The organism is Hymenobacter segetis (assembly GCF_054776495.1).
The window spans coordinates 54,136-169,478 of record NZ_BAAHBV010000004.1; the positions used below are offsets into that span (position 1 = coordinate 54,136).

107 protein-coding genes (2 of these 107 only partly in view) are annotated in these 115,343 nt (G+C 58.5%); 59 read left to right on the forward strand and 48 right to left on the reverse strand.

Annotated elements, in window-relative coordinates; all coding sequences use genetic code 11:
- Window positions 1-141: the final stretch of a glycerophosphodiester phosphodiesterase family protein gene (locus tag ACYU70_RS21120; RefSeq protein WP_342298908.1), read on the forward strand. It extends 744 nt beyond the left edge of the window; the window shows 141 of its 885 coding nt (coding positions 745-885); its start codon lies off the left edge, out of view; its stop codon occupies window positions 139-141.
- Window positions 142-510: 369 nt separating this feature from the next.
- Here the strand turns inward: ACYU70_RS21120 and ACYU70_RS21125 are convergent, their stop codons facing one another.
- The 6 genes from ACYU70_RS21125 to ACYU70_RS21150 all read right to left on the reverse strand — a co-directional run bounded on the left by ACYU70_RS21125 (window position 511) and on the right by ACYU70_RS21150 (window position 5,493).
- Window positions 511-1,062, reverse strand: a complete 552-nt coding sequence (locus tag ACYU70_RS21125; RefSeq protein WP_342298906.1) for a hypothetical protein — start codon at window positions 1,060-1,062, stop codon at window positions 511-513.
- 250 nt (window positions 1,063-1,312) lie between these two features.
- The gene (phoU, locus tag ACYU70_RS21130) at window positions 1,313-1,999 is read right to left on the reverse strand and encodes a phosphate signaling complex protein PhoU (protein WP_342298904.1); all 687 of its coding nucleotides are present in this window, start codon (window positions 1,997-1,999) and stop codon (window positions 1,313-1,315) included.
- A gap of 80 nt (window positions 2,000-2,079) precedes the next feature.
- Entirely contained in the window at window positions 2,080-2,832 is a 753-nt protein-coding gene (pstB, locus tag ACYU70_RS21135) for a phosphate ABC transporter ATP-binding protein PstB (RefSeq protein WP_342298902.1), read from the reverse strand.
- Between the two features lie 32 nt (window positions 2,833-2,864).
- A complete protein-coding gene (pstA, locus tag ACYU70_RS21140; protein ID WP_342298900.1) occupies window positions 2,865-3,719 on the reverse strand; it encodes a phosphate ABC transporter permease PstA in 855 nt (284 codons plus the stop codon).
- Window positions 3,712-4,587: a phosphate ABC transporter permease subunit PstC gene (gene pstC / locus ACYU70_RS21145; protein ID WP_342298899.1), complete on the reverse strand. Its 876-nt coding sequence runs from the start codon at window positions 4,585-4,587 to the stop codon at window positions 3,712-3,714. Before pstC ends, pstA begins: the two co-directional genes overlap by 8 nt.
- 33 nt (window positions 4,588-4,620) lie before the next feature.
- Window positions 4,621-5,493: a PstS family phosphate ABC transporter substrate-binding protein gene (locus ACYU70_RS21150; RefSeq protein ID WP_342298896.1), complete on the reverse strand. Its 873-nt coding sequence runs from the start codon at window positions 5,491-5,493 to the stop codon at window positions 4,621-4,623.
- Between the two features lie 513 nt (window positions 5,494-6,006).
- Between ACYU70_RS21150 and ACYU70_RS21155 the strand changes: the two genes are divergently transcribed.
- Window positions 6,007-6,504 carry a hypothetical protein gene (locus ACYU70_RS21155; protein ID WP_342298893.1) on the forward strand — a complete coding sequence of 166 codons (498 nt, stop codon included), beginning with the start codon at window positions 6,007-6,009 and terminating at the stop codon, window positions 6,502-6,504.
- A gap of 754 nt (window positions 6,505-7,258) precedes the next feature.
- Here ACYU70_RS21155 and ACYU70_RS21160 read toward each other — a convergent pair.
- Entirely contained in the window at window positions 7,259-7,804 is a 546-nt protein-coding gene (locus ACYU70_RS21160; protein WP_342298891.1) for a hypothetical protein, read from the reverse strand.
- A 555-nt stretch (window positions 7,805-8,359) separates the two neighbouring features.
- Complete coding sequence (locus tag ACYU70_RS21165; protein ID WP_342298890.1) at window positions 8,360-8,770, reverse strand: hypothetical protein; 411 nt, start codon at window positions 8,768-8,770, stop codon at window positions 8,360-8,362.
- 592 nt (window positions 8,771-9,362) lie between these two features.
- On the opposite strand from ACYU70_RS21165, the gene ACYU70_RS21170 reads away from it, so the two are divergent.
- On the forward strand, window positions 9,363-12,821 hold the full coding sequence (locus ACYU70_RS21170) for a BamA/TamA family outer membrane protein (protein WP_342298889.1): 3,459 nt from the start codon (window positions 9,363-9,365) through the stop codon (window positions 12,819-12,821).
- Between the two features lie 95 nt (window positions 12,822-12,916).
- Window positions 12,917-15,166 (forward strand): patatin-like phospholipase family protein, encoded by a 2,250-nt coding sequence (locus ACYU70_RS21175; protein WP_342298887.1) that lies wholly within the window; start codon window positions 12,917-12,919, stop codon window positions 15,164-15,166.
- Window positions 15,167-15,219: 53 nt separating this feature from the next.
- On the opposite strand, the gene ACYU70_RS21180 is transcribed toward ACYU70_RS21175, so the two are convergent.
- From ACYU70_RS21180 to ACYU70_RS21225, 10 genes are all read right to left on the reverse strand, one after another.
- Window positions 15,220-16,791, reverse strand: coding sequence for an MFS transporter (locus tag ACYU70_RS21180; RefSeq protein WP_342298885.1), 1,572 nt, complete (start codon window positions 16,789-16,791; stop codon window positions 15,220-15,222).
- A 210-nt stretch (window positions 16,792-17,001) separates the two neighbouring features.
- Window positions 17,002-19,044 (reverse strand): transketolase, encoded by a 2,043-nt coding sequence (tkt, locus tag ACYU70_RS21185; RefSeq protein ID WP_342298883.1) that lies wholly within the window; start codon window positions 19,042-19,044, stop codon window positions 17,002-17,004.
- 158 nt (window positions 19,045-19,202) lie between these two features.
- Complete coding sequence (locus ACYU70_RS21190; RefSeq protein ID WP_342298881.1) at window positions 19,203-19,745, reverse strand: hypothetical protein; 543 nt, start codon at window positions 19,743-19,745, stop codon at window positions 19,203-19,205.
- Between the two features lie 146 nt (window positions 19,746-19,891).
- Window positions 19,892-20,698 carry a class I SAM-dependent methyltransferase gene (locus ACYU70_RS21195; protein ID WP_342298879.1) on the reverse strand — a complete coding sequence of 269 codons (807 nt, stop codon included), beginning with the start codon at window positions 20,696-20,698 and terminating at the stop codon, window positions 19,892-19,894.
- Window positions 20,699-20,857: 159 nt separating this feature from the next.
- Complete coding sequence (locus tag ACYU70_RS21200) at window positions 20,858-21,868, reverse strand: type I glyceraldehyde-3-phosphate dehydrogenase (protein ID WP_342298878.1); 1,011 nt, start codon at window positions 21,866-21,868, stop codon at window positions 20,858-20,860.
- A gap of 77 nt (window positions 21,869-21,945) precedes the next feature.
- A complete protein-coding gene (locus ACYU70_RS21205; RefSeq protein ID WP_342298876.1) occupies window positions 21,946-22,653 on the reverse strand; it encodes a hypothetical protein in 708 nt (235 codons plus the stop codon).
- 81 nt (window positions 22,654-22,734) lie between these two features.
- Entirely contained in the window at window positions 22,735-23,175 is a 441-nt protein-coding gene (locus ACYU70_RS21210; protein ID WP_460616116.1) for a hypothetical protein, read from the reverse strand.
- A gap of 45 nt (window positions 23,176-23,220) precedes the next feature.
- Window positions 23,221-24,333: an epoxide hydrolase family protein gene (locus ACYU70_RS21215; RefSeq protein WP_342298871.1), complete on the reverse strand. Its 1,113-nt coding sequence runs from the start codon at window positions 24,331-24,333 to the stop codon at window positions 23,221-23,223.
- A gap of 54 nt (window positions 24,334-24,387) precedes the next feature.
- Window positions 24,388-25,203 (reverse strand): alpha/beta fold hydrolase, encoded by an 816-nt coding sequence (locus ACYU70_RS21220; protein WP_342298870.1) that lies wholly within the window; start codon window positions 25,201-25,203, stop codon window positions 24,388-24,390.
- 542 nt (window positions 25,204-25,745) lie between these two features.
- A complete protein-coding gene (locus tag ACYU70_RS21225) occupies window positions 25,746-27,452 on the reverse strand; it encodes an FAD-dependent oxidoreductase (RefSeq protein WP_342298869.1) in 1,707 nt (568 codons plus the stop codon).
- A 461-nt stretch (window positions 27,453-27,913) separates the two neighbouring features.
- On the opposite strand from ACYU70_RS21225, the gene ACYU70_RS21230 reads away from it, so the two are divergent.
- Window positions 27,914-29,959 carry a sigma 54-interacting transcriptional regulator gene (locus ACYU70_RS21230; RefSeq protein WP_342298868.1) on the forward strand — a complete coding sequence of 682 codons (2,046 nt, stop codon included), beginning with the start codon at window positions 27,914-27,916 and terminating at the stop codon, window positions 29,957-29,959.
- 393 nt (window positions 29,960-30,352) lie between these two features.
- Here the strand turns inward: ACYU70_RS21230 and ACYU70_RS21235 are convergent, their stop codons facing one another.
- Together ACYU70_RS21235 and ACYU70_RS21240 are read right to left on the reverse strand one after the other, a co-directional pair.
- Window positions 30,353-30,598 carry a hypothetical protein gene (locus ACYU70_RS21235; protein ID WP_460616117.1) on the reverse strand — a complete coding sequence of 82 codons (246 nt, stop codon included), beginning with the start codon at window positions 30,596-30,598 and terminating at the stop codon, window positions 30,353-30,355.
- Window positions 30,599-30,784: 186 nt separating this feature from the next.
- Window positions 30,785-31,126, reverse strand: coding sequence for a hypothetical protein (locus ACYU70_RS21240; RefSeq protein ID WP_460616118.1), 342 nt, complete (start codon window positions 31,124-31,126; stop codon window positions 30,785-30,787).
- Here ACYU70_RS21240 and ACYU70_RS21245 point away from each other — a divergent pair.
- The 20 genes from ACYU70_RS21245 (at window position 31,103) to fabF (ending at window position 57,378) form a co-directional block, all read left to right on the forward strand.
- Window positions 31,103-32,890, forward strand: a complete 1,788-nt coding sequence (locus ACYU70_RS21245; protein ID WP_460616119.1) for a tetratricopeptide repeat-containing sensor histidine kinase — start codon at window positions 31,103-31,105, stop codon at window positions 32,888-32,890. The two genes, ACYU70_RS21240 and ACYU70_RS21245, sit on opposite strands and share 24 nt — an antisense overlap.
- Window positions 32,891-33,078: 188 nt before the next feature.
- Entirely contained in the window at window positions 33,079-35,379 is a 2,301-nt protein-coding gene (locus ACYU70_RS21250; RefSeq protein WP_342301581.1) for a sensor histidine kinase, read from the forward strand.
- Between the two features lie 88 nt (window positions 35,380-35,467).
- A complete protein-coding gene (locus ACYU70_RS21255; RefSeq protein ID WP_342301580.1) occupies window positions 35,468-36,091 on the forward strand; it encodes a TetR/AcrR family transcriptional regulator in 624 nt (207 codons plus the stop codon).
- A 19-nt stretch (window positions 36,092-36,110) separates the two neighbouring features.
- On the forward strand, window positions 36,111-37,523 hold the full coding sequence (locus tag ACYU70_RS21260; RefSeq protein ID WP_342301578.1) for a TolC family protein: 1,413 nt from the start codon (window positions 36,111-36,113) through the stop codon (window positions 37,521-37,523).
- Window positions 37,524-37,572: 49 nt separating this feature from the next.
- Complete coding sequence (locus tag ACYU70_RS21265; protein ID WP_342301576.1) at window positions 37,573-38,679, forward strand: efflux RND transporter periplasmic adaptor subunit; 1,107 nt, start codon at window positions 37,573-37,575, stop codon at window positions 38,677-38,679.
- Window positions 38,680-38,695: 16 nt separating this feature from the next.
- Entirely contained in the window at window positions 38,696-41,785 is a 3,090-nt protein-coding gene (locus tag ACYU70_RS21270; RefSeq protein ID WP_342301575.1) for an efflux RND transporter permease subunit, read from the forward strand.
- Between the two features lie 23 nt (window positions 41,786-41,808).
- Complete coding sequence (locus tag ACYU70_RS21275; protein WP_342301573.1) at window positions 41,809-42,333, forward strand: DUF1569 domain-containing protein; 525 nt, start codon at window positions 41,809-41,811, stop codon at window positions 42,331-42,333.
- A gap of 306 nt (window positions 42,334-42,639) precedes the next feature.
- On the forward strand, window positions 42,640-45,000 hold the full coding sequence (locus ACYU70_RS21280) for a CehA/McbA family metallohydrolase (protein ID WP_460616120.1): 2,361 nt from the start codon (window positions 42,640-42,642) through the stop codon (window positions 44,998-45,000).
- Window positions 45,001-45,067: 67 nt separating this feature from the next.
- The gene (locus ACYU70_RS21285; RefSeq protein WP_342300852.1) at window positions 45,068-46,639 is read left to right on the forward strand and encodes a bifunctional metallophosphatase/5'-nucleotidase; all 1,572 of its coding nucleotides are present in this window, start codon (window positions 45,068-45,070) and stop codon (window positions 46,637-46,639) included.
- 386 nt (window positions 46,640-47,025) lie between these two features.
- Entirely contained in the window at window positions 47,026-47,493 is a 468-nt protein-coding gene (locus ACYU70_RS21290) for a nuclear transport factor 2 family protein (RefSeq protein WP_342300849.1), read from the forward strand.
- A gap of 123 nt (window positions 47,494-47,616) precedes the next feature.
- Window positions 47,617-48,435, forward strand: coding sequence for an alpha/beta fold hydrolase (locus ACYU70_RS21295; RefSeq protein WP_342300848.1), 819 nt, complete (start codon window positions 47,617-47,619; stop codon window positions 48,433-48,435).
- An 18-nt stretch (window positions 48,436-48,453) separates the two neighbouring features.
- Entirely contained in the window at window positions 48,454-49,176 is a 723-nt protein-coding gene (locus ACYU70_RS21300) for a hypothetical protein (protein ID WP_342300846.1), read from the forward strand.
- A gap of 84 nt (window positions 49,177-49,260) precedes the next feature.
- Window positions 49,261-50,118, forward strand: coding sequence for an alpha/beta fold hydrolase (locus tag ACYU70_RS21305; RefSeq protein ID WP_342300845.1), 858 nt, complete (start codon window positions 49,261-49,263; stop codon window positions 50,116-50,118).
- Between the two features lie 168 nt (window positions 50,119-50,286).
- Window positions 50,287-51,186, forward strand: a complete 900-nt coding sequence (locus ACYU70_RS21310) for an alpha/beta fold hydrolase (protein WP_342300844.1) — start codon at window positions 50,287-50,289, stop codon at window positions 51,184-51,186.
- A 36-nt stretch (window positions 51,187-51,222) separates the two neighbouring features.
- Complete coding sequence (locus ACYU70_RS21315; protein WP_342300842.1) at window positions 51,223-51,705, forward strand: DUF302 domain-containing protein; 483 nt, start codon at window positions 51,223-51,225, stop codon at window positions 51,703-51,705.
- 84 nt (window positions 51,706-51,789) lie between these two features.
- Window positions 51,790-52,281: a DUF302 domain-containing protein gene (locus ACYU70_RS21320; RefSeq protein WP_342300841.1), complete on the forward strand. Its 492-nt coding sequence runs from the start codon at window positions 51,790-51,792 to the stop codon at window positions 52,279-52,281.
- A 74-nt stretch (window positions 52,282-52,355) separates the two neighbouring features.
- Entirely contained in the window at window positions 52,356-53,795 is a 1,440-nt protein-coding gene (locus ACYU70_RS21325) for an MFS transporter (protein WP_342300840.1), read from the forward strand.
- Window positions 53,796-53,880: 85 nt separating this feature from the next.
- Window positions 53,881-54,477, forward strand: coding sequence for a TetR/AcrR family transcriptional regulator (locus ACYU70_RS21330; protein WP_342300839.1), 597 nt, complete (start codon window positions 53,881-53,883; stop codon window positions 54,475-54,477).
- Window positions 54,478-54,527: 50 nt separating this feature from the next.
- Window positions 54,528-56,090, forward strand: coding sequence for a DHA2 family efflux MFS transporter permease subunit (locus ACYU70_RS21335; protein WP_342300837.1), 1,563 nt, complete (start codon window positions 54,528-54,530; stop codon window positions 56,088-56,090).
- 34 nt (window positions 56,091-56,124) lie between these two features.
- Window positions 56,125-57,378: a beta-ketoacyl-ACP synthase II gene (gene fabF, locus ACYU70_RS21340; RefSeq protein WP_342300835.1), complete on the forward strand. Its 1,254-nt coding sequence runs from the start codon at window positions 56,125-56,127 to the stop codon at window positions 57,376-57,378.
- Between the two features lie 34 nt (window positions 57,379-57,412).
- On the opposite strand, the gene ACYU70_RS21345 is transcribed toward fabF, so the two are convergent.
- Window positions 57,413-58,000: a Crp/Fnr family transcriptional regulator gene (locus tag ACYU70_RS21345; protein ID WP_342300833.1), complete on the reverse strand. Its 588-nt coding sequence runs from the start codon at window positions 57,998-58,000 to the stop codon at window positions 57,413-57,415.
- A gap of 15 nt (window positions 58,001-58,015) precedes the next feature.
- Between ACYU70_RS21345 and ACYU70_RS21350 the strand changes: the two genes are divergently transcribed.
- Complete coding sequence (locus tag ACYU70_RS21350) at window positions 58,016-58,321, forward strand: hypothetical protein (protein ID WP_342300832.1); 306 nt, start codon at window positions 58,016-58,018, stop codon at window positions 58,319-58,321.
- Window positions 58,322-58,695: 374 nt separating this feature from the next.
- Here ACYU70_RS21350 and ACYU70_RS21355 read toward each other — a convergent pair whose 3' ends face one another.
- Window positions 58,696-59,994, reverse strand: coding sequence for a Y-family DNA polymerase (locus tag ACYU70_RS21355; RefSeq protein ID WP_342300831.1), 1,299 nt, complete (start codon window positions 59,992-59,994; stop codon window positions 58,696-58,698).
- 2 nt (window positions 59,995-59,996) lie between these two features.
- On the reverse strand, window positions 59,997-60,464 hold the full coding sequence (locus tag ACYU70_RS21360; RefSeq protein WP_187455491.1) for a LexA family protein: 468 nt from the start codon (window positions 60,462-60,464) through the stop codon (window positions 59,997-59,999).
- A 396-nt stretch (window positions 60,465-60,860) separates the two neighbouring features.
- Between ACYU70_RS21360 and ACYU70_RS21365 the strand changes: the two genes are divergently transcribed.
- From ACYU70_RS21365 to ACYU70_RS21395, 7 genes are all read left to right on the forward strand, one after another.
- A complete protein-coding gene (locus ACYU70_RS21365; RefSeq protein WP_342300829.1) occupies window positions 60,861-61,868 on the forward strand; it encodes an ArdC family protein in 1,008 nt (335 codons plus the stop codon).
- Between the two features lie 92 nt (window positions 61,869-61,960).
- Entirely contained in the window at window positions 61,961-62,251 is a 291-nt protein-coding gene (locus tag ACYU70_RS21370; RefSeq protein WP_342300828.1) for a hypothetical protein, read from the forward strand.
- Between the two features lie 20 nt (window positions 62,252-62,271).
- Entirely contained in the window at window positions 62,272-62,607 is a 336-nt protein-coding gene (locus ACYU70_RS21375; protein WP_342300827.1) for a hypothetical protein, read from the forward strand.
- A 44-nt stretch (window positions 62,608-62,651) separates the two neighbouring features.
- Window positions 62,652-63,056 (forward strand): hypothetical protein, encoded by a 405-nt coding sequence (locus tag ACYU70_RS21380; protein ID WP_342300825.1) that lies wholly within the window; start codon window positions 62,652-62,654, stop codon window positions 63,054-63,056.
- Window positions 63,057-63,493: 437 nt separating this feature from the next.
- On the forward strand, window positions 63,494-64,096 hold the full coding sequence (locus ACYU70_RS21385; protein WP_342300823.1) for a hypothetical protein: 603 nt from the start codon (window positions 63,494-63,496) through the stop codon (window positions 64,094-64,096).
- 77 nt (window positions 64,097-64,173) lie between these two features.
- Complete coding sequence (locus ACYU70_RS21390) at window positions 64,174-64,452, forward strand: hypothetical protein (protein WP_342300822.1); 279 nt, start codon at window positions 64,174-64,176, stop codon at window positions 64,450-64,452.
- Window positions 64,453-64,583: 131 nt separating this feature from the next.
- On the forward strand, window positions 64,584-64,886 hold the full coding sequence (locus ACYU70_RS21395) for a hypothetical protein (protein ID WP_342300820.1): 303 nt from the start codon (window positions 64,584-64,586) through the stop codon (window positions 64,884-64,886).
- Here the strand turns inward: ACYU70_RS21395 and ACYU70_RS21400 are convergent, their stop codons facing one another.
- The 3 genes from ACYU70_RS21400 to ACYU70_RS21410 all read right to left on the reverse strand — a co-directional run bounded on the left by ACYU70_RS21400 (window position 64,887) and on the right by ACYU70_RS21410 (window position 67,997).
- The gene (locus ACYU70_RS21400; RefSeq protein ID WP_342300819.1) at window positions 64,887-65,837 is read right to left on the reverse strand and encodes a replication initiation protein; all 951 of its coding nucleotides are present in this window, start codon (window positions 65,835-65,837) and stop codon (window positions 64,887-64,889) included.
- Between the two features lie 907 nt (window positions 65,838-66,744).
- Window positions 66,745-67,230, reverse strand: coding sequence for a hypothetical protein (locus tag ACYU70_RS21405; protein WP_342301534.1), 486 nt, complete (start codon window positions 67,228-67,230; stop codon window positions 66,745-66,747).
- On the reverse strand, window positions 67,230-67,997 hold the full coding sequence (locus ACYU70_RS21410) for a ParA family protein (RefSeq protein WP_342301536.1): 768 nt from the start codon (window positions 67,995-67,997) through the stop codon (window positions 67,230-67,232). The genes ACYU70_RS21405 and ACYU70_RS21410 overlap by 1 nt, the downstream gene beginning before the upstream one ends.
- Window positions 67,998-68,880: 883 nt before the next feature.
- Here ACYU70_RS21410 and ACYU70_RS21415 point away from each other — a divergent pair.
- The 6 genes from ACYU70_RS21415 (at window position 68,881) to ACYU70_RS21440 (ending at window position 77,620) form a co-directional block, all read left to right on the forward strand.
- Window positions 68,881-69,396, forward strand: coding sequence for a BfmA/BtgA family mobilization protein (locus tag ACYU70_RS21415; protein ID WP_342301538.1), 516 nt, complete (start codon window positions 68,881-68,883; stop codon window positions 69,394-69,396).
- A 49-nt stretch (window positions 69,397-69,445) separates the two neighbouring features.
- The gene (locus ACYU70_RS21420; protein ID WP_342301540.1) at window positions 69,446-70,480 is read left to right on the forward strand and encodes a DUF5712 family protein; all 1,035 of its coding nucleotides are present in this window, start codon (window positions 69,446-69,448) and stop codon (window positions 70,478-70,480) included.
- Between the two features lie 35 nt (window positions 70,481-70,515).
- Entirely contained in the window at window positions 70,516-72,765 is a 2,250-nt protein-coding gene (locus tag ACYU70_RS21425; RefSeq protein WP_342301542.1) for a TraM recognition domain-containing protein, read from the forward strand.
- Window positions 72,766-72,854: 89 nt separating this feature from the next.
- Window positions 72,855-73,127: an antitoxin VbhA family protein gene (locus ACYU70_RS21430; RefSeq protein ID WP_342301544.1), complete on the forward strand. Its 273-nt coding sequence runs from the start codon at window positions 72,855-72,857 to the stop codon at window positions 73,125-73,127.
- Window positions 73,127-74,491, forward strand: coding sequence for a Fic/DOC family protein (locus ACYU70_RS21435; RefSeq protein ID WP_342301545.1), 1,365 nt, complete (start codon window positions 73,127-73,129; stop codon window positions 74,489-74,491). The genes ACYU70_RS21430 and ACYU70_RS21435 overlap by 1 nt, the downstream gene beginning before the upstream one ends.
- A 267-nt stretch (window positions 74,492-74,758) precedes the next feature.
- A complete protein-coding gene (locus ACYU70_RS21440) occupies window positions 74,759-77,620 on the forward strand; it encodes a CehA/McbA family metallohydrolase (RefSeq protein ID WP_342301546.1) in 2,862 nt (953 codons plus the stop codon).
- Between the two features lie 175 nt (window positions 77,621-77,795).
- Here the strand turns inward: ACYU70_RS21440 and ACYU70_RS21445 are convergent, their stop codons facing one another.
- Entirely contained in the window at window positions 77,796-79,094 is a 1,299-nt protein-coding gene (locus ACYU70_RS21445) for a ComEC/Rec2 family competence protein (protein ID WP_460616121.1), read from the reverse strand.
- 918 nt (window positions 79,095-80,012) lie between these two features.
- Between ACYU70_RS21445 and ACYU70_RS21450 the strand changes: the two genes are divergently transcribed.
- From ACYU70_RS21450 to ACYU70_RS21510, 13 genes are all read left to right on the forward strand, one after another.
- Complete coding sequence (locus ACYU70_RS21450) at window positions 80,013-81,518, forward strand: tellurite resistance TerB C-terminal domain-containing protein (RefSeq protein WP_342300654.1); 1,506 nt, start codon at window positions 80,013-80,015, stop codon at window positions 81,516-81,518.
- The gene (locus ACYU70_RS21455) at window positions 81,512-82,837 is read left to right on the forward strand and encodes an ATP-binding protein (protein WP_342300656.1); all 1,326 of its coding nucleotides are present in this window, start codon (window positions 81,512-81,514) and stop codon (window positions 82,835-82,837) included. The genes ACYU70_RS21450 and ACYU70_RS21455 overlap by 7 nt, the downstream gene beginning before the upstream one ends.
- Window positions 82,837-84,996 carry a DEAD/DEAH box helicase gene (locus ACYU70_RS21460; RefSeq protein WP_342300658.1) on the forward strand — a complete coding sequence of 720 codons (2,160 nt, stop codon included), beginning with the start codon at window positions 82,837-82,839 and terminating at the stop codon, window positions 84,994-84,996. The genes ACYU70_RS21455 and ACYU70_RS21460 overlap by 1 nt, the downstream gene beginning before the upstream one ends.
- A 99-nt stretch (window positions 84,997-85,095) precedes the next feature.
- On the forward strand, window positions 85,096-85,905 hold the full coding sequence (locus tag ACYU70_RS21465; protein WP_342300659.1) for a 3'-5' exonuclease: 810 nt from the start codon (window positions 85,096-85,098) through the stop codon (window positions 85,903-85,905).
- Window positions 85,906-85,990: 85 nt separating this feature from the next.
- Window positions 85,991-86,641, forward strand: coding sequence for a BRCT domain-containing protein (locus ACYU70_RS21470; protein ID WP_342300661.1), 651 nt, complete (start codon window positions 85,991-85,993; stop codon window positions 86,639-86,641).
- A 294-nt stretch (window positions 86,642-86,935) separates the two neighbouring features.
- Window positions 86,936-87,283: a hypothetical protein gene (locus ACYU70_RS21475; protein ID WP_342300663.1), complete on the forward strand. Its 348-nt coding sequence runs from the start codon at window positions 86,936-86,938 to the stop codon at window positions 87,281-87,283.
- Window positions 87,280-88,329, forward strand: a complete 1,050-nt coding sequence (locus tag ACYU70_RS21480) for a type II toxin-antitoxin system antitoxin SocA domain-containing protein (protein WP_342300664.1) — start codon at window positions 87,280-87,282, stop codon at window positions 88,327-88,329. The genes ACYU70_RS21475 and ACYU70_RS21480 overlap by 4 nt, the downstream gene beginning before the upstream one ends.
- 280 nt (window positions 88,330-88,609) lie before the next feature.
- On the forward strand, window positions 88,610-88,831 hold the full coding sequence (locus ACYU70_RS21485; protein ID WP_342300665.1) for a DUF2188 domain-containing protein: 222 nt from the start codon (window positions 88,610-88,612) through the stop codon (window positions 88,829-88,831).
- 98 nt (window positions 88,832-88,929) lie between these two features.
- Window positions 88,930-89,544 (forward strand): TIR domain-containing protein, encoded by a 615-nt coding sequence (locus ACYU70_RS21490; protein WP_342300666.1) that lies wholly within the window; start codon window positions 88,930-88,932, stop codon window positions 89,542-89,544.
- 8 nt (window positions 89,545-89,552) lie between these two features.
- A complete protein-coding gene (locus ACYU70_RS21495; protein WP_342300668.1) occupies window positions 89,553-90,998 on the forward strand; it encodes an SIR2 family protein in 1,446 nt (481 codons plus the stop codon).
- A gap of 1 nt (window position 90,999) precedes the next feature.
- The gene (locus ACYU70_RS21500) at window positions 91,000-91,488 is read left to right on the forward strand and encodes a TIR domain-containing protein (RefSeq protein WP_342300670.1); all 489 of its coding nucleotides are present in this window, start codon (window positions 91,000-91,002) and stop codon (window positions 91,486-91,488) included.
- Window positions 91,489-91,588: 100 nt separating this feature from the next.
- Window positions 91,589-92,239 carry a TIR domain-containing protein gene (locus ACYU70_RS21505; RefSeq protein ID WP_342300672.1) on the forward strand — a complete coding sequence of 217 codons (651 nt, stop codon included), beginning with the start codon at window positions 91,589-91,591 and terminating at the stop codon, window positions 92,237-92,239.
- Between the two features lie 90 nt (window positions 92,240-92,329).
- Entirely contained in the window at window positions 92,330-92,935 is a 606-nt protein-coding gene (locus ACYU70_RS21510) for a hypothetical protein (RefSeq protein WP_342300674.1), read from the forward strand.
- A gap of 79 nt (window positions 92,936-93,014) precedes the next feature.
- Here the strand turns inward: ACYU70_RS21510 and ACYU70_RS21515 are convergent, their stop codons facing one another.
- Genes ACYU70_RS21515 through ACYU70_RS21530 form a run of 4 tightly spaced genes read right to left on the reverse strand, consistent with a single transcriptional unit; the run spans window position 93,015 to window position 96,048 of the window.
- On the reverse strand, window positions 93,015-93,671 hold the full coding sequence (locus ACYU70_RS21515) for an Nmad2 family putative nucleotide modification protein (protein WP_342300676.1): 657 nt from the start codon (window positions 93,669-93,671) through the stop codon (window positions 93,015-93,017).
- Window positions 93,672-93,689: 18 nt separating this feature from the next.
- A complete protein-coding gene (locus tag ACYU70_RS21520; protein ID WP_342300678.1) occupies window positions 93,690-94,181 on the reverse strand; it encodes a TIR domain-containing protein in 492 nt (163 codons plus the stop codon).
- The gene (locus ACYU70_RS21525) at window positions 94,145-95,161 is read right to left on the reverse strand and encodes a nucleotide kinase domain-containing protein (RefSeq protein ID WP_342300680.1); all 1,017 of its coding nucleotides are present in this window, start codon (window positions 95,159-95,161) and stop codon (window positions 94,145-94,147) included. The genes ACYU70_RS21520 and ACYU70_RS21525 overlap by 37 nt, the downstream gene beginning before the upstream one ends.
- Window positions 95,161-96,048: a nucleoside triphosphate pyrophosphohydrolase family protein gene (locus tag ACYU70_RS21530; RefSeq protein WP_342300682.1), complete on the reverse strand. Its 888-nt coding sequence runs from the start codon at window positions 96,046-96,048 to the stop codon at window positions 95,161-95,163. Before ACYU70_RS21530 ends, ACYU70_RS21525 begins: the two co-directional genes overlap by 1 nt.
- A gap of 188 nt (window positions 96,049-96,236) precedes the next feature.
- On the opposite strand from ACYU70_RS21530, the gene ACYU70_RS21535 reads away from it, so the two are divergent.
- The 3 genes from ACYU70_RS21535 (at window position 96,237) to ACYU70_RS21545 (ending at window position 97,229) form a co-directional block, all read left to right on the forward strand.
- Window positions 96,237-96,509: a hypothetical protein gene (locus ACYU70_RS21535; protein WP_342300684.1), complete on the forward strand. Its 273-nt coding sequence runs from the start codon at window positions 96,237-96,239 to the stop codon at window positions 96,507-96,509.
- A gap of 85 nt (window positions 96,510-96,594) precedes the next feature.
- Window positions 96,595-96,918, forward strand: a complete 324-nt coding sequence (locus ACYU70_RS21540; RefSeq protein WP_425293347.1) for an IS1 family transposase — start codon at window positions 96,595-96,597, stop codon at window positions 96,916-96,918.
- A gap of 38 nt (window positions 96,919-96,956) precedes the next feature.
- Window positions 96,957-97,229, forward strand: coding sequence for a transposase (locus ACYU70_RS21545; RefSeq protein ID WP_342300685.1), 273 nt, complete (start codon window positions 96,957-96,959; stop codon window positions 97,227-97,229).
- A gap of 126 nt (window positions 97,230-97,355) precedes the next feature.
- Here the strand turns inward: ACYU70_RS21545 and ACYU70_RS21550 are convergent, their stop codons facing one another.
- The 4 genes from ACYU70_RS21550 to ACYU70_RS21565 form a co-directional block, all read right to left on the reverse strand.
- The gene (locus ACYU70_RS21550) at window positions 97,356-97,952 is read right to left on the reverse strand and encodes an SLOG domain-containing protein (protein WP_342300687.1); all 597 of its coding nucleotides are present in this window, start codon (window positions 97,950-97,952) and stop codon (window positions 97,356-97,358) included.
- Entirely contained in the window at window positions 97,934-99,112 is a 1,179-nt protein-coding gene (locus tag ACYU70_RS21555; RefSeq protein WP_342300689.1) for a toll/interleukin-1 receptor domain-containing protein, read from the reverse strand. The genes ACYU70_RS21550 and ACYU70_RS21555 overlap by 19 nt, the downstream gene beginning before the upstream one ends.
- A gap of 710 nt (window positions 99,113-99,822) precedes the next feature.
- Window positions 99,823-100,782: a site-specific integrase gene (locus ACYU70_RS21560; RefSeq protein WP_342300691.1), complete on the reverse strand. Its 960-nt coding sequence runs from the start codon at window positions 100,780-100,782 to the stop codon at window positions 99,823-99,825.
- A gap of 285 nt (window positions 100,783-101,067) precedes the next feature.
- Entirely contained in the window at window positions 101,068-101,373 is a 306-nt protein-coding gene (locus tag ACYU70_RS21565; protein WP_342300693.1) for a hypothetical protein, read from the reverse strand.
- 243 nt (window positions 101,374-101,616) lie between these two features.
- Between ACYU70_RS21565 and ACYU70_RS21570 the strand changes: the two genes are divergently transcribed.
- The 4 genes from ACYU70_RS21570 (at window position 101,617) to ACYU70_RS21585 (ending at window position 104,350) form a co-directional block, all read left to right on the forward strand.
- Window positions 101,617-101,943 carry a helix-turn-helix domain-containing protein gene (locus ACYU70_RS21570; protein WP_342300694.1) on the forward strand — a complete coding sequence of 109 codons (327 nt, stop codon included), beginning with the start codon at window positions 101,617-101,619 and terminating at the stop codon, window positions 101,941-101,943.
- Complete coding sequence (locus tag ACYU70_RS21575; RefSeq protein WP_460616122.1) at window positions 101,940-103,265, forward strand: type II toxin-antitoxin system HipA family toxin; 1,326 nt, start codon at window positions 101,940-101,942, stop codon at window positions 103,263-103,265. Before ACYU70_RS21570 ends, ACYU70_RS21575 begins: the two co-directional genes overlap by 4 nt.
- A gap of 551 nt (window positions 103,266-103,816) precedes the next feature.
- Complete coding sequence (locus ACYU70_RS21580; protein ID WP_460616123.1) at window positions 103,817-103,945, forward strand: hypothetical protein; 129 nt, start codon at window positions 103,817-103,819, stop codon at window positions 103,943-103,945.
- A 144-nt stretch (window positions 103,946-104,089) separates the two neighbouring features.
- A complete protein-coding gene (locus ACYU70_RS21585) occupies window positions 104,090-104,350 on the forward strand; it encodes a hypothetical protein (protein WP_342301628.1) in 261 nt (86 codons plus the stop codon).
- Between the two features lie 73 nt (window positions 104,351-104,423).
- Here the strand turns inward: ACYU70_RS21585 and ACYU70_RS21590 are convergent, their stop codons facing one another.
- From ACYU70_RS21590 to ACYU70_RS21650, 13 genes are all read right to left on the reverse strand, one after another.
- Window positions 104,424-104,786: a hypothetical protein gene (locus ACYU70_RS21590; protein WP_342301627.1), complete on the reverse strand. Its 363-nt coding sequence runs from the start codon at window positions 104,784-104,786 to the stop codon at window positions 104,424-104,426.
- Between the two features lie 27 nt (window positions 104,787-104,813).
- Window positions 104,814-105,203 (reverse strand): hypothetical protein, encoded by a 390-nt coding sequence (locus tag ACYU70_RS21595; RefSeq protein ID WP_342301626.1) that lies wholly within the window; start codon window positions 105,201-105,203, stop codon window positions 104,814-104,816.
- Window positions 105,204-105,221: 18 nt separating this feature from the next.
- Window positions 105,222-105,761 (reverse strand): hypothetical protein, encoded by a 540-nt coding sequence (locus ACYU70_RS21600; RefSeq protein ID WP_342301624.1) that lies wholly within the window; start codon window positions 105,759-105,761, stop codon window positions 105,222-105,224.
- A 6-nt stretch (window positions 105,762-105,767) separates the two neighbouring features.
- Complete coding sequence (locus ACYU70_RS21605) at window positions 105,768-106,658, reverse strand: hypothetical protein (protein WP_342301623.1); 891 nt, start codon at window positions 106,656-106,658, stop codon at window positions 105,768-105,770.
- Window positions 106,659-106,690: 32 nt separating this feature from the next.
- Window positions 106,691-108,085, reverse strand: coding sequence for a conjugative transposon protein TraM (traM, locus tag ACYU70_RS21610; protein ID WP_342301621.1), 1,395 nt, complete (start codon window positions 108,083-108,085; stop codon window positions 106,691-106,693).
- A gap of 18 nt (window positions 108,086-108,103) precedes the next feature.
- Complete coding sequence (locus tag ACYU70_RS21615; protein ID WP_342301619.1) at window positions 108,104-109,003, reverse strand: DUF4138 domain-containing protein; 900 nt, start codon at window positions 109,001-109,003, stop codon at window positions 108,104-108,106.
- Between the two features lie 19 nt (window positions 109,004-109,022).
- Entirely contained in the window at window positions 109,023-109,772 is a 750-nt protein-coding gene (locus ACYU70_RS21620; RefSeq protein ID WP_342301618.1) for a conjugal transfer protein TraK, read from the reverse strand.
- Between the two features lie 67 nt (window positions 109,773-109,839).
- Complete coding sequence (locus ACYU70_RS21625; RefSeq protein ID WP_342301616.1) at window positions 109,840-110,514, reverse strand: hypothetical protein; 675 nt, start codon at window positions 110,512-110,514, stop codon at window positions 109,840-109,842.
- 15 nt (window positions 110,515-110,529) lie between these two features.
- Window positions 110,530-111,654 (reverse strand): hypothetical protein, encoded by a 1,125-nt coding sequence (locus ACYU70_RS21630; protein ID WP_342301614.1) that lies wholly within the window; start codon window positions 111,652-111,654, stop codon window positions 110,530-110,532.
- Window positions 111,655-111,656: 2 nt separating this feature from the next.
- Complete coding sequence (locus ACYU70_RS21635) at window positions 111,657-114,272, reverse strand: TraG/VirB4 family ATPase (protein ID WP_460616124.1); 2,616 nt, start codon at window positions 114,270-114,272, stop codon at window positions 111,657-111,659.
- A complete protein-coding gene (locus ACYU70_RS21640) occupies window positions 114,241-114,567 on the reverse strand; it encodes a hypothetical protein (protein ID WP_342300184.1) in 327 nt (108 codons plus the stop codon). Before ACYU70_RS21640 ends, ACYU70_RS21635 begins: the two co-directional genes overlap by 32 nt.
- A 4-nt stretch (window positions 114,568-114,571) precedes the next feature.
- Window positions 114,572-114,991 carry a hypothetical protein gene (locus tag ACYU70_RS21645; RefSeq protein WP_342300183.1) on the reverse strand — a complete coding sequence of 140 codons (420 nt, stop codon included), beginning with the start codon at window positions 114,989-114,991 and terminating at the stop codon, window positions 114,572-114,574.
- Window positions 114,992-115,049: 58 nt separating this feature from the next.
- Window positions 115,050-115,343, reverse strand: the 3' end of a protein-coding gene (locus ACYU70_RS21650; protein WP_342300182.1) for a hypothetical protein. 375 nt of this gene lie beyond the right edge of the window; the window shows 294 of its 669 coding nt (coding positions 376-669); the start codon falls outside the window, past its right edge; the stop codon is at window positions 115,050-115,052.

Sequence of the window (115,343 nt, forward strand, 5' to 3'; positions counted from 1 at the left end):
GCACTGGTGCAGGCCTGCCACCAGCAACAGCTGCTGCTGATTCCCTGGACGGTGAATGCGGCCGCTGTTGCCCGGGAGTTGATTGGGCAAGGAGTTGATGGCATCATCACGGATTATCCCGACCTGCTCCTGGCAAAATAAGCGCCCGGCTGGCCCGCGCATGCCGCACCCCGGGCCTGAGCAGCGACCCGCCTTTCAGCACGTAGATGCATTTGTTGGCAGCATAATATCCTGTCCCCACCTATCACCATTCCGCCAGACCGCCCAACCGGCAGGCTTGTCCGTACCCAACACTGTTGCCGAATCGTCAGAAGTAAGCCAAGGCCCTTCTTTGTTGGCTGCCCCGTCTGAAAAGTCGTAAACCGGATAGGTAAGCGCGCAAAAATGCCCTTCCCGCCACATGGCCGGAAGGGCATTTGAATTTTGGGTAAGGCCAAACCTGCCGGTTGGACGGTCTGGCGGAAGGGTGGTTGTTGAGGATTTCGACCTGGCAGGGACAACCTGACCCGGCTACCCGTTGGCGGCTTCGGCAGATGATGCGGCTGCCTTGGACGTGGTGCGCTTCGGGGTGGCGGCCGGGCGACGCGCCGTGACTGGCGCACTGGCGCGAGCGGCCGGCTTGCGGGCCGCTTTGGCTACGGGCTCACTGGCTACGACGGGCTGGGCGGATTTGGCGGCCTGCTTCGCGTTGAGCTTGGCCTGCTTGGCGCTGTGTTTGGCTTGTTTGTGGCGCTGTTTAACCAACTGTGCGGCCAGGCGCTTGACGGCCTTGGTAACGTTTTTCGGAGCTTTTGCGGTTGGCTCTCCGGCTGCTTCAAAGTAGGGTTGCAAGGCGGTGGCCAGTTCGCCGGCCAGGGCTTTACGAGCGCGCTTGGCGGTGAGGGGCATGGGCTGCTGGGCCGTTTTGGCCTGCTTGCTCTGCTGCTTGGTGAGCTGTTTGGCTAGCTGCCGCAGGGTTTTGGCCACGGCTTTGCTGGGCCCGCTTGCCGGGGTAGCGTCGCCGCCCAAGGGCGCAACGGCCGCGGCTAATTGTTCAACGAGGTGTTTTTTGGGATTACTCATACAAGGAAACAAGGGTGAGGCCCGCGGCTGGGCCAATGAGGGAAGAGGAATGGCGCCGCCGCTCCATGGCGAACCCGACCATAAGCGGCCACGACGCACTGATTATTAGCATGACAGCCGAAGCAGCAAGGTGCGGGGCCGGGGGCAGTATTACCAAATCATGATGCAAAGCACGGCCATAAACCCTTGCAAAAGGTTCTTTTCAATGTTATGTTTTTCCCAGGTCCCACCGGGCAGTCAGGATGCCCGTCTAGCGGTTGCGCTTCTGGCCGGACTGGTGGCGCAGCACCTGGGCATCCACGTAGAAGATGACCTCTTCGGCGATGTTCTTGCCCTCGTCCCCAATGCGGTCGAGCTTGCGCACGATGAGCAGCATCTGCAGGCCCTGATGCACCTGGGTGGGATTATCCCGGATGTAGTCGGCAATCGCCGCGTGGGCTTTCAGGTTGTTGTCGCCCAATAGCTTGCCTTCCAGAAAAATGCGCCGGGCCAGGGAGCTGTCCTCCTGCTCGAAAGCCTGCTGCACCAGCTCCAGCAAGCCGGTGGCCTGCTGGCACATCTCGTTCAGCCGACTGATGGCCAGCAAGTGTGCGTCAAACGGCATTTCGCCGTCGAGCACGGAGTGGAGCACGAATTTGGCAATGGCCTTAGCTGCATCGCCCACCCGCTCCAGGCTAGTGTTAATCTTGAGCACGGCCAGCACGAAGCGCAGGTCAATGGCCACCGGCGTGTGCAGGGCGATGATGTCCTCGCAGTGGCGCTCAATCAGCAGTTCCTTGTTATTGATGTGTTTTTCCTGCTTTACCACCGCCTTGGCCAGGACCGGGTCGAGGGCCTGCAGCGCCTGCTGGGCGTGGCGCAGCTGCCCGAGCACCAGCCCCCACATGGCGTGCACTTCCTTTTTAAGCTTCTGGACTTCAACTTCCAAGTGGGCCATGATGATGGAATAGAATGATGGAAAAATCAGCAGAAAACGGCCACCAGCCGGCCCCATGAAAGCAGTCCGTCTAAACCCGTTCAGCCGAATCGGCCGGTGATGTAGTTCTGGGTCTGCTCGTGCCGGGGCTGGGTGAAGAGGATGCGCGTGTCGTCATATTCGATGAGCCTGCCGTAATTGAAGAAGGCCGTTTTGTCGCTCACCCGGCCGGCCTGCTGCATGTTGTGCGTCACGATGAGGATGGTGTAGTCCTTTTTCAATTCGTAGAGGAGCTCCTCGATTTTGGCCGTCGAAATGGGGTCCAGGGCCGAAGCGGGCTCGTCCATGAGCAGGATTTGGGGCTCGACGGCCAGCACCCGCGCGATGCACAGGCGCTGCTGCTGCCCCCCCGAGAGGGCCAGGGCCGATTGTGTAAGCTTGTCCTTCACCTCGTCCCAGAGCGCGGCCTGGCGCAGGGCCTGCTCCACGGCCGCGTCGAGCACGGCCTTGGTGCGCACGCCCTGCAGCACCAACCCGTAAGTGACGTTGTCGTAAATGCTTTTGGGAAAGGGGTTGGGCCGCTGAAACACCATGCCCACGCGCTTGCGCAGCTCCTCCACCACCACCTCCGGGGCATAGATATCCTGGCCGTGGATGAGGACGTGGCCTTCGTGGCGGCAGTCGGGGATGAAGTCGTTCATGCGGTTGAACAGGCGCAGAAACGTGGATTTGCCGCAGCCCGAAGGCCCAATCAGTGCCGTCACCGTCCGCGCACTGACGTCCAGGGTGATGTCTTCCAGCACGCGTTGCGGGCCGTAATAAACGCTGACGTGCTGAGACTGAAGTTCGTGCATGAGGGGAAAAATAGGCAGTGGGGCCGGCGCGGCTACGGGAGGCGCTGGCGCCAGCGGTAGCGCAGGTAAATCGCCGCGCCGTTGAGGCTGAAGGTGATAAGCAGCAGCACGATAATGGCCGCCGCCGCATTGGCCCCAAACGCTTTTTGGGGCCGCGAAATCCAGTTGAAAATCTGCACCGGCAGGGCCGAGAATTCGTCCAGGGGGCTGGCCGGGGCAAAGGGCACGTAGGCCAGCACGCCAATGACCAGCAGCGGGGCGGTTTCGCCCACGGCGCGGGCCAGGGCCAGAATCAGGCCCGTGAAAATGCCGCCGGCCGCGGCCGGCAGCACCTGGTGCCAGATGGTTTGCCAGCGCGTGGCGCCGAGGGCAAACGAAGCCTCGCGCAACGTCCGGGGCACCGCCTTGAGCGCTTCGCGGGTGGTGACGATGAGAATGGGCAGAATCAGCAGCGCCAGCGTGCTGCCGGCGGCCAGCACGCTGCTGCCCAGGCGCAGAAACCGCACGAATACCTCGAGCCCGAGCAGGCCATAAATGACCGACGGCACCCCGGCCAGGTTGGTGATGTTAACTTCGAGCAGCGCCGCCCAGCGGCCTTTGTGGCCGTATTCTTCCAGGTACACGCCCGCCGCGATGCCGACTGGCACGGCCAGTAGCGCGGTGAGCACGATTATCCAAGTGGTGCCCAGCAGGGCGGTGTAAATGCCCGCCCGCTCGGGAAACCGCGAGGGCAGGCCGCGCAGAAACGGGCCGCTGAGCCGCCCCGCCCCCGCGTGCACGATGTCGAGCAGGAACAGGGCCAGCAGCAACAGCCCGGCTCCGGTGGCCAGGACGCCCACCACGCGAAAGCCGCGGTCGAGCAGACGGTTGCGGGTCGTGCTAGTCATATTGCTCCTGGTATTTTTTGCGGAACCAGTACCCGAGGTTGTTCAGCAGCAGGGTGAGCCCGAACAGGGTGATGCCGGCGGCAAAAATCGTGTTGTACTCCAGCGTGCCGTAGGCCACGTCACCCGAGCTGACCTGCACGATGTAGGTGGTAATGGTTTCGATGGGCACCAGCGGATTGGCCGTCAGGCGGGGCTCCTGGCCGGCGGCAATGGCCACAATCATGGTTTCGCCCACGGCCCGGGAAATGGCCAGAATCACCGACACGGTGATGCCCGACGAGGCGGCCGGCACCATCACCCGGAAGGCCGTTTGCAGGCGCGTGGCCCCCAGGGCGTAGGAGGCTTCGCGTAGGGATTCGGGCACCGCCCCCAGGGCATCTTCGCTGAGCGAGGAAATGAAGGGCAGAATCATGACGCCCATCACGATACCGGCCGACAGGGCGCTGAACCCGGCCAGGCCCGGAATCAGGGATTGCAAAAACGGCGTCACGACCGTCAGGGCAAAGAACCCATAGACAACCGTGGGCACGGAAGCCAGAATTTCGAGCAGCGGCTTGACCACGTTGCGAAACGCCGACGACGCGTACTCGCTGAAATACAACGCGATAATGAGCCCCAGTGGCAGCGCGACGGCGACGGCCACCCCCGTGGTGAGCAGCGTGCCGGCCACCAGCGGCAGGATGCCGAAGTGCTGCTCGGCAAAGAGCGGCGTCCACTGCGTATCGGTCAGAAACACCCCCAGCGGCACCTGTCCAAAGAAATGCACCGCCTCCACGGCCAGAATCCAGATAATGCCCCCGGTAGTGAGCACGCTCAGGCCCGCGCTCAGCGCCAGCAGCGCCTCAATGATGCGTTCGGACGTTTTCATGAGCTTAAAGGACGAAGGGCGGGGTGAGATTGGCTAGCGGGACTGGGCCACAAAGCGGGCAAAGCGGGCCTCCTCGCGGTCGTACTCCGTGGGGGGCAGCGGGAAATAGCCCACCTCGCGGGCCAGGCGCGGGGCCTGCCGCAGGTAGAAGCGCAGGAAGGCCTGCACGGCCGGGCGGCGGGCGGCGGGCCCGCTCACGTACAGGAGCAGGGGCCGGGACAGGGGCGCGTAGGTTTTGTTCTTCACCGTTTCGGGCGACGGCGCCACCGGCCCGGCCCCGTTGTCGGCCCGCTCGTCGTCGATGGGCACGAGCTTGAGGGCGGCCTGGTTGGCCTCGTAGTAGGCAAAGCCGAAGAAGCCCAGTGCCAGACGGTCGGTGGCGATGCCCTGCACCAGCACGTTGTCGTCTTCGCTGGCCGTGTAGTCGCCCCGGCTGGCGTGGCTGGTCCCCACAATGGCCTGGGTGAAATAGTCGTAGGTGCCCGAGGCCGTACCGGCCCCGAACAGGTGAATCTCGGCCTTGGGCCACTCGGGCCGGACCTGGTTCCAGTGCGTGAGGCGGTGCTGGGCGGCGGGCTCCCACATCTTCTTCAGCTCGGCCACCGTCAGGCTCCGCACCCAGGTATTGGCCGGGTTCACCACCACGGCCAGCCCGTCGTAGGCCACGGTGAGCGCTGCGTAGTCCAGCCCCTGACACTGCTGCTGCTCGCTCGCTTTGATGGGCCGGGAGGCATTCGCCACGTCGATTTCCCGCCGGCAGAATTTCTGAAAGCCCCCGCCCGTGCCCGAGACGCCCACCGTGATGCGGGCCGCCGGGTGTTCCCGGGCGTATTCCTCCACCACGGCTTCGGTCAGGGGGAAAACCGTGCTGGAGCCATCCATCCGAATCTTGCTTTCCGGAGGCATACCGCCACAACCAGCGGCCAGTAGCCCAAACGCTAGAACACAGACCTGGTGTCGGGTGGCCGGGCGGAGCATCGGTTCAGTCGTTTAAATGAAGCCCGGTTTCTGGCGGGCGGCAGCCAAGCACTAACGCGCACAGCCTTGAACGTGGATAGTATGCCGCTGACAGGACGGAATGCGTTACTATATTGTTAAATATTTATATATTATAATAAATTATTGGGCAAAAAGCGCGTATTAGTTGCGGAGGCCGTTAGATTTTTCCCCTGCCTGCTAAATGCCATGACCGAGTCCGTCCTGCGCGCTTCGTTTGTCCGTCAGCATGCCACCGAAATCGGGGAGCTCAGGGCGGGGCCTGGATAGCCGTTGAGATAGGCTGCCGGAGTGGGGCTTGGGGCCAAGCGCTTGCTGATAATGGGAGCTGGCCCGCCAGCAAATGGTAATACCAGCGTAACGGCCGACGCGCCTTCCACGGGTAGGCAAGGGCGAACTTTGTCTTCTTTTTTGCCTGCCGGTATGTCCGTACGTCTCGCTGCCCATTCCGCGTCTGGAGGATTGATTGGAATGCGAACCTGGCGGCGGTGGCTGGCATTACTCCTGGTGGTGTGCCTCGGTGAGTCGGCGCAGGCGCAGGCCCCCGCCGACCCGTTGCGGCCAGCCGCGGCCCTGGTGCCGTTGCCGCGGGCCGTGGACACGGTGCGGGCGGTACACCTGCTGTTTCAGGACCGGCGCACGGGCGGGCTGACGTTTACCTTCCTCGGTCTGCCGCTGACGGGCCTGTTCACGCTGTTTTCGGTGGGGTACGCGCCGGGCACCGGCCCCACCACGCAACCGCACAAAGGGGAAACCATTCTGGAGGGCGCTTTCCTGGGAGCGCTCCCAATGGGCATCGGCATCAGCAAGCTGGTGCGCTTCAGCAAGGCCCGGGAAGCAGCGGTGATTGCGAATTATGCGCGCGGGACGCCGCTGCCGCCATTGATTCGGGCCCGGCTGACGCGCAAGTACTTTCGGTAGAAAGAAGCAGCCCTGGCTGCAGCAAAAAGTCCCGTTGCGGGGCGGCAGCGGGACTTGGGAAGAAGTCGGTTTGGTAGTTGGTTGAAGGATAGCAGTTGGTTGAAGGAGTAGCGCCGGCCCACCTAGCCCCGCCAGCGGGCGTGGATGGGCCGAATGAAGCACGGGTTACGGTTCGATTATGATTGCCCCAAACGGTTTCGGGAGGCACAGGGTGCGAGTACCTTTGTTTCGAAGAGGGAACATCAGCCCGGTCGGGTCGGGGGTGGGCCCGGCCGGCACCACCCCATTATGGCTAGCGCTTTACGACGGCACGATACGGATAAACAATTAGGTTAAAAGCCCACAAGCATGCCCCAATCTGCAAGTTGGGCCGTGCTTGTTGACGGTAGTAGTCGCGCGCCAAGCGGTCTTGGGGCTCTTTTTTCTGGCTTCATAAAAACATAGCGGGCGCGACATCTGCCGGTAATGGGCGCGGGCGTCCTTTGTGGAACACCTGCACTTCAGCTTATGAAATTGCGCAAGCCTATCGCACTCGCCCATTGGCTCTCTCGACTTGCGGCCCTGGTTCGCCCCACTCAGGCACTGCCTGCGACGGAGGAAGCCCCCTGCCTATTTATATAAGGACTCCTCGGGCAAGAATGGGGCTTCGGCTAGAAATGCGGTGCCAGAAACGTGGAAGTGCAACGATTACTTGAAGCGCAAAGCTGTCTATTTAAACGGTCGGAAAAGGCAAAAGCAGGCAGTCAGTAGGCCTCTACTGATCCTGCTTTGCGCGAAAAAAGGCGGGCACCAGGCGGTGGCGGTTAGTGAAGGAAATGCATTGGTTCGTGGTGATGGCCGGGAAACGCCCCGCCCATTGCTGATCCCGCTTCACCACAGCGGCCCCACCGCTTCGGTAAAAGGACTGGCGCTGCTCATCGAAGTAAGAGTAGTGCTCTTGGCCCGGTTGAAGCAGCGGCTGGACGTGGCGAATGACGTGCGCAAAAACATTAACCGTATCGTCTTTGACGAAGGGGCGGGCGCAATTACTCTCCTCTTGCAATACCAACACGGTATCGCGGCGGACAAGGCCCTTTTTTCGGCTGGTGACGCGCAGCAACACATCGTAGCCCAAAAAACGGCGGTTTCGCCCGGGCTCGTGGGGGGCAATGGCGGCGATGGCTTGTCCGACAAAGGCCTCCTCGGACTGATCGTAGATGTGCTGCAGTTGCGCTTCGGTTTCGAACCACCAGCACCCACACGCCAGGGAGACGGCCGCCCCACCGAGCAGGCACACCAGGAGACCACTTTTTCTTTCCATCGCGGCGGTTTGAGCGCACCAAGGTAGTAGCAGCAGGATAGTGCTGCGCACCACGCAGGTGCAACCGGCATGTTCACCTTAACGGTGGTGGCTGTTGCACAACCCGCAATTGGCTCGAAAACAGCGTGCCTTTAACAGCGGGACGAGCAAAAAACGGCTGCAACGCAGGGTTCAAGGACTGGTTCAACTAATGGCAGCACCTTGGAAAGGCCGATAGGGAGTGCTGCAACAGCCACCCTCGTTTCGATTAACGGCGCGTTTTTCGATTCGGACCGTGGCTGTTGCAGAACTCCCGAAACAGGCAGTCACCACCTGTTTATTAGGTCATCAATTGCTCGAACAAGCCCTTAAAGCCACGTTTTCTGCCGGCCGCCCTTTGTGTTGCCCGGAGATGCGTGCGCTTGGAGAGTTCTGCAACAGCCACTCTCGTTTCATCAAACAGAGGACGTTTACCTTCGGACTGTTTTCATGAACGAACGTTCTTAACTCGAAACTTTTGCCCGAAAGGCCTATTCGACCACTTAAAATCGGTTGTCAACCGCTCATTTTCTCTCCTTAGACGCGTTCCTGCTTCGGGGGTAGCGATTGCGCCAACTCCTGCTGATAAGCCCAATCCTCGGGCGAAAGGATGGCTTGCAGGAACGCATCGTAGCCCAGGTCACGGCGCTCGAGCGCGTGCCGTCGGAGCGGCAGGCTGTTCTTGCTGGCCGCAAAGCCATCACGTTCCATGGCTAGCCGCATCTTCTCGGGCAAGCCTTCCAGCCAATGGCGGAAATCCTCTTCCGTTACCTCGCCGTCAGCCTGCTGCTGGTAGCGGTAACTGGCATTACCCAGCCGAAACAGCCGGGCGTGGTAGGCGCGCTGCGCTTCCGGCAGCGCTGCCAGAAACTCCAGTTGCGACTGGTGGTACTTATCCAGCGGGTGTCGGGGATTCAGCAGCTCTTCCATGCCGTAAAAGAACGACAAGGGGCGGGTAGTAGCTAAGGGCCAATCAGGAACTAGCAGAACCGAATTCCTTAGCGGGGTTTTCTGTTCCTACTCTAGTGAGACCCCTATATCAATACTTCTGATTTACCTAGTCCTCAATGAATAGCTTTCCATGCATAACACGACATGCTGAACTTTAGCCTAGAGTCGAGTTGCCTTGCGGGTATCTCGCGGGCACATAAAAAAGCGAATGGCATGGCATGCAGCTCCCAGGTAATTGGAGATATCCAAAAAAAACACTGTATAAATTTGGAGGCAGTTCCGAAAAGAGGGCTAACCACTTAAGTGAAAAGTTAGTAAAACCTGCGTCACGCTATCGTGAAAGCCTTTTGATGCGGGTCTCTAAGCTTACATATTCATGGCACAGGGCTTGAGTTGACCGGGTTATAAGGGCTTTGTATCCTCATTGGTTGCCAGCTGGTGGCTACCTCGGTACCCCGCCCCCGCAAGCCACTGGGGCTTCCAGAAGGCTGCGCCATTGAGCCCCTCTCTGATGCATTGTCTTTACTCCTGCGTAGTGCTTTGCTGCCGACTGGTTGGCTTCGTGCTGCTGGGGCTACCTGGGCTTGCGATGGCCCAAGGGCAGGCCTCGCCCGCTCCGGCGAGCACCGTTTTCTTTTTGGGCGGAACCGGCCGACTGGCTCTGGCCAGTTATGCAGAAAGCGTAAAAAAGCTGCGCGCTCAAGCCGGGCCGCAGAGTACGTTGGTGCTCCTCGGCGACCAACTATTTCAGCCCCTACCGACCGCGGCCGCGCCACGTGCCCGTGCCGAGGCTCGGCTGCGCCAACTGCTGGCTCCCCTGCAGAGCTTTCCCGGCCGGTTAGTTGTTGTCCCGGGCGGGGCTGGCTGGCTACTGGGCCGCGAACCGCAACTGCTGCTGGAGCAGTTCCTTGGTCGCGGCAAAGTAGTCTGGCCCGCCTCGGGCTGCCCCGGCCCGGTCGAAGTGGTATTGGATGCGCAGCATACGCTGGTGGTCCTTAATACGCCGTGGTGGTTATATGCCGATGACCAACCTAAGCGTACCAGCGGGTGCGAGGCACTGGACCCCGCCGCCGTGATGGTTTTGCTCGATGATATCTTACGCCGAAACTATGCAGCCGGCAAGCAAGTGGTCGTGGCCGGATACCACGCCATTTATAAAACCGGCAGCTACGTGCAGCAGGCAGCCCTTCCCAATCCAGGTTACCGTCTGTTGTGCCGGGTACTGCGCCGTACGCTGGAAAGATACCCTGGCCTAGCATATGTTAGCGGGCAGGGCCGCCACCCGAACTACCACGAATTGAACGGCGTGCACTACCTCGTCAGCGGTAGCACAGCGCGGGTAACTTGGCGGGACAATACCCCCCAGCCGGCGGGTCTCATGCGTCTTGACTATGCGATGAAAGACACGGTGCGGGCAACGTACTGGGCGCCCGCGGCCGGTCAAACTACGAACCGCCCCCTTTTCAATTGGCAATGGCTGACCCCAACTTCCAACCGGCCCAAGGATAACGATACAACCCTTATTCACAGCTTTCGCAACCAAACCGTGGTGGTGCAGGCCAGCACGCAGTATGAAGCAGGCCGAGTGAAAAAGTGGCTACAGGGCACCAATTATCGCCGCGAATGGGAGCAGCGGCTGACAGTACCGGTGCTGGACCTGGGCACGGCCGAAGGCGGGCTAATTCCACTAAAACGTGGGGGTGGTCTGCAAACCAAAGCGTTGCGCCTGCGCGCTCGTAGTGGACAGGAGTATGTACTGCGGGCCGTTGAGAAGAATACGACCAGTTCGGTCCCCCCGTTTCTGCGACACACGTTTGCCACAGCCATCGTGCAGGACCAGATTTCGGCGGCTCATCCGTACGCGGCCTTGGCCGTGCCTACGCTAGCCGAGGCGGCAGGTGTGGGGCACTCCAACCCGCAGTTGGTGTACGTACCCAACGACCCACGTCTGGGCCTGTACCGGCCGGAATTTGCGGGCACGCTGGCACTGCTTGAAGCCCGGGAGCCTACGCCGCCGAGCCTCTTTACCGGCCAGCCCGAGCGTAAAAACTACAGCACCGCCGATGTCCTGGCGGCACTAGAAGCCGACGCCCGCAACCGCGTGGACCAGCGCGCCGTGCTCCGTGCCCGCTTGCTGGATATGCTACTAGGTGACTGGGACCGCCACGAAGACCAATGGCGTTGGTTGGCCTACCCCCTATCCGGCGGCGGCAAGCGGTTTCGGGCCGTGCCGCGCGACCGCGACCAAGCTTTTTTCGTGAACCAGGGCCTGCTGCCCCGCGAGGCCAGCATGGACTTTTTGTTGCCGCGCATCCAGGGATTTCACACAGGCTTTCGCAATATCAATACCTTTAACTACCAGGCCCGCTACTTCGACCGCTCCTTTCTTACGGAACTGAGACAGGCCGACTGGCGCGCCGTAGCCGACTCGGTGCAGGCTGGTTTGAGTGATGCCGTGCTACTAAAAGCGCTGCACCAATGGCCCGATTCCATTTACCAGTTATCCGGCCCCACAATTTTAGCCAAGCTACGGGCCCATCGCAATGACCTGCCTTCCTGGGCCAATAAGTATTACCTCTTCTTGGCCGAGGGGGTAGATGTGGTCGGCAGCAATCAAGGCGAGTACTTCGATGTGGTGCGCCAAAATGATGCCCAAACCCAGGTGAGGATGTATGCCCGTACTGCTGCCGGTCAGCGCGGCGCGCTGTTGTACAACCGCACGTTTTTCACGGCTGAAACCAGGGAAATCCGCCTGTACGGTCAGGGCGGCGACGACCTGTTCACGGTGAGTGGCCGCGTAAGCACGGGTTCCGTGGTGCGAATAATCGGGGGCACCGGGGCCGATAGCCTCATCGACCGCTCCCAGGTAGGCGCAAGCCGCCGCAAAACTGTGGCCTATGATGAGCCTCAAGGCCTGACTATGGTTGGCCACGCTGCCACCCGGCTGCACCTGAACCCGGCAGAAAGCACGCGTACCTACGACCGCGAAAGCTTCCAATACCCTATCCTGATGCCACTCATGCCGTGCAGCTACAACGTGGACGACGGCATCTTCTTGGGATGGGGCGTCGGCATCAAGCGTCCCGGCTTTCGCAAGTCGCCCTGGGCCGCCACGCACGCCCTGACCGGCAATGTAGCCTTGGCCACCGGCGCGTTCAGCTTCGCCTATAACGGCTTGCTCACCCAGGCCATTGGTCGACTCGACGTGCAGTTGCAAGCTTTGGTAGAGGCCCCAAACTACGTGCGCAACTTCTACGGGTTAGGCAATAACACCCAGCCTATCGCCGAACAGCCGCTGAGCTACTACCGGGTGCGATTCCGCAATGTCGCAACGTCCGTGATGCTGCGCCGGGCCCTCACGCCGCGCTGGCAGGTGTTTGGTGGGGTGCAATACCAAGCCGTCGAAGTGGAAGACCAAGCCGACCGCATTCTGCATCAGCTTTCCGATGACCGCCTGCGCCCCGCCAGTCTTTTTGCCGATAAGCAGTACGCGGGCCTGCAGCTAGGACTGGAGATGACCAGTCTGCATGCCAAAGCTGCCTGGCCCCAGGGCGCGCACTGGCGCACCGAGCTCACGCTACAGCGCCCGCTCACCGCCGCAGCCCGTCCCCTGACGCAGCTCAATTCTGAATTAGCGCTGTACCGCAGCTTCCGGCTGCCGTTTCGCCTCACGCTGGCCAGCCGGTTCGGCGGCACGGCTAACTTTGGCGACTACGAGTTTTTCCAAGCCGCTACGCTCGGTGGGCTCAGCAACCTGCGCGGCTTTCGCCGCACGCGCTTCGCGGGCCGCCAGAGCCTGTACAACAATCTGGAGGCCCGCTTGCAGCTAGGCAGCTTTAGCACGGTGGTGCTGCCGCTCACGTTTGGGGTGCTGGCCTTCCACGACGTGGGCCGGGTGTGGGTGCCCGGCGAGGACTCCCTTACTTGGCACCGGGGCTACGGTGGCGGCCTTTGGGTGTCGCCTAAGCCGCTGGTGACGCTAACGGCCATGTATGGTCTCTCTTCTACCGAGCAGTTGTTACTGGCACGATTGGGTTTCTTCTTCTAACCGCCCGACGGGAATGGCACCAGGCCAGTTTGCAAAGCTGATGTGACCACCATGGCTCCGCCTATTCAGAAATGCTCCTGCCCTAATAGTTCCCCATGAAATTTCCGCTCTTTTTACTCTTGCTGCTATTTGCGATGGGGCAAGCCGGGCGGGCGCAACCGCCCGGAGCACGTCCCCGGATTGGGCTGACGCTGAGCGGCGGTGGAGCGCGCGGCTTGGCCCATATCGGACTACTACAGATGCTTGATTCAGCCGGCGTGCAGGTCGATTATGTGACAGGCACCAGCATGGGGGCAATTGTGGGGGCGCTCTACGCCGCCGGCTACAGCGGCCATGACATCGACCTATTGGTATGCGAGCTGGACTGGGGTGCGTTACTAACCAATGGGGCCCAGCTGCGCACCGTCACCCTCGCGGAGAAGGACGATGTAAGCCGCTACCTGATTGAACTCCCGTTTGTCCGGCGCAAACTACAGCCCCCCAGCGGCGTTATTGAATCAGAAGAGTTGTGGCTTAAACTTAGCGAGCTGTTCCTGCCTTACTACCGCACCAAGGACTTTAGCTGCTTCCAGCGCGGGTTTCGCTGCGTAGCTACCGACATTTTATCGGGCGAGGCGGTGGTGCTGCAACGGGGTGAAATCGTACCCGCCATTCGGGCCAGCATGGCTATTCCGTCCGTTTTCACGCCCATTTACTACCAGGGCCACCAGTTGGTCGACGGGGGCGTTGTGCGCAATTTTCCCGTGTCGGAACTCAAAGCCATGGGCGCGGGAGTTATCATCGGCAGCAATGTGTCGAACGGGGCCTACACCGAGGCCAGCCTACGAAATGCACTTGATGTGCTGCTGCAAATCACATTCTTCAAAGACAACGCCGACTTCAAAAGCCAACGTGCTTTATGCGACGTTTACGTTGATTATCCGCTGAAAGGCTTCACCACCGGGGGCTTTGCCGACGCCAAACCCATCACACGCATTGGCCTTGGCCGGGGGCAGCAGATTTTTCCGCAGCTTAAGCGGCTGGCTGATTCGCTCGATGCGCAATACGGGCCCAGGGCACCATTGCGGCCGGTTCCTCGCCTTGACTCCATCTATATCAGTAGTTGCGAGGTGCACGGGCTGGAACCTCAAAACGTGTCCTTGGTGCTGCAGCTGATGACATTTCGGCCCGGCCGCTTTTACACGCCAACACAGCTGTCGGCGGCGGTGCGGGGGGCGTTTGGCACCCGCTATTTTCGTCGCCTAACCTATACGCTGCAACCCTTGCCGGATTCCACGGCCCACATAGTATTTGAGGCGGTGCGGGCTCCGCTCACCCACCTGCAGTTTGGGCTGCACTACCATTCCCTCACCGGCATTGGGTTGATTAGTAGCATCTCCGCTAAGGATTGGCTACTGCCGTTTTCCACCAGCCAAGCGGCGTTAAACCTCGGCGAGAACCCGCGCTTCCGCCTTAAACACTTCCAGTACCTGACCCCGAGTAAGCACGCTTTCCTGCGCCTGCTGGCCCAGGCGGAGCAATTGGATGTCGCCACCTATGGTGCGGGCATTCGCAAATCCGGGCTCTACACCCAGCGCTACGGCACCGTCAGCGGCCAGCTCATGCAGGAGTTCACCCGCAACGCAGCCTTTGGAGTCGGCACCCGCTACGAATACGTCAGTTTCCGTCCCGAAATTGCTTCCGGGCTTCAACTGAACGGGCGTTTGCGGCTTATTACCAGCTTCATTTGCTACGAAGCCAATACCTGGAATGCCGCCATATATCCCACCGCCGGCCGCAAGGTAGACGCCGAGGCAGGCTACGTTTACGGGCAAGCCCCTAGCTTCCGGGTGCTGGACGGCCCCACCCTGGTCGAGACCCAAGACGCGGCGCGCTTCTCGTTCCGGCCCTACCTGCGCACTCGCCTCAATCTGGAGCAATTTTGCCCCCTGTCAGCGCGCGCCACCCTTCTGTTACAAGCGCAGGCCGGCCTCAACTTCAACTACCGGCAAATTGTAGTCAATGATTTCGTGGTGGGCGGGCTCACGCCCGTACTACGCAACCAACTCACCTTTGCCGGGCTTCCCGAAGCGGCCTTGCTGACCAGCAGCGCGGCGGCCGCCCTGGTTGGGTACCGCCATGCCCTGGCGCCCAAGGTGTACATCAGTGGGAAAGCAAATGTGCTTTATCACGATTTTCTCACCGCTAATTTGCAACTGCAGTCAGCACAGGTACGCTACGGCGGAGCGGTCACGTTAAGCTACCGCTCATTTCTGGGACCCATCGATGCGAGCCTGCTTTATTCCAATGCTGCAGAAAGGGTCCTGCCCTATTTCAATATCGGCATTCCCTTTGGCTACCGATGATGACAAGTGACCGAAACGGTGATTTATCCAACATCTGGCGATAAAGTAGGCCACTACTTGCCATTCGCAGGAGGCTTGGCAGTCGGTGGTGAAACACTGGGAACAAGCCAGAAGGCTAGGCCGGCACTGGCCAGGGCCATTACTGAGCACAGCCGGAGAATGCGCTGAAAGGTGTGCTGAAACGCCTCGCGGAAAGCTTGTTTCACCACCGGGCGTTGGCGTGCGGGCACACTAACCGGCACGGAAGCGGCGCCAAATTTGCGCGCTTCCGTGCGCAAATCGGTGCGCGCCACGGCCGATAGCACAACGGAAGCGGTGTGCAGTGCCAACTGGTTGTGAAAGTCTACCAGCGCAACGGCGCCGAAAATGGCCAAGGCCAATACGCCGGCTGCCCGGGAAACCGCGTTGTTCACGCCCGAGGCCGTGCCCGCGTAATGACTCGCTACGGCCGTCATGACGGCTGTAGTCAGGGGAACCACGGTCACGGCCATTCCCAAGCCGAACAAGACCATGCCGGGGAAAAAAGTATTCCAGTAAGCAGACGGCCCAGGCGTTACGCCCACGGTGCTCAGCCAGCCAAATCCCAGGGCAACGACCAGCGGACCGACCGTGAGCAGGAGCCGGGGACCGTGGCGGTCTGCCCAGCGGCCGGCCGGCCGCGAGCCCAGCGAAATGAGCCCGGCCAGCGGCATAAAGGCCAGCCCGGCCTGCAGTTGGGTATAGCCCTGCACCTGAACTAAATTGAGCGAAAGGAAGAAGGTCGCGGCCGTGAGGGCTCCGTACAGAAACAGGGTGAGCAGGTTCGTGCCGCTAAAGGTGCGGTTGCGAAACAATACCAGGGGCAGCATCGGATGCGAAGCATGCGCTTCGAGGGCGATGAAAGCGCTCAGGGCCAGAAACCCGCCCCCTACGCCCCCCCAAACCCAGGGATTGGCCCAGCCTTGGGCCGGAACCAGCAGCAGCCCAGCGGTCAGCGCCGCTAAGCCCAGGGCCGCCAGCGCCGCGCCTGGCCAATCGCTGCCCTCCGCGGAGGGGTCACGGGTTTCGGGCACTTTGCGCCACAGCACCACCAGGGCAACGGCGGCCAGCGGCAGGTTGAGCAGAAAGATGGCCCGCCACCACCCGGCATCGGCTAGCCAGCCGCCAAGTGCCGGGCCAGCCAGCAAAACCAGTGTGGTCGTCGCCGACCATGTCCCAATGGCTTGCCCCCGCTTATTGGCCGGAAATTGAGCCGAAATCAGCGCCAGGCTGCCGGGTACTAACAGGGCCCCGCCAACGCCCTGTATCAGTCGGGCAGCAATCAGCCACCCAGTGGCAGGAGCCATTCCGCACGCCAGAGATGCCGCCGCAAACAACATCAGACCCGCCATGCAGACCCGCTTGCGGCCCAGACGGTCGCCCAAAGCCCCACCTTCCAGCACCAGAGCAGCCAGCACGAGCAAGTAACTATTTACGACCCAGAGCATCCCGGCCCCGTTGGCGTTGAGGTCACGCTGGAGGGCCGGTAGGGCAACGTTCAGGGCAGTGCCATCGAGAAAGACCATACAGGAAGCTGCGATGGCAGCCACCAGCGTCCATCGCTCCTCAGCCGTTAAAGCGTTCGATGATTCTGATGCGATGGGCATAATGCAGAATAGAAGCAGAAAAGTGGCAGTAGCCAGCCAAACGGGGATTATAATTCCTGGCCACGCCCGTGGCGCTGAGTAGGGCGACCAACTTATCCGCTACTACTCACGCATCAACAATTTCGCTATACGTTGGAGATTTTTCTGGTTGGAACACCAAGATATGTTTAGTGATTGGGAGAAAGCATCAAAAGCGCCGCTTGGTTGATTTTAGTAACGCCTTTCTGCCGCTACGTTGCCAGCAAGCACAGCTTGGGCGTGCTTGACTACATTCTCGACGGTAAAGCCGAATTTCTTGAACAGCAATTCTGCTGGGCCCGACGCGCCGAAATGATTCATCGCAATAACGCTGCCTTCGTCGTTCGTGTATTTGTGCCAGCCGATGGGCGAGCCGGCCTCAATGGCCAGGCGTTTACGCACGGGTGTCGGGAAAACGAGCTCGTGGTAGGCGGCATCTTGGTTTTCAAATAACTCCCAGCTTGGCATGCTGACGACGCGGGTGGGGGTGCCGGCGGCCTGCAGTGCCTGTTGGGCTTCCAGCGCCAGGGCGACCTCCGAGCCAGTGGCGATAAGAATTAAGTGGGGTTGGCCACTGTCGGCTTCGCGCAAGATGTATGCCCCCTTGGCTACCCCCTCGCGGGCTGAGCCGAGGCTACGTTGGTCCAGGATGGGCAGCTTTTGGCGCGAGAACACGAGCACGACCGGCGTATGGGAAGTGCGCAGGGCAATGCGCCACGCTTCGGTGCTTTCATTGGCATCGGCGGGGCGCAGCACCACGATGTTGGGGATACTGCGCAGCGCCAGCACTTGCTCGACGGGCTGGTGGGTAGGGCCGTCTTCGCCGAGGCCAATGCTGTCGTGGGTGAAGACGAACGTAGCTGTGCTCTTGCCCAGGGCGGCTACGCGAATAGCCCCGCGCATGTAGTCGCTGAAAGTCAGGAAAGTGCCGCCGTAGACCCTCAGGCCGCCATGGTGTGCCATGCCATTCAGGGCGCCGCCCATGGCATGCTCGCGCACCCCGAACCACACATTGCGCCGCTCGGGATGCAGGTACTGGAAGCTGTCGTCCCCCACCTTGTTCATTTCATTTGACGTGGCCAAGTCGGCTGAACCGCCAAATAGAAAGGGAATCGATTTTTTGAGGGCTTCCAGTATTTGGCCTGACGCTTGGCGCGTGGCTAGCGCACCCTCAGCGGGCGTGTACACCGGCAGGTCGGCGTCCCAGCCTTCGGGCAATTCACCCGCGAATGACGCCTTAAACATCGCGGCCTCGCCGGGGTAATCCTTGGTGTAGGCGTCGAAACTGGCTTCCCATTGCTTTTGCAGCTCTGCGCCCTTCAGGCCGGATTGCCGCAGGTGCTCGTATACCTCAGCCGGCACCTGAAACGATTGCTCGGGGTCGAAGCCGTAAAACCGCTTGGTCGCTTTGACATTGTCGGGGCCAAGGGGACTACCGTGGGTTTTGCTGGTGCCCGCCAGTGGCGAACCAAAGCCGATAATGGTGCGCACTGCAATAATGGAGGGCCGGTCTTTCACCGACTGCGCCACGCGGATGGCATTCTCCAGCTCGTCGAGGCTGTTGCCGTCCTGTACGTGCTGCGTGTGCCAGTAGTAGGCATCGAAGCGCTGCATGGCGTTCTCGGTGTAGGCAAAGCTGGTAGGGCCGTCGAGCGATATTTTGTTGTCATCGTAGAGGTAAATCATCTTGCCCAGCTGCAAGTGACCGGCCAGGGAGGCCGCCTCCGAGGCGATGCCTTCCATCAGGTCGCCGTCGCTCACCAGCACGTAGGTGTAGTGGTCCTGCAGCGGCGCGTGGCCTTCTTTGTTATAAAGGGCGCCGAGGTGCGCCTCGGCCATGGCCATGCCCAGGCCATTGGCAAAGCCTTGTCCTAAGGGGCCGGTAGTTACCTCCACACCGGGCGTGCGGTGCGACTCTGGGTGGCCCGGCGTGTTAGAATCGAGCTGCCGGAACTGCTTGAGGTCGTCGAGTGTCAAATCAAAGCCATATAGATGCAACAGGCTGTATAACAACGCCGAACCATGACCCGCCGACAGAATGAATCGGTCCCGGTTGGGCCACTTGGGGTCCTGCGGGTTGAAGCACAGGAAGCGTGACCAGAGCACGTAAGCCATTGGCGCTGCCCCCAGCGGCAGACCAGGGTGGCCGGAATTAGCTTTTTGCACCATGTCCACCGACAGTAGCCGAATGGTATTGATGCTCAACTCGTCGAGGGTTGCTTGAGAAGTATTCATAGGGCTTTTAGAAAATTTCCTGGTTAGCGTTGTCAATCCTACCCCACTGTGCATTGTGCTGCAACTTGCCGGTTCGCTTTCTGATTATTGATGAGCGTAACACGTTGCGTCGTAGCGGCGCAATACAAGGATTCAGGTTACTAGCAGCTTTAAGCAGCTCATTCAGCTAGTAGTGTCTGCAGGCGGGCGACAGAACGTCGAAAAGAGCGCCGGAAATAGCTGTTCACTACCCAATGGGCGACCAGATAGCTACCGACAAGCAAACTGCCTAAGCCAAGCAGTCCTACCCCGCCTGCAGGCGTTAGCCCCCGGCTGTGCATGACTCTTGTGCCAATGGCCAAGGCACTAGCTGAAGCTACAAGCAAATGCCCGAAATAGAAGTAGTAGAGCAGGCGGGAAAGCCGGTGCAGCATCCGCAAAGCATCGCTCCCCCCTACTGTGATGGCGGTAGCCAAGCTGCGCAGGAGATAGAATTGTCGATAGTAATAGTAACCCAACACGGCGCCCAGCGCCAGCAGAATGCTTGCGAACTGGCTGGCCTGCGGGTCGTGAAAATGCAGTAGCCCGCCGATAATAGGTGTACTGACCAGACTTTTGCCAATGGCGTCAACCCACGTATTACGACGCAGAATTTGCACTATTCGGGCTGCATTCGCGGTGCGTACCGCCTGAACGGCGGTTTGTCCTACGGGCGGTGACATGGCAAGCCAACTAAGTTAAAGGACAGTTCTATGCATTCATTAAACGCGGGCTTGGTTGTTCGAAACGCTGGCCACGCGTAGCCATTCATACACTGGCCCCGTGCCGCCGGCCGGTGGTAGGCCAACAAAGCCGCCGCGCGGTCCGGCTACTTGCTGGCTTCGAATACCAGCGCGTGAAGGGGCGTTCGCAAGGGGTGGTTGCCCAGCTGAGCGCTGAATTCCTGCTCCACGGCGGCTTGAATCTTGGGTAGCAAAGAGGGGTCTTTTTCCTGGATAGCCGTGGCGAAGGGCAGTCCTTGAATGAACCCTTGCGCCGCGATAGCCGCGGTTTCGGCCAAGCCGGTTTTCTTCACTGACGTAGCGTTGACATGATGGAACCCCGCTTCAGTAAGCGCCTGCAAAACAACCTGTGCATCGGCCATGGAAAACGGCCCGAGGTGCTGGGGCACCGGATTGCCGCCGAGGAAAGCGTGTAATACTTTGTTGACAATGGCCCAGGCGGTGTTGTCCTGAATAGCACCCCATGTGTTGAAAATCAACTTGCCACCGGGGGCCAGTACGCGATGAATTTCCGTCAGGGCTTTGAGTTTATCAGGCACGAACATGAAACCGAATTGGCTGGCTATCAAATCAAACTGATTGTCTTCGTAGGGAATGGCCGAGATATCCACCACGGCCCAGGTGACGTTGGGCGCTAGGGTTCTTTTGCGGGCCACGGCCATCATGTCTGGGTTCAGGTCGGTGGCGGTAAGTTGGGCCGATGAGGGCAGGCGCTCCAATAGGAGGTTGGTCAATCGGCCGGTACCGCAAGCCAGTTCCAGCACGTTGGTTACCGGAGCGTAGTCAATTCTATCCGCCAGGTCGAGGGCGTAGGGCTCAAACAAGAAAGGCCCCAAGTAATCGTCGTATTGCTGCGGAATGGTGCCGTTGAAAGTGATAGTGGGCGCGCTCATGGTCGTGATGCTGTGGAGAAAAAGCAGTGGGGGCGGAATTGCCCTGCAAAGGACGAGTCGGCAAATGACCGTTCTCTTGCCAAATGGCAATAAATGAGGATACTAAATAGGTGGCTATCGAAGTACCAATAGCTTCACGGCCACCCGTCGGCACGGAGGCTAGAGGCGCGCCGCCAGATAGGCGGCGACTTCGGCCAGGCGGTTCGAGAAACCCCATTCGTTGTCGTACCAGGCCGCCACCGATAAGAGGTTGCCTTCTTTAGCTGTCAGCGGCAAGTCGATGAGGCAGGAATGCGGGTCGCCTACGATGCGAGAGGAGGCCCACTCGTCTTCCAGCACGTCGATGACGCCGTGCAGGAAATTGACAACGCCCTCCTGCGCAGCGGCACGGAAAGCATCGTTCACCTCCTGCACGGTGCATTCCTTTTCGGTCACCAAGTTTAGTTCCGCGATGCTGCCGGTGCGGGTGGGGATGCGGTAGGCTTTTCCGGTTATTTGCAGGCCGGGCCAGATGAATTGCAGCGCCCGGGCCGCTCCTGAAGAGGAGGGAATGATGTTCTCGGCGGCGGCCCAGGAATCGCGCCGGTCCTTCATGGGCTGGTCGGTCAGCGACTGGGTGTTGGTGTAGGAATGCAGCGTCGAGAACAGGCCATACTGAATGCCGAAGTTTTCCAGAATGACCTTGATGGCTACGGCCAGCGCATTGGTGGTGCAACTGCCCATGCTCACAATGTGGTGCGCGGCCGGGTCGAAGGAATCGAGGTTGATGCCCTTGAGCAGCACGGCGTCGCAGTCGGCCAGCGTCTTGCTGGCCGTGCTCACCAGCACGCACTTTGCGCCCCGGTCGAGATGCACTTGGGCCCCGGCGCGGGTGGTAGCCCGGCCCGAACAGTCCACTACCACCGCTGCCCCCAAAGCGGCCCAGTCAGGGACTTCCTTGGCCGAGTTGAGATAGGGAATTTTACGCTCTCCAATCGTCAATTGGCCGGTACTGCCCGCAACGGGCTCGTGCCAGCGGCCATAGTTGGTATCCACGGCAAAGAGTGCGGCCAGGGTCGCTTCATCCCCGATGTCGGCGATGGCCACGGGCTCGAATAAGCCCTCGAGCAAGCCTACCCGCAGAAATTGCCGCCCAATGCGGCCGAATCCATATAATGCAATACTGGCCATGATGCAAGAATTAAGTTGGGTTACAGATAATCGGTTAAGTCTCGGGCGGCAACTAATGGCTAGGCAGGCGTCGCCGGCTACTGAGCCAGCGCTTGGGTAGTCGTCAGCGGTTTGCCCGTAATCAGCTGCCGAATAGCAGCCAGATGGGCCAGGATAACCAGGGGCACGATACAGGCCGGCAGCCACACGAATGGGAAGTACAGAACGGCGATGTTGGGCTGGTCGAAGCCAAAATGCTGGAGAGGTCCGGGCACGGACAGCAGGGCATTGACCAGAATGTTAAGCACCAAGCCCAGGCACAGCAGGTTCCAGACGAGCAACGCGCTCCGGCCCAGCAGCTCCCGCCGAAAAACGAGGAAGTACATCACCGGCGCACTCAGACCAGAAAAAATGTCCCAGTTGCGGCCTTCAAAGGTCATAAGCTTTGGCACGGCGTGGTGCATGTACAGCACTAGCAGGCCTAACTCGACGAAAATGCGGACCGTGTGCAGAAGGGTGAGCTGGTCCAGACGCAGGCCGTCGACGTAAGCCCGCCCCCGGGCAGAGAGCATCAGGCTGACAATGACCAGCACCGGCGGCAGCACGGCCAGCGCTAGGCGCGGCGGCGTGGAGCCGGGCCTCGCCGTGTAAAACCCGCTCAACCCCAGTGCGGCTTGCAGCACTAGCCAGGCCAGCAACACATAAAGCGTCGTTCGCGATTTATTGGCGGCCCGGTAGAATTGCCAAACGGTAAACGCCGTGAGGAGCGGAAAAACAAAGGACAGGGCGGTGGGTACGGTTTGCATGAGAATAGTGCGGTTGGTGTTCGACAAAGGAACTGGGGCGCGTCAGCGCGTCTCTTGCCATAAGGCAAGAAATCAGCGGGCTCATTTAGCGGCGCGTTGGTCAGTAAGCCAGGAGTTAGCAGGCCCCTCGTCGATGAAGGCAGCCGCGCGGTAGCAGGTTTTCAGCGGATTGGAAAGCGCGGGGGTTACCACATTCGCGTAGTGATGGAGGGATGACGGGGCCACCAGATAAGCGGCGTACACCAGTTGATTATTTGGAAAAACGGCGTTGAGCATGGGACAGAACTCGTGGAGCACCCATTGGTCCTGTTCAACTGTATTGCTGCCACGCCGGCGCAAATCCAGGAGCCACTGCCAACAATCGTGTTGCACAGCCAAATCCAGCAGCGCGAAGTAACTGGCCCGGAATAAATCTTCACTTGGTACCGGACACAGCCAGCGGAAGACAATTATCCGCTCTTGGCTACGGTACGAAATACTGAGAAAAGACGGGAGCAGCGTGCGGACTGTGGCATTATCCATAGCATGGAAAAGGGCTGCCTGAATGACAAGCGGCTGCTTGCCCACTCATAGGGTTGAGAAAAAAGCACGGAGGTCCGCGCTGTACAGCACGGGCTCTTCCCAGGCTGGAAAATGGCCGCCTGCGGGCATTTCAGTGTAGCGCTGCAGATTCACGCAGGACTCGACCCATTTCCGCGGGGGCACAATAGGCTCCTTGGGAAACGAGGCCACGGCCGTGGGCACGGCAATCTTAGCCGTGGGCACTAGTTTGGTCCAGTCGTAGTAAGCATGCAGCGACGACTGAACTGAGCCGGACACCAGATAAATCATGATGTGGGTCAACAATTCATCCCGGGTGAAGGTGTTCTCCAGATTGCCATGGTTGTCAGTCCAGGCGTTAAATTTTTCTGTCACCCAGGCCGCGTAGCCCAGCGGGGAGTCAACCAGCGCAAAAGCCAGGGTCTGGGGTTTGGAGCCTTGCAGCAGCAGGAAAGCGCCTTCCTGAAAAAGAAATCCCGGCAGCGCCGTGGCGAAAGCACGGGCGGCTTCCGACGTTTGCAGAATGGCTTCCGTGCCGGTCGGCAGCCCCACTTCCGTCAGGTGGATGCCCCGCACGCTGGCGGGGTAGCGCTCGGCTAGCTTCTTGGTAATGATAGCCCCGATGTCGCCGCCCGCCGCAAAAAACCGCTCATAGCCCAACCCTTCGGTCATCAACTGGTGCCAGGTGTCGGCAGTGGATTCCAGCGGAGCCAGGTCAGAAAATCCAAACCCTGGCAGAGAAGGAATTACGACGTCGTACGACTGGCCGGTCCCATTGCCGTGAGCAGCTGGGTCGGTGAGCAAAGGAATGACTTTGTGGAAACGATAAAAGGAGTCCGGCCAGCCGTGCGTCAGAATGAGCGGCTGGGGGTTCGGCCCTTGCCCTTTGATGTGAAGAAAGTGTACCCGCTTGCCTGCGATTTCGGTCGTAAACTGTGGGTAGCGGTTTAGTTCGGCTTCCTGCCGGCGCCAGTCGTAGCCCGTTTGCCAGTGCGCGAGCAATTCCTGTACGTAGGCGATGCTGGTGCCTCGCTGCCAACCCGTAGCCGGCTCCGACACTATGTCCGCATTCAGCACCTTCTGCTGAATGCGGTCGAGAATGGCCCCAGCGACGCTAATCGTAAATGGAGTGATGGTCATGATAAGTACGGAAGAAGCTACTAATTGGGTGGCCGTGTACAGCTAGTGGGAACACTATTTGGCTATCGTCATTAGCGTGCTCGTGACCTGGTCGGGGATGGCCAGGAACGGGCAATGACTGCTGTTGAGCTGGTAGGTATGAGAAACGCCGGCGGCCCTCACCATGCGTCTTTGCAAGTTGTAGCCCACCACATGGTCTTGCAGTGTGTGGATGTAGTACTTGTTTACCTTGCCAAAATTGGCCGCCGTCAGCACGGCAGGGTCTAGGAAGGGCAAAGTGGGCTCGGGGCGGTAATTGGTTACCAACAGTTGCTGCACCGCGGCCGAACCATCCTGCAGAAAAAGCCCGGCTAGGTTGGGAGTCGGGATGCCCAAGGTGGGCGGCGCAATGGGCGGGATAATGTTGGCGCTCAGCTGCGAGGTACTGTCGGTGTTGGCCAGGTCCAGCAGGGACTGCCCGTTGGCCGGTAAAAAGGCGCCGATGTAAACCATTTTATCAATCCGGTTGGGAATCTGCTCGGCAACCACCGAAATAACCATCCCCGCCAGGCTATGGCCCACCAACACCACATTGCCGGGCAGGGGGTTAATGGCGGCCACTACTTTGTCGCGATACTTATTAAGAGTTAGGGTATTGGGGTCGGTCTGGTCAGCTCCGTGCCCGGGCAATTCAACCAGCACGACCTTCTGACCCTGGTCTTCCAGTTGTTTTTTTACAAACTGCCAGGCGAATGGGGCTTGCCACGCCCCATGCACCACTACGAACGTGGTGGGCGTGGGCGTAACGGCCTTGTCATCATCTGAACAGGCCGAAAGCCAGAACGTGAAGGCCAGGGCCAGGAGTAAACGGAGCATCAAGGGCTTTTTCATAGCATTAAGAAGGGTTAGTAAATGGAGAACTATGGTCTAGAATGATGGTATTACCAGGCATTGATTTCTGCCCTATCGCCAAAGAGTTTATAAACAGCCATTTGAGCCAGCCCGTGGGCGTCTATCTTGCCTGCTCCCACAATGCTGCAGGTGAAACTGCCTTTCTTCCGTCAGGAAATGCAACGGTTATGCCACGGAAACTCAACCGGACCAAGTATGTCCACTCAGCAGTGCGCTACTGCGTATACTTTTCAAAATCAATGCCTTAATATTTGTCAAGCATCTACTTGTCCAAAGAAAGCGAGGTGATTCCCGTATTCAAAAGGAAAAGCCGCCTGGACTTATCCAGTATTTTTGGATAAATCACCTGGTGTTTTTGGATAGTGATTCCTCAATGGTCTTTATTGGAAAATGCCCGCCATTTGTTAGGTAAAGAATAGCTCTCACTACTGGAGCAGCGGCTTTATCGCCATTTACTATGCTACCGGCCTGTGGGTCCGCGACCTACCTATTGGAGTCGTTAATTGCCATAGCATAGGAGGCTATTTCTGCACTGGTGCCGGTTCAGAGCTTGGTAAGGCGACAAGCAACGACTCAAAATAGTCGTGCACACAGGATACGGCAACTCCTCCCTCGCCCACCCCTGCTGCTACCCGTTTGACAGAACCCGCCCGCACATCGCCAGCTGCAAAAACACCTGGCAGAGAAGTTTCTAAAAAGAACGGGTCACGCGTAAGCGGCCACTTGGGCACCATATGCGTGCGCACCACCGCGCCGGTCAGTACTCCCCCCTGCTCATCGCGGGCTACTGCTTCGGGCAACCAGGCGGTGCGCGCATCTGCCCCAATGAGCACAATCAGCACACTGGTGGGGCGAAGCGTTGTCTCATTCGTAAGCAAATTGGTAACGGAAATAGCTTCCAAATGCTGTCGTCCCGCTACCCCAGTCACCTCGGTATACGGCTCGACGCGCACGTTGGCCTTGGTGGCTAATTGGTCGATGAGGTAATGGGACATGCTCGCCGCCAAGCCTGACTTGCGCACCAGCAGCGTGACCTGCCGGGCATAGCCAGAGAAGAACATAGCCGCCTGCCCGGCGGAATTTCCACCACCAACTAAGTACACATCCTGGTCGCGGGCAGTGGCAGCCTCGGTGCGGGCTGCCCCATAAAAAACGCCACATCCAAGAAAGCGGTCAATCTCTGGCACCCGTAGCCGCCGCCAATCCACGCCGGTAGCCAGCAAGACCGCCCGGGTTCGGACAACCTCGTCGCCGTCCAGCACGAGTTCGTGCTGCTGGTCACCGCCTGTGCGCAAAGCAACCACATTGCGCGTGATGACGATATCGGCGCCCAACCGCTCGGCTTGTTCAAAGGCTTTCCGGCCCAGGTCGTCACCAGCAATGCCGGCTGGGAAACCCAAGTAGTTTTCAATGCGTGAGGAGGTGCCCGCCTGCCCCCCGGGCGCTTCGCGCTCAATCAGGAGAGTCCGTAGCCCTTCCGACGCAGCATATACGGCGGCAGAAAGCCCGGCCGGGCCCGCTCCTACAATGGCCAGGTCGTACACTTGGTCAGCCGGCGTTGTTCGCATCCCCAAGCTGGTGGCCAAGTTGCGAAGGGTCGGGTCGGCAAGGAGTGTGCCATCGTGCAAGCGAGCGTACAACGCGTGCTCGGATGCTACTACCTCTCGGCCCAAATCTGTCCTAATCGGCATAGTGGAGCTTGTAGCAGCCCAAGTGAACAGGACGTTGTTGCGGGCCAGAAAGTCCCGCAACGCATAGGCGGCCGGGTCCCACGGATGGCCATAGAGCGTGACTTGGGAAGTCGGAATCCTAAGGGCTAGCTTTTGCAAACCAATCAGGCTAGGCATCATCTCCTCCGTGATGGTCCGGGCAAAATCCGGTAAATCAGCCATCAGCCGACGAAAGTCCTGAGCATCGAGCCGCAGGACGCGAGCTGGTCCCACCGCCCTTACACTGACAGGGAAGGCGGTGCCCAGCAAAATAGGCACTTCGCCGATGTGCTCGCCGGCCGTGCGGGTATGGACCAGTTGCTCCACTGCCCCGACCCGCTTTGTCAGTTCGAAGGTCCCGGTGAGAAAGTAGTAAAAAGCAGGAGCTTCTCCTTCATAGGTGAGGTAACCATTAGAGGCCACCTCAATCTCGGCGGATTGGTTAACCACATTTGTACACTGTTGGTCATTGAGCGAGGCAAAAAGTACGGCAGAACGAACGGTATCGAAATTGACCATGGAAGGAAACTGATTAAAACACTATAATCAGCGTCGACCCAAACACTTTGTGTGCCACGTCCCAGGGCCCTTACCGTTTGCTGCTAAATGCGCAACCACTGCTTACTGGCGAATGCAATTCCGCTGAAATTGAAGCCTTGTTTACTGCCTCGGCGCTCCAGGCATCATCCAGTTTTTTTGGAGTTCCACAATTATTTCGGGTATGTCGAACTGGAGCCTGCTTATCAAGTATGGCCTACATCGTTCATGATGAGCTCAAAAGCCGGAAAATAAAATACTGCGTAGGATTGGTCCCATCTTTGGGTGGCACCAATCCTACGCAATCAGGGCTGAGAAGCTTTACGAAGGATTCGGCTCTGTCTTACTTTTAGCAGTATCTTAATTGGTTGGTATCATACTTTGCTTGTTGACCAGTGATGCAAGGTTCTGGGTGATGGGTCAAGTGCCCTAATTAGTTACAAATGGAAGCTCTTACTCCCTCAGCGCCAGCACATCCCTTCGACTGTCAGGTTCTGATTGTAGAAGATGAGTATGTAATCGCCAATAACCTGCAGTTGATTCTGGAGCAAGCCGGCTATGGAGTCATTGGGATAGCCGATTCCATTGCGGAGGCGCACGCCCTGATGGCCGAGACCCGACCGGATATGGTGCTCCTCGACATCTACCTAAAAAGAAAGGAGCGCGGCCTGGACCTGGCCAAGCACTTGTTTGACGAGCACATCCCCTTTATCTACATTTCGGCCAATGACAACCCGAGTGTGCTGGAAGAAGTGAAGGCCACCTTCCCCAACGGCTACATCGTCAAGCCTTTTCGGGAACAGGATGTGCTCATGGCCCTCGAAATTGGCCGCTACCGGCACGCCCACGGCGTGGAAATGGCACTACGCAAGGAGAAAGTGCTGCAGATAGCCATTACTGAAGCGTTGGCTGGTAGTGATGGGTGGGAGGTGAAGCTGCTGCAGCTCGCTCAACTGCTGCAGGAGCACATTCCATTCGACTTCTTCTCAGTACGGCACCGCAAAGCCGGGGCCGATACCTTTTATCGCTACTACCGGGTCGGATTTAAGGAATACCAGAGCATTTCGCCCGCCGGTTTCCTGCAAATGACGAAGCGTGCAACCGCCATACCAGCAGAAGAAACGGCCGCGTCCGACCTCTACAACCACGAGGCGTTCAAAGCGCTGTGCAGGCAGCACCCCCTTGTTCAGCTAACGGCCAAAACCTTTAAACTCAATTCGGCTCTGCTGTTTTCCCTGGTCGCTGGCCAAGGGGAAACGTTTGACATTTCGTTTTTCAGCCGCCAGCCCGACGCGTATCGTTTCGAGCACTCGGTTCTGCTGGACCGTCTGGAACAGCCCATCTTATTTACGCTCGAACGGGCTTTGGCCTACGACAAGATTGCCCAACTCAGCGAGCAGCTACGGCAGGAAAATGCCTACCTGCAGGAAGAGGTCAAAACCTCGGCCAACTTTGAGGAGATTATTGGCACAAGTCCGGCCCTGCTGCAGGTATTCAACCAAGTGACGCAGGTAGCTCCAACGGACACCACGGTGTTGATTTTAGGGGAAAGTGGCACAGGCAAGGAACTGTTCGCCCGGGCCATCCACAACCTATCGGGCCGCAAAGACAAAATGCTGGTCAAGCTGAACTGCGCTACGCTGCCGGCCACGCTCATCGAGTCCGAACTATTCGGCCACGAGCGGGGGGCATTTACCGGTGCCACCGACAAGCGGGTGGGTAAGTTCGAGCTAGCCAATGGTGGCACCATTTTCCTCGATGAAATCGGCGAGTTGCCGCTGGAGCTGCAAGCCAAGCTGCTGCGCGTGCTACAGGAAAGGGAAGTGGAGCGCGTGGGGAGCAATACCCCCATCAAAGTGGATGTGCGCATTATAGTGGCCACCAATCGCCACATTGAGCAGGAAGTAACTGCCGGACGCTTTCGGCTCGATTTGTACTTCCGATTGGCCATCTTCCCCATCATGCTTCCACCGCTTCGGGAACGGCCCAGCGACATCCCATCGCTGGCTGGCTTCTTCGCCCTGAAGTCGGCGCGCCGAATGGGCAAGCCTTTTGCGGGCATTCCGGAGGGGATGCTCCAGGAATTTCTGCGCTACCCTTGGCCGGGCAATATCCGGGAGTTGGAAAATGTTATCGAGCAGGCCGTGATTATTAACGACGGCAAGTCTCCCCTGTCGTTAGGCCGGCCCTTGGCCAATAGCTTGTTTTTGGGGTCTTCGCAAGCTGCCGTAGCTGGAGGAGCGGAAGGGCAGCTGCCACCCGCTTCCCAGCCCAAGGCCCTAACGGATGTTAAGTTGATTCAGGAAGAGGCCGAGCGCGAATTCATCATGTCCATTCTTCAACGGACTAATGGCCGTGTGCGAGGCAGCGGCGGAGCAGCGGAGCTTCTTAACCTGAAGCCGACTACCCTGGAGTACCGAATGGGTAAGTTAGGCATTCGCAAAATTATAGGCCTTAAGCCCGAAGAGGCACCGATGGATCCCAACTAACTTCCCGTTTTACCAGTCAGCAGCCAGGTTTTACTACACTGAAAGCATGGCCACATTTAGAAAGGCCAATTTAACATCACCAGATGTGAAGTAATGCGTTCGCTTCCTGATTCTGCATTCGGCGCATCACGCGTCGCGTGCTGGTCCGCAACGGCGGCGGTTGAAACCCACACATGCCGCGGTGGCTGCCTGCCCAGTTGGCAGGGGCCAGCCCACCAAGTCACTTGAGCAGAGATATGCCTACCAAAATCGGTGAGCAAGTGCGCATACATTCTGCGGTCAACAGTAATCTCACACGTAGTTATCTCGCGGTTGGATGAGTAGCAGGCACTTTTGAATAAAACCCACTTACATGCTGCCTTAACCAACTCAGCCATGCCCAAAGTGTACCTGTTACTGGTTCTGGCTTGCCAGATTGCCGGCACAAGCCCGAAGGCTGCGGCGCAACCTTTGCCCCGCCACTACTCCATGCCCGAATTGCGCCAGCTCGTGCGCCGAGGCAACGCGGATACCACGCGCGTGAAATGGCTTCTCCAGCTTAGTGCCTTTTACCTGAATAAAGCAGAGCAAAGCCAGCAAAGTGTTGATAGCGCGCTGGTATTTGCTGCGCAGGCTGGCGAGTTGGGTCGCCAGCTGCATTTTGAGCCGGGTGTGGATGAGGCACGGTTTCAAACCGGCCAGGTGTATGCCAAACGCGGGGGTACGCGCCAGGCGCAAGCTCTGATGCGAAGTCTGAGCGATACGAGCCGCATTAAGTTGGCCTTGGAGTTGGGCAAAAACCAGCTGCTCCCGGGCAAAGCTCAACCAGCGGGCCGCGACAGCGCCCTATACTTTTTTCGGCAGGCTAAGCGCCTGAGCGACGCGGCCGGCCTGCGCCACTGGCAAGACGAGAGTGTCTTTCAACAGGGCATTCTCTACATTCAAGGGCAGCAGGTGCCGCGCGGAGAGGCCCTCTTCAGGCAGGTCATTAAGGCCGCCCAAATAGCAAATGACAAAGCGGCGGAAAGCCGTGCCTGGTTCCGCCTGGCCGACAGCTTTACGCCGCTGGGCCGGGATAAATACACGGCCCAGCGGCTGGAATACTTCTCTCAGTCCCGGGTGCTTGCCCGCCAGATTAATGACCGAACCCAGGAAGCAGCCAGTTTGCTGAATATCGGCTTCATCCACATTTATCAGGGTAAGCGGGCGGAGGCAGAGCAGGATTTGTTGGCCGTCGTAGCCATAAAAAAGGCCGCCGGCCAGAAAGATGCTTACTTCGCCCTGGAAGCCCTGCACGAGATTGAATACAACAAGGGCAACAACGCCAAATCGCTGGCTTACCTGCTCCAAACCCTCCGTAGCGTGCAGGAAAGCGGGCACGAGGAATTGCTGGACTACGTTTACGGGATGTTGGGCAGCTTGTATTTGGAGCTGGACGAGGTAAACACCGGGGTTGCTTACCTGAAAAAATCATTGGCCTTGAGCCAACGCAATGGCCAGCTGACCCCCGACGTCCGAATCATCAGCCGGTTGGTCAGTGGCCTGGTTAAACAGGGAAAGGCGCAGGAGGGACTGCGCTTTTTGCAGAACGTTTCCCGGAAGAACGTGCCGTTTTCGCCCCGGAATAAAAAGACCCTCGCAGAAGCAATGGCCCATTGTTTCATTGCCTTGAAACAGTACCCGCAGGCGGAGAAATACCTGCTTCAGAGCACAGCTTTGGATTCGCAAGTTGATGCGTATGGTGCCGAGTCAACTTGGCTAATGTTGAGCCAATTGTATATTAAAACCAAGCAATACGCCAAGGCCCGGCCGTACTTAAAAAAGCTGCTGGCAGTTCATGACGGGATGATTATACCGGCAGATATTATTGCCACCGTTCACCTGGCCAGTTTCCAAGTTGATTCGGCGGCGGGCGATTACCTGTCGGCCATTGCTCACTACACCCGATACAAAGCCCTAACGGATTCCATCTTCTCGGCCAGCAAAACCCGGCAGGTCGAAGAGCTCAAGATGCAGTATGCAACCACGCAAAAGGAGCAGCGCATTCAACTCTTAACCGCAAAAGAGCAACGCCAGCAGAGCCAGTTAGACCGTGAGCGCATCATTCGCAACGGCATCATCGCGGGTGCGGGGCTGTTGGTGCTATTGCTGGGCGTGAGCTACAACCGCTACCGGCTCAAGCAGCGCAGCAACCAGTTGCTGGAAAAGAAACAGTTCGAAATCAACCAGAAAAATCACGCATTGGAGCAGGTAGTGAGTGAGAAAGAACTACTGCTGGTGGACAAGGACCAACTGTTGGAGGATAAGGAGTGGATGTTAAAGGAGATTCATCACCGGGTGAAAAACAACCTGCAGATTATCACCAGCCTGTTGCACTCGCAAACCATTTACCTCACGGATAAGGCGGCGTTATCGGCCATCCGCGAGAGCCAGAACCGGGTGCAGTCCATGGCCCTCATTCACCAGAAGCTCTACCAAGGCACGCAGCTGGCCAGCGTACCCATGCAGGCCTACGTGCTGGAAATTGCGAATTACTTAATTGCCTCATTCGATAGCCAGCACTTCGTCCGGACCGAGCTTGCAGTAGCCGACGTGGAGTTGGATGTATCACTGGCCGTGCCCGTGGGCCTGATTCTCAACGAGGCCATTACGAATTCCCTCAAATACGCCTTTCCGACCCGGCAAGCAGGCATCATTCGCATAGAACTCACCCGCTCTGTGAAAACTTACGTGCTTAGCATCCGTGACAACGGCGTGGGATTGCCCGCCGACTTTAATCCCCAGCGTAGTCGAACCTTGGGATTGAGCCTGATTCGCGGCCTAAGTAAGCAGATTGATGGGCGTTTGCAAATTGACGGGCAACAAGGCGTATGCATAACTTTGGCGTTTGATGACGTAGAGGCCGTGACCCGGGCGAGCCGGCAGGATGCGCGCGTGTTGGCCCAGGACTAGGCCCAGGACTAGGACTAGGACTAGGACTAGCGAAGTGAATCCGCAATTCAGGCATTCGCAGCAGTTGCAAAATGCGGCCTGTCGCCCTGGGTTAATCCAGTTCAGGCATTATTAAAGGAGCCAGAAAACTGTCGTATCTTAATAGAACAAAGCGCTGCCATATTCATTCATTGGAGTTGATGGTCAACATGAAGCTCCTACTACTTTTTCTGCTTCTTTTTGGCGCTGGCCGGCTAGCAAAAGCGGAGCCTTTAGACCCTCTGTTAGGCCGGGCCTCTGTGGATAGCCTAAAAGCCAGGTTATGGCAATGCCCGCCGGATACAAACAGGGTTAACCTTTTGCTGCAACTAAGCAATGCCTTGGTTACCCGGCGCGAGGAGCTGTTATTGAATTTGGATAGCGCCTATGCCTACAGCCAGCAAGCCCGGTTTTTAAGCGACTCATTGCATTTTTCCAGCGGCAAAACCATCAGCCTCTATCTTACTGGACGCATCCTCCCCTTCCTCCACAAGGCAGCGCAAGGCACGGAATTGCTTCGACAAGGTATAGCCCAGAGTGTGGCCCTTCAGAATAAGCATCTGGAAGCAGATGGCTGGTTCTACTTAGGCATTGCCTATCGCGCCAATACGGGCGACCTATTCCGCTCCTTAGAGTGTTTTGCAAAAGCCCGGCGCCTTTACCTGGCGACGAACGACCCGGAACGGGCGGCGTATCTGCTCAAATGGATTGCCGACATTCACCTTGCCCAGGCACGATACGCGCAGGCGCACGACGAACTGCTGCAGGTGCTGGCCGAGTACCGAAGCGTCGGCTACCGCCGCTTGCATTACACGTTTGACTTACTGGTAGCCGTGGACGAGCAAATGGCTAACTACCAGGAGGCTATTCGCTTCGAATTGGCGGCTATTAACGGCGCGAAGGCAACGAATGACCTTGTCTATCTGAGTAATTTCTACATGCGAATGGCGGAAATTTACGAAACTCTCCGCCAATATGCCCCCAGCCTGACCTATCGCTATCTGGCATTAGCGCAGATGAAGCGGGAAGAGAAAGCCGCACCGGCCGAAACGTACATGCGGGCCGCCTGCGCAATAGCCAATACGCTAATTAAAATGCATCAGCCGGAGCAGGCAGTGGCTTTATTACTGAAAGAGAGCCGGGCCAATCCCCCTGTCAACGATGTAACCCGCTATATGCTTGCCGAGGGTTTGAGCAATGGGTATGTAACGAGCAAGCAGTATGCGCTGGCCGAAAAGGCGGCCCTGAAAGGGGTGGCCTTAGCATCCTCCCTGGCCCACAGAAACAAAAAGTTCGACATATTCTATCGTCAAATTCAGTACGCGTCCTGCGTGTTGCTAGGCAGAATTTACACGGACACCCATCAGTTTGATAAGGCCCGGTTTTACCTCGATAAAGCAGCTACCATTGGCAGTCAAACGGCATCACTAACTGAAAATGCGGGCTTCTATTTGTTGCGCTTCAAGGTAGACTCCGCCCAGGGGAATTTATCGGCTGCCATCGCGCACTACCAACATTACAAAGCACTGAATGACTCCATCTTTAATACCCGCAGCAGCACGGTGATTGCCAACTTGCGCATGCAGTACAACACCGAAAAGCGGGAACACAACATGGCCTTGCTCACCAAGCAAAATTTTGTGCAGCGCGCCAGCCTTCGCCAGCGTGAGTTTCAGCGCAATGCCTTGTTCGTTGGCGCGCTGCTAATGGCACTTCTGCTGGGCCTGGGCTACAACCGCTACCGCCTCAAACAGCGCAGCAATCAAAAGCTGGAAGCACAGCAAGATGAAATAAACCAAAAAAATAAATCGCTGGAATTAGCCCTGGAAGACAAGGAATGGATGCTAAAGGAAATTCACCATCGGGTGAAAAACAATCTGCAGATTATCACCAGTCTGTTGTATTCGCAAAGCAGTTATTTGCAGGATAAGGCGGCTTTATCGGCTATCCGCGAGAGCCAGAACCGGGTGCATTCCATGGCGCTCATTCACCAGAAGCTCTACCAAGGCACACAGCTGGCCAGTGTGCCCATACAAAACTATGTGGCGGAAATTGTTAGCTACCTGATTGCTACTTTCGATTGCCAAGAGTATGTGCAGGCGGAACTAGCAGTCTCTGATGTCGCGCTGGACGTGGCGTTGGCCGTGCCCGTGGGCCTGATTCTCAACGAGGCCATTACGAATTCCCTCAAATACGCCTTTCGACCGCAGGAGGCAGGCGTAATCCGCGTAGAACTCAGCCAGGTTGAGAAAACTTACTACTTGCTAATCAGCGATAACGGCATAGGCTTTCCCGCCGACTTCAACCCCCAGCGCAGTAGAACCTTGGGACTCAACCTGATTCGAGGGCTGAGTAAACAACTTGATGGTCGCTTACATATTAGTGGTCTGGGTGGCGTGCGGATTGCCTTGGAATTCGACGAAATTGAACTGGTCGCGCGACATGCGGCGGAACACTTGACGGTGGTTTAAGCTAGCGGGAACCGGAATTATTTTTGTTTTGTAGGATAGTGAACAGTGTTAACTATATTTGCACCGTAATCATTTCTTCAGCATCACCGTGGGTATCACCGAACGCAAAGAGCGCGAAAAGACCGAACGGCGTCAGGCCATCCTGGCGGCGGCGCAGCACCTGTTCAATGAGCAGGGGTTTGAGAAAGTGAGTATGCGAAATATTGCCGAGGCCATTGAGTACAGTCCTGCTACCATCTACCTGTATTTCAAGGACAAAAACGAGTTGCTGTTTGCCCTGCAAAATCAGGCTTTTAGTCAGCTAAAGCAGGCTTTTGATTCGGTATTTGATATTTTTCATCCTGCCGAGCGCCTCCAGGCAATAGGCCATCAGTATCTGCAATTCGCTTTCAAGCACCCTGAACTGTTTGAGTTGATGTTCATCATGACCGGCCCAATGGAAGCCGTAGAGGCACGAGGCGAGGCCGAGCCCTGGGCCAGTGGCCGGGCTGCCTTTAATCGAGTGGTGCAGGTCATGCAACAGGGCATGGACGCGGGGGTATTCCACTGCGCCGATGCCGAAACGGGCGCTCTGATGGTGTGGAGCCAAGTACACGGATTAGCTGCACTATTCCTTCGTAAGCGGCTGATGATTTTTTCCGAAGAGCGTCGCCTAACAATAATGGACGAAGCAATGGGGCTGTTTAACAAAGTGCTTCAATATGGGCTGTGACCCTTTTTTTATTCCTACAATGAACACTGTACACTTGTTTATCGGTGGTAATAGTCACCTGAAGCGTTTGGCTCAAGCTATTGCATTGAGCAGTGTTTGGACAACCCAGCCTGCTGCCGCCCAGCTTGCTAACCACACACTGCAAGCCTACGTGGAAACGGGTTTGGCCCAGAACGTAGCGCTACGTCGCGAGGGCATTGCCGTGGCCCTGACAACCCAACAGGTGCGCCAGGCCGCTGGGCTTTTTCAGCCCCTAGTTCAGCTTGGTGCGACCTACTCATTGGCCAACGGCGGCCGCACCATCGACCTGCCGGTAGGCGACCTAGTGAACCCGGTGTACAGCACCTTGAACACGCTGACTGGCACGAACCGGTTTCCGCAGATTGCCAATGTGTCTGCACAACTGCTGCCTAACAACTTCCAGGAAACCAAAGTCCGCATTATTCAGCCGCTGTTCAATACGGATATCTATTTCAACTACAAGGCCCAAAAGGAACTGTTGTCGGCCCAGCAGGCACGGCAGGCAGCCTACCGCAACACGCTACGCCACCAGATTGAAGTGGCTTACTACCAATACCTGCAAGCGGGCTCGGCCGTTTCCATCTACCGCACCACTACCCAAACCTTGGCCGAACTACTGCGCGTGAACCAGGCCCGCCTGAACGCCGGCCTCACCACCAATGACGCGGTGTACAACACCAAGGCTCAGCTCGCCGGCAACCAGCGCGACCTGGCCACCGCCGCCAATCGCCGCCAGTTGGCCCGCACCAATTTCAACTACCTCCTCAACCGGCCCCTCGACGACAGCATTGCCGTGGAAGAGCCCTCCGGCACTACCCTGGCAGCACCGGAGGGTGCCAACCTAAGTGCTTACCGCACGGCGTCCCTTGCGCAAAGGCCGGAGTTGGAGCAAGTAACCCACGCCGAAGCGGCCCGCGCGCTGGGTTTGCGCCAGCGTCGGGCGGCGAGGTTATATCCGCAACTGAATTGGGTGACGGACCTGGGCTATCAGGGCTACGGCTACCACTTCGACGTCCCCCAGCAGCGGTTTCAGTTTATGCAGTTCGCGTTAAGTTGGGACTTGTTTCGGGGCGGCATTAAGCGGGGTGAAGAGCAGTTGGCCCGCTTGGCGCTGGACGATGTGCAGGCCCAACGCGCCGACCTCGTGCAGCAGTTGCAGCTGCAAGTCACCCAGGCGTACGACAACCTTGCCTCGGCCCGCGAGGCCAATACGGCCGCCGTCGCGGCCCAGCTCAACGCCGAAAAGAGCTTCGCCATCGTGCGCCGCCGCTACGTGGAGGGCCAGGCCATCGTGCTGGAATTACTCGATGCCACCGCCCGCCAAACCAACGCCCAGCTGGCACGGGTCATCGCGGGCTACGACGTCTTCATCCGCGAAGCCGAGCTGCGGCAGGCCCTGGCCGCCGAGTAAGGGCCCCCCCTTCTTTTTCGCTGTCATTTCATATTACAGGTTTTGCGTCATGAAAACCCCCGGTTTCTCTTTCCATTTGCTTGCGGCCGTGGTGCTGGCAGGCACCTTGCTCGGTAGTTGCAAAAAAGCCCAGCCAGTCGCTACTGAAACAGTAGCAACCGATAATATAGCCGTAACCCTGGCTCCGGTCCAGAAGCAGCAGCTGGCCCAACCCATTACCGCCTCAGGGCGGCTCAGTAGCGAAACGGAGGCTCGTCTCTCCTTCAAAACCGGCGGCCTCGTGCGCCGGGTGCTGGTGAAGGAAGGCGACTACGTGCAGCAAGGCCAGTTATTGGCCGCGCTCGACCTGACCGAAATCAGCGCCCAAGTGGCCCAGGCCGAGCAGAACCAGACCAAAGCCCGGCGCGACCTGGACCGCTTCAGCCGCCTGCTGGCCGACAGCGCCGCCCCGCGCGAGGCCGTGGAAAACCTGCGCACAGCCTACGCCGTGACCCAGGAGCAGGCACGCATTGCGCGCTTCAACCAGCAGTTTTCCGAAATCCGAGCCCCGGTGGCCGGGCGCATCGTGCGCAAGCTGCTCAATGAGGGCGAGCTGGCCGCGCCCGGCACGCCGGTCCTGTTCATGAACGCAACCACGGGCAACGATACCTGGATTCTCCAAGCAGGCGTGGCCGATAAGGACTGGGCGCGCCTGCGCGTGGGCGACCCGGCCACCGTGCGCCTCGACGCCTACCCCGGCCGCGACTTTACGGGCCGGGTGAAGCGGCTGGCGGCCGGGGCCGACCCCGCCAGCGGAACCTGGCAGATTGATATTCAGGTTCAGCCCGAAACGGGCGCGGCCCTAGCCAGCGGGCTGTTTGCCCGCGCCACGCTCCGGCCCCAGCAGCAGGCCACCTACCACATCATCCCGGCTGAGGCCCTGGTGGAGGGCGAAGGCGAAAATGCCTTTGTGTTCGCACCGGCCGCGAGTGGCGGGCGGGTGCGCAAGCTGCCCATTCGGGTGGCTTTTGTGGAGGGCAACCAAGTGTATGTGCGCACCGGCCTCGACTCGGTGGCCCAGGTCGTGACCAAGGGGGCCGGCTTCCTCACGGAATACTCCACCATTCAGGTCCAATCGGTGAGCCCGCACGCTGAGCCGCTGACGACAAGCAACTAATTTTTAAGTCCTGGCCATGCGTCGCTTTATCGAATTTTTCGTCCAGAACCGCTCGTTCACGCTCATTCTGTTCGTGGCCCTGCTGGCGGCGGGGTTGCAATCCCTGCTCACGATGCCCCGCGGGGAAGACCCGGAGGTGAACTTTCCTACCTTCACGGTGGTGGCCGTGTACCCCGGCGCCTCGCCCGCTGACCTGGAAAATGACGTGGTGCAACCGCTGGAAAAGCGGTTCAACGAGTTGGAAAATGTCAAGAAGGTCAATTCCACGGCCGATGATGGGCTGGCCATCGTGAAAGTCGAGTATGACTTCTCGGTGAGCCCGGAGGAAAAGTACCAGGAGATGGTGCGCGAGGTGAACGCCGCCCGCCCGGAACTACCCGCCAGCCTGCAAAGCCTGGAAGTGAAGCGGTTCCAGTCGTCGGACGTCAACGTGTACCAGTACATGCTGCTTGGCCCCAATGCCTCGTACAAGGAGTTGGAGTTCTGGGCCGAAAAGCTCCAGGACCAGCTGGAGCAGGGCGTGGCAGGCTTCAAGAAAGTCGAAACCTGGGGCTACCCCCAGCGCGAGGTGCGCGTGGCCCTGAACCTGGAAAAGCTGGCCCAGCAGAACATTCCGCCCGCGGCCATCCTCGGCGCGCTGCAAAGCGAGAACCTCAACATTCCCGGCGGCAGCGTGGAGGTAGGCAGCCGGCGCTTCAACCTGAAAACCAGCGGCGACCTGCGCACACTCGCCGAGATTGAAAGCGTGGTGGTATACGCCCGGGGCGGTAAAATCATTCAGCTGCGCGACGTGGCCGACGTGCGCTTTAACTACGCGGAGGCCCGGCACATTACTCGCCTCGACGGGGTACGCGGCGTGATGATAACGGCCTCGCAGAAGCCCGGCCAGAACATCATCAACCTTGAAAAACAGGCCGGCCCGGTGGTAGCGGCCTTTCAGAAAACCCTGCCCGCCAACCTGCGGCTAATCACCACCTTCGACCAGGCGGCCAGCGTCAGTCACCGGCTGGCGCGGCTGGGCAAAGACTTCCTGTTGGCCATTCTGTTGGTAAGTTTGACCTTGCTGCCGCTGGGCTGGCGCTCGGCGGTGGTGGTGATGATTTCCATTCCACTCTCGCTCAGCATCGGCCTGTTTCTACTCAACGCGCTGGGCTTTACCATCAATCAGCTCAGCATCGTGGGCCTGATTGTAGCCCTGGGCATTCTGGTGGACGATGCCATCGTCGTGGTCGAGAATATCGAGCGCATGCTGCGTACCGGTAAGAGCCGTACCGAGGCTGTGATTGAAGCAACTTCGCAGCTTGCCCTGCCCGTGATTGGCGTCACGGTCACCCTCATCATTGCCTTTGTGCCCTTGTTGCGGCTGCCGGGCTCGCCGGGCGCCTTCATCCGAGGGCTGCCCACGGCCGTGGTGACGGCGGTAGCGGCCTCCCTACTCGTCTCGCTCACCATCGTGCCGTTTCTGGCGTCGGGCCTGTTGCGGGAATCGGACAATCCGGAAGGCAACTTTCTGCTACGCGGCCTGCACCGGGGCGTGGATGCCACCTACGGGCGGCTGATGCACTGGGCACTGGGGCATCCCAAAGCGTCCTTGCTCGTGGCCTTCGGGCTGGTGGGTTTGGGGTTGGGAGTGGCGGTACCGCGCATGGGTTTCAGCCTGTTTCCCAAGGCCGAAAAGCCCCAGTTCCTGGTAAACGTGGAGATGCCCAACTCGGCGGGCATCCCCGAGACCGACCGCGTAACCCGCGACGTGGAGCGGGTGCTGGCCCGGCATTCGGCTGACATCATCCACTATACCACCAACGTGGGCAAGGGCCAGCCCAGCATCTACTACAACGTGCCTCAGCGCAACGAACAGCCCAATTTCGCCCAGATTTTTGTGCAGTGCCGGGCCGAAACCTGGGAGGAGAAAAATGCGCTGGTTCAGAAATTGCGTCGTGAGCTGGCCTCCTACCCCAACGCCCGCGTCGAAGTCAAGGATTTCGAGCAGGGCCCGCCGCTGGAAGCACCGGTGGCCGTCCGGATTTTCGGCGACAACCTCGACACGCTGCGTCGGCTCTCGATGCAAGTCGAGCAGGAGCTGCGCGCCGTACCAGGCACCACCTACCTCTACAACCCGGTGGCAAACCTTGCCACCGACTTAAAAGTCGACATCAACAAGGAGAAAGCCGGCCTGCTGGGCGTGGCAACAGCCGACATTGACCGCACCGTGCGCTTGGCCGTGGCCGGCTTGCCCGCCGCCGAACTGACCGAGGGCAACGGGCAGGACAAGCTGCCCGTGACCGTGACCCTGGCCCGCACCGGCGGCTTCCAGCAGCTGGCTGTGCTCGACCGCCTTTACGTGCCTGCCGCTACCGGCCGGGTGGTGCCCTTGCGCGAGGTGGCCGACGTGCGCCTGCAAACGGCCGCGCCCGCCATCCGCCACCTCGACCAGGCCCGCTACACCACCGTCAACGCTTTTGCCAAAGACGGCTACCTCTACGCCACGCTGCAAAAAGCCGCCGCGAAGCGGCTTGATAAGCTTAAGTTTCCGCCCGGCTACTACTACAAGATGGCCGGCGAGCAGGAAAACAAGGATGATGCCCTCGCGGGCTTCGGCACTACCATTTTGCTTTCGTCCTTCGCCTTCGTGCTGGTGCTCGTGCTTGAGTTCGGCTCCCTGAAAAGCACACTGATTGTGCTCTCGGTGGTGCCGCTAGGCGCGGTGGGTGGGGTGCTGGCCTTGCACTTGGCGGGCTATCCGTTTTCCTTCACGGCCATCATCGGTTTCGTGGCCCTTATCGGCATCGAAATCAAGAACTCCATTCTGCTAGTCGATTACACCAATCAGCTGCGAGCCCAGGGCCTGCCACTGCAGCAGGCCATTGAAGAAGCCGGCGAAACCCGCTTCATCCCCATCCTCATGACCACGCTCACGGCCATCGGCGGGCTGGTGCCGCTGATTCTGGAAACAGCTCCGCTCTATACGCCACTGGCCTGGGTGCTCGTGGGTGGGCTTAGCTCGTCGTTGCTGCTCTCACGCATCGTCACGCCGGTGCTCTACAAGCTGCTGCCGCCCGATGTCGCGGTAATTCCAGCACCTGCTCCCACCCTGGCAGCAGCCTAAGCTCACGACCAACTTCCTTTATCATGTCAGACTTCCCGTATTCCGAAGCCGAAATAATCGACTTTTTGCAGCGCGATGTGCCTCGGCTGCTCGTCCACCTCGGCCCTATTCAAGTGCCCAATTGGGGCCAGATGACGGCCCAGCACATGGTGGAGCACTTGACCGGCGCGGTGCGCCTCTCCATGGGTCGCTACGGGTTGCCCGCCCCGCCCCCCAGCCCGGCCCTCGACGAAGTTCAAGCTTATCTGCAAGCTGATGCACCTTTTAACATCAGTACCCCCAATCCCGCGACAGCTCGCAAACTGGGCCCTGTGCATCAGCCGTCGCTGGCGGCAGCGATTTCTTTATTGCTGCTGACGCTGGACGAATTTTTTGACCACTACGCCCAGCAGCCAGCTGCAACTGCGGTCCATCCGGCTTTTGGCAACCTCAATTTTCGCCAGTGGCAGGTGTTTCATTTCAAGCATTTTCACCACCATCTGCGGCAGTTCGGCCTGATACCGACTAGCCTGCTTCCGCGCCCCTTGGGCGCCCGCCAATCCAATTAACCTTCCCTTACTCACCGCCGGATAAATCAGCTGCAAGACCCGCGGCTGATTTAACCTAACTACTGGCTAGCTGCTTGACTACGCTACTTTATGCACATTTCGCTATTTTCCGCTTTTCGCCTGGGAGCTATTGTAGGGTTGCGGCATCGCGGCTGGTTGACCGGGTTACTAATCCTGAAGGCGGGGCTAGCCTGGACCCAGAGCATGTCAGCAATAGCAAGCCCAGTCCAAAGCCTAAGTGAATCCGACGCGTATTATGACAAGTATCCTGCATTGGCGGTAGACGAGGCCGGTGAAGCAGCGGTTGTGTTCACCTCCTTGCGAGGAGGGCTTGACCAGCTTTACTGGCGGTCCCGAACCCCTACGGGCTGGACCGCGGCCGAGCGCGTGGACCAGGGCAAAGGGGTAGAAAGTCTGGCCACGGTAGTTGCTGTGCCTGGCGTAACGTGGGTGTTCTGGCAGGGCCGACGGCACGGGCAGTGGGCCGTGTACGGGCGCCAGCGGGTGCGGGGGCGCTGGCGGCCCGAGCAGCGGCTTTCGACCACTAGTCAAGCCGCCTGGCACCCCAAGGCGATGGCCGATGTCCGTGGACGGGTGTGGCTAGCATGGGAGCATCCGGAACGGGAGCGTAGCGCCATCGTAGCCCGGGTGTGCGAATCTGGTCGGTGGAGTGCGGAGCAAATTATTTCGCCGCCCGGCTTTAGCCGCCGCATCGCGCTGGCAGCTACCCCACAAGGAGGTATGTGGCTGGGCTACGATGCATTGGCGCACGGCAACTACGACGTGTGGCTGGCGCGGTTGGGCAAACCGGCTGGCGCGCCTATCCACACCGACACGCTGCTGCAAGCGACCCGTGACGCCAGCACCGACGACTCGCCCAGCCTAGCCTGCGGCCCTGACGGCACACTGTGGGTAGCCTGGAATTCGCTGCGCGGCTTGGTCCATGAGCCGTTCCGCGCCGACCAGCACGCCGGCGGCGTCTTCGTGCGGGCCCTGCGGCACGGCCGCTGGCTTACCCCGCCCGCACCTGCCCCGGGTTTGCCCGCTGGCCAGGTGAACCCCTGGGGAATCGACAAATCCGCCCACGATGCCGTAGAGCCGGCCTGGCATTGGAAACAGACCCAGAATTACCCAACGATATGCCTCGACCGCCAACAGCGCCTGTGGGTGCTCTGGCGCACGGACCCTACCGGGGGACACAATTTTGACTTGTGGGGCCGGGTGTATGGCCCGGCTGGTTGGTCCCAGGAGCTGCACCTGACCGAGTTTTCCCCCGGCCGCGACGAGTGGCCGGCGCTGGTCCCCTTGCCCAACGACCGGCTGCGAGTGGCTTGGGAAGGCCAGGTCCTGCCTCCCAAGGGCGACGAGGCCAAATACCAGGGCGGCTTTGTGGACGCCTACAACACGCGCGCAAATGCGAATGTGGTGCTGACGACTGTGCTGGACCCCGAAATGCTGCGCTGGACGCCCGCACCGCTCCAGCCAGCGCCACCCGAAGCCTTCGACCCAGCCGCTGTGGTGGACCAACCCCTGCCTGGGCCCATACCCGGCACGGCCCGCACGGCCGACGGTCGCTATGGTCTCTACTTTGGCGACCCCCACAGCCACAGCGTCCTCAGCGACGCCAAATACGGATGGCCCGACCAGCTAGTGGCCCTGGCCCGAGGACCCCTGGGCCTGGATTTTAGTGTCGTGAGCGACCACGCCGAGATGGGACGCTTGCAACCGTCCGAATCGGCTGAACTGCAGGAGGTGGCCGGCATCTTTACAACCCCGGGCCGGTACGTCAACCTGCTGGGTTTTGAGTGGACCGCTGCCCCGGATTATGGTCACCGCATCGTCCTCTATCCCGGGCAAAATGCTCCCACCTTTAGCTCGGCGCTGCCGGAGGCCAATACTGTGGACAACCTATACGAGCGTATAAAGCCCTGGGGCGGCTTGGTGTCGGCGCACCACGCCGGGCAGGCCACCTGGGGCCGCTGGAACCCCAATGCTCCTTACGACGCAACCGCCGAGCCCAACTTTGAAATCACGTCCTGGCACGGGCGGGCCGAATTTTATGGCAACCCCCACGAGGGCCGGCGCCAGGTGCCCGGTCACCAGTATCAGGATGCCTTGCGCCTGGGCCACCGCGTGGGGGCAATGGGAGCCAGCGATACCCACCACTTAAGCCCCGGCGACGGCGGCTTGACCGTGGTGCTGGCCGACAGCCTCACCCCTGGCAGCCTGGTAGCGGCCCTGCGGCAGCGCCGCAACTACGCTACCAGCGGGGCCCGCATCGTGCTCGAATTTACCCTCAACGGCCACCCCATGGGTTCGGTATTGCCGCTGCCAGATTCGGCCCGGCTGGTGGTGCGGGTAGAGGGCACCGCCCCGATTGACCGCGTCGAGCTGGTGCGCAATCTGGACAATCGGTTTGCCTTGGTGCGCGTGGAACAGGAGCCGGGCATGAATAAGGGGACCTTCCTCCTTTACGACCCCGCGCGGCCCCAGAGCGGGCAGCAGCTACGCACGGAGGACCTGCGCCGAATTCGCTTTGCGGTAAGCGAGTCCACGAAGGGGCAAGGGCCGCTCCTCTACTATGTGCGCGTGACCCAAACCGATGGCCAACAGGCTTGGTCGTCGCCTATTTGGCTTGACGTTCCCACTCTGCCCAGCCAGAAATAGCCGTTCGGCAACCTGCCCACCGAACGGATAATCAGCCTACTTCATCATCCCCTTCTTTGTTGAGCTTATGCAAGCGGTATCTTTTGGGGGCCTAGGAATGGCCCGGTGGTGCTTCACCATTTTATTGTGCTCGTTGATTGGTCTGCTGCGGGCCCAGCCAGTAACTACGCCGGTGCCGCGCAGCATTACCCTGCTCTACACCAACGATTTTCATTGCGCCATCGACCCTATTCCGGCCTACTGGCTGCCGGGCCAGCCTCGGGTGGGCGGTGCCGCCCACCTGGCCACGCTCGTCAACCGCATCCGCCAGCGAGACAGTACCGTGTTTCTGTTCGACGCGGGCGACATGTTTACCGGCACCCAGTCTTTTTTGAGCCGGGGAGCCGTGATGATGGAAATGATGCGGGCCATGCGCTACGATGCGATGGCAATCGGCAACCACGAATTTGATTACGGCTCCGACAACTTTACCCGGCAGATGAACCGGGTACCCTTCCCTATACTGGGAGCTAACATTTTCTTTCAGGGCACCGACCATCCCTACTGCCGCCCATCCGTGATTCTGGAGCGCAATGGGCTGCGGGTAGGCGTCATCGGCATTATTGGAGCCGATGCCCGTGACGTATCGCTGAAAACTGGTGTGGCCACTCTGGACTTTCGCGACCCCGTGCCCTTGCTGCAAGCGGCAGTTGATGAACTTAAGCCCCAAGTAGACTTGATTGTGGTGCTGGCGCATCAGGGCCAAACGGGTCCAATGCAAACCGACGCCGAGGCACATCCGGACCTGCAGCGTGCATTTGCAGAAGATATCCGCGTGTGCGGGGCCGTGCGGGGCATCGATGTGTTTGTCGGAGGGCATGCTCACCGCGGCATCGAGCAGCCCTATGTGCATTCCCAAACCGGTACCCTCATTGTGCAAACCTACGGGTACGGTACCCGCCTGGGCTACCTCACCCTGCAAGTGAAAGGCGGGCAGGTATTGAGCCATCGGGGGGAGCTTCTCAAAGTCTATACCGACAGCCTGCCCCCCGACCCTGCCGTCGTGCGTGCGTTGTGGCCGTACCAGCAGCAGTTAGCGCGGGAAATGGGTCCTCCCCTGGCGAACGCGCCACGCCGCCTGGTGCGCGACTACCGCACGGTATCGCCGCTGGGGGCGTTTGTAGCTGACGTGATGCGGGCTACTTCCGGCGCCGATGTGGCGTTTGTAAATGCTGGCGGCTTACGAGCCGACTTGCCGCAGGGGCCCGTCACCCGCGCCCACGTACTCGATGCCTTACCTTTTGAAAATACATTGGTTATGTGCACCATGAGTGGCACTCAAGTGCTGGAGGCGTTGCGGCATGGCCTGACCCGGGAGCGTGGCATGCTGCAATTTTCCGGCCTGCGCGTCCGAACCCGTCGCGATGGCACGCTGGAACAGGTCTTGATTGGCGGCAAGCCACTGGTGCCCGCACGGAGCTACTCGGTAGCCGTGAGCAGTTTCATACAACAGGGCGGCGACCTGTATGAGGTATTCACCCACGCCAGCAATGTACGAGATAGTGGTAAGCTGATTTCCAGCATCATCTGTGACTACTTGCGCCAACACGGATTTCCGGCGGCAGAAAGCGTTTCCCGCTTTGAAGTGAAAGGAAAGTAGTGTCATGCGTCCGCGTGCCTGCTCCACAAGGTGCTCTTTACTTGAAAAGGGTTCTCCTCTACCGACGGCTGGCCACCGACCAATGTGCTTCCTCCAGCTTTGAAATGCTAGGCGTGCCTCCTCCCAATTGTGGCATCAGCGCTGGTAATAGTATCCAGAAACATTGCTGTACCTATCCAAAATTCCTGGATTACTCCAGAAGAATCTATCATCAAAACAGAATAGCAAGCCTGGCAATAGATGTGATTACATTACACCAATAATCTGTTTAACAATGCTTTATATAACAACCGGATACTGTTATGTGATTGCGAAACCAACTGGAAATATGGTGGCATAACGCTTGATTTAGCTAGGTCAGAAATCACTTCTTCCTGTCCTGCGATATGCCAAACTCCAAGCAAATTATCGAAGGTATCTACCGCCATATCCAGGAAAATAATTTGAGCAAAGTGCTGCCCCTGCTGGATGAGCACGTGCAAATCCACGTTCCGGAATCGCTGCCTTTTGGGGGCATCTACCACGGGCGGGCGGGCTACATCTCCCTGTTTTCAGCCATCACTCAAACGTGGGCCAGTCTGCAAACTGAATCCATTCAGTACTACACCCGCAACGACGTCCCCGACGACGTGGTGGTGGCTACCGGGGAGCTCAGGGCCCAGTTACAGCGAAATAATGCCCCCTACGCCATGCCTTTTATGAACCACTGGCACCTGAAGGATGGGAAGGTAATTGAGCTCACCGTTTTCTACTGGGATACGGCCCTGCTGCTGGCCACCTTCCACAAAAACCTGCCCGGGCCCGCTTCATCCAACGGCATTTATCCGACCGGCCCGGAATCGCCCCAGAGCTGACATCATTGGTCCAGCTTGGGCATTATCTCCGCAACCGTGGCTTATCACGGACAAAATCCCGCGGCCCCAGGTTAGAGCGTGGCCCGACACCATTTGTTTTTTCACCCCATTAATTACAACCCCATGAAAACCAATAACTCCATGAAAACCAAAATTCTGTGGGCTGCGCCGTTGGCGGCCCTCGCCCTCGTGCTCGCCTCGTTCACGCTGCTTAAGCCGGAAAAGAAAGCCAAAAAGACCTTCGTGCTGGTGCACGGGGCCTGGGTCGGCAAGTACGCCTGGGATAAGGTGAAGCCCCTGCTGGAAAAGGATGGCAACAAGGTAATCGTGTTCGACCTGCCGGCGCACGGCGACGACCAGACGCCGCTGGGCGAGGCCACGATGGACAACTACGTCAAAACGGTTTCGGCCTACATCAACAAGGAGCCGGGCAAGGTGGTGCTGGTAGGGCACAGCCTGGCGGGCATGGTGATTACCCAGGTGGCCGAAAGCATTCCCAACAAGATTGAGAAGCTGGTGTACCTCTCGGCCTTTCTGCCGCAGAATGGGCAGTTCGTGCTGGGCATCCCGGACCCTAATAGCCTGTTTGGACCGAACTTGGTACTATCGGCTGATAAGTCGAGCGCTACCATCAAGCCCGAGGCCATCGTACCCATTTTCGCCTCGGACTGCTCCGACGACATCAAGAAAATGGTCGTGGAGCGGCACCGCACCGAACCCTTACAGCCTTTCACGGCCAAAGCAGCCGTAACTGAGGCCAATTTCGGCCGGGTGCCCAAATACTACATCGAAACGCTGAAAGACGTGGGTGTGAGCACCAACCTGCAAAAGCAGATGGTGGCGGCGAATGGCCACGTCGTGAAAGTATTCACGATTGACAGCGGCCATACCTCCTTTTTCGCCAAGCCCACGGAGTTGGCCGGCATTCTCAACAGTCTATAGGCCCGGCAACGCCATATTGTGAGCAGCTTACTTCGACAAACCGTCGAGGCCCACGGCGGCCTCGAACGCTGGCACCGGCTGGAAATGCTGACCGTGAAAGCGAGATTTGGCGGCGGCCTGTGGGGCATTAAGGGCCAAGCCGAAATCATGGCGCACGAGCTGGCTGTGACCGTGCAGCTGCATCGCGAATGGACCTCGCACCTGCCCTTCGGCGCGCCCGACCACCGCACCGCCGTCACGCCCGGCCGAGTGCTCATCGAAACCACTGCTGGCGACGTGGTAGAGGAGCTGCTAAACCCGCGCGCGTCCTTCGCCGGCCACACGCTCTACACGCCCTGGACGCCGCCGCAACTAGCGTATTTCATTGGCTACGGCATGTGGAATTACCTCACATTTCCCTTCACCTTCACACTGCCTGGCTGCCGGATTGCGGAGCTGGGGGCTTGGGAGGAAAACGGCGAAATCTGGCAGCGCATGCAGGTCACGTTCCCCGACTCCATCGCCACGCACTGCCCGGTGCAGACCTATTACGTCGCGCCGGATGGCCTCATCCGCCGGCATGACTACGACGTGGACATCAACGGCGGCACGCCGGGGGCGCACTACTTCTCGGGGCACGCCACGGTGGCTGGCATCACGCTGCCCACCGAGCACCGGATTTTCATCCGCAACGCGGATTTGACCCACGAGCCCGAGCCACTGATTGTGTCAATTGACGTGTGCGACATCGAGTTCAGCTAGCGCTGGCAGTATAGGCAGCGCCAAATGAGCAGGGCTTTCCAAGGAAATCCAAAACCACCCTAATCACCCCCTTACAATCCCATTATGCGGTACATCAAAACGGGCACCGATGCCGCTGGCAACGACCTTCACGTAAATTATACTGACCTCGGTCAGGGCCCCGCTATCGTGCTGATGCATGGCTGGCCGGCCACCCACGCCATGTGGGAATACCAATTAGCCGAGCTTCCTAAACACGGTTTCCGCGTGGTGGCCCACACCCGCCGCGGCTTCGGCCTCTCCGACCATCCCTGGGACGGCTACGATTACGACACGATGGCTGACGACTTGAAGGCCGTGCTCGACCACCTCGATTTGCAGGACGTGACGCTGGTGGGCTTCTCGATGGGCGGCGGCGAGGTGGCCCGCTACATGAGCCGCCACGGCGGTGCCCGAGTGGCCAAGGTAGCTTTCATTTCGGCCGTAACGCCCTTTTTGCTCCAGTCCGAAGCCAGCCCGGACGGTGTGCCCCAGCAAATCTTTGACATGTTTGAAGGCGCCATTAACAACAACCGCTTCGGCTTTCTGACCGATTTTGCGAGGCTGTTCTTTGGGGTCGGACCTTTCGCCCCGGCCGTGGACCAGCCCACGCTGGACTGGATGCAAAGCATCTGTCAAACGGCGTCGCCGCGGGCCACCACGGCGTGTATTCATGCCTTCAGCGCCACCGACTTTCGCGCTGACTTGGCTACGATCAAGGTTCCCACGCTCGTGATTCACGGCCGCGAGGACAAGATTGTACCCATTGCCGCCGGCGGGGCCCGCGTTCCCGATTTCGTGCCGCAAGCGCAGTTCGTTCCCTACGAAGGCGCGCCCCACGGCCTGTTTCTCACGGAGAAAAAACGCCTGAACCGTGACTTGCTGGCTTTTGCCGGCGGCCAGCCGGTCGATAATCGCGCCTAGCAAAGCAGTGGTCCGGCTGTCCGCAAGGAGGCATAGGGACTTTCCTATTGCAGTAAGAAGGGGCTAGCCTGGTAGCAGGACCTCCGAGCGGATAGCCGGACTATACGCTTTCAGAATCTGAATTTACCCGCGCACCAAGCGCTCTAATTCATCTTAATCCAGTTTAGTATGGAAACTCTCCCATTCATTGAGCACCACATCCCGCGGGATAAGGGTAGCATTTACGTGCGTGATTACGCCGGCGCCGGACCAGCCTTTGTGCTCATGCACGGCTTTCCGGACAATCTGCTGATTTACTCTGAACTGATTCCCTACCTCGTCGCGGGCGGACGCCGAGTCGTGGCCTTTGATTTTCTGGGTTTCGGCGCTTCCGAGAAGCCGACGGACGCCATCTACAGCTTCCGACAGCAGCTCGGTGACCTCCTCACCGTGGTGGAGGCGCTGAACCTGGGCAAAATCGTGCCGGTTGGCCACGACTCTTCTGGCATGGCCGCGATGGATTTTGCCTTGGATTACCCGCAGTACGTCGATTCGCTCTGCATTCTCAATTGCATCTATTCGCAGACGCCTACCCTGCGATATCCGGCGTTTATTGAGCTGTTTGCAAACGATAGTCTTAAAGACTTCGGCCGGGCCCTGCTCCAAAGCCCGGAGCAATTTGGCTGGGTCCTCTACTTTCAGCGCGACCATTTTTTGCAAGGCCTTACCGATAAGCAAAAGATTCACAACAAAGAAGTTATCGGGACAATCATCGATAACAATTTCCGGCAGCAGCCCAGCGCCGGGCCGGCCTTCGCCCAACTGACGTCCCAGTTCAACGACGCTGTGGCGCGCAATACCCGCCGGCTCTATGAAGTGGAGGCCCTCGATATCCCCGTCAAGATAATCTGGGGCGAAAATGACCCTGACCTGCATACGCAGTTGGCGGAAAATTTACACGCGCACCTTAAGCATCCGGAGCTGCACTTCGTTGCCGCCGGCCACTGGCTGATGATTGATGTGCCGGAGCAACTGGCGCACCTAATGCTAACCCAAGGTGCTCCGCGTCTAGTGAAAGGGGGCTTGTAATCTTCTTGAAACGCCAACAACGCACCTCTTAATCCCATGGAAACAATCACGGAAGTACGCCACCAAGTGGTGCGGGTACAACTACCATTTGACCATTTTACGCGCAACATTGAAGCAGCTCTGCCGCCGCTGGACCGGGCCTTGATGGATAAAGTCGGAACCGAGCCCGGCATGGTGGAAGCGGAACTGGCTAAGCGGCACGGCCACGGATTCCTCTTTATGCAAGTAGACCACGGGTTGCTGCTAACGATGGTAGGGGCCCCGCGCAAAGCAATGCTCTACGCACTCGGCAACCCCTTGACGCTCTCGAAAATGACCCGGCTGGATATGCGGGCGGGACTCTACGGACCGCTGCACCTGCTGGTGTATGAAGACGATAGCCAGCAGGTATTCGCGGAGTACGATTTGCCCTCTTCAGTTTTCGGGCAGTTTGGCAACCCGGAAGTGAAGAAAGTGGCGGAATTCATCGATGAGCGGGTAGCGGAGTTGATTGCGGAAGCAGACCAGGAATCGCACTAGCTATTGTCGAAAAAGCCATCATGCTTTGCTACGCGTTGCATGATGGCCTAGCAACTTGGTTTACTCTCTTTTCCTTTTACCCCCATGACCGACAGCATCGCAGCCAGCCATCAAGTGGTGAAGGTGGCCTCCTCTTTCGCCCAGTTCACGAAGCACCTCGAAGCTGCGCTGGGACATCTTGACCGGGCGATGTTCGGCAAGGTGGAGACGGAACCAGCCATGGTTGAAGCCTACCTCAAGCAGCTAGGTGGCGAGCAGGATTTGGTCTTATTCGGAATGGAGGACCATGGGGCCCTGCTGACCATTGCCGGGGCACCGCGCAGGGCCAAACAGTACGCCATCGGCAATCCGCTCATTGCCATGTCCATGACGCAGCACGATATGCGCGCCGCGCTGTATGCTCCGTTGCGCGTGCTCGTGTATGAGGCCGCCGACCAAAAGGTTCGCGTGGAATATGACTTGCCCTCCTCGCTTTTTGGGCAGTTTGGGAATGCTGCCATTAGCAAAGTGGCGGACTCGCTGGACGCGAAGCTGGCCGCGCTAATTGCCAGCGTAGACGAGCAAGGCGCTAAATAATACCTGCTCGCCGAACTGCGGAACTACCCCATTTTTTACCCCGGAGCCCGGTGCACCTGCCATTTGCCCCTACTATGAGCGACACTGTTGATGCCCTTGCACCCTGCGAGCCTGTAGCGGAGCCGCAGTCGAGGCTCTTGCTGTTGCTTGTAATCCTGACGGCTCCCCTGCTCTCCGTGTTGGACGTGTTCATCGTAAATATGGCCATTCCCGCCATTCGAACCGACCTGCACGCCACCGGCGCCGACCTGGAACTGGTGATTGCCGGTTACCTACTCGGATTTTCTTCCTTCCTCATCACTGGCGGCCGGGCCGGTGACCAGTACGGCCGGCGCCGCATTTTTCTCGCGGGGCTGGTACTGTTCACGCTCACCTCCTGCCTGTGCGGCCTGGCCCCCAGCATTGCCCAACTGGTATTGTATCGCTTCCTGCAGGGCGTAACTGCGGCCTTCATGGTGCCGCAAACCATCGCCCTGATTCAAGTCAACTTTCCGGAAGCGCACGCCCGCAACAGGGCGTTTGGCTACTACGGCATCACGCTGGGCTTGGCTTCGATGCTGGGACTGTATCTGGGTGGCTTCCTAGTGAGCACGGATTGGGGAGTGGCCGGTTGGCGGCTCACCTTTCTGGTAAACTTGCCCATCGGAGCCGCAGCTACTTTAGCTGCTTGGCACCTGCTGCCCGAAACGGTACCCAACCATGCTCAGCGATTCGATTTTCGCGGCGTGGCCCTGCTCACCGCCGGGCTGGTGGGCGTGGTTTATCCGCTAGGGGTAGGTCGGGAATTGGGCTGGCCCCTTTGGAGCGTAGCGATACTGCTGACAGGCACGACGGTTCTGGCCGGCTTCGTGGCGCAGCAGGCCCGGCTGGGGCAGCGCGGGGGCAATCCATTGCTGGACGTTGGCTTATTTGCCTATCCATCGTTTAACCTGGGGATGGGCGTGCTAATCTTCTTTTTCAGCGTGCATAACTCGTTTTTGCTGATGAGTACTGTGTATTTGCAGAGTGGTTTGCACGTTGATTCCTACGCGGCGGGGTCCACCTTCCTATTTTTAGGAGCGGGCTTTTTGGTCTCTTCCTACCTGTCCATTCGATATATTGCTCGCTTTGGGCGGCGCCTGCTCCAGTTCGGACTGCTGCTCATGCTGGCCGCGTTGGCCAGCCAGATGCGGTGGGCCCCGGCGTTTGGTTCTTCCACGGCGGGGCTCAAAGGACTGCTGCTGCTCTACGGTTTAGGCAACGGCTTGGTATTGCCTTCGCTGCTGAACGTGGCCCTGCGCGGCTTACCGGCCCGTTTTGCCGGCGGAGCGGCTGGGGTCTACTCAACATTTCAGCAGGTAGCCTCGGCGCTGGGCGTTACCGTAATTGGAGGCCTTTTCTTCTCGTTTTGGCACCCCGGGCAGCCGGCGAGTTACGTGCACGCCTTCCGCTATGGGCTCGGGGTGGACATTGCGTGTCTGGTCCTGGCCGCCCTACTATTGGAAAGGCTCAAAGAGCCCAAGGAAAGCAATTGAATTGTGGCGCTGCGAACTTTTAAAAAAGAAAGGTGTTGGGCATAAAATACCGATTGGTATATTTGTAATTCATTTCCTTTTCCCCATGTCCAAAGCCGAGCGCACCCGCCAGTTCATCATCGAGCAAACGGCTCCCATTTTCAATAAGCAGGGCTACGCTGGCACATCCCTGAGTGACTTAACCACCGCTACCGGACTGACCAAGGGTGCCATCTACGGCAACTTCGAAAACAAAGAGGAAGTGGCCCTAGCTGCTTTCGACTACAATTTGGGACTGGTACAAGCAGGCCTGCGGGCCGGTGATGCAGATTCCGGTCCGGCCCGGGAGCAACTACTGGCACTGCCCCGCTTCTACCGGACTGTCTTCCCCGAACTCAGCCAATGCGGCGGCTGCCCCATCCTCAACGCGGCGGTGGAAGCCGACGATGCCCCGCCCAGTGCCTTGTTGCAACGGGTAAAAGACAGCGTGAGGCGCTGGCACCGCCACGTGGTGCGGCTCATTGAGGCCGGCCAGCGGACCGGCGAAATCCGGCCGGAAGCCGACGCCGGGCGCTACGCCACCTTATTCATCGCGCTGGTGGAAGGCGGCATTCTGCTGGCCCGGGTTGCGGGCGAACCCTCCGCGCTGCACACTACCCTGGACCACATCGAGCATTTGATTGAGACCGAACTGACCGAGTAATATTTTTTTGATTCAAAATTATACCGATTGGTATAATAACCAATTTTCGCATGAGCACTCTTCGCCTTTTTCTCTTATGCGCCACGGTCATTTCTGCGGCCGTCATGGAGCTCATTGATACCAGCATTGTGAACGTGGCCCTCTCCCACATGGGCGGCAACCTGGGTGCCACGCTGGCCGACACCTCGTGGGTTATCACGTCCTACGCCATTGCCAACATCATCGTCATCCCGATTAGCAGCTTCCTGGCAGCACGTCTAGGACGGCGGCGCTACTTCATCGGGTCGATTATCCTCTTCACGGTGGCGTCGGCCCTGTGCGGCACGGCGGGCAACATCTGGACGCTGGTGGCCTTTCGCTTTATTCAGGGTTTGGGCGGCGGGGCCTTGCTGTCCACTTCTCAGGTCATCGTTTTTGAAGCCTTCCCGGTCGCTAAGCGCGGCATTGCCAGTGCCCTCTTTGGCATTGGGGTATTCACCGGACCCACGATTGGGCCGACGCTGGGTGGCTATATTCTGGACGTGACAAGCTGGAACTGGATATTCTTGGTCAATGTCCCCATCGGCATTCTGGTGACCATCCTTTCTATATGGCTCGTTGCGGAACCCGCGCCCACAGCCAGCCGCGAGAGCCTGCGCATGGACTGGATAGGCCTGCTGCTGCTCGTGGTCGGCATTGGAGCCCTGCAAGTAGTGCTGGAGCGAGGGCAGGAAGAAGACTGGTTTCAAACCACTTACATTGCACAGTTGAGCGTAGTAGCAGCCGTGGGCCTGGTCGGGTTCATTTGGTGGGAACTCACCACGGAATTTCCCATCGTGAACCTGCGCGTGCTCAAAAGCAAAACGCTGGCCGTGGCAGCCGTGCTAACCTTCGTAACGGGCATGGGCTTGTTTACTTCCGTGTACCTCACGCCCGTATTTGCCCAGCGCCTGCTGCACTTCCCGGTGCTTGATACCGGCCTGCTGTCCGTGCCGGGTGCCATCATCGCCATTTTTGCGCTCATCCTCACGGCGCGGGCCTTGCAAAGCGGCGTACCGATTCCGGTGGTCATCGCGCTGGGCTTTCTGCTTTTCTTTGGCTTCAGCTGGCGCATGTCGCTGCTTTCGGGCCTGGCGGGAAAAGGCGACTTTTACCTGCCGCTGATTATGCGCAGCGTGAGCATCGCCCTGCTCACCGTACCGCTGACGGCGCTGGCCGTGTCGGGGCTGGCACCCCAGGACATTGCCCAGGGGGCGGCGCTGAACAACATGATGCGCCAACTTGGCGGCTCCTTCGGCATCGCCTTGGTTAATACCTTCCTAGCCACCCAGTTTGCCGTGCACCGCCAAGCCCTAGTGACGCACCTGACCGCTGGCGATTTAAACGTCAGTGAACGGTTGGCCGCCACCACCAATCTGGTTGCGTCCCGCATGGGAACGGCGCCAGTCGAGGCCGTTCAGCGGGCTTACCAACTACTGGACAGCCGGGTGAACCTGCAGGCGGGCATTCAAAGCTACAACGATGCCTTTCTACTGGTGGGCGGGTGCTTTCTGATTGCCATGCCCCTTTTGCTGCTCGTATTGCGCCGCCGGCCGGGGGCCGCACCGGTCGTGGTCAGCCTCTCCGACCATTAAGCCGGGCTTCCATATCCTTTAAATTCTCATTTGTATGCCTGAACTAAAACGAGTGGTCGTGACGGGCGTGGGTGCCCTCACCCCCATCGGCAACGACGCCCCTTCCTTTGGCCGCGCCTTGGTGGCGGGAGTGAACGGCGTAGGCCCCATCACGCGCTTCGATGCCGCCAAGTTTAAGACCCGCTTCGCCTGCGAGCTGAAAGGGTTTGACCCACTCAATTTCCTCGACCGCAGCGAGGCCCGCAAATACGACCCGTTCACGCAGTATGCCCTGGTAGCCGCCGACGAAGCAATTCGTCACGCCCAACTGGATTTCGACCAGCTGGACCGCACTCGCATCGGCGTTATCTGGGGCTCGGGCATGGGCGGGCTGCAAACGCTGCAGGAGCAGATTTCGGACTTCGCTGGCAGCGACGGCACCCCGCGCTTTAACCCGTTTTTTACGTCCAAAATCATCATTGACATTGCGGCGGGTCTTATTTCCATCAAGTACGGATTGCGCGGTCTGAACTACGCCACCGTTTCGGCGTGCGCTACGTCCACTACTTCGCTGATTGATGCCTTCAACTACATTCGCTGGGGCAAAGCGGACGTGCTGATTTCGGGAGGTTCGGAGGCTGCCATTAACGCCACTGGCATCGGCAGCTACAACGCGACCCGAGCGCTGTCCACGCGCAACAACGACTACGCTACAGCCTCCCGCCCCTTCGATGAAGACCGGGACGGCTTTGTATTGGGCGAGGGTGCCGGGGCGCTGGTGCTGGAAGAATACGAACATGCGCTCCGGCGCGGGGCTCCCATCTTGGCCGAAGTGGTGGGCGGGGGCATGGCCGCCGATGCCTACCACCTCACCGGCACCCACCCCGAGGGCGAAGGGGCCTACCTAAGCATGCAGGCGGCCCTCGATGATGCTGGCCTGCATGCGGCCCAGATTGACTACCTCAATGCCCACGCCACGTCCACTGGCCTGGGGGACGCGAGCGAGGCCAAGGCTATCGAGCGGGTATTTGGGCCCGCGCCTTACCTCCACGTCAGTGCGACCAAGTCAATGACCGGCCATCTGCTCGGGGCTGCCGGGGCCATTGAGGCCATTGCCTGCGTGCACGCGGTACAGAATGACATCGTTCCGCCCACTATCAATACCACCGCGCTGGGCCCGGAATTCATTGGTCGCTTTCCGCTGGCGCTACACCAGCCAGTGTACTTGCCGGTAACCTACGCCATGAGCAACTCCTTTGGCTTCGGCGGGCACACGGCTACCATCATTGTGAAAAAATATACGGCGTAGCGGCAGGCTGGCTTATTGGCGGTCCCACCAGCCGCTAATAATGGGCTTCCTTGGCACTTCCGCGGATGCGGCTAAGCGAGGTATCGGTCACGCCCAAATAAGAGGCAATGTGCTTGAGTGGGGCATACTGCAATACTTCAGGGCTGGCCTTCATGAGCTTTTCGTACCGGGCTGTCGCCGTTTCCCGAATTTGGTCCAGCATTCGTTCCTGCATGCTGGCCAGCGTCCGCACAAGCACCGACCGGCCGAACTCCCGAAACTCCGGCCGCGCATGGAACAGTGCATTGAACTGCTGGTGCGTAACCAACCAGCCCGAACACTCGGTCAGGGCTTGCATGTATTGTTGAGAAGGCGTTCGATTGAAGAAAGAAGATGCCTCAAAGGCAATCTGCCCGCCCGAATAAAAACCAGTAGTGACTTCGTTTCCTTCGGTATCGTACACAAATGCCCGTAATAACCCGCTGTCTAGGAATAAATAGGCATCGCTGACGCTGTCGGCGTGCAACAAAAAGTCACTTTTGTGAAGCATGCGATGGGTAAAACTCTCAGCAATATCGCTAGCCTGCGATGCGTTGATAAAGCCGGCACGCTGTAGAAACTCCACTAATTTTTCCTTGGCCATGAATGCTGGTAATGAATGAGAACGAAGCCAGCAGCAGCTTTTTTCATCTATCTCGCAAACTACACAGTTTGCATCAAACGTGCTGGCGATATTATACAGCAACCGATGTTTGCATCCTTGGTCAGTAAAGAAGTAAGTATTGAGGTGTCAAGTTATCCCAGACGGAATTCCAATCAAAGCGAACTATTTGAGCTCCTAGCTGGTGTTAAAAAAGGTGCGCCTTTCTGCAACCCCATCCCCTACTGGCTGCGCGAGGCAACACAACTGATTTTGATGGGTCAAGAAGTGGGTTCTGAAAGTTTTTGGCTGGTTGCTTTATGAGCTATGGTTTCTGAACCACATAACGCACAATTAACTACGCCCGCGTCTTGAATACTGCAAGTAACCAGCGGCAAGTCCAAACGCGACTTTTGGACCAACCTTTTAACCAAGGCCAGCTATTTGCTGAACGCGGCTCGGCTGGACGAACGGCCTTCTGCCTAACGGGTACGCCCGGGCCGGGCATGGTGCTCAGTTCCGGCGTTGTTGCAGCACATTGCGCTCTGCCAATGAAGGCCACCGGCTCCGCCTAATACCGGGACGTCATCGACCGTGGCAGGGCCAACGGGCTGTTTACGAAGCTGAAGCAGGCCCAAAAGCACCGGCTGTCGCCACCATGTTGGCGGAAAGCGGCGCACTACTGACCCGGCTCGCGCCTACCCCACCAACAGTAAATCTTCCAGCCGGGTGGTGTACTGCGGCGTGCGCCACTGCGCCTGCCCTTCCCATGGCGCCCGCAAGTGGCCGGCAGGCAACACCAGGGAGGCGAGCTTCACGGTGCCTTTGCCAAAGCGGCGGTTCAGTGCATCGAGCTCGGCCATTAGCCGGCTCCGCTTTTCGGAAACCGGCCCGGCTTCAAACAGCGTCAGCTGGGTTTGCCCTTCCGGCTCCAGGCCGTCGAGAATCACGCCCGCTTTGGTGTAGCGGGTGCCCGGCTGCCAGAGGCGCTTGAGCGCCGCCCGCGCAAACCGGACCAGTTCCATGGTGTCGTTAGTGGCCACGGGCAGGGTCAATACCGCCGAGCTGGAGTACGGCGGCGCTTCCAGCCCGTAGCGGCTCTTGCTCAGGAAAACCGTGATGAGGTGGGCCGCGTCGCCCTGCCGGCGCAGCTTCTCGGCCGCCCGCGAGGCAAATGCGCTGACCGCGCCGGTGACATCGGGAAACTCCGTCAGCGGCCGCCCAAAGGTGCGCGAGCAGCACAGGCTGCGACGGGAAAGCGTGCCGTCCTCACTCGGGGCCAGGCCCTGGCAGGGGAGGCCCTGCAACTCGCGCACCAGCCGGCCGCCCACCACCCCGCCCAGGTGCTTGCGCGCAAAGGCCTCGGAGCAGCCGGCCAGCCCCGCCGCGGTGGTGATGTTGGCTGCGTAGAGCTTCTGGGCGTACTGCCTCCCGATGCCCCACACGTCCTCTACCGCCACCTGCTCCAGGGCCCAGCGGCGGCGCTCGGCCGTGTCGAGGTGGCACACCCCGCCCAGGGCCGGGTTCTTCTTGGCCAGGCGGTTGGCGAGCTTGGCCAGCGTTTTGGTGGGCGCGATGCCCACGCAGGTGGGAATGCCGGTGCGGGCCAGCACGTTGGCGCGGACGTCACGGGCGAACGTATCCAGGCTGTCCACCACGAAGGGCTCCATGCCGTGCAGGTCCAGAAAGGCCTCATCGATGGAGTACACTTCCACCGCCGGCGTTACCTGGCTCAGGTACCACATCACCCGGCGCGACATGTCGCCATAAAGGGCGTAGTTGCTGGAGAACACGGCCACGTGGTGCTGCTCCAGCAGAGGCTTGACTTGAAAATACGGGTCGCCCATCTGCAGGCCCAGGGCCTTGGCTTCGGCCGAGCGGGAAATGATGCAGCCGTCGTTGTTGGAAAGGACTACGACGGGCCGGCCGTCGAGCCGGGGCTGGAAGACCCGCTCGCAGGACACGTAGAAGTTGTTGGCGTCGACTAAGGCATACATGGCTAGTCGCGGGTGCGCAGCAAAGCCGCCAGTTTACCGGGAATTAATTCGTGGAGCACGTGGGTGACCACCCCCCAGATGCGCACGTCGCCGGCGTCGCGAATCTCCCAAGGCTGGTAGTCGGGGTTTTCCGGCTTGAGCCACCAGGTGCCGTGCACGCAGACCAGGCGCTTGACAGTGCACTCCCCGTCCACAACGGCCACCACGATGTGGTTGTGGTCGGCTTCCAGCTGCTTGTCCACGGCCAGCAGGTCGCCTTCGTGAATCTCGGCGTTTTTCATGCTCTCCCCGCTCACCCGCACCAGGTACGTGGCGTCCGGGTGACGCAGCAGCAGGCGGTTTAAATCGAAGAGCTCATCGGTATAGTCAGATGCCGGCGAGGGAAAGCCGGCGGATACCGAACAGCTGAAAAGCGGGAGTAAAAACGGGGTCTGGGAGTCATGGACGGGGATTAGTTCGACGTTGCGCATGGGTGGTATGGAGTAGGCGTACCCACAATAATACGCGCTACTAATAAAATTAGTAACAAGAAAGCTAAAAATAGTAGTCAATCCTGGCGCCAGGTCAGGCCTGATGGGCCGTGCGCAACCGTCACCAGCCCGCCACACCCCGAGGCCAGCCTGCCCAAAAACAGGCCCGCGCCGGGGCACTCTTCGCTTATAAAAAGTGGTTTTTCAACTCCTCAGCCTTGAAGCTGACCAGTTGAAAGGAGTGACTGATTTAACCCGGTCCCGGAGGGGGCAGTAGGGAAAGAAAGTCTAATAAAAAGAGCAAAAAGATATATAATAAGAAGCAAAAAATAAACTATCAGGTGACTATTTGCGTTTAATAGGTATAACAAACGCCCACAAAAACAGCGCTTTATTATGAAAAAGACCCGCAAGCCATCCACCTGCCAAGCTGCCGCTGCTACCTCTCCCCGCCCCGATGTGTACCAGATTGTAACCGACCGGATAGTGGCCGCACTGGAAGGCGGCGTGATTCCGTGGCGCAAGCCGTGGAATGCGGTCTACGGCCTGCCCCGCAACTACGCGACCGGCGCGGCTTACTCGGGCATCAATGCCTTTCTGCTGCACTTCAGCGGCGCGCTGCCCTTTTTCCTGACCTTCAAGCAGGCGCTGGCCTTGGGCGGCAACGTGCGCAAGGGCGCCAAGGGGCACCCGGTCGTGTACTACAACGTGTCGGTGCGCGAGAACGAGCAAACCGGCAAAGAGGAAAAGCTGCCCTTTCTGAAGTACTACACCGTGTTTTCGGTAGAGGACGTTGAAGGCATCGAGTTTAACCTGCCCGCCGTGGAGCGCCACGACCACACGCCCATAGCGGCGGCCGAAGCCATTGTGTGCCGCTGGGAAGGACGCCCCGCCATCGAGCACCGGCACCAGCGCGCTTACTACTCCCCGTCGCTGGATATTGTGAATATGCCCGAGCGGGCTACTTTCACCACGGGCGAAGGCTACTACGCTACGCTGTTTCACGAGCTAACCCACAGCACCGGCCACGCTTCCCGGCTTGACCGCCCGGACCTGATCGCCGGCGAAGGCAAGCTTTCGGCCAGCTACGCCCGCGAGGAGTTGACGGCGGAGATGGGCGCTTCCTTCCTGTGCGCGGCCGCCGGCCTCGATACCGCGCAGACCGAAGAGAATGCCGTGGCCTATATCCAGACGTGGCTGGAGCGGCTCAAAAACGATAAAAAGCTGGTGCTGCAAGCCGCCAGCAAGGCCCAGCGCGCCGCCAAGCTGATTCTGGGAGTCGAAGAAGAGGGCGAATCAGTGCCCGCCCCCGCTCCGGCCCGGGTGCTGGAATTCGCGCTGGCCGAGGACGAGGTCAGCCAGCAGTACCGGGACGCCGAGCTCAGCTGGCTGGCCGCTGCCTGAGTTTCCCCGCGGGCAGTCGCTTCCGGCGGCTGACCCTAAGGCCGGCCCTTTACCTCCTCATCACTTCCCCCTCATCACTTCCCCACCGTCCCATGAATGCAGCCGAAGCCCCCGTTTTCGGGGACCCCGATTGGAACCAGTACCGCGCCCGGGTTGCCGCCGCGCTGACCGACGTGGAAGCCGACATGCAGCAGCGCGGCTACGGCCTCAACAACGAAGGCCTGACGCTGGAAGTGGCCGGGCGCCTGCAGCTGGGCCTGGCCACGACGGATGATTTTCAGGTCCTCGAAGCCCTGGTGAAGGCCTTGCGGCCCATTGCGCGCGAGGCGGTTCGCACCACCCGCGAAAACCAGGGTGGCCAGTATAGCCTGCTTTTGCTTTAAACTTTATCACGACCCTCACGATGAATACTCCCCACCAGCTAACCATTGGCGACGCCGTGCTTTATCCCCGCGAGCAGGCCGTGGGCCTCATCTACGAGGTGTACGAGCGGGGCCCGGATGAGCGGCCGGGGGTGCAGGTGCTGCTCAGCCGGGGCGGCCGCGACCTGAGCGGCTTCAGTGCCGGGGAGGCTGACCAGTGCCTGCACCCCCTGGGCGGCCCTACCGGGTTCGCCTACGAATTCACCCAGGTCGGCCAACTGCACGCCGACTACCACGGCGGCCGGTTTGCCCAGGCTTTTGCTACGGCCCGGCTGCTGGCCGGCTTCCGGGACATTCGCTACCTGCACGCGCGCTGAGTAGCACCGGCGCTTTGGCTTCCCTCCACCCCTACCCTACTCTCATGACGCAGTCCCTCAAATCCGTTCCCTTAGCTAATCCCTTCCCGCCCCAGCAGGCCTACCTGGCCATTGAGCAGAAACCCGCTGATGCTGCCGAAAAGCGCCGCCTGGAGGCCTTGCGCCGGCACGTGCAGGCCCACACCCACACCACCGATTTGCGCGGGCTGGCGGGGGCAGTGAAGAAATTGCTCGGCACCGGCTACGAGGTCGGCTGCGGCAGTGCCCACGTCTGGGTGTTGCGCGCCGGCGAAACCGAGCGCCTGGCCATCGTGGCCGACCGACTGACGACTGCTTACCGGGATTGGTTTGAGCCCTCGCTGGGGCAGACGCCCGCAACCAGCCGGAGCCCGAACCGGCGCCTGGGGATTCCAGGGGCACCACTGGCGCCGGCCGTCGGCCCAGCCTGAGGGCGGGCCCCTGCAAAGGCGGCTGATTTGGCTGGAGCAGCAGAAAACCGTTTCATTTGGCTTATAAAACCTATTAATTCGGCCGGTCCACGCCACATTTTGCGGAGCTGGTGCGGCAGGCAGCCCACTAGCAGCTCCCGCGCTTCCCGGACCGCCACGCTGTCGAGCAGGCAATTGCCCAAGCCGAGCGCATGCCCCTGCCGCTGATGGCCCGGCAGGCAAGCATGTTTGCCGTGGACTAACTGCTTTCCATTCCGGGCGCAACAGTCGAGCCAGGCTGTTGCGCTTTTTGGGGTCTTGTGCGCGCTGGGCAGTGGGGCAAAGAAGAGCGGATGAAAAGAGCAAAATGATATAAAATAAATGGCAAAAAGAGAACTACAGACCGCGTTAAATCGTTTATAATACAGAAGCAACCAGCAATAAATCAGCTCTGTATTATGGAAAAGGCCCCTCGCTCAACTCGCCCGCAAGCCCTGCTCTTTAGTCTGCACAACACGGAACTGGTAAAGCCCGAGGGAGCCAACTTCCCCCTGCCTCCCCGCCTGTTCCTGCGCACCCGCGCCGGTCAGCCCACCCAGATTGTGGCTCTGTGTGGCACTACCGGCAACCTCTTCCCCACCACGACCTACGACCGCAGCCCGCTGCAGGTAGTGGGCGCGCGGGAATACCCTTCGCGGGAGGCGCTGGGGGAATACTTCCGGAGCCAGTACGCCGCGATGCTCCCCGCCGAGGGCGCGGCCATGCTGCTGGGCGTGGACGGCAGCGTGCGCGAGGTGCGTCCGGAGAAGGGCCGCAAAACCTTTCAGCTAACCCAGCTTTGCGCGGCGCTGGAGGCGGATTACATCGACGTGCATTGCCCGCAGCACGGGCCCTACGATGGGTATATCCTCGTTTTTGACGACGAGGGCAAAGACCGCCGCCGGCCCATCAACCCACTGGCCACGGCCGCCTGGTTTGAGACCTACCCGCTCGACCAGTACTCCCCCGTGGACGTGGTGGCCGGCCCGGTGCTGCTGATGAAATCCAACATGATGCGCTAACCCCGCCCGCGCTCAGCCGCTCCGCCAGGACCCGGGGCGGCTGAACTCGCGCCTGGTATCACTTTATCCGCTCACTCATGCCCGCATCATCCCAGTTGCCCCAGACTCCGGAAATGGAGGCACTCCGCGCCGAGCTGCGCTGCATTTTGCAGCACCCCGCCATTACCCCGGCCCGCCGGCAATCCGCCGAGCAGCATATCAGCGGATGCACGGCAGCGGGGCAGCTGTGGAAGTGGCTGGCGCTGGCCGTAGCCGAGTGCGCAAGCTGGGAAGAGCAGACCCTGGCCACGGAAGCAGCCCAGGGCTGCAGTTGCAACCGGTTGCCGCTCCAGAGCCAGCACCTGTGTCAGTGGTAGGGGCCATTAGCGGGGCCATTGCAAAAGCCCCGCCGGCTTGATTTTCTAAAAACCGGCAAGCTGGTTTTTCAGGTACGACGTAAAGCCTATACCTTACGCGCTTTATTCTGTGCCTTTTTCAGCTTTTTCTGATGTCCAAAGTTGCTGCCCCAACCGTCGCTTTTACCGAGCCGCTGACCAGTCCGCCCCGGGTACACTACCCCGGCACCTTGGCGGAATTGCTCGAAGTAGCCGGCACCCGCAAGCGCATCGTGGAGGCCTGGGGAGTGTCGGCCCGTACCTACGACACCCGCAAGCGTAGCCCCGGCACCTGCACGGTGGGCGAGCTGCAGCAGCTGGCGCGGGTGCTACAGGTGTCCGAGGAGGAGTTGTTCGCCGTGGTGCGGGCCGAAGCGGCTGCTGCCAACACCCGGCAGGTGGAAGCCAAGGGCTGATTATCGCAGGCCGCAGATTTTCAAGAAAAGACCGCCGGGGTTCTTGGTCGCCTTCACCTTGTCGGTTTTGAGCTGGTAGGTAAACTTAAACAGCTGGTCCAGGTGCTTGGGGTCGCCGAGGATGGTGGCCACCAGCTGGGGCTGGGTGATGCCCAGTGCTTCCAGGCTTTGCCGGGCCGCGTTGGCCCGGGCATCCTCCGAAGGCTGCTCGAAGGGAATGGGCAACTGCTGGGGCTGCTGGCGGGCAATGGTGAAGCGCACCGCGTCGTAGGCCCGCCCCTTCTTGACCAGCTCGTAGTTAATCTTCAGGTCGGTGTGCTCGGTGACCTGGCGCACGGCGATGTCGAGCACCCGGGCCTTGAGCTGGCTGATGTTCTGAAACAGTTCCGGCTCCTTTCCTTTGGGGTCCTTCAGGTGCAGCATCTGCTTGAACTCGTCCAGCGGGTAAGTGCGCGTCGAAGCCTTGTCCTTCCACTGGCTCACGAGCTGGTAGATGCGCTTGGCGTACTTGCTGCTCAGTTTCAGGGCCGAGTGCAGCTGGTAGGAGGTGAAGTTTTCCTTAAGGTTGAACAGGAAGGGCCGGATGGGCGCCGCCAGCTGAATCTGCAGGCAGCCCTTGCCCTTGATGTATTCCACCCGCTGAAACATCCACAGCTGCTGGTACGTGCGCTCGTTTTCCACCTCGAACATGCGCGAGCCCATATCCGCTGTCGCTTCGCGCAACTGCTGGTAATTCCACTGCCGCCCGGTCAGGGCCTCCACATCCTTCACGTAGATGGTGTACTCCTGGTCCGCCGTATCATCCCGGCGCAGCCGGGAGAGCAAGTAGAAGAAGATGTCCAGCTGGCACGCGGTGTAGTCGTAGCGGGCCTGGGTGATGGCGTTGTGCTGGCGAACGACCGGAACCGGAGCTGGTTCCACAAGCACAACGGCAGTATCTTCAGGCTTCATAGACTAGGACATAAGGCGGTGGGAATAAAGCAAAGATAATGAGCCGGTAGCTAAAAAACCACAGTGGTAGTTGGGCGTGGTTTTTAGCTTATAAAACGTGGTGGATAGACTTATAAAACGTGAGAGTTCACTTATAAAACGTGGTAATAAAAGGTATAAAACGTGGTTTTTCGCTTATAAAAAGTGGTTTTATACCATTATATGCTATTGATTGTCAGGTACTTCTGAGCCCTACAAATAGACAAGGATTAACAAATAAACTCACAAAGGTTGTTGATACCCATTCGGAATAGCTTTTAGAGTGGTGGTCCAAACCACGGGCCAGAACAAACAAGAAAACAACAAAAAAAGCAAAAGGACCCAACGAGCACGGGGATTGCACTTTTCCAAGCGGAACCTGTACGTTACCCGCTTAAAACCACGTTTTATAAGTGGCTGCAGCAGCTATTGAATCTCAGGCTACCTGGAGTCTTGCACCACTTTTTATAAGCCATTCCGGATTTTTTCAGCCCGCAAACGAGTCCTACTAACTTCTTGCTAACTTATGAATAACAATGAATTACCACGTTTTATAAGCCACTTGGGGTGTTGCCACGGCAAACTAGCACGTTTTATAAGCGAAACCCCAACTCAAGAACCGCAGTACACTCACGCTTTTGCCTGTCTGGAATGCCCTTTCAAGGCTGCAGAGCAAGATTAGCAGCTTATTCGGCCATTGGTAACGACACCCCTGCCACCTTACTTCGGGAAGAAGGATGGGGAACAAAACTTATAAAATGTGAGAGATGGATAATGCCAGCGGCTGCGTAGCAACTGGCGCGTCGGCAAGGCCCGCCATCATTGCCTAAAGCAAAAGCAGCCCCCGAAGAGGCTGCTTTTGCTGTTGCTGCAACCAAGTGCCCCTCCCCTACTTGGCGGGCGGCAGCTTGCCGGCTTTACGCAGGTAAGCGTCGTAGTGCCGGTGGGCAGCTTCCAGGTAATTCTTGATGGTCGTGGGCGTGTCCGGGCCGGGCGTGGCCAGCAGCAGGCTCATCTTAATCTCCTGCACCACGGATTTGGCGATTTGGACCGTGTGCAGCGGCACTTCGCCCTCCGGCGCTGGCGCCGCTGCCGCGGCGGGCTTACGGCCCCGGGTAGAGGCCCGGACCGGTGCAGCAGCCGAAGCCACCGGAGCAACAGGGACTGGCGCTGGGGCTGGTTCCGCAACGGGGGCGGGTGCCGGGGCCGCCGGAGCTGCTACCGCAGTCGGCGCCGCGATAGGCTCTACTGCTGCGGGCGGCGCCGTAGCCGTGCGGGTGGCCTCCCCTCCCATCCCGGCCCGGGCCTGCTGGCGGGCTTCTTCGGGCACTTCAATGCGGCGGCGCGGGGTGATTTGTGGTTTCTCGAAGCCCATTATTTCGCGGAGGTTGAAGCGGTGGATACGGAAGCGGCAGCTGCGGCACGGCGGTCAGGCAGGCCCAGGCGCTCGATGAGCTCCTCGCACACGCGGCGGATTTCGTCACTGGTGTCCTTGGTGCCGCCGGCGTAGCGCGCCCAGGCCGGGTTGAGCAGGCTATAGAGCGTCGAAGCCCGGGTGTAGGCCTTGCGGTGGCCCAGGGAGGAGTTGAAGCGCGAGAGGCCCAGTCCGTCGATGTAGTCGTCCATCTCCTTCTCCTCCCGCTGCCCCGCCACGCGCTTGGTGGGCAGGCCGTAGTACTGGAAGTCAATCTGCGCGTCGTCGGCCGCCTTCTTGATGGCCTCCAGGATGGTCATGAACTCGGCCGTGGAGGCCCGGTCCAGGTAATCCGACACCAGAGGTACAATCACCGCGTCGCAGGCCGTCAGGGCGTTGAACACGTCGTCGCCGTCGGCGCGGCCCGGCACGTCAATGATAATCAGGTCGTAGTTGTGCTCGGGGTTGTCGATGAAGTCGAAAATCCGGCTCAGCTGCCAGGGGTACACGTCGTAGGGATACTGCGCGTCGGGGTTGGTTTCGCGCAGCCGGGCGAAGTTGGCCGCGTCCACCTGCTCACGGGTCTTGACGATACTCTGCTGGTAGTCGCAGTCCAGGACGGCGATGCGCAGGCCGTACTCGGTCGCCAGCGGGGCGGCGAGCACGAGGGCTAGGGTGGATTTACCGGAGCCCCCCTTCTGGGTGGCAAAGCTGATAACCTTGGACATAGTTGGTGCGGGGTTGAGGGCGTGAGTAGAGGCCGGTCACGACGACCAGCGGGACGGTGAGCCAAAAGTAATAGAAAAGCAGAAACACAGAACCACGCTTTTGCTGAAAAGCAGAAATATTATTGCGCAAGAACACAGAAAAGCAATTCTGTTAATCAGTCATTCAGTATAAATACAAAACAACAGAAAAACAGAAACGCAAAATAGTATTAAACCAGATTAACAGAAGTGTCGTTCTGCAAAACTGTGCGGCTGCAGAATGGCAAATCTGCAGGCAGCGCCAGCCGGTGGGGCCTTTCATGACAACAGAAATGCAGAAAAACAGAATTGCATAAAAGCAGAATGTGCAAGCCCGACCTGCGCAGCTTTCTTGCTTGTGGAGCTATAGAAGAACAGAACAACAGAAAAGCAGAACGTCATTGGTACCGTCGCGGTACTGCTGGTGTATTTAGTTTTCCTATAGCAACAGAAATACAGAATTGCAGAACTACAGGAAGTAGGCGCCGAATTGAAAAACCCACTGGTTGGCTCTGGAAAGCTATTTGGAAGCCCTGAGCTAGCGCCAAATCACTATGCGTGGCCAGCTGCCGAAACCCCAAGCAGCGGTCCAATCCGCTAACCACAGAGCACGATAGAACAGGGCGGTAGGGAAAAAAGCGCCAGCTGCTAACACGGCGATGCAAAGCTGCGTACTAGCTTATAACTAACTTTTTGCTAACCATAGAATAGTCTCAGCAAGAAGAACACCCCAATCCAACGGCTAATGCCTTAGTCTTGAGTATTTTATAAATCAGCAGAGCTGATTTACGGGCCATGGCAAGGTAAGTGGCTGATTCAAAGCATGAAAAATTGCCCACAAGGCCGCTAAAATAGAAATAACACGATGAGCACGGAGCTACGCAAGCGGGTCACCCTGGACAACAACACCCACCGGAAAGCTGAGGCGGCCGCGGCGGAAGTCGGCGCCAGCCTGGGCGTGTACGCCAGTGCGGCGGTGGAATACTTTGCCACCCGAGGCCTGGACCCGCGCGAGACGGAGGCTCGTGAGGGGCAGCTCATCATGCAACAGATAAAGAAGCTTGGGGACCGGGTATTTGGGTTTATGCAGGAGCAGGAGCGCACATTGCTCACGGCCATGCTGGAGGAAATGCTGCGCACGCGCATCACGCTGGAGCGGGTGCTGCGCCTGAATGAAATCCTGGTGGGCAACCTCAACGCACAGCTGGAAACGCTCAGCGAGCCACAACTGCAACGGCAGCAGCAGGCCCTGCAGCTGCTGCGGCAGCGCAACGAGGAAGCAGTCGAAAAGCAGGTAAAAGCAGCTTTGGAAGCGGCCCGAAATGCGGGGCCAGGTAAGCGCAGCAAGCCGGATGAAGTACCGGCAGGGCAGGGGCAATAAAGCGAAAAAGCAACTACGATACGCCAATAAAATACCGGTCTACCTTAAGATGTACGTCAAATTAATCAACCCCAAAACGCACGGCAAAGCCGCGTATACCAACACCGGCAGCAGCGCGCAGACGCTCCAGTACCTGCAGCACGAAGCAGTAGGGGAGGGGCAGGAAGCCACGTTTTTCAGCGCCGATGCCAACGAGTTAAACGCCGCAGAAGTGCGACAGGCCATCGATACCAACGTGAAAGGCCTGCGGGCCAGCGAGGCTAAATTTTACTCCCTGGTGCTGAGCCCGAGCGAGCAGGAGCTGGCCCACATCGGCAGCGACCCCGAGAAGCTCAAGGCCTACACGCGGGCAGTGATGCAGCAGTACGCGCAGAACTTTACCCTGCCCGGCGGCCGCCAACTGAGCAGCCAGGACATCGTGTGGGGCGCCGTGCTGCACCAGGACCGCACCTACCGGGGCACGGACCCCGAAGTGCTGGCCGGCACGGCCAAAGCCGGGGAGAAGCGAACTGGGCTGCAGGCCCACGTGCACGTCATTGTTAGTGCCCGCGACGCGGAGCAGAAGCTAACCCTTAATCCCGGCGGGCGCCGGCAGCGGTTTGATTTGATGCGCTGGCAGGCCGCGGCCGGCCGGCAGTTCGAGCGGCAGTTTGGCTACGTGGCCCAGGAGCATGAGAAGCTACGGCCCCAGGCTACCCGGCAGCGGGACACCACCCACGACGCGGGTCGGCTGGATAAGATTGCCGGGCGCGTGGCACGCATCAACCTGCTGGTGCCCCATGAGCAGCACCTGGCCTCGGACACGGTGCAGGGCATTGCCGTGGCCCGGGAGTTTGACAAGACCTTCTACCGGATGCTGGCTAGAGTAGAAGAGCGGGCCCGCGACGGCCGACCCATCGACAACGCCCTGCAGCTGCTCAGTACGGGGCGGGAGCAGGCGGCTACCCCACAGCGCCAGGCTGCCACTGCTCTGCACGCGGTGCAGCATCTGGTACGTCACGCCCAAAACGCGAAGGACGAGCGCACCGAGCACGTGGCCGAGAAGCCCGGGCGCCACAGCGCGGAGCTCGACATCGAAATGTAAGCCTACCAGCAAACTGCTCCTTTTCCTCATCCCCTATGACCAGTTTACCCCCTCGACCGGCGGCTCAGTCCCAATCCATCGGCTTGCTCATCGGCCTGCTGCTACTAGCCTTGCTGGCCGGCGAATGGTACGTGCTGCAGCACCCCGCAGAGCTGGCGACGGCCCGGGCTACTCAGCACCAGGCCATGCAGGCTCCCAAGCTAACCCCCGGCCAGCGCCTGGCGGCCCGAATGGCCGTCATTAACCAGCAACGGGCTGAAGCTCGCCGGGCCCGGCTGCAGCGGCAGGCGGCGCCGGTAGTAGGCCAGCCCGCCGCTGAAATGGCCACGGCCACGAGCCGGGCCGGCGACCAGGTGGTGAGTAGGGGAGGGGCGGCCGCGCTGAGTGTCGCCACCGCCGGGCAGGGATTTAAAGGCAGGCTGCTGGTCAAGGCAGGTAGGTTCTATTACGCGGCCGGCGGGTACCTGCGCGGGCTGGTGCTGCTCCTGGCCGGAGTGCTGGTATTTGTGCTGCCCGCACCCGAGCGCAAACCCGGCGGCCCGGCCCGGCGCAAGCCGCTGCGGCCCCAAGCCGTGCGCGTCGTCGTGGCCAGCTGCGCGGGGCTGTTTCTGCTTAGCGCCTACGGGCTGCTGACCATGGCTTCCTACCAGCCGGGCTTTATCCGGATGGGCTACCCCGTCGCGGTGAGTGTGGCGCTGGCCAGCGGCTTTGTGGTAGGGCTGCTGCGGGCCGCGACCAAGAGCCCGGAGTTTGGGCTGAGCGTGGAGCGTAAGAAGCTGGAGACGCCGGACGGATTCAACCTGCCCACGGAAGGGGGCGGTTGGGTGAACGTGCCCAACCCCTACCGCGGCGTGCTGGTGCTCGGCGGCGCCGGGGCGGGTAAGACTTATTCCATTGGTGAACCGCTCATCGAGCAGCTGGCGGCCAAGAACTTTGCCGGGCTCATCTACGACTTCAAGTTTCCAGTGCTGGCCGAAACGGCGCAGAAGGCGTTGGAGCTGGCCGGGCGCCGGCAGAGCCCGCCGCGGCTGCTGCCCAACAGAGAGCCCGAGCCGGCGGTGGTGCTGCACGTAATCAACTTCCGCGACCTGACCCGCAGCGAGCGGGTGAACCCGCTGCGGGCCGAGGACATGCCGGTGGTGGCGTTTGCTGAGGAGTACTCGCGGGCCATCATCAACAACCTCAACCCGGCCAGCATCCGCAAGATGGAGTTCTTCGACATCAGCGCCGTGGCTTACCTGACGGGCATCATCTGGTTTTACAAAAAGCACTTTCCCTGCTACTGCACCATTCCCCACGTGGTGGCCACGGCCATCCACAAGGACTTCAAGCACGTGCTCTCGATGCTGGAAACTGACCCCGAGTGCGCCGGCATGGTGCGCAGCATCGTGACGGCCGTGGAGCAGCGGGCCGAGAAGCAGGTGGCCGCCGTGGTGGGCACGCTGCAGGTGATTCTCAACCGCATCAACTCCCCAGAAATTGTCTGGGTGCTCACCCCCGATGAGGCGAAAGGGGAGGGGTTCTCGCTGAATCTGAACGACCCGAAGCAGCCGGCACTGCTCTGCATCGGCAACGACCCCACGCTCAAGGAAACCTTCTCGCCGGTGGTCAGCTGCATCATCACGGTGGCCATCAAGCTCATGAACCAGCAGCACAAGCACCGCAGCTACGTGTTCCTCGACGAGGCCGCCACGGTGTACGTGCCGGGGCTGGAGCTGCTGCCGGCCACGGCCCGCAGCAACAAGGTGGCCACCATCTACATGACCCAGGACCTGGCGCAAATGACCGACGCCTATGGCCCTGAGAAGATGAAGGTTATGGTCAGCAACCTCAACAACCAGTTTTTCGGCAAGGTCAACTCGCTCGACACGGCCAAGTTCATTTCCGAGCTCGTGGGCCGCGAGGACAAGCAGATGCACAGCACCAGCACCGGCAAGAGCCAGGGCGGGGCCGGCAGCCACGGCAGCCACAGCTCCAACCTGAGCACCAGCTACCAGGAGCGCAACCTGGTGCGGGTGCAGGATGCCATCGGCCTGCAACAGGGCGAGTTTATCGGCCAGACGGTGGAAACTGAGCGCACCTTCTTCCAGGGCGTCATCTCCCGGGCCGATGCTACCCAGGAGCGTTTTCCGCTGCACCCGGTGGCCACGTTCGGGACCGGCGAAGAGGACAGCGCCGCCGCGTTGTCGACGGTGGTGCAGGAGAACTACCGGCAGGTCAGCCAGCAGGTAAAAGAAACACTCGCCCTGCATGTAAATACCTTAGCAGGAGGCACAAAGAAATGAGGTGGATTAGCCTCAGAAAGCCTGTAAAAAGCGACGTTTAGGCCCTTTTTGCTGTTAAGTAAGTACCCATCATCCATACTTAAAACCTTATGATGAAGAGCTTTTTCACGCCCGCCCCGGCCGGCCTGACTCCCGAACAGTTCGCTAACCGCCAGGAGCGGGAACGGCACGCTAACAACTCCATTGCCATCCTGATGAGCAACGGCCCCGCGCCCAGCCCGGAGGCCCTGGCCATCATGCAGCGGCACGTGGACGGAGAGATAAGCATCGAGGAGGCCATTGAGCTCACCGACGCCATGCTGCTGGCCCGCTACCGGCCGGCAGCCGGGTTTGCTACCTCCGAGCCTAACTCCGCGCGCTGATGGTAGCCGGCGACCGATTCAGCGACGAGAACGGAGTGCGGATAAACCGGCTGGGCATTACCGACCCCCAGCAGCTGGCGCAGGCCGAAACCGACTCCTCACTGCTGCGCCTGCAGCGGCTCAATATACAGGGCGGCATTCCAGGTGGGCGCTACGACCACGCCCACCTCAAGCAGGTGCACCAGAAGCTCTTTGAGGGAGTCTACCAGTGGGCCGGCGAAACCCGGGCCGACCGGGAGTTTCAGGGGCATAAGCCCACCTACGTCACGGGCTTAAAAGAAACGATGACCTACGCGCCCTATAAGGAGATTGAGCTGCGCCTGAACGCCATCGGTGAGCAGCTGGGCAAGGAGAATAACCTGAAGGGGCTGTCGGAAGAGAAGTTTGCCGAGCGCGCCGCCTACTACCTCGACCAGTACAATCACACCCACGCTTTTCGGGATGGCAACGGGCGCACGCTGCAGGCCACGTTTGTGCAACTGGGCAAGGAGGCCGGCTACCAGGTCGACTTTGCCCGCATTGACCCGGCCACGCTCAACCGGGCCCGCGACCTGGCCATGGTGCGGTCGCATGCGCCTCAGGAAGCGGAGAAGAACTTGCGGGCACTGAAAGCCATGTTTGAGCAGGTGATTAGCCCGGCGCCTGGAATCGAAGCCAAAAAGCTGCGTGACCCCAGCCAGGCGCGTCCGCTGGCGGCCTTATCTCCAGAGATGAAAGCCTTCGATGCCCGGCGGGAGCTGGAGGTGACGGGCTACCGGGTGATGGACATTGTCGCTAATATGCCCGGGGCCGGTAATTTTGAAAAGGGCGTAGCGGTGGGGAAGGGGGTAGAGGCGACCAACCTGAATCCAGCGGCTATCCAGACCCACATAGGGCAGTTTCAGCAGGCGGCGGAGAAGATTATCAAGCATCCAGCTCTGCAGGGCCCCGATGCCAAGCTGGACCAGACAGATGCTAAGCGGTTTCGTACAGCGGCCGAGCAGGTTCAGGCAATCACGGCAGCCAAAGAAGCAGCGACTGGTGCGCAACAGCCGCTGCCCCCAACTCACGCTCAGGCTCAGGCCATTTTTAAGGAAGCTGCTGCTCATGTGGCGCCGGTCCTGCGCGAACACGGGAAGGGATTGGATGCAGACCGACTGCAGGAGGTGGCCAAGCACGTGGAACGCACGCCGTTTATTGGCGGGTTGAATCGAGAGAACGTCGGCAGGTCCATCGACGCAGCAGGTAAGCTTCCGGTACTGAATGGCAGCCGGCATCTGGACGAACTGAAAAACGCGGTGGGGATTATGGTAAATGCACCTGAAATGCAGAAGCAAATTAGCGCTGATGATAGCCGGGCTGCCGGCCAAGAAGTAGAACGATAATCAAGCTTAACCAACATTAATGCTCCTTATCCACTTGACGCAATGACTGCTTATCGGCCCAGTCTTCCGGCGAAACGAGGGACTGCATGAACTCATTGTACCCCATATCCAACTGGGTGCTGCTTATGTTGGATTGAGCGGATACGGCACTCTCGGCCTTTCTCACTACCCTAAGCCATTGCCAAAGCAAGAGCAGCGTCTATTACTGCCCAAAGGTTCGTCGGGCACGTATGGGAGTAAATTGGCTGTCCATTCCCCCTCCCCGTTATGATTACATCGCTTACCCTTCGCCGTTGGCTGGTTAGTGGCCTGTCGCTGCTGGCACCGACTACTGTTTTGGCGCAGACCCAGGCCCCCACCTTGCTGGATGATTTTAACCGGCCGGACAGCCCCACGGTGGGTGCGGGCTGGCTGGAAACTGAAACCACGGCCGGCACCGGTGCGGCCATTGTGAGTAACCAGCTTAAGCTGAGCAGCGGCGTGCTGGGCAAGGACTACGTGTCGCGCGACGTGTCCAGCCGCTACAGCCCGGTGCTGCGCCAAAACGCGGACCAGCTGACCTGGCTCTTCAACATGCAGCAGTCGCGGCCCAATCCGTCGGGGTTCGGGCCCAATAACTACGGGGTGGCCTTCGTGCTGGCCGGCAGCGCGGCGGACTTTACCACCGGCAACGGCTACGCGGTGGTCTACGGCAATTCGGGCGCGCCCGATAGCCTGAAGCTGGTGCGCTACACCGGCGGGCTGACCGGGCCCGCGACCCTGCGTACGCTGGCCGCCGTGAGCGTGCCGGCAGCGACCGGGGCATTGACGGGACCGGCGCACACGGTGCGGGTGCTCTACGCCCCGGACGAGGACAACTGGACGCTGGAAGTGAGCGCCAACACGGCCACGTTTGACGACCCCACGACGGCCACGTTCGTGCGCATCGGCGTGCGCAAGGACTCCGCCCTGGCCACCACGTCGCTGCCCTGGGTGGGCTGCTTCTGGAACCATGCCACCACGGCCACGGAGAATGCCGTGTTTGACAACATCTACGTGACGGCACCGTGTACGCTGGGGCCCGAACCGACGCAGGCCGCCACGTCCCCCGTGGCCGCCAACCTGACCACCACGGGTGCCACGCTGAGCTGGGCGGCGGGCAACGGCACCGGGCGAATCGTGGTCGTGCGGCCCGCCAGCGTCGCGGCGGCCGCGCCCACCGACGGGAGCGTGTACAACGGCAACGCAGCCTTCGGCAGTGGTTCAGCACTGGGCACCGGCCGGTACGTGGTGTATGCTGGGACGGGCACGACGGTTACCGTGACCAACCTGCAGCCCAACACGCCCTATGCCTACCAGGTCTACGAGCTGCTCGGCACGGGCTGCACGACCAATTACCTGCCGGCCACACCGGCCAGCGGCACCTTCACCACGGCCCCGTGTGTGCTGGCCGCCTTCCCCACCCAGAACCCAACCGCGGCCACGGCCGTCGCGGCCGGCCGCACCGCCGCCACCTTCGGCTGGACGCCCGGCAGCGGGGCCAACCACCTGGTGGTAGTGCGGCCCCGCTCCTCGGCCCTGGCCCTGCCCGCCGCCGGCACCGGCTACACGGCCAGCGCGGCGTACGGCGGGGGCAGCGCGCTCGGCAGCGGCTACGTGGTCTACGCCGGCACCGGGGCCACGAGCGTGACGGTGACCAACCTGCTGCCCGGCACGACCTACTCCGTGGAGGTCTTCACCTACAACGGCACGGGCTGCTCGGCGGCCTACACCACGTCCTTTTTCGCCAATACCACCTACACCGTGCCGGTCCCGCCGGTGGGCACGCTGCTGCCCTTCCGGGGCAACATCCACGCGCACAGCAGTTACTCGGACGGCAACCAGGACGGGCTGGCCGTGACGCCCCTGCAGGACTTTCAGTACGCGGCGGCCTCGCTGCACTCGGACTTCCTGGGCATCTCGGAGCACAACCACAGCCAGGCCGGCATGAGCCTGCCCAACTATGCCCGCGGCCTGCAGCAGGCCACGCAGGCCACCACGGCCAGCTTCGTCGCCCTTTACGGCATGGAGTGGGGCGTCATCAGCGGCGGCGGCCACGTCGTGGTCTACGGCGTGAATCAGCTGCTGGGCTGGGAGCCGGGCAACTACGACGTGTTCGTGGCCAAGAACGACTACCAGGGCCTGTTCCGCGAAATCAACCGGCGGCCGGGCGCCTTTGCCACCCTGGCCCACCCGCAGCGCGGCGACTACGGCAACCTGGCCGGCAGCGCGGCCTTTAGTCCGCGGGCCGACTCGGCCATCGTGGGCACGGTGCTGCGCTCGGGCCCGGCCACCTCGACCAACATCACCTATACCAACCCCTCGCGGGGCAGCTACACGAGCACCTTCACGGCGCTTTTGGCCAAGGGCTACCACGTGGGCATCAGCCTCGACCACGACAACCACAACACGACGTTTTTGCGCACCACGCCGGCCCGCCTGGTGGTTCTGGCCCCCGCGCTAACGCCCGCCGACCTCATGGACGCGCTGCGTCAGCGTCACTTCTATGCCTCGGATGACTGGAATGCCGAAGCCACGTTTACGCTCAACAACCAACCCATGGGCTCCATCTTTGCGGAGCAGGGCCCGGCCTCGATTACCGCGAGCGTGAGCGATGCCGACAACGAGCCCGTCACCTCGCTGCGCCTGCTGCGCGGCGTACCCGGCAGCGGCGCGGCACCCGTGGTGGTGGCCACCGCGGCGGCTGGGGCCACGGCCCTGAGCTACGTGGACCCGTTGGCCATCAATGCCACTGCGTACTACTACGCCGTCATCTCCCAGGCCGACGGGGACAGCCTGGTCACGTCCCCCATCTGGTACACCCGGCGCATCGTCACGGCCACCACGCCCGAGGCGGAGGCACTGGCGTTGGCCATTTTCCCGAATCCTACGGCGGGGACCGCAACGCTGTCCTACTTCCTGCCGGCTGGCAGCGTGGTGCGAGTGGAAGTAATTGACGCAGTGGGACGGCGAGTGGTGAGCTTAGTCAACGGAGAGCGACAATTAGCTGGGCCGCATACGTTGGTTGTGCCGGCGCTAGGGCCCGGACTGTACCACATGCGGCTTATCCATGAGAGCGGTACTGCCTACCGCAAGCTGCTGGTGGAGTAAGCGCAGCCGGTCGTTAGCTGAACCCCCGAATTAAGAAGTTGGCTTGTATTCCAATGAAAAAGGACCTTGGCCCATGGCTGGGGTCCTTTTTTTTAATGCCATTGAAGAGTAGTTCGCCAGCATCAGCCGATGCGTTTACCCTCCTTGGTTCCTGCACAGGGTGGCTGCAGCGTCACTACTTGACTTGATAGGAATCCCAGAGGTCTGCGGTGGTGGTAGCTTCTTTCATATGGGCCATGAAAATACGCTGCCCATCGCAGCGCAGATTAATCATCCCGTACAGCAAAGTGCTCTTCTCCAAGTTGGTGGAGCGGGCTAATTCCGTGGAAAATACTAGCGGGCGCGCACTCCGGCTGTATTTGCCCGCGCAACCAACGGCATCGGCCCGTGGATGAGAATACGATTCATTGTCTCCCGAGGAAATAACGGTGGCCAGCGGACTAATCAAGTCCATGAAGCTTTCCGAGAACTCGGAAGAACCGTGGTGGCAGCTTTTGGCAACGTCCACCCGGAAGGGGTTATTTGGTGAAAAGGAATCCATCAAGTGCACTTCTGCTTGGGTGTTCAAGTCCCCGCCCAGCAGAACAGAACAGGTGCCAAATTCCAACTTTAAAACCAAGCTGTGCCCATTTACGGTGTGCGAATCATCCACCAGCCAGCGATGCTCCCAGGTCCCATTATTGTCCTCACAGACGGGTCCCAGGACCGTAAGGCGTAAGGGCTTATTTTCAATGGTTTCTTCCAATAGAATCGTGTCATCGTGCCGCAAGCGCTTCACAGCATCGAGGCGTCCTTCCAAGTGCGCCTTTTCCAAGGCTGTAATGAACCGGACAAACATTGCCTGCAGCCCGCCGGCGTCCCGCAACTGCAGCAGGTCGGCTAACGAATCAAAATTCGTTTTCAGACACTCTACCCCCGCGGCCGATGTATATTTTTCGCCCAAGCCGCAATTGAAAGGGGGATGGTAGCCCGTTTTGGATTTAGAGCATTTGCCGATGCCATTGTGATACACTGTACCAAAGGTAAAGCGGGTGTCGGCGAGCAACTCGGTAAAGCCGTTGTAGTGGTCTTCATCGAAATGACTGACAAAGAGTGCGTCTAGATGCACAGAAATGCCTTTATTGAGCAAGTGCTTATACTGCCACTTGACCAGATAGGACTTCATGTGGGCATCGGGACCCGCGTCGACCAGGAAACGACGGGTACCCACTTCGATGAGGGCTCCATCCCCTTGGCCCACGTCGAGGAAAAAGATTTTTAGGCCCATTTCATCGGTCGTATCCGCTGCCCGCATCCAACCCGTTTTGCCCATGGACCGGACGTTATAAAAACCGCCAATGGCGGCCGGCTGAAGCAGGGTCAGGTAGGAGCCCATCAACAGCCGGTTTACAATCTTGGAAGGCTGGCCACCGGCTACCGTGGGGTCGCCGTAAAAGGGCGCTTCGTTGTTGCGAACGTACAGGTGTTCAGTCATAGCAAAGTATGGATAGTAACCAAATGAGCATTAACCGGAAAGTGCCGCTGGCCTCGACGACGTCAGTAACCACAAAGCTTATGTGAGCAATTATATATAAATTTCTGTTTAATTCATAATTCCCCGTAATTACAGCGGTGCTATTTGCCGAGCTTGTGCAGCAACAGTACCTGCGGAACAGGTCAGTAACTTCACGGGCACCCTTATAAAAGCCATAGTCCACCCCAAAGCAGTCGCAGGCATCGCGACATAGGTCATAGCTTTTGCGCACAGTCCATTGGAGGAAAGGAGGTATTCGAAAAACCCTCTGCTATAAGACCTCGATAACCTGCGTTTTTGGGGCCTTTGGCGTGTCATCGGAATCCATTCGGGAAATAGTAGTTTAAGGAACGATTGCTTCGTTGAACGTTCGCGGTGCGCCATCCACCAGGCACTTAGGATATTTAGAATATTTATAAAGCACAACTACATGTTCTTGCATGCATAAGAATATGTGATGATTAGGATAAAATATTGCCTGGGTGTCGCCGGAGGATAAGTAATTCTGGCTAAAAAATGATTGCGGGTAGCGTAGCTTGGGAATCCTTTTGCATTCATCAAGTTGCTTTCCTCTACCGGATGTCTTCCGACGCTATTGCCGTTGCCTTTCTCAGTACAATTGTCATTTGCCTCGTGCGAGCCCATAAGCGCGGGCGTTCCATGGTGGGTTGGGGGCTTTTTGCCCTCTTTCTCTGGCCCTTGGCCCTGCTGGCTACATGGTTTGTCGGACCCAAAAAACGAGTAGGGGTAATCCGGCCCAATACATCCCCTGAGCCCGCCACCGCTCGCACGGCAATGCCTGTCATTAAAAGGTCAACGCCGTCCCCTCCAGCGGTTGCTTTGCTTCCCCCTACACCCTTTGCCGCTCAGCCTGATGCCATGATTATTGACGTCACAGGGCAAGACGTGCCCTTGCGCTTTCAAGTCACGGTGTCCGTGACGGAACCGGTTCGCTCACCTGCGCCGGCAACCAGCTATACGCCTCCCGATTACGGCTACGACATGCCCAAACTGGGCAAGCAGTACCGTAAAAAGCTCGACTTAACGCCGCAGCAAGTGGAGTGGCTCGACAAGTTTTGGCCACCCCATAACGTCTTTATCGAGCTAAAGGGGGGGTGCGTCGCGACGATTCAACTCTATTTGCAGGCGCTACCCGCGCTGGAAACGGCCATGCAGCGCAAGGGGGCCTCCTTAGCGGCAGTGGTGGCGCAGACCCAAGAAGAGAGCCTGCGGCTGCGAAAAACAACGCCAAATCCCTATGGCTATAGCTGGAATGAGTACGACGAGGGGTATCAGCGGGACCAGATCGAAGCCACGATCTACTCGACAATTTTCCGGCGCTGCGAAAACGTAGTGCGCGAGGCCTACGGCCATAAACGCAAGCTGGCGGCAGAATTCACCGGGATGGACGGGGCGTTGGCTGCCGGATTGGAAATGGAGCTGGGACAGTTCCTGGACGCCCTGTTGCCCAGCCTTGCGGCGACGATCAGTGCCCCCGACGAGGCCACCGAACTCGCCCTGAACTTACAGAACGTTACCCGGTGGAAGCAGCAACTTGAGCAACTCGCCGCGCACCTCAGCACCACGACGGCAGAGGCGTTTGCAGAGGGCGTGCAGCAGCTAGGGCAGCGCAACGCCCGCAACCCGGCCCTGGAGAACATCTTTTTTGAAGCCTCCAAGCTCATGGCCAGGTTTGACCGGGAAGCGGCCCTGCGCTTCTACCTGCAGTACGTGTACCACGATTTGAATTCGGTCACCATCAACAACAAGCCCTTAGCCAAGACCATCCAGAAAAGCCTGTTCCCACAGCCGGACCAGTTACAACGGTTCGAGGCAATCATCAATCAGTTGGTGCAGGATAAAAACCTGCCGCAGGCCCTGAGCCAGGTCCCAACCGTATATGCCCGCCAGCGGCGAAAAATTGAACTCGACCTGGGGGCCATCCGCGCCGTGCAGCACCAGCACGCCGGCACGGTGGAATTACTCAACGAATACTTGCAGGACGAACCGGAAACGACTGCAGCACCGGTATCCATCCCGCCACTCGCCCCGTTCGTTTCGGAAGCGCTGCCGGAAGAAGAGATTCAACTGGCGGTCCTGGCCCCGGCACCCGTCGTGACCACTACCAGCGGTGCGTTTGCCGCCGCCTGGGCATTGACCGCTACCCAGGAAGCCCTGTTGGCCCGTTTCGCAGCGCAAGAGCTGACGCTGCCGCAAGCGGAGGTGGAAGCGTTTGCCCGGCAGCACGGGGCCCTGCGCAACCAACTCATCGACAGCATCAACGAGCAATGCTACGAGCGTCTGGATGATGTCTTGATTGAAGAAGACGGCGACACTTATACCATTTACGAATCATACTACCAGCAACTGGCTACCCCATGCTAGACAACATCAAGCCCAAAGAAGCTACGGCTATCATCAATTCCCTGCTCGGGGGCGTCGTGCCTAAGGTCGGCGTGCAGCACATTACGGTGGGCCGCTCGCCCGAGATTGAGGCCTTTGTCAAGGCCCTCGACGACGTGAAGAGCGGCCACAGCATGGTCAAGTTCTGGATTGGGGACTTTGGCTCGGGCAAGTCGTTCATGCTGCACCTGCTCAACACGGTCGCGCTGAAGCAGAAGTTCGTGGTGGCCAACGCCGATTTTACGCCCGATAACCGGCTCTACGCCAACGACGGCAAGGGCGTGGCCCTGTACTCGTCCATCATGGACAACATTGCCATTCAAACCAAGCCCGAAGGCGGGGCGCTGGCCACGCTGCTGGAGAAGTGGATTGAGCAGGTCATCACCAAGACCGCCCAGGAGCAGGGCATTGCGCTGGGCGACATCCGCGACCCGCAGTACCTGCCCCGGATTCAGGCCAGCATCATGCAGACCATTCAGGAGCTGACCGACGTGGGCGGCTTTGACTTCGGCATGGTGGTGCTCAAGTACTACGAGGGCTACGTGACGGAAAACGACCTGTTGCGGCGCAATGCCCTCAAGTGGCTGAAAGGAGAGTACCGCACCAAGACCGAGGCCCGGCAGGACCTGGGCGTGCGCGAAATCATCAACGACCTGAACTACTACGACATGCTCAAGAACTTCTGCCGGTTGTTCGTGAGCATGGGCTACAGCGGGTTCATGATCAACTTGGACGAGGCCATCAACCTCTACAAAATATCCACCGCCGTGATGCGGGAGAAGAACTACGAGAAGATTCTGACTATCTACAACGACTGCTTCCAGGGCAAAGTCAGCAACTTCTTCCTCAACTTCGCCGGGACGCGCGAGGTGCTTGAGAACGACCGCCGGGGCTTGTTCAGCTACCAGGCCCTGAAGTCCCGGCTCGAAACCAACAAGTTTGAAACCGCCGGCCTGCGCGACTTCGCCCAGCCCGTCATCCGGCTGCTGCCGCTGACGCACAACGAGGTGTTCGTCCTGCTGCAGAAGCTCAAGGAAATCTTCGACTTCAATTACAAGACGCAACTCGACGTGACGGCGAATGACATTCAGGCCTTCATGGAAGAAATGTTCAACAAGCCCGGGGCCAGCGAGTTTCTGACCCCGCGCGAAGTCATCCGGGATTTTCTCAACATCCTGAGCCTGCTGCGGCAGAACCCGGGCCTGGACAAGCAGCAGTTGTTCGGCGACATTGAAATCCGTGACGAGCGCCCGAATGAGTCGGCCGTGGACCACTTGGTCGATAGCATCGAGGTGCTCTAATGTCCTTCGACCTGCTTGCCGAACCCATCCGCCGCTACGTGCGCGACCAGCGTTGGGAATCGCTACGTCCCATCCAGGCGGCGGCCATTCAGCACATTCTGGCCACGGATGATAACTACATCCTGGCCTCCCGCACGGCGTCCGGCAAAACGGAGGCGGCGTTTTTGCCCATTCTCTCGAAGGTTGACTTTCGCCAGCCCGGCGTGCGGGTGCTTTACATCTCCCCGCTGATTGCCCTCATCAACGACCAGTTCCACCGCATCGAGCAGCTATGCAAGTACCTGGATGTAAAAGTGACCAAGTGGCACGGGGAGGCCAGCCGGGCGGAGAAGAAGAAGCTCGTGCAGCAGCCCGAGGGCATTGTGCTCATCACCCCCGAATCCTTGGAAGCCATGTTTGTCAATGCTCCGTACAGCGTCCACGCGCTGTTTGAGCACTTGCAGTACGTGGTAATTGACGAAATCCACTCCTTCCTGGGCACCGACCGGGGCATTCACTTAAAATCCCTGCTTTCCCGGCTGGAAGCGGTGACGGCGGCCCGTTCTTTTGTCATTGTCGGCCTCTCGGCCACCATCGGGGACTACGCCGAGGCCAAGCGCTTCACCGGCCACGAAGAGCGCACCAAAGTGCTGCTTGACCGGGCGAGCAAGGACATGCTGACGTCGTTCCGGTATTTCAGTGGGAAGGACGATAGCGGCGACGTGCCCTTGAGTCTGTTAAAAGACTTGTATAAACAGACGAGCACCAGTAAAGTGCTCATCTTTCCCAATAGCCGGGGCCTGGCCGAAGTCATTGCCGTGAAGCTGCGGCAGATTGCCGACCGGGTCGGGGGGCACGACAAGTACTTCTCGCACCACTCCTCGGTGGACAAGGAAGTGCGCGAGTACGTGGAGCACTTCGCCAAGAACAACCAGCGCCAGCCCTTTTGCATTGCGTGTACTTCTACGCTGGAGCTGGGCATTGACATTGGCTCCGTGGAGAAGGTCGTGCAGGTTGACGCGGCACACTCTATTGCCTCGCTCATCCAGCGCGTGGGCCGCAGCGGCCGCCGGGAAGGGGAGCAGAGCGAGCTGCTGCTCTACGCCACCAAGCCCTGGAGCCTGCTGCAGTCCCTGGCCTGCTGGCTGCTCTACCAGGAAGGATTCGTCGAGCCGTTGCGCACGGCCACGAAGCCCTACGACATGGTCCTGCACCAGGCGCTCTCCATTACCAAGCAGCTCTCGGGGTGCTCGGAATCGGAATTAATAGCCCGTCTGCAGGCTAATGCGGCATTCAGCACCGTTACGGCTGCTCAGATAACCGAAATCCTGGCGGAATTGGTCCGCATCGACTGGCTGGAACGCCTGCCCCAGGAGCTGATTATTGGGGTGGAAGGCGAGTTTACCGTCAATTCCCGGGACTTCTACAGTGTGTTCCAGACCGAGTCGGCCTTCAAGGTGCAGCACGCGGGCAAAACCATTGGGGAAATACCGCTTACGCCGCAGGTGCGGGAAGACGAAAACCTGCTGCTGGCGGCCAAGATTTGGAAAATCAAGTACATCGACGTGCCCACGAAGAAAATCGAGGTCATTCCCACCCATGACGGCAAGCGGCCCATCTTTTTGGGCGGTGGTGGGGTAGTTGATGCCAGGGTGCGGGAGAAAATGCTCCAGCTGCTTCGCACGGCCAGCATCCACCCCGAGTTGGACGCGGCCAGTCAACAGGAGCTGCGGGAGCTGCGGCAGGAATTCGCTGGCTTTGGCCTCACGGACGATGCTCACGAGCGCCCCGTGCAGATCAAGGAGGAGAAGCTAGTGCTCTACACGTTCACCAGCACCAAGATTAACCGCAGCCTAGTCTTCCTGTTGAACGCGCTGGACGTATCCGTGCCCTACGACTACGACGAGTCCACCAGTAGCTTCACCCTCACGCTGCCGCCGGCCCGGTTGCCCGAATTGCTGGAGCAATTGCGGCTGTATGCGCAGGACGTGGAGGTGCACCTGCTCGCGGCCATCCAGGAGAATCCCGGGTTGCTGGATTTTGCCAAGTGGGGCGCCTCTTTGCCGATTTATTACCAGAGCGAAGTGCTCAAGGAACGCTACTTCGACTTTGACGGGACTGCGACCTTTCTGCAGGAACTGCGGCCCGTCTTTTCCAGCGAAGCAATAGCGGCTACCTAAGCCGAAAAACGTCATGGTGAATGGTCCGAATCGTCGTTCGCTCTCCCACTTCCTTTCCTGCCCTGTCTTTCTCCCCCGCCTTTTCACCTTACCCTCTGCATGCTAAAACTGACGCGTCCCCTGGCCATTTATGACCTGGAAACCACCGGCACCAACCCGGTAAGCGACCGGATTGTCGAAATCTCCATTCTGAAGGTTTTCCCGGATGGGACGCGGGAAGTAAGAACCCGCAAGCTGAACCCCGAGCAGCTCATCCCCAGCGAAGCCACGGCCGTGCATGGCATTACCGACGCCGACGTCGCGGAACAACCTCTCTTCAGGCAAATTGCCAAGGGGCTTTTCAGCTACCTGTCCGACTGTGATTTGTGCACCTTTAACGGGAAGCGCTTCGATGTGCCGCTTTTAGCGGAAGAGTTTGCGCGGGTACAACTGGACTTTCCGGGCCGGGATGTGGCCATCGTCGACGTGTTTGATATCTATCGCATCTTGAACCCGCGGAGTTTATCGGCCGCCGTGCTGCAATACCTGAACCGGGAGCACACCCTGGCCCACTCGGCCGAAGCCGATACGACCGTGACCTTTGAGCTGTTGGAAGCCATGATTAGGGGGCCCTTGACCACTTTCGTCGGAGAGGATAAGAAAATCACGGCCGAAGAGCTCTTCTGTCCCAGTGGGCTCTGCGACTTCGGCGACGGCATCCATCATGGGCGCTCGCGCTCGGTGCGCATTGACCCCGCCGGCAAACTCGTGCGCAACCCCGAAGGGGCTATTGTCTGGAATTTTGGCAAGCATACCGGACTGCCAGTCATCAAAACCGACACGGGATTTATCAATTGGCTGCTGAACAATGACTTTCCGGAGACAACTAAAATAACGGTGCGGAAAGTAGTCGCAGGCGCCGTGGTCTAAGGCGCCGTAGTCGCAGTCCGCAACAGCGTGTTTAGTGACATAAGTTTTTAATAAATCAACCTTTCATTTAGCTACTCACAAACGTATGGCGAGTCAATTTACCCCCAGCGATGCCCATGGCCAGCCCGTCCGCCTCTTCCATCGGGCGAACAATAGCGCGAAAGCCGTTGACCAACTTGTCGGCATCTGCACCGGCATCCTGGCCGATGGCGAAGTGAACGAAAACGAAGCCATTTTCTTCGCCGAGTGGGTGCGCAAGCACGCGCCGGCGGAACCGGTCTGGCCCTTTACGGATGTCCTCCACCGCATTGAGCGCATTTTTGCGGATGGCGTCTGCGACGCGGAAGAACGCGGGGAACTGAAAGGCGTGATGGAGGCGCTCTGCGGGTTCACGGAAGAGCCGGTGCCGATGGCCGAGAATCTGTCGACATCGCTGCCGCTGTGCATGCCCCAGCCGTACCCCTTGGTATTTGCGAACCAGCAGTTCGTCGTGACCGGGAAGTTTGCCTATGGCGCTCGTTCCGCGGTATTCGATGCCATTTCCGCCCTGGGTGGGCTACCGACCGATTCCGCGCCAACCCGGACCACCAACTATGTGGTTATTGGGGTATTTGCCAGTCGGGATTGGATCAATACCAGCCACGGCCGAAAAATTGAGAAGGCTGTTGAATTGCGCGGAAAGGGAACGGGCATCAACATCATTTCAGAAGAACACTGGAAGCAGTTTGTGCAGTAAAGGCTCCGGGCATAGGTGATGAGTTCAGTTTAGGCTAGCTGCGGTCGACGTACCAGGCACCGGTAAGTGAGGATAATGAGCAGCTATGAATGAGTTGCGGGCTGGTGGCGCGGGTAGATGACAAGCCTAACAGCGCCTGAATTTTTTACAGGGTTGACTAACGGCTGGATTGCCCTTTCATGTGCTTAAAAGGGTTTGATAACCTATTATTCTTAAACATCCACTAAAAAGTGGAACTTTGCGTACAGCGTATTATCTTTGATACCCGAAGCCCCCTCAACTACCCTACTGGAGGTGGAAAGCTATTTACTGGCCTTCCAGACCAAACTGAGTGTTTTCAGCGTCGTTTTCCTCGACCGTGATAAAAACAGCACCAAGACCTTACTTAAGCTGGGAATCTCGGGCGATAACCGCCTGGCCTGTCTGCGCGAGCTGGTGCCCACCGATTACGTGCAAGGTCCAACGCCCAACCAGCAGCCCACGGAAGCTCCGCTGTGGGTATTTGGCCGCACGATCCGGCGGCACGAAATCTATATCAAGGTGACGCTGGGCCGGCCCAATGGCTCGGTCTTGTGCATCTCATTCCATCTGGCTGAGCACCCGCTCAGCTACCCATTCAAATCCGCATCCGCCAACTCATGATACAGACCCGAATTCCCAGTCCCCTGGCCGACGGTTACGCAGAGCTGCGCCAGGAACCCGATATGCAGTCCTTCCGCAAGGAGGAGTTTAGCTACATGTACCATTGCTACGAGTGCGAGGTCACGAAAGAGCGTTTCACGACGCCCGAGTTGGACAACCTCAACACCTCGCAGATTTACAACCAGTACCGGGAGAAGCATCAGTTTATGTTTCCGCAGCAGATTACGGCCATGCGGGAGCGGTACGGTCTGACGGCGGCCCGCATGGCGCTGGTATTGGACTTTGGCCCCAACCAGTACACCAATTACGAGAACGGCGAAATGCCCAGCGCTTCCAACGCCAAGATTCTGCGGCTGGCCAGCGACCCGGTGACGTTCCTGAGCATCGTGCGCGACAAGAAGGACGAACTGCGGGTGAACGAGTACGAAAAGCTGCGCCGCCACCTCGATACCCTGATTGATGAGGCGCAGACCCCACAGCGAATCGGCGGGTTGGTGGTGCGTAGCGCCGCTCAGGTTGCGCCTGACCCTGACGAGTACACGGGGTATGTGCTGCCCGATTCGGACAAGTTCGCGGAGCTGGTGCTATTCTTCTTCAGCCATCTGGATAATCTATTCAAAGTGAAGCTGCTGAAACTGCTGTTCTACTGCGATTTTCAGCACTATCGACTAACGGCCCATGCCATTACGGGCCAACGCTATCGCGCCATTCAGCACGGGCCGGTGCCGCAGGAATACGGCCAGCGGCTACAGGAAATGGTTCAGGAAGGATTGCTAACGGCCAGCTTCCACGAAAGCATGGTGCACAGCGCCGACAATAGTCCGGTGCTGGTGTACAAGGCAACGCGGAAGGCCAATCTGGAAGTCTTTACCGATTCAGAGCGGCAGGTGATTGAGCAGGTATACCAGAAGCTGGGCAAGAAAAGCCGAGCGGAGCTGGAAAGCCTGAGTCATACCGAGCAGGCCTGGAAAGATAATAATGCCCAGAATGGGCGCATCAGTTACCAAGAATACGCCTACGACTTGCGGTCATTGCCGCTCGCGTAGGCGTTTTGTTTTACCCTTTAGCGTTATTGAATGGCTACGCATTAAACAAAAACAGTCGCCGCAGGCCGCGGCGACTGACGAAGAGAAAAGTAATTTACGATTGGACCCGTGGTTACTATGGCCGGGAATTGCTCCCCGGTGTCTTCTCCCTTCAATTTTTAAGTGAGAGCGCAAAGGTAGCGGCATCCCGTTACGGAACAAGACTTTGCCCTGTTGCGAGGCCCGGCGTTGCACACCCCCCGTTACCGGGTGGGCAGAACCCTTTTTGCCTATACGTAACATGCCTAAAAACACACATGTGGTGCCCCGCCCAACTGGCTGGGGCGTTATCACCGAAGGAGCCAGCCGCGCCGGCGTGGTCACTCAAACACAGGCCGAGGCTATTGCCATAGCTCGCCAACTCTCCATTAACCGGGGCAGCGAAATGCTGGTTCACGGGGAAAACGGCCGCATCCGGGCTCGAAACAGCTATGGCAACGACCCGACGCGCAGCAAAGGCTAGAGTGGAAGCTCCCCATTACTGCCACAACATATAGTGGGGGCTTTTTCTTGCTCCAATGCGGGCATTTCATAACTTCTTTTCGTCACCCCCCTGCCATCATGGCTCTTTTCACCGAGCAACAAATCCTTAATCGTGTACGCAGCCAGAGTGTAAGTGGCTTAGGCAGCGTCAACGAGAGCGTCAAAGCCAATGTGCTTTTGAGCGAAGCCCGAACCTTTCAGAACAGCACTCAGGGAGTGCAAAAGACTTACGACATTTTTTTGTCACACAGCACAAACGATTCCCCCAAGGTAGCGGGGCTGAAGCTACTCTTGGAAGACTTGGGCTTCAGTGTGTACGTGGACTGGATTGAAGACCCGCAGATGAACCGGTCGAATGTAACTAAGGCCACCGCAGCTGTATTAAAAGCGCGAATGCACTCCTGCAAGTCACTTTTTTATGCCTTCTCTGAAAACTCATCAGGTTCCAAATGGATGCCTTGGGAATTAGGCTATTTCGACGGCGTGAAGCAGAAGGCAGCGGTGCTTCCAATTAAATCCAACGCACAGGACACAAACGAATTTCAAGGCACTGAATACTTGGGCCTTTATCACTATATCACGGTGCAAGATGATATGACTGGAAGAAGACGGCTTTGGGTGCGCGAGAGTAGCACTAAATACGTCGTATACGAAGACTGGCTCGATAACAACCAACAGCCTACTCAACGCTAATAAAGACTATGATGACGCATGAACAAGAACGATTCGTCAAGGATTTCGTCGAGCACCTATTTGCAGGTGATGCCGGCATTTTTGCTGGAGCTGGCTTATCGGCTGGGGCTGGCTTTGTGAACTGGGCGGGCCTACTGGCTGATGTTGCCGAGGACTTGGAGCTCCAGATTGACCGCGAAACAGACCTTATTTCGCTGGCTCAGTTTCACATCAACGCCAAAGGGCGCAATAAGATAAACCAGAAGATTCTCGAGGAATTCACTTCTGAGGTGGAGGAGACGGAGAATCATCGTATTCTGGCCCGATTGCCTATTGGCACTATCTGGACCACCAACTACGATACGCTGATTGAGGATTCCATCAAGAAAGCGGGCAAGCTCGCCGATGTTAAGCATACCGTACCGCAGCTGGCCAACAGCAAGCCCAAAAAGGACGTGACAGTGTATAAAATGCACGGCGATGTCAACCATCCGAACGATGCCATCATCACGAAAGATGATTACGAGACCTATCATGTCAAATACCAGCCCTATGTGACAGCGCTCAGCAGCGACCTTATCACAAAAACATTCCTATTCCTTGGTTTCAGCTTCACCGACCCCAATCTGGATTACATTCTGAGCCGGGTTCGGATGAATTTTGAAAAGAACTTCAAGAACCACTATTGCTTCATTCGCAAGGTGAAGATGGGAGAAAAAGGCTCGGAAGAGGAAGCCGATTTCAAATACAATAGCCGGCGGCAGGCATTGATGATAAACGACTTGAAGCGGTTTCACATCGAAGCCATCCTAATTGACGAGTACGCAGACATCACGGCGATCTTAAATGAAGTAGAGCGGCAATACAAACGCAAAACTGTGCTTATTTCGGGTAGTGCTGAAGATTACGGCGCTTACGACCGCAACGAAGCCATTGGCTTCATTCACAAGCTCAGCGGCGAGTTGGTGAAAAGCAGCTTCACGATTGTGAACGGCTTTGGATGGGGAGTAGGCAGCGCGGTCATCAACGGAGCGCTGGAAGTAATCCATAAACAGCCAGGCAAATTCAGCGAAAGCCAATTGGTGATGCGGCCGTTTCCACAATTCGAAACAGGGAAACAGAAACTGCCTGAGTTATGGCACGACTACCGGGTGCGGATGACGACCTACGCAGGTGTGGCTGTTTTTCTATTCGGCAACAAGGGAGTGGACGGGAAGGTCGTGTCGGCCGATGGCGTCCGCAAGGAATTTGACATTGCCCACGCGCAAGGCCTCGTGCTACTGCCCGTCGGGGCGACTGGCTACATGGCTCACACCCTGTGGGAAGAAGTAATGGCTGATTACGCGAAATACTACCCTACTGCGCCAGCTGAGTTTCGACCAATGCTTGAAAAGCTGGGCGACGAGTCGCTGCCGTTGCCGGCCCACATCGATACTATTAAGCTAATTTTGACCCTATTCAATCGCCCGAGCTAATATGGCACGCAACGTTTACTTCAGCTTTCATTACCAGCGCGACATCTTCCGGGTGCAAACAGTGCGCAACGCATGGGTTTGTTATCCATCCAACCGGCACGCAGGCTATTTCGACCATGGCCTTTGGGAAGAAGCAAAAACCAAAGGAGCTGCCGTCATCCGCAAAATGATTGACGAAGGCATGCAGCAGACAGGCGTAACGGTGGTGCTCATCGGAGCAGAAACGGCCAGCCGCCAATGGGTCGACTACGAAATCCGACGCAGCATCGAGTTGGGCAAAGGACTGGTAGGCATCCGCATCAACAATATCGATTCCATGGGAAGAGGTATTGATTACGCGGGCACCAATCCATTCAACGCCTACGGCCCTCATTCTGGCAACAGTCTCCGCACGGCCTACGAGGTGCCGATTTATGACTGGATACACGACCAGGGATACCGAAACTTTGGCGCTTGGGTAGAAGCCGCTGCAGTAAGGGCGGGACGCTAAAGTGATTTTGGATACGCAGTTTCTCTCCTTGGTTTCTGCATAAATGATTTTGCGGGCGGGAAAATAGGCCAGGAGAATCACCCAATCAATATCTGTCAAAATGGCTCGCACCACTTTTTTTAGCTTTCACTACAAGGACGTTGAGTCGTTTCGCGTCAACGTTGTGCGCAATAGTAGCATGTTCAAAAAGCCAGGAGATACCTCAAAGGTCATCGATGGTTCTATTTGGGAAGAGGCCGAGCTGAAAGGGGATGCGGCGCTTATCAGGTTGGTGAATGAAAATCTGGTTGGAACAAGTGTAACGGCCGTATTGATTGGGACAGAGACGCATAGCCGCCGCTGGGTTAAATATGAGCTAGTTAAAAGCTTTGTGAGCGGCAACGCCATTCTGGGGGTAAACCTGAACCGCATCCGTGAGCGGGAAACCAGCAGCATCACCCCCAAAGGACTCAATCCATTGGACCGCCTAGCCATCTATGTGCCCGACGATTATAGGACGCTCACATTTCTTGAATTAGTGAACGGGCGCTGGCAAACATTTGCGCTCTTGCCCCAAGTACTTAACCGTAAAAGCAATTCGATTTATTTCGAAAAATCCTTGAGGGCTTACTTGGGCATGGTTGGAGACCAGGACCGTAAGATTCGCTTTTCAGCCCTATTCGATACATTTTGCTGGAAAACGGACGATGGCTATAACAACCTAGCATCTTGGGCAGAAGATGCACTAGCCAAAAAAACGCACCAGCTCTAATCGGCCGTTGCATACGGTTTGCAGTATCGCTCAACCTTTCCCGTCTCGTTGCCATCAGCACTACAACGGAAAAATATTACCTGATTAAATATGGCACTAATCACACAGCAACAGATTTTGAAAAACTATAACCCACCGTTTGCAAAATCCATGAATGAGTCGGTGAGCGAAGCAGCAGCAGCCAGACTTCAAAGGTCGGCTACCAAAGCTTTCAGCATCACCGAGCACTACGACGTTTTTTTGTGTCACGCATTCAAAGATGCGCAATACGTGGAGGCAATTAAAGAATTCCTGGAATCCCACGGCCTGATGGTTTACGTTGACTGGATTGATGACCCGCAGTTAAATCGGACACGCGTGACACCCGCAACCGCTGCTAAATTGCGCGGCGCAATGCGCCGCAGCACGAGCCTGCTCTACGCGGCATCCGTAAATGCTTCCGTATCCAAATGGATGCCTTGGGAGTTAGGTTACAGCGATGCTTTTCACGGCCGGGTTGCCATCCTGCCACTCGCAGATGAAAACGGGTTGGTTGAGGCTTACCAAGGGCAGGAATTCATGGGGATTTACCCCTATGTTGACGATGATGAAAGCGGAATGCTATTTCTCAATAGTCAACAAGAGTCCAGAAATGTGCCAATCCAAACTTGGCTTCAAGGGCGCGGAAATTCAAGTCTTCAACTGATAAAAGGATAACAGTTGGGCTGTCATAAATTGACATCAAGCTTGAATTGATGATAGCCGAGAAGTCATTTCGGTCAGGATATGCCGAGAACTAGCTCATGCGGTTCGTTTCCACAGAATAATGGCCGGTGCTCTTATCAAAATTGAATGGGTCGGCTAATACCAAGTTGAGTGAATCGGCATGCTCCCTTTCAATCCACTGGATAAGAGGTTCCGCAGCAGGGTGTGGAAAGACCCGGTGGTCTATAGCATTCACGTAGCCAATTGCCGAAAGCATCCCGTCAGGTAGTGCAACGGCTGAACTACCAAAGTAATAGAAATAGGTGGATACCAAGACATTCCTAGAGCTGGTGTCGCGCCCAAGGTTATACTCATTAAGGCTACCATCAGGCTCACTATGATGGGATGGTGCTTGATGCCACGACGCATCTTCATCCAAATAATAGATGTTGTCTCCCACCATCATTTTCCTGCTGCCATTGCGCACGGGTTTCTTGTCATGAAATTCCGGGTCAAGCCAGTATTCATTGAACGTTAGCTTGTTAGTGACTTTCATGGCAAAAATACATTTGCCGGTCGCTTTCAATCGTTGCCCTCCTAAACCGATAACCCAGTCACCAATCTGGGCCGTACTCCGGATTCGAGGCTTGCAAGTGGCCAGCGTACACACCCCATGGAAAGGATTAGGCGCGAATCCTAGGTCGCGGTCGACGACATATAGATATACTTGTGGCAGTTTGCGCGGCATTGGGTGAAATGTTGGTAGTTAGCACTTATAGGTGTCACTCTGCGAGGAGCTGCGGAGGGCTCCGGCAGGGGTTTGGTAAGTAGTGGCCCCATCAATAGCTCCCATAATGCTCGCGGTGTTCCATTTAACGATGGTGGAACTGTACTTCGCCAGACTCGGGGGAATATCGGCTTCGGTGCCACCACGCAGGAATACCCCCACAATTCGCTTACCCTGCTCATTAGCCTTGTCAATCTCCCAGTTAACCCAGGGCCGGGTATGCGTGTCTTTTCCAATCAAGACCACTACAGTTCCAGCCCAGGAAATTTTCATGCGCAGGATGCGTGCAATTGTGGCATCGCTTACCCGCTTTTCGTCCATCCTTCGCTGGTTTTCGGGCTTTAGCCGAACGGAGCTGTTTCGAATGTCGTGCCCGTTCCCAGCAAGCAGATTAGTAAGTTCGGTTACTTTGGCATCGTCCTGGTGATGATGGCTTATGAAAACATGGCGACGTTTGCTTCCTGTAGGCATTGCTGGGGGAGTTTATCATTGATTTCCCACTTAGGCGGGAAAAAGAGCGGCAAAGGAGCATTACTGGCCGTAAATTTCTGTTTGATGCGGGTCCGGCCGGATTTTCCCGTGATATCAGGATGAGTGCCTCGCAAGTACTTATCTACTTCGCAAAACAAATTTTGACAATCAATAAGTTGCAGGTTCCTGCCCCACAGCGTGGGCAACGGCAGGGCCAACTGATTACACGCTTCCCCTTGCTCGTCCGTCATCATTTTGATGGTGTCCTCAAAAGAATAATCTCCGAGAGAATCGAAGCATTTCAAGATGCCATTTTTGGCACCTGGACCCGCAATGACGAAATCCATCTCAGAAAAATTGGTAAGTGGGCTGTAATTTAAGTCAATTGCATATTGAAAAGCTAAGAAAGGGCCCAAAGAAGGGTAGGATAAAAGCATTTCATAGACTGCTTGCAAGCTTTGGCAGCTTTCCAAAGAGGCATACAGTTTATCTTTTATCATGCGGTCTAGTAAGGCCAGATGATTGCTGTGCTTTAATTTGTAGCCAAACACATTTCCAGCAGAAGGCATGATGTAAGCAGCAGAATACACCTTGTACTTCATTGCCATCCGCGAGGTTAGCAATTGGTCGTAGTGGTCAACAGTGAACGAGTTGATATTTATGCCACCAGTTTCCTTTTCCAGGTATTTGTAAGTTTCAATTCGATTAAAAATTTTGAAAAGCAGCGTCTTGAAAAAGACATTTCTGGCATCATAATCCTCCTCATACTGTAGGTTAATCAGGTATTGACTTACACGGTCTGAAGCACGGAAAATATTGGTAAAACGATTAGCTGACAATACCGGGTCATTGGTCCAAGGACCTTGAGACATGTTAAGACGGCGGGTAAAGATATCGTTACGATTTACCGCAAACTGCCAATAAATGGGGTAAAGAGCCGATTTTTTCGGTTTTGAAAGGCGCGTGAAATGAGTTGGCATTATTTTCCTAAGTAGATAAGCTTACGTTCTGCGGGTGACACCAGTACTCGCCCCCCCTGGTTCTCAACTACCTGATGAAATACCTTATAGGATTCTATAATCGTTTTCTCCCATTGAAACGAAGTAACCGTCGCAACTTCCAAGTCAATTACGAGTTGCCTGATGCTATTGAGCAAATCGGTGTCTATTCTATCACTTTCACGAAGCATTTTATTTCCTTTTGCATAATTATAAATGATTAGGGTAATTGCCTCTTCGGCTACTTGTGGCCGGCCTCTGTCTTCTGCATCGAGGGTTAAGGAGTCGCTTTTGCGTTTTAACTTCATCAAATGCCGTAGTACGGGAGACCAGCCCAGAAACGCAATGTGCCCCAAGTGAAACACGTCGTGGTACCGATATTGATTGGGAATTCGGGCGTTGTCAGTCAAGGCATCGCCTAAATCCACTGATTCAGCAGGTGGTTCTTTCTCCCAGACCATTCTTACTGTCAACAGAGTGTCTTGAACTTCTTCAATAAAGTTGATGACAAAGGAGTTCGGGAATTGCTCTGCGTACTGCTCGTCAAATCGTGGAATGTCCAACAAGTGAATTTCCTGGAACCGGTCAGTTGTTTTGGCAAGGTTGCGCTCGGCTATCTCATCCAAGGAGAGCTGATAATGAGACGCGATTGCGGAGATATACCACAGAACATCTCCCAACTCTTCGGCAAGCTTATCCGGAAAGCTGCCAAAGCCTTTTCCATCACGGATTGCCTTTTTTAAGAGCGTAAGCACTGAGCCAGCTTCGCCGGCCAGGCCAAGATAACCCATGAAAAAATGCTCTTGGTCAGCGGAAGTGTACCTCTGGACTGTTGAAACGGCCCGTTCTTGGTACTCCTGAAGAGTCATATAGGATAGAAAAATGGTGATTAGCCAGTCGCGGCTACCTCAATGTAAGGAGCAAGTGCTTGAAGGTAATGCATGCGAAGTGTTTCGGTAGTCGGTAGCACCTTTGGCGGTGGTCTAACTCATGTGAATAGCGTATAGGCCCTATGCTAATCACGATTCACTTGTGCGGGCGTTGTCCAAGTGAGCACATGCGCAAAAACGGCAGCAATGGCGGACGTGCCAAATATCAATGTGCCAAATGCGGTTACCATGGCTACTTGCAGCCTGCAGCGCCGGCGGCCCGCTACGCGCAAGTGGAGAAGCTGCTGGCAGAGCGCAACTCACAGCGCAGTATCGTGCGGGCCACGGGCGTTTCCCGCATGACCGTGGCCAATCTGGCAAAAAAAAGCGCAATCAGCCAGCCCACCGCTGCCGCGCCGGCGGCCGAAATAAGCCCAGCGCAAGCGTTGGGAAGTACTTGAACTGGATGAAATGTGGACGTTTGTGGGCTGCAAATAACGAAAAGTATGGCTGTGGCTAGCCGTCGAGCGGGCCAGCCGACGCATCGTGGCCTGGGTGCTGGGCACGCGTGGTACGGCCACCTGCCGCCGGCTCTGGGCCGCGTTGCCAGCCCGCTATCGTTGCCACTGCTGGTATCATACCGACGAGTGGCCGGCCTACGCCGCCGTGCTGCCGCCGCACGCGCACCGGCGCGACGAGCCGGGCCAAACCAACGTGGTCGAAGCCCTCAACTGCTCCTTGCGCCAGCGCTGCGGCGTGCTGGTGCGCAAATCCTGTTCGTTCAGCAAGTCATTGAGCATGCACCAAGCACGTATCAAAATTGCCATTAACCAGCATAGCGCCTCAGTCACATTGTATGAGGTATTCTAGGTAAAACGGACAGTGAGAAGTCTAAACTTTCACTGCCCATGACCGAGAAACTGAATTCTGGTGGAATCCCCACTACCCGAAAAAAATACACACCGGCCTTTAAGGCGGAGTGCGTGCGCCAAGTGGCCGCTGGTGCCCGGCAAAGCGACGTGGCCCGTGCCCAGGGCATTTCGCCCGCACTGCTGGGTCGCTGGCAGCGCCAAGCCTTGGAAGCAGCCGTGCCCAGCAGCGCGGAGCGCGATGAAATCAGGCAACTACGGGCCGCGCTCAAACGCGTGGAAATAGAGCGCGATATTTTAAAAAAGTCGTGACCATCTTTTCCCAACCGCCTCATTCATGAGCTGATACGCCTTTATCGCGGCCTGCGCCGAGCCTTGGCAGGTGCAACTGCTGTGCCAGGTGCTGAGCGTGAGCTCAGCCGGCTACCACCCCATATTCTAAATTTGTTCTAATAACAAATTTTGAAACAAGGACATGTACCCATAATCTTTCAATAATCTTGGGTTCTTGAATTTGACAGGGAGCTTATTGTCGTATACAACTTTTGTCGCTGCCCCAGTGCTTGCTATAGGTAGTATTAGGGCGCTAGGATGCATTTCTACAAACATCTTATACTCGTCTTCAATACCATCCATGCCACCTATAAAAACAGCTGCTGAGAACTGGTTCTCGGAAAGCATTTGTTCTCTCATTAGCCCAATGCTGGCAAGAATATCCTTACCCTTTGGGGTGAATATGACGTTTTCGAATTTGTTATTGTCGTCAGGGAAAGAACCTTCAAACCAAAGGGATTGATACAGTTTTACATGCTCCTGTATATTTAATCCTAGGCGCTCCATTACATAATAAATTAATGGAGTTATCGAAGGATGGCCGCCCCAGACTAACACATGTTTAGGAAGAACTACAGTTGTTAATGCAATTATCGCATCTCTTACCGCAGTTATATCTACAGTGTTAAAATACTTTGCGTTCCGGCCTGGCAAGGGAATACTTGCAGATAAAAAAACCTTTTTTAGTTGTTCTGAAGCCATGATTTGAATTCTTGCTTTTTCAATGTTTTAACATCTATGTTGAGATTTTTATTCAGCCAGTCCAAATGTTCAATCCACTTCTCCCTTATGCGTAAGTCATCGTATATTAACCGAATACTGACTTTTCCGGAACTCATTTCATTTTTTATCTCTGCAGTTTGACAGCTTGTCGATTGCGGTATGCCGATAGTTGGAATGAAAATTCGTCGCTTTCCCAATGGAAGTTCTTCAGTTAAAAACCTTTCTGGCTGAACAACAATAGTTTTCCCAAGACTACTAGCTATGTTCCTAAAATCCGTTATCAAGCTATCTTGTCTAGCAGCTAGGTTCCTTGCTCTAATTGACTCGACATCTTTAATTAGTTCGTTAATGACACTCTGTTTCAGCTTAGACTTGTCTTTGTCATTGTAAATATCATCTTCAAAGTCAGATTCAGTTAGTTGCTTAGGATAGCTGATATGGGTAGTACTGTCATCCTTTAAATCATGATGTGGCCATACGAGCTGAACTATTCCAATTTGTTTTGCTCCAGCTTCAGCAAACTCTTCTTTACACCAGTAACTTGTTGAAAAATCAGGTGTATTTAATAGTACAATAACGTCGCAGTCAGTCATACGGTGCCAAAGCTCATCTTGGAAAGGGGCTCCTTTGGGGACTGAATGTGTATCCAAAAACACATCAAAATTGTGCGCTTCTAAAGACTCAAATAACTGGATGGCAACAGATGTTGATTCACTTCTTCTATAGCTGATAAATACTTTTCTCTCACTTCTTAATAAGCCAAATGATTCAAGTGCAGTACTAACTATCTTTTCCCTCTCAATCTCGTTGTACTGAATACCATTTTGGTTTGCTAAAATTCCAGGTATCTCTCTTGAAAATGATTCATCATTAAAATAAATTGGTAAAATCATGGACCCATCTTTTATAAGTAAATCGGTCAATTCTAGGTCTTCATGATTGCCATCTATGTTCCCAAAATAAAATACGAAGCAAGGTTGGTTGCCCATATATTCATCTTGAAAATTGTTTCTATCTATGCATTTGTAAGCATCTATAGGAAGATTTAGCTCTTTGAATCTTTCATCAAATAAATTGAGGATTTCTTTGGCAGCTTCTGCGTTGCTTCCAAGAGTTACTAACTGGTACTTATATTTCATTATGTTTAAATTGGTTTTGTTTTGACTGTCGTATACTGGCTATCCGGGACTTGCTTCAATTCGAGTCGAGGCGTTGCCATATCCAATTGGCTGGGTGGCAATATCGATGTTTCTAGCTGCTTTCTCTCAGCTTACTAGTATAAACACTCTATCAGCTTGACATTAAGTTTGATAAATTTTACTTCTGGTAGTTTCATACAATTCCAACTATACAATGCCTATTGGTGACATCAACTGCAAAAATACTTGATTGGAGTTCTTGCGGACGGTGCCATCGCAGATAATTCAAACCAAATGAGCAGACCACCTGGCCTGCTCGTTTCATTTCACCCTACACCTCAAAGTGCGGCTGGTCCTTATAGTGCCCCGGAAAATTACCACCCTAGTGCACCCGCGCCTCGGCCGCCTTCATCAGTCGCGCAAACTTGCCCAGCAGGGTAGTGGAGCAGTTCACTCAGCGCCCGACTCGGCAACGCGTTGTAATTGCTTTCCCCGCCGCGCTTATAAGTCATAATGAGCCCCGGCGCCGACCGGCCGGGCGTGTATAATTCGTCCTGCCGCGCCGTGCTCCTATACCTTTCCGTCACAAACAGCAGCCCCAGCACCATCATTGCTGGTCTGCAATTTCTGGAGTATTGGCCAGCAACATAAACAGGGCAAATGGCCTATCGCAACCATTTTACATCTTGTAAAGGAACGTCCTTGGTATGTTACAAGCCTAATTCCTTGGCCGCATTATGCTGCTGCACATTGTCCAGCCGGGTGTAGCGCCGAATCATGGCACTGGTCTTGTGCTTGGTCTGGTTCATGATTTTGCTGTCGTCGGCCCCGTTGAGCTTGGCCACCGTCACAAAAGAAGCCCGCAAGGAGTGCGCCGTATAGCCCGGCCCCAGGTAACGCTGCACCAGCGTGTTGATGGTCTGGTCCGACAGCCGATTAGTCGTGAGGCGGTTGCCCTTGCGTAACATGACAAACACCGGTCCTTCGTTACGCTCTAACAACTCCAGCCACGCCCTGAGAGAGCGAATCGGACACACGGCGGGCTCAGGGGAGTAGAAAATGGCCTTTTCCTCGTAGTCGCCCAATTGGTTGGTTTTGCTCTTGCCCAGCGAGACAATGAGGCAATCCTCCGCAAAGCGCAGGTCCTGCACGTTGAGCGCGGTCAGCTCCGAGCGGCGAAAGGCCCCGGTGAAGCCCAGCAGCAGAATGGCCCGGTCGCGCAGCCCGGCCACGGTTTCGACAGCCAGGCCGCGAACCAGCTGTTTGAGCTGCGCCACCGAAAAGGCCGGGGCCTGTTTCTGGCGCACGCCGTGCACCCGGCGCACGCCGTCCATAAAAATCTTAAACTGCTTGTCGTCCGTGGGCGAATCGACGCCGCGCACCGCGTGGGCCTTGCTGATGGCCGCGCAGTGCTGCTCCAGGGTGCCGACCTTTTTGCCGGTGTCGGCCAGGTGGGCACAGAATCCCACCAACGCATCGACCGCCGCCGGCAAGGGCTCGAACCCATGCGCGGTGCACCAGGTGCTGAAGCGCTTCAGGTGGGCGGCGTAGGCCCGGGCCGTATTCGGGGCGCCGGTCAGCCCGGCCTCGACGTAGCGGGCAGCCGCGCCGGTGTGGTGCGCCAGCCCGTGGCCGACGGGATTCATGGTAAGGGCAACGGAGTTTTCCATGCAGCCTATATATAAGGTATACTTGCCCGGTTTGGGGTTGGGTCCGCAAGATAGCAGATAGGTAGTGATAAAACTTACTAATCGATACCTATTGTCAAACGAACAAGGCCGCCATTTGTCGTGCCATTTAGGTATCATAAGTAACAATTATGATGTCTAAAATGATGTCTAAACTTTAGGCAAGTCGTCAATCGGGCTGAGCATGGGGATTCGCCACGGGAGGTTCATCGTGCCAAAACAGATTCACTGGTGTCTCGCTCCAGACCGCGGGTAGTCAATGCCGGCTCAGGAGCGACGTGGTGGAATTTTCACAACATGCGCCAGTTTCTTGTAGGGGTTATCCATGGTTTGGCGACACCCTTCCATGATAGAGTCCACTTCGACGTGCAAGTCAGTGCCAGCACTCGGAATGCCTCGGGCAAAGCGCAGAATTTCGGATGCCTTGTCGCGCACGGCTTGTTCCTGGTTCGTGTAATTGCTATGCCGTGGCCGCGTACTCGGAATGGCCTGCTGGAGTCGGGCTAGGTCATTGTAATGTTCGTGGAGGTCGAGCACTTGATTGTAAATGGCGTTGTACACGGAATCGGACATAGCAACGAGGCGAAAAGCTTGTAAATGCAGTGTGTTGTTAAAGATATACCAAGCCGAGTTGAGAAGTTACAAGAGGTTAGTTAATGTATACTATACGTATCATTAGGGCTAAAATACCTACTTAATGCATCTTGTAAGTATCATTAACTGCGAATCCGTTTTATGAACAATTTCCCTGTTAATGCTATCTTTACGTAGCATTAACAGGGAAAACAGGGCTTAACGTTACGCAAACGCATCATTATGGACTGGTACACTTTATCCGATGTGGCCGCGGTAAGAGAAATTGGCCGAAACCTGCAGCTGATTCGTTTGAATCAGGACATCTCCCAACAAGAGTTGGCCGACCAGACCGGTCTGAGCCGGCTGACCATCAGTCAGGTTGAAAACGGACGTCCCGCTTCTACCCTAACGCTGGTGCAGCTCCTGCGGGCACTAGGGCGGCTGGATGTACTGGAGGTCCTAGAAGAATCCGCCACCATCAGCCCCTTGCAGGCGGCGCGGCTGGCGCGGCAGCAGCGGCAGCGTGCCAGCCGCCGGGACGAAAACACTTCAGCCCCCGGACTATGACTCCCGCAAACACCGCTACCGTTTCTATTTGGGGCCAACAAGTTGGGGCCGTACTTTGGGATGAAAGACGTCGGGTTGGCCGCTTTGAATACGAGCCCACGTTTGTTCGCACCGGGTTGGAACTTGCGCCGCTGACGATGCCGCTGCCGCAAGGTCGCCGGTCCCGCATCTTCGACTTTCCAACCCTTAACCGGGATACCTATCAGGGCTTGCCTGGTCTGCTCGCCGATAGCCTGCCCGACCGGTACGGGCGTCAACTCATCGACGCTTGGCTAGCGTCACGGGGCAGAGACGCGGCCTCCTTCACGCCTATCGAGCATCTATGCTACCTCGGCCACCGGGGCATGGGCGCGCTGGTGTACGAACCGGCCTCGCAGCCCGCGCTGGAAAAAGGGGCCTCGCTGGAAGTGGGGGAGCTTGTGAAATTCGCCCGGCAGGTGCTGACCAATCGGGAAAGCCTGCGCACGTCGCTGGCCACCAATGCCGCCGAGGGCCTGGCCGAAATCATCAGCGTGGGTACTTCCGCCGGCGGCGCCCGCGCCAAGGCCGTGATTGCCTATAATTCCGTCACAAAGGAAGTTCGCTCGGGGCAGGTCGATGCCCCCGCGGGCTTTGAGCACTGGCTGCTCAAACTCGACGGGGTAACCAATGCCAGTCTGGGCGACCCGGCCGGGTACGGCCGCATCGAGTATGCCTACCACCTGATGGCCCGGCAGGCGGGGATAGAGATGACCGATTGCCGGCTAGAGGAGGAGAACGGCCGGGCGCACTTCATGACGCGGCGATTTGACCGGGTGGACGGCAGCCAGCGGCTGCATATGCAAACGCTCTGTGGGCTGGCGCATTTCGACTACAACCGACCCGGAGCATACACCTACGAGCAGGCTTTTCAGGTCTTGCTCAAACTCCGGTTGCCACACCCGGCCGTAGAGGAACTCTACCGGCGCATGGTCTTCAACGTGGTGGCGCGCAACCAGGACGACCACACCAAGAACATTTCCTTTCTGATGAACCCGGCGGGCAAGTGGAGTTTGTCCCCGGCGTACGACGTGACGTATTCCTACAACCCCACGGGACAATGGTCCAGCCAGCACCAGATGACGCTGGCAGGCAAGGTCGACGATTTTACGGAAGAGGATTTTCTGCACCTGGCCAAAAACGTGCGGGTGAAAAAGCCCCGGGAGATAATCCAGCGGGTGGTCGACGCGGTAGCGAGCTGGCACGCGTTTGCGGCCGAAGCGGATGTGCCGAAAAAGCAGCAACAAGCCATTGCCAAGACGCACCGTCTGCAGCTCTTCAAGAGCGCCAGCGTAGAAGAGTGATGGGCTCCCAAAGGGCTCACCACTGCCCGTTAGGATTTGACAAAAGAGCCTTTTCAGCACATTGGGGGTATTATTGGCGCGAGGCTGTGCTATGGCAATGGGCTCAGCAAGGGCTCACGGGGCAAGGCCGGGCGACGTGGAGTAGGGTAGTAGTTCTGGCGATGCCGCTGACTCGTAACCCAGAGCCGTGGCCTCCAAGTCCGTTGGAACGGTCCAAAGCTTCCTCGGTACCTCAGATGAGCCGCACTTTTTCCATTAACAGGGAGGCCCGGGCAATAAGTGGGGAAAATATTCCAGTAAGAGGCCCAAAGGGGCGAATATTTTCCAATAAGAGGGAAGTTGTTGCCCTTATGTACCGATGCTGCCAGGTGTATTGATGCTGGTAGGTGCAGAGGATATACAGCAGAAGCCACAGCGCTCTTACCGGAGTTCTGAGCACGGACTGCTGGGCCCCGATACTATAAATTTTGTGGCTCCACGACCCAAGAGCTGCCTATTTTGCTCGTAATGGCTAGCTTTGTCCGTCGAACTGATTGCCGAGTATGCTGGCCTTGAAATTCTCCGCTTTGCATCCCTGCCCCTCGTCAGCAGACCTGACTGCCGACTGGCTGAGCTGGGCTCACCGGCAGCCGCTGCCCATTCAGCAGCGGCCCGCCCTCTTTGTGGGCTCCCTGGCCTAGCGTACCCTACTTCCTGTAATCAGCTGGTCACAACCCCGAGCATCGTGTGAGGGGCGGTGCCGCTGACGCCATGTTTCCTTCCCGGCCCCACTCAGGCGGCCGCAGGCAGGGCGTTTCCTACACTTTCCATCGAAGTACTACCTTATGTCCGCGAGTCCCTATCGCCGGTTCTCCAGCCTATGCCCTACCGTGCAGCCGCTGGTGGTTCGGCTCATCCAAGAGGAATTCACCTCCTCCCTATCCCTTTCCACCGAAGCCCCCGAGTCGGCCTGGTTTCGGGCCATTGCCCTGGCCAACCCCACGTTTCTGTACTGCACCGCCGCGGAGCCCGCCATCCGGATTTGCCCGGAGTCCTACCAGCAGCTGCGCGAGTGCCTGCAGCGGGAACTGAGCAAAGCCGCGTAGCCATACTTGTTATAAAAAAAGGCCATCCAGTTTGCTGGATGGCCTTTATTATTGCTTTCGGAACAAAGCCTGGTTAACTGGCCAGCCTGACCAGCTCATCGTAGGCGCGCAGCTCGTGGCGAAACAGTGCGTAGGCCTCCGGCGTTGCAAACCAATAAAAATGCCTTTTCTCGTTGGTAATTGAAATCAAGCGAAGCACGTCAACCGAGTAGCCGAAAGCAGCGAAGAGACGCTTTATTAGCAGGGCGTACAGCTGCCGGTCGTCCTTTTTAATTTCCACCAGCCGGGCGTAGTTGAAGCGGTGCGCGGTTGCCCAGGACTTCATCTGCCCGTGCGCCATGCGGTTGAGCCGGAGGCGGACGAAGCGCAGGGCGGTGGGATAGTTGATGACAAGTGCCGGGTCGGGAAAGCCAGCGGAAGCAAAGGGAGAGTCCATGAAAGTATAATGTAGCTGAATTCTACCCTACTGCCCAATCACGTAGACCGGCACCGCCTGCGCACCGGCGCCGCGGCCGGTTTCTTTTCTCACTTCCCGCCCGTCGAGCAAAATGGCGGCTGTGATTTCCGATGCGGCAGTGCCCCCGTCGAGGCTGGCCAGCAGACTCAGATGGTCGCCCTGCTTCAGCGTGCGCTTGAAGCGGTAGGTAGCCGGTAGCGGGATGTTACTCAGCGTAGTCGTGCCGCCGCTTTCGTTGTCGTAGCTGAGGTAGTCCGACTGCGGGGCCGTGGGGGAGGAAATGCGGTATTCTACCTGGTATTCCCTGGGACCGGCGGGTGTAGCGTCGTCTTTGGAGCAGCTGGACATGGTCGCCAAGGTGAGGCCGCTCAGCAGCAGATAAGCCAGTCGTTTCATAGGTCAGAAAAGCGAGGGTTAGCGAAAGTGGTACCGCAGGCCGGCGCTGGCGTAGCCCGGCCACTGGTCGATAATCGGGTTGTTGAATAGGTAACCTTTGGTGGCGGTGGCCACCAGCGAAAGCCGGTTGCCCAGGAAGCAGTCGACTTCGGCCCCGGCCAGCGGGCCGTAGGTGAAGCGCTGCGGCTCCTGGGCGTCGGCGGCCGGTTCCACGGTGCCGTTCTCACCGGTGCGCTCGTAGTCGGCGCTGGCCCCCAGTAGCAGATGCACGTAGGCGACTTCGCCCAGGCGGAAAAGCTGTGGGGCGAGCAGCACCCGGCCCACGTAGCTGGAATACTCACCGCGGCCACTCAGGGTGCCGGCGTCGCGCAGCACGCTCGTGCGCAGGGCCAGGCGGTTGGTGAGCATGCTGGTGTTGCTCAGCTCGTAGAAGTCGCCCTTCCCGGAGCGGCCCAGGTGGGCACCCCAGCTGGAAATGTGTTGGACGTGGCGTTGGGCGGGGGCCGGCACCGCGCCGGCCCCCGCCAGCAGCAGGGCCACTAGCAGTAGATTTTTCATAAAGAGTTAGTTGCGGGGGCGGGACCGGTCCGCTTTGATGAGGGCGTTCTGCACCAGGATGTCGGAATAGACCATTTCAGCAGCCTGCCGTGAGGGGCCGGGTTGGGAAGCTTCCGCCAGCAGCCGGTCGGCTTCCTGGCGCAGCTGCATGGCCTTAATCATGTTGTCGTTCGAGGTATTCAGGGCCACCATCCGCTCGCCTTCGGTCATGGCGTAGCGGCCGGGGTTCTTGAGGGTGGCATTCATCTCGATGCTCTGCTGGGTCATCTCGTCGGCAATCTTGTAGTAGCCGAAGGCCGTGGCAATCTTCTTTTTCTGCATCATCTCCTCGTAGGCAAACGTGGAGACGGCCGCTTCCTCGCGCTTTTGCTGGTACTGCTGCGAGCTCATGCGGTTGTTGCCGGCGGTGGCACCCGAGCCGAAGCGGGAAAACACGTCGTACACCGTGTTCAAATCCTGCTGGGGGTTGTTGAGCTGCAGGGCCTGGCGCAGGCGCTCGGCCTTCTGAAACACGGGCATGTACTGGTTGCTCTGCCCCCGGCCCGACATGGCCAGGGCGCGGGCAAACAGTTCCTGGGGGTTGGAGAGGCGCAGGTCCTGAATGCTCTGCACTTTGCGCAGGTCGGCCTGCACCTGGCGCTGCAGCTGCAGGGTCTCGTCGGTAATGTTCTTGACCTCACCGGTAATGTCTTTGGTGACGCCCGCAATCTGCCTGGCGTCCTTGATAACCTGGTAGTTTTTGACCGTTTCGGTCCATTCCTTGAGCTGTTTGGCAAACTGCCCGATGTGCACGCCCATGTGCAGCGGGTCATTCACCACGGCCTGAGCTGCAACGTCAGCACTCGGAGCCAGAACCAGCGCCAGGGCCACGAGGGCCGGCAAAAGCATCTTTTTCATCGTCGTAGGGGATTAGCGTGAGAGAAAAGGAATCAGCGCGCGGCTGCTTCCGGGCCCAGCTGGCCGGCGGCCGCGGTGGTAATCAGGATAGGGTAGCCGTCGGGCAGCAGCACGTCGCGCAGCTTGGTGCGGGTTTTGGGCCGGGCGAGCACCGAGGCGGCCACGCGGCCGCCCACGCCCACCACGGAGTTCGCCGCCGAGGCCGAGCGGTCAATGGCAGTGCTGATTTCCTGGGTGGTCTGCTGCTGCAGCTCGTTGCCGGCCATCCCCGCTTCTTTGGCCACGCGCTTCACCGGGTCAATCATGATGCCCGGCATGTAGTTGAAGTCGTAGATGTCGGCCTGCACCCGCGTCGGACCCAGGCGGTTGACTTCCAGCGTCACGTTGTTGGTACCCACGGTGGCCACGCCGGCAAAGACCATGTTCTTGGGGAAGGTGACCCCGGAAACCACGGCATCCTCCAGCAGGCGCAGGATAACCACCGAGCCGGTGCGCACCTTCTGCTCGCCGTTGATGACGCACTTGAAAAACACGTCCGGGGCCAGTTGCTGCTCGCGCTGGCTCCCTTGGGCCATCATGCGGGTAGCGTTGCCCACTTTCACCGTGTTGAACCCATCCATGCCGGGGGCATTCACCCGGTTGGCCAGCAGCTGCGCGGTCTGGTTGGGGTCGCGGTAGCGCTTACCGGTCATGCGCTCGTAGGCGGCGCGGGTTTCCGGCGGCGAGGAGCCCAGCATGGCCAGCACGTCCGGGTCGGTCTCAAACGGGGTGCCGTCCACGTCGCGGGTGGGTACCAGGCTGCGCCCGCTTCGGCTATTAACCGGCCGGGGGCGGCCTCCGCCACTGGCGGTGAGGCGCCGGCGCGGCACCACCAGGGTCTGGGCGCGGTAAGAGCCCGTGGAAGGGTCCTGAATCGTGGTTTCAATCGTGTCCACGTCGGCCGCAGCCAAGCGGGCAGCTTCGGTGCGCCGGGCGGCGGCTTGGGCGGCCACTTGAGCCCGGCGGCGCTTGCGCAGGGCCAGGCCGGTGGTATCGACGGCAAACACGTCGACGACATCCTGGTCCGTGGCCCGGGCCGGGGCGCTCTGGGCGTCCTGCTCGGCCCGGCGCTGGGCTTCAATCTGGGCCGAAGGGGAGGCGGTCGGTGCCGAAGGCGCATTTTCCACCGAGGGTATTTCGGGCTCGATGTTGGCCGAGGCGGCCGCCACCGGCTCGCGCTGCTGCTGGGCGGCTTCCTTGGCCGATTTCAGCCACATAAACAGGCCGCCGATGACGAGCACCAGCAGCAGGCCGGCAAAGGCCATCCAGTTCGAGCGCAGGATTTCCGTGGGGGTGCGCTTTACGGGCGCGACCGTCGGGGCAGGCTGCTCGCTTTCGGGGCGGGTCGCTGGGCTGTTAGCTTGGGTAGTCGGAGTGATAGGTTCCATAGAAAAGGACGGACAGCACTAAATGGTGGCGGCGCGGTTTATCACGCGGGAGGGCACGGGCAGCACCAGCACCCGGGCCCCGTTGAGTTCACGCAGGGTCACTTCCAGATAGCCGCGCTCGGTGGCGGCGTACAGCGGAATGGCATAGGTCAGGTAGCCGGTGGTGCGCCCGGTAATCACCTGATTGGGTCCCCCGCCAGCGGGTGCCAGCGGGCGCCGGGCCTCGTTCTTTTTGCGGGCCAGAAACTTCTTCTGGGCGTTTTCCACCAGCTGGAAGTCGGTGAAATCCACGTTGTAGTCGATGTTTGTCTTATTGATGACCTTGAAGCGCAGGTAGGTGAAATCCTTGTCGTTGCGCACGTTGGCCAGCGACAGCACCAGGTCGTTATCGACCACGGCCACCGACTGATGCTCTTCGCGGGTTTTGCGCAGCTTGCTGAGCTTGCCCTCGACGACAGCCTTCTTTTCCCGCTCCTTGTCCAGGGCCAGCTCGTTTTCCGGGGCCGCGCCCGTGGAGCTGGCGCTTTTGCCATTGATGCTCAGCGCGCCGTCCTTTTGAAAGTCGTAGAGCTGCAGCACCGGGCGGTTCACGTACACGAGCCGGCCCATCCAGTACTTCGAGCCGTAGCGGATGAGCATGGGAGTAGGTGGCGCGTGCTTGCGCTTGGCGCGTACAAACACGGCATTGGCTTCAATCTTGACCAGGTAGTTATTGGCCATGCCCACGTCAACCAGCGACACCGGTCCACCAAAGACCAGGTAGGTGGTAGAGGAGTCGGATACCGCTACGTCCAGCAGATTATCGGTGGCCACCACGGCAGCGGCTGGGGAAGTAGTGGCACTTTGCGCGGCAGCCGGCGCCGTTTGAAAAAGCAGGGAGAGCAGCCCTAACAGGGCCGGAAGGGTGTAAAGACGCATTGGTGAAAGGGATAAATGGTTACTTAGCCGGAGTAGTGGGGGCCGAAGTCCCGTCGGGGGCTGCGGGGGCCGTGGGCGGGCCGGCCGGGGCCAGGCTGCGCTCGGCTTCCTGCAGGCGGCGCTGACGGTCGGTTTCCTGAGACTGCAGCAGCTCCTGCTCTTCCCGCGTTAGCTGCGGCGAGTAAGGGATGTAGTCGAAGTTGGTGATGAGCAGCCCGTAAGGGTTGGCATCCGAGCGGTTGGTTTCCACAAGGTTGAACTTGGCGGCCAGCGGCAGGGGCTCCTTTTGCTGGCCGCCGATGAAAATGCGCTGCTTAATGTAGACCGCGCCCGACCAGGGGCGCTTGCTCATGTCTACGAGCACACTGTCCACGGTCACCACGTTCCGGGCGGCGTAGCGCTCGTAGTTCTGCAGCACCTGCCCGCGGGTGAAGCCCTCGTAGATGCGCCGGCCCCCGCGCCCTTCAATTAAGGGCAGCGCCGCGTCCAGGTTGGCCTTGTAGGTATATTGGTCGTGGCCGAACATGGTTTGCATGAACTGGCGCACCAGGTTGCGGGCCTCGTAAGGGGTGTGGGCGTCGTTGCCGGCCGAGAGGGCGGCCACCGAGCCGGTTTGCGAAACGACGTACACGCGCCGGCCGCTGTTTTCGTAGGCGCGGTACACGAGGAAACCCGAGGCCAGGGCCACGAGCAGCAGGGCCAGCACGCTGCCCAGCGCCAGGTTGCGCATGGTGGAGAAAGAGGTACTTAAGTCTTTGGCGGAATCCATTACTGATTGCTTGTGAGTTTTGGAAAGAGAATGCTCTGCTGTACTACATATCTGCAATTCTGCAATTCTACAGTCCTGTTGATTTGAGTGGTAGGAAGGTCATTCTATTGGGTTCTGGCAGACCGAAAGGGTCGCGGTAAGGGTATACCACCAGAGCCGACTGTTTCTGGTTGTTTTGCCCCATATAGGCATACAGGGTGCCGCGCACTGTCACGGGCGTACTGGGCTGGATTTGGGAGACCTTGAAGCGCTCGGGCTTCGTGAGGCCCTCCGCTCCTACCTGAAAGCCAGCCAGTGAATCAGTTCCGTTGGGCGAGTACAGCGGCAGGGAAGTCGGTATCTTTTCCTTAGGACCGTAGCCTGTTGGCTTCCAGCGGAGCACGGCCTCATAGGAAATACGGTAGCCAGGTGCGGTGCCGACCTTTCGACCACCGGGGCGGTCCGGATCCGAGCCCCACATCCAAGGCAGCGTTACCTGCATGGGCTCAGCTTTCAACACTTTGGCGGAAATCACCTGCAGGTAGCCTTGCTTTGGCGTTTGCTGCTCCACACCCGTGCGCACATCGATTGCCGAAGGGGGCAGTAGGGCTGGAGAGCTTGCCCCCGGAGCTGCTGCTGTTGGAGCTGTACGGTCAGGTACTGGTTCTGCGGTGCTGGAGGAGGGCTTGGTATTGTCCGATTGACAGCCAGAGGGGAGGCTACCCAACAGGATAGCGGTGAAGGATATAAGCAGGCTTTTCATAGCGTGAGGCGTTAGTTATTTTGTCCAGATGCCGGAGGCGCGTTGCCGGTAGGATGGATTCAGCGCATCCGCCATAGTGATGACCGGTAGACCGGAGGAAGCAGAACCGCTGGGCGCTTCGCCACTGGCGGCCGCGTTGCCGCTCGAAGCGGCAGGACTATTGCCTCCTCCCCCACCTCCACCGCCGCCCCCGTTACCCAGGGCGCGGCCAACAGCGCTTGCCAGCCCGCCCCCACCGGGAGCCACGACACCGGCGGCAGCGGTGGCCGCGCCCACGGCCATGCCCGTCATGGAGCCGACGAAGCCTTGCGCGGCCGAGGAGCCAATGAACAGCGACGTGAGGTAGGGCACCATCACGTAGAGCAGCACGAAGGCCACCGAGGTGAGCATGAACATCTGGTCATCGACCGACTGTTGAGGCCCGTTCACAATGTTGCCAAACAGCCCACCAGGGGCGCGGGCCGACTCAGCATAGAACTTATAAAGGGTATCGAGCAGCACGAACGTCAGCCCCCACATCTGCACGGCCAGGAAGTTCTGCAGCCACTTCATGGCCAGTTGACCGAAGGAGGGTACCACTGACAGGGTCATGGCAATCGGCCCGCAGACGTACAGAAAACCCAGGATGAACTGCTGGATGAACGTCATGATTTTGCGGATGATGAGCACCGTGGTGGCCGTAAACAGCCGGGTCATCAGCCCCGAAAACGTGAACGTGGACAGCGTTTCCGATATGCTGGTCATCAGGGCCGAGGCCCCCGAGACAACATCACCAATGCCCATGGAATCATTGCGGGCCGCCGCGGCAACGGCGGGTGGAGTAGTCAGGTCGCGCAGGGCTTCGGCCGCTGACTGGTTCGTGGCAAACAGCGCCGTGAAGGCCGCGATGCCCGTCCCCAGCGTATCCATCAGCGTCTGGTAGAAGAACAGCAGGAAGAATATCCACGTGGCCTTGATAATCGGCCCCCAGTCCATGGCCAGCCCGCTGCCGGAGATAAAGCCCCGCCCGATGGTGTAGAGCAGGGCAATGCCCATCAAACTGGGCGTGATGAAGCGACAGGCGGTGAGCACGACCTGCAGGGTCTGGTCGCAGGCACGCAGAAAGCCCGGGTCGATGCCGTAGGCAACCATCGCAAGCATACTCATCGGGTCAGGGCCCCCTTCTGGGCCTGTTTATCTTCCACAAACTGGTCGACGGCGTAATCCAGGCGCTGCACGCGCACCGGCTCGTACTCCATCTGCCCCTCCGCATTCAGCAGCACATGACCGTTTTTGTCGGTCCTGGGCCGCTGCTGGGTCTGCTGGTAGAACTTCACCAGCTTGTTGAGGTGGTTGCGCTCCACGGGCTTGGACGTCAGGATGGCATCGAGCTGCGGGGAGGCCTCCAGGGCGAAAACTTTGCCCTTGGCGCCCTGCTTGATGAAGAACTCCCGCAGGGCCTCGGTGGAGCGGACGGACTTAATCAGGTCCATCTCGTGGCCCGTCAGACCGAGGGGGGCCTGCAGCTGGGCCAGCGAGTCGGGGTTGACATGGCGCAGGATAATCTTGGTGGCCGAGTTATTGATGATGGCCGGGCCAATCTTGCTGCTGGTAATCTCGGTGATGCCCTGGGTAATGATGGTGACCGAGCCGTTGGTTTTGCGGATGGTGCGGTACATCGACTCGATGAATTCCGAGAGCACCCCCGAGAGCATGGTCCAGGCCTCGTCCAGGGCGATGTACTTGATGTCATCGGGAAACCTGCGAAACAAGTCCAGGCTCAGCTCGGTGATGAGCATGGCCACCACGGGGTAGAGGTCGGGGTCGGCCTGCACCTTGGCCAGGTCAAAGCAGATGAGCCGGTACTCCGACAAATCCACGTCGCGCTGGGCGTTGAGCACCCGCTCGTAGCGGCCGCCGGTGATGTACTGGCCCAGCACCAGGAAGAACTGGTGCATGTCGATGTACTTCAGGTTTTTCTGGTATTGTCGGCGGGCGCCATCCAGCGGGTCGGGCTCCACCCCGTCGCCAGGCAGGGCTACCGGCTTCTGCATTTCCTGGTCGTACTGCTCCACGAAGCGGTAGAAGCTTTCCATGCCGGGAAACTCCTCGTCCTTCTGGTTCAGGCGCGGGCTCTCGTTCAGGCCGGCGTAGTACTCAATTAGAAAGCGCGAAAGAATGGTGCGCTCCGACTTATCCAGTGCCGTGTCCTTGCCGCCCTTCCAGAGCGCGGCCAGCAAAGCCAGGTGGAAGTTGGTCTTCTCGTCGTTGTAGAGCCACTTGCCCGTGGCGTCGCGCGGCACGACGAAGGGGTTGAACTCAATGGGCCGCTGCGGGTCGTACTCGAAGTAGGTGTTGTCGAAGTCCTCGCCGTTGAGCGACTGCAGCACGTTGCGGTAGGTGCCGCCCACGTCCATGATAATCTGGCGGGCACCCTTCTCGAAGCGCTGCACAATCAGGTTGCCGAAGGTGTAGCTCTTCCCCGAGCCCGAGGGGCCGATAACAATGGCGTTCTGGTTGTCCAGGGCCGTGTTGAACAGGTTTACCTGCACCAGGTTGCGGAACCGGTCGGTGAGGTACTCCCCCACCGGGTCGGTTTTGTAGGTGGCCGTCCAGTGGGTGTAGCAGGCGCCGCGGTCGGCGGTGCTCGTCAGCCAGCGGTCCGGCACCTGCCAGGCGTTGCCGGGCAGCAGGCCGAAGAACACGGGCAGGGCCAGGTAGCTTTCCACCACGCTCTCGGTGCCGAACATGTAGCGAAAGGCCGCGGTGGCCCGCTCCACGTTTTCGCGCCGGCTGGTGTCGTTCGTGTCCCAGAGCACGCACGAGAGGTGCAGGCCCACAATCTGCTTGTTCTCAGCCCGCACCTCGGCGGTGAATTCCTCGACTTCGGCCGCGCGCAGGTGGTTGTCCTGGGTGGCCAGAAATGAGAGCGAGGCGTTGAGCTTGCGGTCAGTGTCCAGCGAGCTGAGCTCGGCGCGGGTGTCCTGAATGAGCAGGGCCTGGGTGAGCACGTGCGGGCACTGCAGGATGTGGGTGAGCGGGTAGAGCATCGGCGCCGTCACCCCGTACCCGTTGCGCACGGCCGGGTAGGCATCCGAGCCCTGCCCCACCATTGAAAGCACGTTGACCTTGTGCTCGCCCACGCTGAAAGTGCCCAGGGCGTTGCCGATTTCGCGCTCCTGCCGGGTGGGCTGGCCGTCGAAGTTGAGGTTGAAGTACTGCAGGTAGAGCTGGTGAATGTCTTCACTTGGCAGCCGCTCAAAAGTCACGCCGCCCAGGTTCTGAATGCCCTGAATGAATTCCACGGCCCCACTTTCGGCGGCTTCGAGCGTGTGCACGAGCTGGGCAAACGGGTTCTTGAGCACCGCCTCGCCGGCGCGGGCCACCAGCGCATTCACGGCGTTGGTCTTGGGCGACTTGACGGCCACCGGGGCAAAGGAGATGAACAGGTAGGACTTCTGAAACAGCACCAGCCGCTCGAAGAAGTGCTTGTTCATTTTGTTCTCGAAGTAGGTCTGCTGGGTCTTGTCCTCGCGGTAGGGCCGGTCGTAGTAGATGTCGGTTTTCTGCACGATGGTGCCCACCGGCAGGGGCCGGAGCACGCCCACCAGCGCGGTCTGGAAGGCCTCGTAGTCGTCCGAAGTCCAGCTTTCCATCTCGGCGGGCTCCACGCGGAAGCCCACCGCGACGCGGCCATCTTTGAAGACCACCTTGTCGCCCTCGAAGCTGTGCACGGGCATCACGGCATTAAACGCGGCCGTTTTGGGCTTTTTGGTCATGAGTAGGGATGGGTAAAGGCCCCACCGCCAGGCGGCGGGGCTGGATGAAGGTGAAGGAGAGCCAGCCCATCAGAAAGCCGGGCGCCTGCTTTTTGCTCAGGTAGCGCAGGCCCAGAATCAGGCCCAGCTCGACGAGGATGACGAGCAGGTACACCAGGCGCGGAATCTTAATGGCCATGCCCAGAAAGCCGAGCAGCAGCACCGAGCCGATAAACAGGCCCACCATGATGCCCAGGTCCTGGATGTTCATGCCCAGCACCTGCGCGGGCCGCTCAATGGATTTATAGGAGCGCATGAGATTAGCGTACGCCTCCGTCGCCACCGCCTACGGCGCTGACCAAATCGTCCTTGAAGAGCTGGAAGCCGAACCAGAGAATCACGCCGCCCACCAGCCAGCCCAGGGCGCCCAGCGCGTCGGGGGCGCCCTGCACGAACTTCATCACCACCCGAATCAGGCCCACGATGAGCACAATGGCGAAAATGACCTGCACGATGCCCACGACAGTTTCCTGCACGCCTTCGAGGGCGGCCGCGGCACCCCCGCCTCCCAGCTGGGCACGGGCCGGGCTGGTGGCCAGGGCTAGGGCGGTCAGCAGGGCGGCTACGCGCTGCTCGGCTTTGGAGGGCTGGTAGGTCTGGCCGGCAGCGGCCAGCGTGTGCATGGTTTCAGTGGCCGTTACGGCGTGGGTACGGGCCCGGGAAAGCAAATGGGTTAACATAGAAAGGGATAATAGGTGGTAACAGGGTGCTTATCTCCCCGGAAAGCAGGTGTGGCATCTAGGAGGGTTTGGCCGTGGGAATGGGGCTGCTGGCGCCGGGAAACAGGCCGCTCAGGGCGGCGCGCTGGGCGGAAGCATCGGCGTTCATGCGGACCCGCCGCTGCTGGCGCAGGGCGATTTCGGCCGCGCGGTTGGCCTGGTCGTTGGGCGTGGGCACCGGCGCGGTGATGGGGTTGTGGAAGAGGGCCTCAGACGGTTCCTCGTCAACTTCCGCTGTTGGCTCAAGAGTCGCCGTAACATCTTCCTGGGCATCAAGCAGGGAGGCCAATGCGCCAGCCGCGTGGCGAATAGA

Coding starts and splice junctions, on each gene's coding strand:
- ACYU70_RS21125 (WP_342298906.1), bottom strand. CDS start 1,062: ATGAGTAATCCCAAAAAACACCTCGTTGAACAATTAGCCGCGGCCGTT.
- phoU (WP_342298904.1), bottom strand. CDS start 1,999: ATGGCCCACTTGGAAGTTGAAGTCCAGAAGCTTAAAAAGGAAGTGCAC.
- pstB (WP_342298902.1), bottom strand. CDS start 2,832: ATGCACGAACTTCAGTCTCAGCACGTCAGCGTTTATTACGGCCCGCAA.
- pstA (WP_342298900.1), bottom strand. CDS start 3,719: ATGACTAGCACGACCCGCAACCGTCTGCTCGACCGCGGCTTTCGCGTG.
- pstC (WP_342298899.1), bottom strand. CDS start 4,587: ATGAAAACGTCCGAACGCATCATTGAGGCGCTGCTGGCGCTGAGCGCG.
- ACYU70_RS21150 (WP_342298896.1), bottom strand. CDS start 5,493: ATGCCTCCGGAAAGCAAGATTCGGATGGATGGCTCCAGCACGGTTTTC.
- ACYU70_RS21155 (WP_342298893.1), top strand. CDS start 6,007: ATGTCCGTACGTCTCGCTGCCCATTCCGCGTCTGGAGGATTGATTGGA.
- ACYU70_RS21160 (WP_342298891.1), bottom strand. CDS start 7,804: ATGGAAAGAAAAAGTGGTCTCCTGGTGTGCCTGCTCGGTGGGGCGGCC.
- ACYU70_RS21170 (WP_342298889.1), top strand. CDS start 9,363: ATGGCCCAAGGGCAGGCCTCGCCCGCTCCGGCGAGCACCGTTTTCTTT.
- ACYU70_RS21175 (WP_342298887.1), top strand. CDS start 12,917: ATGAAATTTCCGCTCTTTTTACTCTTGCTGCTATTTGCGATGGGGCAA.
- ACYU70_RS21180 (WP_342298885.1), bottom strand. CDS start 16,791: ATGCCCATCGCATCAGAATCATCGAACGCTTTAACGGCTGAGGAGCGA.
- tkt (WP_342298883.1), bottom strand. CDS start 19,044: ATGAATACTTCTCAAGCAACCCTCGACGAGTTGAGCATCAATACCATT.
- ACYU70_RS21190 (WP_342298881.1), bottom strand. CDS start 19,745: ATGTCACCGCCCGTAGGACAAACCGCCGTTCAGGCGGTACGCACCGCG.
- ACYU70_RS21195 (WP_342298879.1), bottom strand. CDS start 20,698: ATGAGCGCGCCCACTATCACTTTCAACGGCACCATTCCGCAGCAATAC.
- ACYU70_RS21200 (WP_342298878.1), bottom strand. CDS start 21,868: ATGGCCAGTATTGCATTATATGGATTCGGCCGCATTGGGCGGCAATTT.
- ACYU70_RS21205 (WP_342298876.1), bottom strand. CDS start 22,653: ATGCAAACCGTACCCACCGCCCTGTCCTTTGTTTTTCCGCTCCTCACG.
- ACYU70_RS21210 (WP_460616116.1), bottom strand. CDS start 23,175: ATGGATAATGCCACAGTCCGCACGCTGCTCCCGTCTTTTCTCAGTATT.
- ACYU70_RS21215 (WP_342298871.1), bottom strand. CDS start 24,333: ATGACCATCACTCCATTTACGATTAGCGTCGCTGGGGCCATTCTCGAC.
- ACYU70_RS21220 (WP_342298870.1), bottom strand. CDS start 25,203: ATGAAAAAGCCCTTGATGCTCCGTTTACTCCTGGCCCTGGCCTTCACG.
- ACYU70_RS21225 (WP_342298869.1), bottom strand. CDS start 27,452: ATGGTCAATTTCGATACCGTTCGTTCTGCCGTACTTTTTGCCTCGCTC.
- ACYU70_RS21230 (WP_342298868.1), top strand. CDS start 27,914: ATGGAAGCTCTTACTCCCTCAGCGCCAGCACATCCCTTCGACTGTCAG.
- ACYU70_RS21235 (WP_460616117.1), bottom strand. CDS start 30,598: ATGCAGCTGGCGACCCAACTCGCCAGCCTGCGCAGCAAATACCAGCGC.
- ACYU70_RS21250 (WP_342301581.1), top strand. CDS start 33,079: ATGAAGCTCCTACTACTTTTTCTGCTTCTTTTTGGCGCTGGCCGGCTA.
- ACYU70_RS21260 (WP_342301578.1), top strand. CDS start 36,111: ATGAACACTGTACACTTGTTTATCGGTGGTAATAGTCACCTGAAGCGT.
- ACYU70_RS21265 (WP_342301576.1), top strand. CDS start 37,573: ATGAAAACCCCCGGTTTCTCTTTCCATTTGCTTGCGGCCGTGGTGCTG.
- ACYU70_RS21270 (WP_342301575.1), top strand. CDS start 38,696: ATGCGTCGCTTTATCGAATTTTTCGTCCAGAACCGCTCGTTCACGCTC.
- ACYU70_RS21275 (WP_342301573.1), top strand. CDS start 41,809: ATGTCAGACTTCCCGTATTCCGAAGCCGAAATAATCGACTTTTTGCAG.
- ACYU70_RS21285 (WP_342300852.1), top strand. CDS start 45,068: ATGCAAGCGGTATCTTTTGGGGGCCTAGGAATGGCCCGGTGGTGCTTC.
- ACYU70_RS21290 (WP_342300849.1), top strand. CDS start 47,026: ATGCCAAACTCCAAGCAAATTATCGAAGGTATCTACCGCCATATCCAG.
- ACYU70_RS21295 (WP_342300848.1), top strand. CDS start 47,617: ATGAAAACCAATAACTCCATGAAAACCAAAATTCTGTGGGCTGCGCCG.
- ACYU70_RS21305 (WP_342300845.1), top strand. CDS start 49,261: ATGCGGTACATCAAAACGGGCACCGATGCCGCTGGCAACGACCTTCAC.
- ACYU70_RS21310 (WP_342300844.1), top strand. CDS start 50,287: ATGGAAACTCTCCCATTCATTGAGCACCACATCCCGCGGGATAAGGGT.
- ACYU70_RS21315 (WP_342300842.1), top strand. CDS start 51,223: ATGGAAACAATCACGGAAGTACGCCACCAAGTGGTGCGGGTACAACTA.
- ACYU70_RS21320 (WP_342300841.1), top strand. CDS start 51,790: ATGACCGACAGCATCGCAGCCAGCCATCAAGTGGTGAAGGTGGCCTCC.
- ACYU70_RS21325 (WP_342300840.1), top strand. CDS start 52,356: ATGAGCGACACTGTTGATGCCCTTGCACCCTGCGAGCCTGTAGCGGAG.
- ACYU70_RS21330 (WP_342300839.1), top strand. CDS start 53,881: ATGTCCAAAGCCGAGCGCACCCGCCAGTTCATCATCGAGCAAACGGCT.
- ACYU70_RS21335 (WP_342300837.1), top strand. CDS start 54,528: ATGAGCACTCTTCGCCTTTTTCTCTTATGCGCCACGGTCATTTCTGCG.
- fabF (WP_342300835.1), top strand. CDS start 56,125: ATGCCTGAACTAAAACGAGTGGTCGTGACGGGCGTGGGTGCCCTCACC.
- ACYU70_RS21345 (WP_342300833.1), bottom strand. CDS start 58,000: ATGGCCAAGGAAAAATTAGTGGAGTTTCTACAGCGTGCCGGCTTTATC.
- ACYU70_RS21350 (WP_342300832.1), top strand. CDS start 58,016: ATGAGAACGAAGCCAGCAGCAGCTTTTTTCATCTATCTCGCAAACTAC.
- ACYU70_RS21355 (WP_342300831.1), bottom strand. CDS start 59,994: ATGTATGCCTTAGTCGACGCCAACAACTTCTACGTGTCCTGCGAGCGG.
- ACYU70_RS21360 (WP_187455491.1), bottom strand. CDS start 60,464: ATGCGCAACGTCGAACTAATCCCCGTCCATGACTCCCAGACCCCGTTT.
- ACYU70_RS21365 (WP_342300829.1), top strand. CDS start 60,861: ATGAAAAAGACCCGCAAGCCATCCACCTGCCAAGCTGCCGCTGCTACC.
- ACYU70_RS21370 (WP_342300828.1), top strand. CDS start 61,961: ATGAATGCAGCCGAAGCCCCCGTTTTCGGGGACCCCGATTGGAACCAG.
- ACYU70_RS21375 (WP_342300827.1), top strand. CDS start 62,272: ATGAATACTCCCCACCAGCTAACCATTGGCGACGCCGTGCTTTATCCC.
- ACYU70_RS21380 (WP_342300825.1), top strand. CDS start 62,652: ATGACGCAGTCCCTCAAATCCGTTCCCTTAGCTAATCCCTTCCCGCCC.
- ACYU70_RS21385 (WP_342300823.1), top strand. CDS start 63,494: ATGGAAAAGGCCCCTCGCTCAACTCGCCCGCAAGCCCTGCTCTTTAGT.
- ACYU70_RS21390 (WP_342300822.1), top strand. CDS start 64,174: ATGCCCGCATCATCCCAGTTGCCCCAGACTCCGGAAATGGAGGCACTC.
- ACYU70_RS21395 (WP_342300820.1), top strand. CDS start 64,584: ATGTCCAAAGTTGCTGCCCCAACCGTCGCTTTTACCGAGCCGCTGACC.
- ACYU70_RS21400 (WP_342300819.1), bottom strand. CDS start 65,837: ATGAAGCCTGAAGATACTGCCGTTGTGCTTGTGGAACCAGCTCCGGTT.
- ACYU70_RS21405 (WP_342301534.1), bottom strand. CDS start 67,230: ATGGGCTTCGAGAAACCACAAATCACCCCGCGCCGCCGCATTGAAGTG.
- ACYU70_RS21410 (WP_342301536.1), bottom strand. CDS start 67,997: ATGTCCAAGGTTATCAGCTTTGCCACCCAGAAGGGGGGCTCCGGTAAA.
- ACYU70_RS21415 (WP_342301538.1), top strand. CDS start 68,881: ATGAGCACGGAGCTACGCAAGCGGGTCACCCTGGACAACAACACCCAC.
- ACYU70_RS21420 (WP_342301540.1), top strand. CDS start 69,446: ATGTACGTCAAATTAATCAACCCCAAAACGCACGGCAAAGCCGCGTAT.
- ACYU70_RS21425 (WP_342301542.1), top strand. CDS start 70,516: ATGACCAGTTTACCCCCTCGACCGGCGGCTCAGTCCCAATCCATCGGC.
- ACYU70_RS21430 (WP_342301544.1), top strand. CDS start 72,855: ATGATGAAGAGCTTTTTCACGCCCGCCCCGGCCGGCCTGACTCCCGAA.
- ACYU70_RS21435 (WP_342301545.1), top strand. CDS start 73,127: ATGGTAGCCGGCGACCGATTCAGCGACGAGAACGGAGTGCGGATAAAC.
- ACYU70_RS21440 (WP_342301546.1), top strand. CDS start 74,759: ATGATTACATCGCTTACCCTTCGCCGTTGGCTGGTTAGTGGCCTGTCG.
- ACYU70_RS21445 (WP_460616121.1), bottom strand. CDS start 79,094: ATGACTGAACACCTGTACGTTCGCAACAACGAAGCGCCCTTTTACGGC.
- ACYU70_RS21450 (WP_342300654.1), top strand. CDS start 80,013: ATGATTATTGACGTCACAGGGCAAGACGTGCCCTTGCGCTTTCAAGTC.
- ACYU70_RS21455 (WP_342300656.1), top strand. CDS start 81,512: ATGCTAGACAACATCAAGCCCAAAGAAGCTACGGCTATCATCAATTCC.
- ACYU70_RS21460 (WP_342300658.1), top strand. CDS start 82,837: ATGTCCTTCGACCTGCTTGCCGAACCCATCCGCCGCTACGTGCGCGAC.
- ACYU70_RS21465 (WP_342300659.1), top strand. CDS start 85,096: ATGCTAAAACTGACGCGTCCCCTGGCCATTTATGACCTGGAAACCACC.
- ACYU70_RS21470 (WP_342300661.1), top strand. CDS start 85,991: ATGGCGAGTCAATTTACCCCCAGCGATGCCCATGGCCAGCCCGTCCGC.
- ACYU70_RS21480 (WP_342300664.1), top strand. CDS start 87,280: ATGATACAGACCCGAATTCCCAGTCCCCTGGCCGACGGTTACGCAGAG.
- ACYU70_RS21485 (WP_342300665.1), top strand. CDS start 88,610: ATGCCTAAAAACACACATGTGGTGCCCCGCCCAACTGGCTGGGGCGTT.
- ACYU70_RS21490 (WP_342300666.1), top strand. CDS start 88,930: ATGGCTCTTTTCACCGAGCAACAAATCCTTAATCGTGTACGCAGCCAG.
- ACYU70_RS21495 (WP_342300668.1), top strand. CDS start 89,553: ATGATGACGCATGAACAAGAACGATTCGTCAAGGATTTCGTCGAGCAC.
- ACYU70_RS21500 (WP_342300670.1), top strand. CDS start 91,000: ATGGCACGCAACGTTTACTTCAGCTTTCATTACCAGCGCGACATCTTC.
- ACYU70_RS21505 (WP_342300672.1), top strand. CDS start 91,589: ATGGCTCGCACCACTTTTTTTAGCTTTCACTACAAGGACGTTGAGTCG.
- ACYU70_RS21510 (WP_342300674.1), top strand. CDS start 92,330: ATGGCACTAATCACACAGCAACAGATTTTGAAAAACTATAACCCACCG.
- ACYU70_RS21515 (WP_342300676.1), bottom strand. CDS start 93,671: ATGCCGCGCAAACTGCCACAAGTATATCTATATGTCGTCGACCGCGAC.
- ACYU70_RS21520 (WP_342300678.1), bottom strand. CDS start 94,181: ATGCCTACAGGAAGCAAACGTCGCCATGTTTTCATAAGCCATCATCAC.
- ACYU70_RS21525 (WP_342300680.1), bottom strand. CDS start 95,161: ATGCCAACTCATTTCACGCGCCTTTCAAAACCGAAAAAATCGGCTCTT.
- ACYU70_RS21530 (WP_342300682.1), bottom strand. CDS start 96,048: ATGACTCTTCAGGAGTACCAAGAACGGGCCGTTTCAACAGTCCAGAGG.
- ACYU70_RS21535 (WP_342300684.1), top strand. CDS start 96,237: ATGCGCAAAAACGGCAGCAATGGCGGACGTGCCAAATATCAATGTGCC.
- ACYU70_RS21545 (WP_342300685.1), top strand. CDS start 96,957: ATGACCGAGAAACTGAATTCTGGTGGAATCCCCACTACCCGAAAAAAA.
- ACYU70_RS21550 (WP_342300687.1), bottom strand. CDS start 97,952: ATGGCTTCAGAACAACTAAAAAAGGTTTTTTTATCTGCAAGTATTCCC.
- ACYU70_RS21555 (WP_342300689.1), bottom strand. CDS start 99,112: ATGAAATATAAGTACCAGTTAGTAACTCTTGGAAGCAACGCAGAAGCT.
- ACYU70_RS21560 (WP_342300691.1), bottom strand. CDS start 100,782: ATGGAAAACTCCGTTGCCCTTACCATGAATCCCGTCGGCCACGGGCTG.
- ACYU70_RS21565 (WP_342300693.1), bottom strand. CDS start 101,373: ATGTCCGATTCCGTGTACAACGCCATTTACAATCAAGTGCTCGACCTC.
- ACYU70_RS21570 (WP_342300694.1), top strand. CDS start 101,617: ATGGACTGGTACACTTTATCCGATGTGGCCGCGGTAAGAGAAATTGGC.
- ACYU70_RS21575 (WP_460616122.1), top strand. CDS start 101,940: ATGACTCCCGCAAACACCGCTACCGTTTCTATTTGGGGCCAACAAGTT.
- ACYU70_RS21585 (WP_342301628.1), top strand. CDS start 104,090: ATGTCCGCGAGTCCCTATCGCCGGTTCTCCAGCCTATGCCCTACCGTG.
- ACYU70_RS21590 (WP_342301627.1), bottom strand. CDS start 104,786: ATGGACTCTCCCTTTGCTTCCGCTGGCTTTCCCGACCCGGCACTTGTC.
- ACYU70_RS21595 (WP_342301626.1), bottom strand. CDS start 105,203: ATGAAACGACTGGCTTATCTGCTGCTGAGCGGCCTCACCTTGGCGACC.
- ACYU70_RS21600 (WP_342301624.1), bottom strand. CDS start 105,761: ATGAAAAATCTACTGCTAGTGGCCCTGCTGCTGGCGGGGGCCGGCGCG.
- ACYU70_RS21605 (WP_342301623.1), bottom strand. CDS start 106,658: ATGAAAAAGATGCTTTTGCCGGCCCTCGTGGCCCTGGCGCTGGTTCTG.
- traM (WP_342301621.1), bottom strand. CDS start 108,085: ATGGAACCTATCACTCCGACTACCCAAGCTAACAGCCCAGCGACCCGC.
- ACYU70_RS21615 (WP_342301619.1), bottom strand. CDS start 109,003: ATGCGTCTTTACACCCTTCCGGCCCTGTTAGGGCTGCTCTCCCTGCTT.
- ACYU70_RS21620 (WP_342301618.1), bottom strand. CDS start 109,772: ATGGATTCCGCCAAAGACTTAAGTACCTCTTTCTCCACCATGCGCAAC.
- ACYU70_RS21625 (WP_342301616.1), bottom strand. CDS start 110,514: ATGAAAAGCCTGCTTATATCCTTCACCGCTATCCTGTTGGGTAGCCTC.
- ACYU70_RS21630 (WP_342301614.1), bottom strand. CDS start 111,654: ATGCTTGCGATGGTTGCCTACGGCATCGACCCGGGCTTTCTGCGTGCC.
- ACYU70_RS21635 (WP_460616124.1), bottom strand. CDS start 114,272: ATGACCAAAAAGCCCAAAACGGCCGCGTTTAATGCCGTGATGCCCGTG.
- ACYU70_RS21640 (WP_342300184.1), bottom strand. CDS start 114,567: ATGCGCTCCTATAAATCCATTGAGCGGCCCGCGCAGGTGCTGGGCATG.
- ACYU70_RS21645 (WP_342300183.1), bottom strand. CDS start 114,991: ATGTTAACCCATTTGCTTTCCCGGGCCCGTACCCACGCCGTAACGGCC.